This is a genomic window from Alteromonas sp. CNT1-28, from assembly GCF_022348345.1.
Lineage (GTDB): Bacteria > Pseudomonadota > Gammaproteobacteria > Enterobacterales > Alteromonadaceae > Alteromonas > Alteromonas macleodii.
The window spans coordinates 1-103,303 of the sequence record NZ_JAKREZ010000020.1; the positions used below are offsets into that span (position 1 = coordinate 1).

At 45.1% G+C, this 103,303-nt stretch carries 78 protein-coding genes; 45 read left to right on the plus strand and 33 right to left on the minus strand.

The genetic code is table 11. The features are described 5' to 3' along the window. Positions 1–264: 264 nt before the first annotated feature. Positions 265–597: a DUF1904 family protein gene (locus MHN02_RS13160; protein ID WP_239246596.1), complete on the minus strand. Its 333-nt coding sequence runs from the start codon at positions 595–597 to the stop codon at positions 265–267. Positions 598–756: 159 nt separating this feature from the next. After that, a complete protein-coding gene (locus MHN02_RS13165; protein ID WP_110288128.1) occupies positions 757–1,173 on the minus strand; it encodes a Dabb family protein in 417 nt (138 codons plus the stop codon). 279 nt (positions 1,174–1,452) lie between these two features. On the opposite strand from MHN02_RS13165, the gene MHN02_RS13170 reads away from it, so the two are divergent. From MHN02_RS13170 to MHN02_RS13180, 3 genes are all read left to right on the plus strand, one after another. Then, entirely contained in the window at positions 1,453–1,644 is a 192-nt protein-coding gene (locus MHN02_RS13170; protein ID WP_075176767.1) for a hypothetical protein, read from the plus strand. A 322-nt stretch (positions 1,645–1,966) separates the two neighbouring features. Then, complete coding sequence (locus tag MHN02_RS13175; protein WP_239246599.1) at positions 1,967–2,836, plus strand: MIP/aquaporin family protein; 870 nt, start codon at positions 1,967–1,969, stop codon at positions 2,834–2,836. A 71-nt stretch (positions 2,837–2,907) separates the two neighbouring features. Next, positions 2,908–3,771, plus strand: a complete 864-nt coding sequence (locus MHN02_RS13180; RefSeq protein WP_239246602.1) for a DMT family transporter — start codon at positions 2,908–2,910, stop codon at positions 3,769–3,771. An 18-nt stretch (positions 3,772–3,789) separates the two neighbouring features. Here MHN02_RS13180 and MHN02_RS13185 read toward each other — a convergent pair whose 3' ends face one another. Together MHN02_RS13185 and MHN02_RS13190 are read right to left on the minus strand one after the other, a co-directional pair. Further along, positions 3,790–4,233 (minus strand): DUF6314 family protein, encoded by a 444-nt coding sequence (locus tag MHN02_RS13185; RefSeq protein WP_239246605.1) that lies wholly within the window; start codon positions 4,231–4,233, stop codon positions 3,790–3,792. 10 nt (positions 4,234–4,243) lie between these two features. Further along, positions 4,244–6,130, minus strand: coding sequence for a TonB-dependent receptor (locus MHN02_RS13190; protein ID WP_239246607.1), 1,887 nt, complete (start codon positions 6,128–6,130; stop codon positions 4,244–4,246). A 303-nt stretch (positions 6,131–6,433) separates the two neighbouring features. On the opposite strand from MHN02_RS13190, the gene MHN02_RS13195 reads away from it, so the two are divergent. Beyond that, positions 6,434–8,557 (plus strand): TonB-dependent siderophore receptor, encoded by a 2,124-nt coding sequence (locus MHN02_RS13195; RefSeq protein ID WP_239246610.1) that lies wholly within the window; start codon positions 6,434–6,436, stop codon positions 8,555–8,557. Positions 8,558–8,705: 148 nt separating this feature from the next. Here the strand turns inward: MHN02_RS13195 and MHN02_RS13200 are convergent, their stop codons facing one another. Beyond that, positions 8,706–11,861, minus strand: a complete 3,156-nt coding sequence (locus tag MHN02_RS13200) for a glycosyl hydrolase (protein WP_171337847.1) — start codon at positions 11,859–11,861, stop codon at positions 8,706–8,708. Positions 11,862–12,106: 245 nt separating this feature from the next. Between MHN02_RS13200 and MHN02_RS13205 the strand changes: the two genes are divergently transcribed. After that, positions 12,107–12,664, plus strand: a complete 558-nt coding sequence (locus MHN02_RS13205) for a DUF1439 domain-containing protein (RefSeq protein ID WP_014980232.1) — start codon at positions 12,107–12,109, stop codon at positions 12,662–12,664. 113 nt (positions 12,665–12,777) lie between these two features. Then, positions 12,778–14,481 carry a protein adenylyltransferase SelO family protein gene (locus MHN02_RS13210; RefSeq protein WP_239246613.1) on the plus strand — a complete coding sequence of 568 codons (1,704 nt, stop codon included), beginning with the start codon at positions 12,778–12,780 and terminating at the stop codon, positions 14,479–14,481. A 26-nt stretch (positions 14,482–14,507) separates the two neighbouring features. Here the strand turns inward: MHN02_RS13210 and MHN02_RS13215 are convergent, their stop codons facing one another. The 3 genes from MHN02_RS13215 to MHN02_RS13225 all read right to left on the minus strand — a co-directional run bounded on the left by MHN02_RS13215 (position 14,508) and on the right by MHN02_RS13225 (position 17,670). Continuing rightward, a complete protein-coding gene (locus tag MHN02_RS13215; RefSeq protein ID WP_239246689.1) occupies positions 14,508–15,713 on the minus strand; it encodes a Xaa-Pro peptidase family protein in 1,206 nt (401 codons plus the stop codon). A 208-nt stretch (positions 15,714–15,921) separates the two neighbouring features. After that, a complete protein-coding gene (locus MHN02_RS13220; protein ID WP_239246616.1) occupies positions 15,922–17,040 on the minus strand; it encodes an adenosylhomocysteinase in 1,119 nt (372 codons plus the stop codon). Between the two features lie 141 nt (positions 17,041–17,181). Beyond that, positions 17,182–17,670: a hypothetical protein gene (locus tag MHN02_RS13225; RefSeq protein WP_239246618.1), complete on the minus strand. Its 489-nt coding sequence runs from the start codon at positions 17,668–17,670 to the stop codon at positions 17,182–17,184. A gap of 184 nt (positions 17,671–17,854) precedes the next feature. On the opposite strand from MHN02_RS13225, the gene MHN02_RS13230 reads away from it, so the two are divergent. Next, positions 17,855–18,787: an AEC family transporter gene (locus MHN02_RS13230; RefSeq protein ID WP_239246621.1), complete on the plus strand. Its 933-nt coding sequence runs from the start codon at positions 17,855–17,857 to the stop codon at positions 18,785–18,787. 144 nt (positions 18,788–18,931) lie between these two features. On the opposite strand, the gene pedF is transcribed toward MHN02_RS13230, so the two are convergent. The 3 genes from pedF to MHN02_RS13245 form a co-directional block, all read right to left on the minus strand. Further along, positions 18,932–19,429 carry a cytochrome c-550 PedF gene (gene pedF / locus MHN02_RS13235; RefSeq protein ID WP_014950662.1) on the minus strand — a complete coding sequence of 166 codons (498 nt, stop codon included), beginning with the start codon at positions 19,427–19,429 and terminating at the stop codon, positions 18,932–18,934. A 295-nt stretch (positions 19,430–19,724) separates the two neighbouring features. Continuing rightward, positions 19,725–21,512: a PQQ-dependent methanol/ethanol family dehydrogenase gene (locus MHN02_RS13240; RefSeq protein WP_239246624.1), complete on the minus strand. Its 1,788-nt coding sequence runs from the start codon at positions 21,510–21,512 to the stop codon at positions 19,725–19,727. Positions 21,513–21,806: 294 nt separating this feature from the next. Beyond that, positions 21,807–22,715, minus strand: a complete 909-nt coding sequence (locus tag MHN02_RS13245; protein WP_239246627.1) for an ABC transporter substrate-binding protein — start codon at positions 22,713–22,715, stop codon at positions 21,807–21,809. A gap of 184 nt (positions 22,716–22,899) precedes the next feature. Between MHN02_RS13245 and MHN02_RS13250 the strand changes: the two genes are divergently transcribed. From MHN02_RS13250 to MHN02_RS13320, 15 genes are all read left to right on the plus strand, one after another. Then, complete coding sequence (locus MHN02_RS13250) at positions 22,900–24,249, plus strand: hypothetical protein (protein WP_239246630.1); 1,350 nt, start codon at positions 22,900–22,902, stop codon at positions 24,247–24,249. After that, positions 24,246–25,229, plus strand: a complete 984-nt coding sequence (locus tag MHN02_RS13255) for a PQQ-dependent catabolism-associated beta-propeller protein (protein WP_239246633.1) — start codon at positions 24,246–24,248, stop codon at positions 25,227–25,229. The genes MHN02_RS13250 and MHN02_RS13255 overlap by 4 nt, the downstream gene beginning before the upstream one ends. Next, complete coding sequence (locus MHN02_RS13260) at positions 25,220–25,942, plus strand: ATP-binding cassette domain-containing protein (RefSeq protein WP_014977362.1); 723 nt, start codon at positions 25,220–25,222, stop codon at positions 25,940–25,942. Before MHN02_RS13255 ends, MHN02_RS13260 begins: the two co-directional genes overlap by 10 nt. Further along, positions 25,942–26,724 carry an ABC transporter permease gene (locus MHN02_RS13265; RefSeq protein WP_015068005.1) on the plus strand — a complete coding sequence of 261 codons (783 nt, stop codon included), beginning with the start codon at positions 25,942–25,944 and terminating at the stop codon, positions 26,722–26,724. Before MHN02_RS13260 ends, MHN02_RS13265 begins: the two co-directional genes overlap by 1 nt. After that, on the plus strand, positions 26,721–28,580 hold the full coding sequence (locus MHN02_RS13270) for a leucyl aminopeptidase (RefSeq protein ID WP_239246639.1): 1,860 nt from the start codon (positions 26,721–26,723) through the stop codon (positions 28,578–28,580). The genes MHN02_RS13265 and MHN02_RS13270 overlap by 4 nt, the downstream gene beginning before the upstream one ends. Positions 28,581–28,684: 104 nt before the next feature. Next, the gene (pqqA, locus tag MHN02_RS13275) at positions 28,685–28,756 is read left to right on the plus strand and encodes a pyrroloquinoline quinone precursor peptide PqqA (protein WP_071953288.1); all 72 of its coding nucleotides are present in this window, start codon (positions 28,685–28,687) and stop codon (positions 28,754–28,756) included. Between the two features lie 72 nt (positions 28,757–28,828). After that, positions 28,829–29,749, plus strand: coding sequence for a pyrroloquinoline quinone biosynthesis protein PqqB (gene pqqB / locus MHN02_RS13280; protein WP_014950672.1), 921 nt, complete (start codon positions 28,829–28,831; stop codon positions 29,747–29,749). 2 nt (positions 29,750–29,751) lie between these two features. Continuing rightward, on the plus strand, positions 29,752–30,507 hold the full coding sequence (gene pqqC / locus MHN02_RS13285) for a pyrroloquinoline-quinone synthase PqqC (RefSeq protein WP_076012934.1): 756 nt from the start codon (positions 29,752–29,754) through the stop codon (positions 30,505–30,507). Beyond that, positions 30,507–30,896, plus strand: coding sequence for a pyrroloquinoline quinone biosynthesis peptide chaperone PqqD (pqqD, locus tag MHN02_RS13290; RefSeq protein WP_075176734.1), 390 nt, complete (start codon positions 30,507–30,509; stop codon positions 30,894–30,896). Before pqqC ends, pqqD begins: the two co-directional genes overlap by 1 nt. Next, complete coding sequence (pqqE, locus tag MHN02_RS13295) at positions 30,886–32,046, plus strand: pyrroloquinoline quinone biosynthesis protein PqqE (RefSeq protein WP_239246641.1); 1,161 nt, start codon at positions 30,886–30,888, stop codon at positions 32,044–32,046. The genes pqqD and pqqE overlap by 11 nt, the downstream gene beginning before the upstream one ends. Before the next feature lie 87 nt (positions 32,047–32,133). After that, entirely contained in the window at positions 32,134–34,008 is a 1,875-nt protein-coding gene (locus tag MHN02_RS13300; protein ID WP_239246643.1) for an insulinase family protein, read from the plus strand. Positions 34,009–34,129: 121 nt separating this feature from the next. Next, positions 34,130–36,625: a TonB-dependent receptor gene (locus MHN02_RS13305; RefSeq protein ID WP_239246645.1), complete on the plus strand. Its 2,496-nt coding sequence runs from the start codon at positions 34,130–34,132 to the stop codon at positions 36,623–36,625. 281 nt (positions 36,626–36,906) lie between these two features. Then, a complete protein-coding gene (locus tag MHN02_RS13310) occupies positions 36,907–38,136 on the plus strand; it encodes a porin (RefSeq protein WP_014980250.1) in 1,230 nt (409 codons plus the stop codon). 200 nt (positions 38,137–38,336) lie between these two features. Next, positions 38,337–39,197, plus strand: coding sequence for a hypothetical protein (locus tag MHN02_RS13315; protein ID WP_239246647.1), 861 nt, complete (start codon positions 38,337–38,339; stop codon positions 39,195–39,197). 272 nt (positions 39,198–39,469) lie between these two features. Beyond that, the gene (locus MHN02_RS13320) at positions 39,470–40,129 is read left to right on the plus strand and encodes a response regulator transcription factor (RefSeq protein ID WP_014950680.1); all 660 of its coding nucleotides are present in this window, start codon (positions 39,470–39,472) and stop codon (positions 40,127–40,129) included. A 56-nt stretch (positions 40,130–40,185) separates the two neighbouring features. On the opposite strand, the gene MHN02_RS13325 is transcribed toward MHN02_RS13320, so the two are convergent. The 8 genes from MHN02_RS13325 to MHN02_RS13360 form a co-directional block, all read right to left on the minus strand. Continuing rightward, entirely contained in the window at positions 40,186–42,699 is a 2,514-nt protein-coding gene (locus MHN02_RS13325) for an ATP-binding protein (protein WP_239246649.1), read from the minus strand. After that, the gene (nosP, locus tag MHN02_RS13330) at positions 42,686–43,876 is read right to left on the minus strand and encodes a nitric oxide-sensing protein NosP (RefSeq protein ID WP_014980253.1); all 1,191 of its coding nucleotides are present in this window, start codon (positions 43,874–43,876) and stop codon (positions 42,686–42,688) included. The genes MHN02_RS13325 and nosP overlap by 14 nt, the downstream gene beginning before the upstream one ends. Continuing rightward, positions 43,845–45,941, minus strand: coding sequence for a 4Fe-4S binding protein (locus MHN02_RS13335; protein WP_014977375.1), 2,097 nt, complete (start codon positions 45,939–45,941; stop codon positions 43,845–43,847). The genes nosP and MHN02_RS13335 overlap by 32 nt, the downstream gene beginning before the upstream one ends. 40 nt (positions 45,942–45,981) lie before the next feature. Beyond that, positions 45,982–47,499 carry an aldehyde dehydrogenase family protein gene (locus MHN02_RS13340; protein ID WP_014950684.1) on the minus strand — a complete coding sequence of 506 codons (1,518 nt, stop codon included), beginning with the start codon at positions 47,497–47,499 and terminating at the stop codon, positions 45,982–45,984. A 142-nt stretch (positions 47,500–47,641) separates the two neighbouring features. After that, entirely contained in the window at positions 47,642–48,319 is a 678-nt protein-coding gene (locus MHN02_RS13345) for a response regulator transcription factor (RefSeq protein ID WP_049588819.1), read from the minus strand. Next, positions 48,316–49,575 (minus strand): histidine kinase, encoded by a 1,260-nt coding sequence (locus MHN02_RS13350; RefSeq protein WP_049588820.1) that lies wholly within the window; start codon positions 49,573–49,575, stop codon positions 48,316–48,318. The genes MHN02_RS13345 and MHN02_RS13350 overlap by 4 nt, the downstream gene beginning before the upstream one ends. A gap of 180 nt (positions 49,576–49,755) precedes the next feature. Then, positions 49,756–51,072, minus strand: coding sequence for a PAS domain-containing methyl-accepting chemotaxis protein (locus MHN02_RS13355; protein ID WP_239246651.1), 1,317 nt, complete (start codon positions 51,070–51,072; stop codon positions 49,756–49,758). 266 nt (positions 51,073–51,338) lie between these two features. Next, entirely contained in the window at positions 51,339–52,223 is an 885-nt protein-coding gene (locus tag MHN02_RS13360; protein WP_239246653.1) for a LysR family transcriptional regulator, read from the minus strand. Positions 52,224–52,321: 98 nt separating this feature from the next. Between MHN02_RS13360 and MHN02_RS13365 the strand changes: the two genes are divergently transcribed. From MHN02_RS13365 to MHN02_RS13380, 4 genes are all read left to right on the plus strand, one after another. Next, a complete protein-coding gene (locus tag MHN02_RS13365) occupies positions 52,322–53,821 on the plus strand; it encodes a CoA-acylating methylmalonate-semialdehyde dehydrogenase (protein WP_239246655.1) in 1,500 nt (499 codons plus the stop codon). Positions 53,822–53,835: 14 nt separating this feature from the next. Further along, a complete protein-coding gene (gene mmsB / locus MHN02_RS13370) occupies positions 53,836–54,711 on the plus strand; it encodes a 3-hydroxyisobutyrate dehydrogenase (protein WP_014950690.1) in 876 nt (291 codons plus the stop codon). A gap of 531 nt (positions 54,712–55,242) precedes the next feature. Continuing rightward, a complete protein-coding gene (locus MHN02_RS13375; RefSeq protein WP_239246657.1) occupies positions 55,243–55,965 on the plus strand; it encodes a hypothetical protein in 723 nt (240 codons plus the stop codon). Positions 55,966–56,035: 70 nt separating this feature from the next. After that, positions 56,036–56,800: a zinc-dependent metalloprotease family protein gene (locus MHN02_RS13380; protein ID WP_239246660.1), complete on the plus strand. Its 765-nt coding sequence runs from the start codon at positions 56,036–56,038 to the stop codon at positions 56,798–56,800. Positions 56,801–56,874: 74 nt separating this feature from the next. Here MHN02_RS13380 and MHN02_RS13385 read toward each other — a convergent pair whose 3' ends face one another. Both MHN02_RS13385 and MHN02_RS13390 read right to left on the minus strand, forming a co-directional pair. Then, positions 56,875–58,905 (minus strand): BCCT family transporter, encoded by a 2,031-nt coding sequence (locus MHN02_RS13385; RefSeq protein WP_239246664.1) that lies wholly within the window; start codon positions 58,903–58,905, stop codon positions 56,875–56,877. Between the two features lie 215 nt (positions 58,906–59,120). Further along, on the minus strand, positions 59,121–60,020 hold the full coding sequence (locus tag MHN02_RS13390; RefSeq protein ID WP_014950694.1) for a LysR family transcriptional regulator: 900 nt from the start codon (positions 60,018–60,020) through the stop codon (positions 59,121–59,123). A 103-nt stretch (positions 60,021–60,123) separates the two neighbouring features. On the opposite strand from MHN02_RS13390, the gene lldD reads away from it, so the two are divergent. Beyond that, the gene (lldD, locus tag MHN02_RS13395; protein WP_015068029.1) at positions 60,124–61,257 is read left to right on the plus strand and encodes an FMN-dependent L-lactate dehydrogenase LldD; all 1,134 of its coding nucleotides are present in this window, start codon (positions 60,124–60,126) and stop codon (positions 61,255–61,257) included. A 122-nt stretch (positions 61,258–61,379) separates the two neighbouring features. Here the strand turns inward: lldD and dld are convergent, their stop codons facing one another. Then, positions 61,380–63,113: a D-lactate dehydrogenase gene (gene dld, locus MHN02_RS13400; RefSeq protein ID WP_239246666.1), complete on the minus strand. Its 1,734-nt coding sequence runs from the start codon at positions 63,111–63,113 to the stop codon at positions 61,380–61,382. A 274-nt stretch (positions 63,114–63,387) separates the two neighbouring features. On the opposite strand from dld, the gene MHN02_RS13405 reads away from it, so the two are divergent. Beyond that, positions 63,388–64,065 carry a response regulator transcription factor gene (locus MHN02_RS13405; RefSeq protein ID WP_014950697.1) on the plus strand — a complete coding sequence of 226 codons (678 nt, stop codon included), beginning with the start codon at positions 63,388–63,390 and terminating at the stop codon, positions 64,063–64,065. 35 nt (positions 64,066–64,100) lie between these two features. On the opposite strand, the gene MHN02_RS13410 is transcribed toward MHN02_RS13405, so the two are convergent. From MHN02_RS13410 to MHN02_RS13430, 5 genes are read right to left on the minus strand one after another with little or no spacing between them, the layout of a single operon-like run. Further along, positions 64,101–64,862 carry a CsgG/HfaB family protein gene (locus tag MHN02_RS13410; protein ID WP_014950698.1) on the minus strand — a complete coding sequence of 254 codons (762 nt, stop codon included), beginning with the start codon at positions 64,860–64,862 and terminating at the stop codon, positions 64,101–64,103. A gap of 8 nt (positions 64,863–64,870) precedes the next feature. After that, complete coding sequence (locus MHN02_RS13415) at positions 64,871–65,320, minus strand: curli assembly protein CsgF (protein ID WP_014950699.1); 450 nt, start codon at positions 65,318–65,320, stop codon at positions 64,871–64,873. Next, on the minus strand, positions 65,320–65,712 hold the full coding sequence (locus tag MHN02_RS13420; RefSeq protein ID WP_049588826.1) for a CsgE family curli-type amyloid fiber assembly protein: 393 nt from the start codon (positions 65,710–65,712) through the stop codon (positions 65,320–65,322). Before MHN02_RS13420 ends, MHN02_RS13415 begins: the two co-directional genes overlap by 1 nt. A gap of 54 nt (positions 65,713–65,766) precedes the next feature. Further along, on the minus strand, positions 65,767–67,212 hold the full coding sequence (locus MHN02_RS13425) for a curlin (RefSeq protein WP_239246668.1): 1,446 nt from the start codon (positions 67,210–67,212) through the stop codon (positions 65,767–65,769). Between the two features lie 30 nt (positions 67,213–67,242). After that, the gene (locus MHN02_RS13430) at positions 67,243–67,755 is read right to left on the minus strand and encodes a curlin subunit CsgB (RefSeq protein WP_239246670.1); all 513 of its coding nucleotides are present in this window, start codon (positions 67,753–67,755) and stop codon (positions 67,243–67,245) included. Between the two features lie 480 nt (positions 67,756–68,235). Between MHN02_RS13430 and MHN02_RS13435 the strand changes: the two genes are divergently transcribed. The 4 genes from MHN02_RS13435 to MHN02_RS13450 all read left to right on the plus strand — a co-directional run bounded on the left by MHN02_RS13435 (position 68,236) and on the right by MHN02_RS13450 (position 74,090). Continuing rightward, entirely contained in the window at positions 68,236–70,758 is a 2,523-nt protein-coding gene (locus tag MHN02_RS13435) for a S8 family serine peptidase (RefSeq protein WP_239220279.1), read from the plus strand. 208 nt (positions 70,759–70,966) lie between these two features. Further along, entirely contained in the window at positions 70,967–71,623 is a 657-nt protein-coding gene (locus MHN02_RS13440; RefSeq protein ID WP_014950704.1) for a response regulator transcription factor, read from the plus strand. Then, positions 71,623–73,188, plus strand: a complete 1,566-nt coding sequence (locus tag MHN02_RS13445; protein ID WP_239246672.1) for an ATP-binding protein — start codon at positions 71,623–71,625, stop codon at positions 73,186–73,188. Before MHN02_RS13440 ends, MHN02_RS13445 begins: the two co-directional genes overlap by 1 nt. Before the next feature lie 83 nt (positions 73,189–73,271). Further along, on the plus strand, positions 73,272–74,090 hold the full coding sequence (locus tag MHN02_RS13450) for a thioredoxin family protein (RefSeq protein WP_014977389.1): 819 nt from the start codon (positions 73,272–73,274) through the stop codon (positions 74,088–74,090). 386 nt (positions 74,091–74,476) lie between these two features. Here MHN02_RS13450 and MHN02_RS13455 read toward each other — a convergent pair whose 3' ends face one another. After that, on the minus strand, positions 74,477–75,937 hold the full coding sequence (locus tag MHN02_RS13455) for a DEAD/DEAH box helicase (protein WP_239246674.1): 1,461 nt from the start codon (positions 75,935–75,937) through the stop codon (positions 74,477–74,479). A 722-nt stretch (positions 75,938–76,659) separates the two neighbouring features. Between MHN02_RS13455 and MHN02_RS13460 the strand changes: the two genes are divergently transcribed. Then, positions 76,660–77,985, plus strand: a complete 1,326-nt coding sequence (locus MHN02_RS13460; RefSeq protein ID WP_239246676.1) for a mechanosensitive ion channel domain-containing protein — start codon at positions 76,660–76,662, stop codon at positions 77,983–77,985. A 48-nt stretch (positions 77,986–78,033) separates the two neighbouring features. Here MHN02_RS13460 and MHN02_RS13465 read toward each other — a convergent pair whose 3' ends face one another. Together MHN02_RS13465 and katG are read right to left on the minus strand one after the other, a co-directional pair. Beyond that, positions 78,034–78,519, minus strand: coding sequence for a hypothetical protein (locus tag MHN02_RS13465; RefSeq protein WP_239246677.1), 486 nt, complete (start codon positions 78,517–78,519; stop codon positions 78,034–78,036). 212 nt (positions 78,520–78,731) lie between these two features. Then, on the minus strand, positions 78,732–81,032 hold the full coding sequence (gene katG, locus MHN02_RS13470) for a catalase/peroxidase HPI (protein WP_239246679.1): 2,301 nt from the start codon (positions 81,030–81,032) through the stop codon (positions 78,732–78,734). 514 nt (positions 81,033–81,546) lie between these two features. Between katG and MHN02_RS13475 the strand changes: the two genes are divergently transcribed. Beyond that, on the plus strand, positions 81,547–82,143 hold the full coding sequence (locus MHN02_RS13475; RefSeq protein WP_014949483.1) for a porin family protein: 597 nt from the start codon (positions 81,547–81,549) through the stop codon (positions 82,141–82,143). An 84-nt stretch (positions 82,144–82,227) separates the two neighbouring features. On the opposite strand, the gene MHN02_RS13480 is transcribed toward MHN02_RS13475, so the two are convergent. Next, a complete protein-coding gene (locus tag MHN02_RS13480) occupies positions 82,228–83,970 on the minus strand; it encodes a PAS domain S-box protein (protein ID WP_239246681.1) in 1,743 nt (580 codons plus the stop codon). Positions 83,971–84,223: 253 nt separating this feature from the next. Between MHN02_RS13480 and MHN02_RS13485 the strand changes: the two genes are divergently transcribed. Both MHN02_RS13485 and MHN02_RS13490 read left to right on the plus strand, forming a co-directional pair. Then, positions 84,224–86,440, plus strand: a complete 2,217-nt coding sequence (locus MHN02_RS13485) for a VTT domain-containing protein (protein WP_239246683.1) — start codon at positions 84,224–84,226, stop codon at positions 86,438–86,440. Next, positions 86,428–87,138: an endonuclease/exonuclease/phosphatase family protein gene (locus MHN02_RS13490; protein WP_014949486.1), complete on the plus strand. Its 711-nt coding sequence runs from the start codon at positions 86,428–86,430 to the stop codon at positions 87,136–87,138. The genes MHN02_RS13485 and MHN02_RS13490 overlap by 13 nt, the downstream gene beginning before the upstream one ends. Positions 87,139–87,218: 80 nt before the next feature. Here MHN02_RS13490 and MHN02_RS13495 read toward each other — a convergent pair whose 3' ends face one another. After that, positions 87,219–88,199, minus strand: a complete 981-nt coding sequence (locus MHN02_RS13495; RefSeq protein ID WP_014977398.1) for a LysR family transcriptional regulator — start codon at positions 88,197–88,199, stop codon at positions 87,219–87,221. A gap of 401 nt (positions 88,200–88,600) precedes the next feature. Here MHN02_RS13495 and MHN02_RS13500 point away from each other — a divergent pair, with 401 nt between their 5' ends. From MHN02_RS13500 to MHN02_RS13525, 6 genes are all read left to right on the plus strand, one after another. Beyond that, on the plus strand, positions 88,601–91,249 hold the full coding sequence (locus MHN02_RS13500; RefSeq protein ID WP_156078825.1) for a TonB-dependent receptor: 2,649 nt from the start codon (positions 88,601–88,603) through the stop codon (positions 91,247–91,249). A 116-nt stretch (positions 91,250–91,365) separates the two neighbouring features. Next, positions 91,366–92,187 carry a sulfite exporter TauE/SafE family protein gene (locus MHN02_RS13505; RefSeq protein WP_239246690.1) on the plus strand — a complete coding sequence of 274 codons (822 nt, stop codon included), beginning with the start codon at positions 91,366–91,368 and terminating at the stop codon, positions 92,185–92,187. Between the two features lie 19 nt (positions 92,188–92,206). After that, positions 92,207–93,382, plus strand: coding sequence for a histidinol-phosphate transaminase (locus MHN02_RS13510; protein WP_014949490.1), 1,176 nt, complete (start codon positions 92,207–92,209; stop codon positions 93,380–93,382). Positions 93,383–93,649: 267 nt separating this feature from the next. Continuing rightward, positions 93,650–94,015, plus strand: coding sequence for a response regulator (locus MHN02_RS13515; protein WP_014949491.1), 366 nt, complete (start codon positions 93,650–93,652; stop codon positions 94,013–94,015). Beyond that, positions 94,012–94,596, plus strand: a complete 585-nt coding sequence (locus MHN02_RS13520; RefSeq protein WP_171338547.1) for a chemotaxis protein CheX — start codon at positions 94,012–94,014, stop codon at positions 94,594–94,596. The genes MHN02_RS13515 and MHN02_RS13520 overlap by 4 nt, the downstream gene beginning before the upstream one ends. Beyond that, positions 94,596–95,924, plus strand: a complete 1,329-nt coding sequence (locus MHN02_RS13525; protein ID WP_239246685.1) for an ATP-binding protein — start codon at positions 94,596–94,598, stop codon at positions 95,922–95,924. The genes MHN02_RS13520 and MHN02_RS13525 overlap by 1 nt, the downstream gene beginning before the upstream one ends. Positions 95,925–95,993: 69 nt before the next feature. Here the strand turns inward: MHN02_RS13525 and MHN02_RS13530 are convergent, their stop codons facing one another. Next, on the minus strand, positions 95,994–97,025 hold the full coding sequence (locus tag MHN02_RS13530) for an MBL fold metallo-hydrolase (protein WP_014949494.1): 1,032 nt from the start codon (positions 97,023–97,025) through the stop codon (positions 95,994–95,996). Between the two features lie 301 nt (positions 97,026–97,326). On the opposite strand from MHN02_RS13530, the gene MHN02_RS13535 reads away from it, so the two are divergent. The 3 genes from MHN02_RS13535 to MHN02_RS13545 all read left to right on the plus strand — a co-directional run bounded on the left by MHN02_RS13535 (position 97,327) and on the right by MHN02_RS13545 (position 102,685). Beyond that, positions 97,327–99,696, plus strand: a complete 2,370-nt coding sequence (locus MHN02_RS13535) for a DNA polymerase II (RefSeq protein ID WP_275444911.1) — start codon at positions 97,327–97,329, stop codon at positions 99,694–99,696. Positions 99,697–99,998: 302 nt separating this feature from the next. After that, positions 99,999–100,577: a hypothetical protein gene (locus MHN02_RS13540; protein WP_014949496.1), complete on the plus strand. Its 579-nt coding sequence runs from the start codon at positions 99,999–100,001 to the stop codon at positions 100,575–100,577. Positions 100,578–100,945: 368 nt separating this feature from the next. Continuing rightward, entirely contained in the window at positions 100,946–102,685 is a 1,740-nt protein-coding gene (locus MHN02_RS13545) for an AMP-binding protein (protein ID WP_239246687.1), read from the plus strand. Positions 102,686–103,303: the final 618 nt, after the last annotated feature.

Sequence of the window (103,303 nt, forward strand, 5' to 3'; positions counted from 1 at the left end):
GTCACCTTGATGTAGAACCACTATACCTGCGGTAACACGCCGCGATTACGAACATTTTAACTCTCGCTGAGTGGGTAATTATCTATGCGGATTGGTATTGTTGTCAGCGTGGTCAACAGTAAAAAGCCACGTTTAAAAACAGTGGACGATGTGAAACGCGCTCAAAGAACATGATGAACCTTTAAAAAGATGGAAAGAGATAAGTAGCAATGAAGAAGGACTAGATAATCTTGCTCTGCAGGAGCTTAACGAGACATACAAACGCTAGAAATGTTCGCGATTCTCGTAATAATCGTTACCGTTGAGATCTTCAAATAAAACGGTGATGTCCTTATCCTCTCCTACGAAGGGGCGAAGCGCAGTATTGATAACGTGAGCCACTGCAGTTTTGACATCCTGCCCGCGATCAAACCACAAAACTTCTACAAACGGATAAGCCGAAGAGGCTCCACCGGCCACAATGAACTGGCTCGCAATGTGCTCTACTGTGAAATGATCGTTAGGGGTGTCGGTCAGTTTGGCAAACTGTTCAACGATTGAACCTGCAACCTCTTCTAACGCTGATTGCTCGATACCTCTTACGCGAATGTGCGGCATTTTTTGTCCTTTAATAACTCTTTAGTTTGTGTACCGGAATTTTCTAAACGGCATCATACCACGCTTTAAAAGCGTCTAGACTGAGGATTCGCCTTTAGTACGCGATGAATACCATACTATTCGGTAAAAGGGTAAAACGTTCTCACGGCAAATTAAGAATTATACCGAAACAGAATCTCGCACCACAACTTCACGCCATAAATGAGAACACTCTTCCACAAACTTTTTGTGAATAGGATGAAGCTGGTACTCATCTTGCGCTTCAACACTTTCAAATAGCATAAGTTCAGACACGTCAAACGAGTTATCTATCACGTCACGCTTTAGTGTATTGGCAGGCACACCAATGTGAAGCGAGTGAACTTGTGGGATAGCGCGCAACGATTGCAAACCAGCAATGAGCTTTTGCTTATCTTCTGTTGACGTTGGATCTTTCAGCCAGAAGTAAACCATATGAAGGATAGGTGGTAACTCAGCGTTTGTGGTGCGGGACGAATGCGCCATAGCGGGCAATGCAGATAGCGAAGCAAACGCTCCTGCGGTTGCTAAAAATTGTCGTCTTTTTGTATCTGCCATAATAGAGCCTGCTTACCTTAGCTGTAGATTTCTGTCATAAACATTGAACATGCTGATGTTTCTACAATGACATTGGATCTCAATTGAAGCAATAGTAACCCGTTCATCTTCGCGTAAACACACACTTGTGAGCTCTGTCTTTCACTGCGAAATAGATCTGAACTCAATTAGCAAGGCAAGAAAGCGCCAGGAATTTAATATTCTGCATGTTGGCAAGCAACTTGAAAGATACCTAAAGAAACTGAATTTTAAACATGTAAACAACGAGATTTTGACGCTATGCGCTTACCTACCAAACAGCTTATCAATAAAATTGAAAACTTATCTAATGGTCTAACGCCAGAGCAGCTAGCAAGCTTCCTCGATATTATTGACGCTATGACAGCATTGGTTGAAGAAGCGGGAGAGTTAAAAGGCGATAGCGACAACAAAAATGCTAGCCTCAGTACTGAGATATCCGTACTCCACTAACACTGGCCTTTTTAGTATTACCGCTCTGAGGTAACAGCGGTGCTGCTATACCAAGCTGAATACCAGTATCAACACCAAGAACGATAAATATTCGTTTTTGCTCATTTGTAGTTCGTTTATGTTCGTTTTATGATGCATTCCTATTAAATGTACATGGGAAGCTGCGTCAGAATTAGCACCTAACGGCCTGTTAGTTGAATGAAGGTTAATGCACTATTGCGCCAACATAAAACGGTTTCAGCTTTCATTCTTCATAACATAGCTCTGTCGCTTCTTTTTCTGATCAATGCGTTGTACTGGTTAAAGATTAAAAGGAAGAATTATGTTACCTCTCACGGAACCAACGCTTTTCCGCCAGTGTGTTGCTGAATTCATAGGCACGGCAATTCTGATATTCTTCGGTGTTGGTGCCGTTGCAGCATTGGTATTAACAGGCGCCTCGTTCGGTCAATGGGAAATCAGTATTGTCTGGGGGTTTGGCGTCGCTGTTGCCATTTATTGTACTGCTGGCGTTTCAGGTGCACATATCAACCCAGCGGTAACTATTGCGCTTGCGCTTTTTCACGGTTTTGACAAGCACAAAGTTACCCCCTTTATTCTTTCCCAGTTTTTGGGGGCATTCGCTGCTGCTGCACTTATCTACGGGTTGTATCATCAACTTTTTATAGATTATGAACTCACTCATAACCTTTCGCGCGATAGTGTAGACGCTCTCACAACAGCAAGCATTTTCTCTACTTTTCCCCACAAAGCCCTTTCATTTTGGGGAGCCTTTGGCGTTGAGTTCGTTATCACTGCAGTTTTGATGTTCGCAATACTGGCATTGGGAGATGAAAATAACGGCGCATCCCGTGGAGCCATGAATCCGCTACTAATTGGTATCGTCATTGCTGTCATTGGCTCTTCTTTAGGGCCGTTGACCGGTTTTGCCATGAATCCAGCTCGCGATTTTGGTCCTAAGCTCTTTTCCTATATTGCGGGATGGGAGTATGCGCTTGATGGGGCGAAAAACATCCCCTACTTTATTGTGCCTATTGTAGCGCCTATATGTGGAGCATGCTTTGGCGCTTGGCTGTACCCTGTATTAATAGGTCATTCCCTTTCGCCAGAGAGTCGCGCCTGCACTATTCCAAACGATTGCGAAACTTCCGCTGTTACACCAACTTCTGAAGCGAGTGTTGATAGAGGGTAAGCTAACTATTGATATACGAGCGGCGATGGCCTATTTTACGCCGCGGTTGAACTTACAAAGAAGCATAGCGTGTGTTTTATTTAATAGCAGTTACTGTCCTGTGGGCATTTTCCTTTTCGCTCATAGGCGAGTTTTTGGCTGGCTCAGTAGACAGTTATTTTGCTGTTTTGACACGCATTGTGCTCGCCACACTGGTCTTCCTTCCTTTCCTTAGGCCGGCATTATTGAACCTTAAACAAAAGGTGATTCTGGCCAGTTTAGGTGCTGTGCAATTAGGGCTGATGTACATCTTCTTCTATCACGCATTTTTGTTTTTAAGCGTGCCAGAAGTGTTGCTTTTCACCATTTTTACGCCGCTTTATGTCGCCATTTTGAACGACGCCCTGTTTAAGCGGTTTACCCCGTTTTATTTATTGTGCGCACTTATTGCCACCGCAGGTGCAGCCATAATTCGCTTTGATGGCGTGACTGATAACTACTGGTTTGGTTTTGCCATTGTTCAGGGTGCTAATCTTTCCTTTGCACTAGGACAAGTGGGTTATAAAAAGCTGACCTCGACTTTTACAGCTCAAGTACCCTATCACAACGTATTCGCGTGGTTTTATTTAGGCGCGTTAGTTGTAGCCTTGCCTGCTTTTTTCCTATTCGGCAACCCAAGTCAACTACCGCAAAATACCGAGCAGTGGGGCGTGTTGCTATGGTTGGGTATTGTGGCGTCAGGGCTTGGGTATTATTTTTGGAATCAAGGTGCACTAAAAGTGTCTGGTGGTACGTTAGCCATTATGAATAACGCGCTTATTCCAGCAGGTCTTGTGGTTAATTTACTGCTTTGGCAAAAAGACACAGACTTCTCTCGGTTGTTTCTTGGCGGCGCCATCATCGCTTTAGCGCTTTGGATGTCTCATCAATACTCCAAAAAACAGGAACGCCCCTAAGCCTTAAGAGAGCGTCCACTACGCAGGGCTATACTTACTTATCATGGTGTAGTCTTTGCGAGGTCCAATGGCCTTCCATGTTGAGCGCCATACAGGCCACGTACTGAAGTCATAACGCACCACATAGTTATCGTCACCACATAAGTGCTCAGCGTTTGGGTTAGTAGCGCTAAATGAGTGAAAATAGCGCTTATCGTCGAATAACACCTCAAATAAACCCGTTTGAAGCTGCTGCCAGAAATAGCGACGCTCGGCAGGCATTACGTGGCCGTTTGGCGCAGTAACCTCACCATTTTCAAAATACGCTAACGCGCGACTTTCTTCGTGCTCACTGCCTTCCAGCCAGCTGAATTCAGCCTCGCCAGAAAAGGTAAATACATCGCCATTTCGCTGGATGATTTTGCGCGTTAGCGTCCATCGTCCAGCAAAATCGTCCGAGGTATGAGGAGAATTAACTGTCATTGCGCCGTCCTTACCAAAAATAGGTAACAGTGGCAGAATATTGGTCGCCGCGACCCGGCGTTCCTGGGATTTCTTCAAAGCGTTCATCCCACAAATTATCGACTGCCAACACCAGATTTAACCCTTCAATCTGCGCCGGTGAATACGTGAGGGCGACATGAGAAAAGAATGCAGAGTCACTCCCTTTTCTAAGGGCATTGTTTTCTTGTTTTCTCCATTCATTATCCACGCGAATTTCAATCGTATCAGTTGCAAACCACACTACCCCTAGGGTTGCGCGATGCGGCGGATAGTTAAGCGCGTAAAAGCTCGCGTCTACCTCGTCAATTCGGTAGTCTTCAGACTTATCTAAATAGGTATAGCTGGCAACTACATCTGCGCTATCAAAGCGTTTAATGGCAATTACCTCAACACCCAGGGTTTCGATATCAACGGGGTTTGCACTGCGTGCTGAAGTAGCGTCGAAGCTATATGTCCAATCTGTCAGCTCGTTATCCCAGCGATAGAATACAGCGGTATCAACTTTGAAAGACGTTTTATCAAATGACGCCCCAAACTCTAAGTTTTTGCTGACTTCTCGCTGTAACTGGTTGTTACTTCTAAACAGACCCCTTGTGGTGCTGCCGCCTACAGCAGTGTAGCCAGCCACCTGCGTCGCCTCTGCATACGAAAGATAGAGTGTACGCGAGGCATTGCCCCCTGTTTGGGTAAGCCAACTAATATCGCCCACAAAAGACAGTCGGTCGTCGTCGCGATTTGTATCGTCAAACGCCGCACCTAAACGAACGGTAAGCGATTCATTGCTGTTCAACTGAGTTCGATACTCGGGCACTAGGCTTATTTTGTAGTAGTCGCGAGAGGTGAAATTGTTCTCTAGCGTGGTTGATGTGATGTCGTCTGCAGTAAACTGTGCTGCGTAGTTGATACCAAATTCTTGCGATACATGATGAGTACCGGAAAACGCCAATGACTTCACTTTGGTTTCGTGAAACGCCTGAAACGCTTCAGGATTTTCACGTGAGTATACGTAATGGTCGTCATTTTCTCTGTAGTAAGCAGAAACTTCAAAGGTGTTTTTCATGCTCTCTTCGCCGTAGCGCTGTTTGTGATTTAGCATGACCAAACGGGTTTGAATGTCTTCTGTCTCGTTTACATTAAAAGGCGTGTACAAGTTAGGCCAGCCAAAAAACTTTTGCTGAAAGCCATAAAACACGTCGGTTTGTGAGTCATTACTTGCCAGCTGAATACGCCCTGACGCGCGTTCGAAATTATGATCGCCATTAGCAATAGTGCCATCACTTTCAGAGCGAGAATACTCTCCTTCAACGCCAACAGACCAACCGGGTAAATCACTAAGCGCGTGCTTTACTGCACCGTGTACACGCTGCAAATTGAAGTTGTTATTACCTATTCCCACTGACACACTGCCTGCTGTTTGGATGGGACGCCAGCCGTAAGACACCGTACCTACAGAGCTATTTACGCCGTAAAGCGCGTTATCGACGCCCGTGAAAATACTCGGCTTCGTCAACATTTCTGGCGCAATCGGAATTTCAGCGAAATAGTGCCCCGTTTGCGGGTCGATCAGCGTTGCGCTTCCTATGCGAAAACCCGTGTTTTCGAATATACCGCCGCGAATAGTCACGTCAGCCTGCGCTTCTGCCATGTTCCTTGATTGCAAATCGACTCGCGGATCGTATTCTAAGTTAGATATAGGTGAATTAAACGTCCCTACCGGCTTGTTGTTCGCCGTCGCCGCCCCTTCAATCGTAATTTTTTCTACGCCTTTTTCGTTGCTGTCCACGCCAGCGTTAGCGTTTGATGAATCAACACTTTCAGCGGCCATGGCGGCAAAAGGTAAAGTACAAAAGAGCAAAGATAGGGTTGTGTGACGCATTCAGTGTCCTAGTTAAAAATTTAGGTTCAGCCTGCAGGCAAGAGTAATAAAAACGCGAAGTGTATAGCATTAGTAGACCGAGGAAAACGCTGCGCAGGTCAGTTTAGACCAGTAAGTTTATTTTTACTCACAGCTCTGCACATTTCCATTTATCAATATAAACAGCCTGTATGTATCTGTAGCAGCCCGCAATAATTATCAATCTCACCTTATTGTCTGCTTACCTTCCTTGCTAAAAGAAACGAGATAACATAACATTCGCGACCTCTACAAAACCTGCCAAAGACACGTAATACCTTGCTTATGCTTGATCTTAAAACACCGTTTATATTTTCTTTAGTTGCATTATCAGTAAGCGCCGCTGCGCAAAGTGATGAAAGCTCCCTTCAAGGTGCTCATGATGAACTTGAACACATTGAGGTAAAAAGACACTTTCAGCCATACCGTGGTAATGTACCGCTAATCGACACCCCACAAGCAATCGACCGAATTACTGCTGATACCTTAGCAAATGAAGGGATCACGCGCTTCATAGATGCGCTAGATTTTGCGCCCACCATTGTTAGACAAAACAACTCTGGCGGCATGTTCGATAGCTTTGCGATCCGAGGTTTTTCTGGCGATGAAAATAACCCATCGGGTTATTTAATAAACGGCTTCAACGTGCGTGGCTATAGCGGTAATAGAAGCACGGTTAACATTCAAACCATAGAAGTAATGAAGGGTCCGGGATCAGCCTTATATGGTCAAGGTGAACCTGGCGGTACCATTAACGTTATTACCAAAAAACCTCAGTTCGAAGAGCAAGGCTACATCCAGGGTACCGTAGGTAATTTTGATAAAAAACAAGTAGAGTTCGATTACACGAACGGCATTGATTCAGACATGGCGTATCGTGTTAACGGTTCATACGAAGACTCTGATACTTATCGCGATAACGTGTTTTTCAAGAATTTGAACCTTAACCCTTCATTCATTTGGAACATTTCTGATCACACCAGCTTAAGCTATCAGATGGAAATACTGGATCAGGAAAAGCCGCTTGATCGCGGTGTGCTCATATTAAATAACGACTTTGACGCCGTAGATGCCGAAGACTTCTATGGTGATGTTAGAGACGGAGCCCATGAAGTTAAAGCCTTCGGACATCAACTAGTGTTAAATCACGAATTGAATCACAACTGGCATTTACTCAGTGGCTTCGCCTACAGAGACTCTTCTTTTGAAGGGCAGTCTTCAGATACTGAACTGTCAGAAGGCCGTCAGCTTTTGTATACCGACCCATCGATACTTTCAAGGCAACGCAGAACCCGTGACTATCAAGCGCAAGACTTATCACTACGCTTTGAATTAAGTGGCGTGGTAGACGTGGCAGGCTTCGTAAATAACGTCTTGTTTGGTTTAGACTATTACAACTACCACATCGATACAGACTATCGTCGTTGGCGTACTGCGTGGGGTGCGGGTGATACCACTTATAGCATCGACCCTGAAAATCCAGACTACACTATTTTCAGACCTGACGTTGCGCCCACTACACTCACGGCTGAAAAGCAAAAAGGGTTAGGTTTCTACGCACAAGATGTTATTGAACTTACTGACGCCACCAAACTTTTAGTTGGCTTTCGTGTGGACAAGTTCGAGCAAGACATTTTCAATAAGTTAAGCAATGAAGGGCAAAAACAAGATCAAACGGAAGTGACGCCGCGCTTTGGCTTCGTGTATGAATTCAATGATTCTGTAAGCCTTTACACTAGCTATGCAGAAGGTTTCAGACCTAATCCTGGACTTGATTCAGACCGCAACGCTTTTGACCCAGAAGAAACCACCTCTTTTGAGGTAGGTGCTAAGTGGGAAAACATTGCTGATATGTTCTCAGGCAGCATTGCTATTTTTGATGCTGAAAAGACTAACATGCTAACCGCTGAACCTAACACTGGCTTTTCAGCCACGCTCGGTGAAGTTGAAAGCCAAGGCGTTGAATTTCAGTTAACAGCTGATCTTACTTCAGACATTCGTCTTGATATAGCCTACGCATACATAGATGCTAAAACCGCTAACGAAGTCAATAACTTGGATTGGGGCGTGCCTATACCTAAAGGGTCGCGATTAATCAATATCGCCAAGCATTCGGGGTATATCTCGCTTAACCATTTCACCAGCGTATTTGAAAAAGAAGCGTTCTTTGGTGTGACCATGCGTTACGTGGGCGATCGCTTAGGACAAACCACCGATCCAACATTCATTTTGCCGTCTTATACCCTTGTGAACTTAGCAGGGTCGGTGAATATCAGCGATGCACTTTCTATGAGATTTGACGTGAATAATCTGTTCGACAGAGATTATTTTGAGAACTCATACCATCAGCTTTGGACTATGCCGGGCTCTCCGACTAACTATACTGTGAGCGTTAAGTATCAGTTTTAGGATTCCGTTTCGAAAACCTCTGTTTCGGTAAGTTTTTCAAACTGCGCTTGAAGCGCGCTTAAAACCGAAAATAAAAGCCGGAAGCGTTTTTATCGCTTCCGGCTTTTAAATTTTATAACTCCAGCAAATGTAAGGTTTGTTTGCCTTGTTATAAACTCTCTAAATCAAACGCGCCTTGCTTTGAGAGCTTTTCGTTCAATGGTTTCACTTCTTCACCAAATAAGGTTTCTAGCTGTACTTTATACTGCTGCCACTTTGCGTCTAAGTCTTCCAACCGTTTTAGTGCACCAGCTTGTGCAGGCGCGCCCGTTCTGTCGAAGTTATCCATTAAGAAACGTACTTGTCTGTCGAGCATATTCGGCCAGTTAATGTCATCCTCAAAAGTTTGATGTTTTGGCTGAATAACCAACGCTTCCCAGTCGTCGATTGCACTAACAATGCGCTCGATTGAAGCCGATACATCGCTTGCCAGCATGACGTTATCTTCAGAAACATCACTTAACTGCGCGCGCACATCACGGGCTTTTTGCAGGTGAGCAAACAAATCATTCAGTAAGGTTTCTGTAGCCTGAATGCTCTTTTCAACCACTTGTAGCTGCGCTTTATCTGCTTCTTCCCTTGGGTCTGGAAGCACTTTAAACGCACGGGTTTGCGCCTGTTCACCTACTGTGATTTTCGCTTTGTAGTCTCCAGGCATAACACGGGCGCCATTCCAGCCGCCAAACAGTTTTACATTCTCGATGCAGTTCAACGGCTCACGTCGAAGATCCCATACAAATTCGTTGTAACCCGCTTTTGTTGAAGGGTGTTTAAATTTAACAGGGCTGCGAACGTCTTCGTTCCCCTTAGCGCACTTCTCAAATGCACTAGGCGCAGATGACAGTGTGCGAACAAGCTCGTTATCGGCATTAAATATGTCAATGCGTAGCGTTTGCTCTTCTTCTAATGCGTCTTTCAGATAATAACGGAAGGTGGCGCCACGTGGAGGATTTTTCGCTTGAGGCTGGTCAGTCATGCCACCGCCAGATAGCAAGCGAATGCCATCTACGGGCTCAAACTGAAACAGCGCTTCGCCATCTAGCGACTTGTGCACTTCACGTAGCGGGCTCATGTCGTCTAATATCCAAAAGCCTCGCCCTTGGGTTGCAATGACCAAATCATCACCTTTAACCTGCATATCGGTAATCGCCACAGGCGGCAGGTTTAAGTCTAGTACTTGCCAATGTTTACCGTCGTCGAAACTAATAAACATGCCGCTTTCTGTACCCGCGAACAGCATGCCTTCGCGCTCTGTATCTTCACGCACTACACGAACAAAGGCGTCCTCTGGTAGGCCTTCGTCAATACGCTTCCAGCGCTTGCCGTAGTTGTCGGTTTTATAAATGTAAGGTGTGTAGTCATTTAACTTATAGCCTGCTACCGCAACGTAAGCTCTGCCTTCTGCATGAGGGCTAAGTTCAATGGCATTTACCTGCGCTTCTTTTTTGTGAGGGGTAATATCTTTCCAGTTTTTACCCTCATCGCGGGTGATATGCAGCTTACCATCATCGGCTCCAACCCAAAGCTCGCCTTTGTTAACCGCTGATTCGGCAATATAGAAAACCGTATTGTAGTATTCAGCTCCAGCTTGCTCGTTGGTGATCGGCCCGCCGTTTAGCCCCTGCTTTTCAGGCTCGTTACGGGTTAAGTCTGGGCTGATTTCTTGCCAATTCACACCCCGGTCGGTGGTTTTTAAGATCATCTGCGTGCCATAGTACACGGTGTCAGGATCATGCTTTGATACTATCACTGGAGCATTCCAGTTGGTGCGATACTTTTGATCCCGTGCGTTTCTGCCAAACACATATTCAGGGTAAGGCATAATGGGCCGCGTTAGCCCAGTATCGCGGTTGTACTCTGTTAACGTTCCATTGATGGTAGTGGCGTAGATCAGGGTTGGATCTGCAGGGTTAAACGCAATATGCGCGCTTTCACCACCGCCCACGGCAAACTGGTCTTCTATTCCCATGCCGTCCCCCCAGGTTTGAGAGGGCGTTGCCATGGTCGAGTTATCTTGCTGTCCGCCATAAACATAGTAAGGGTTTAAGTTGTCGGTAATTACACGATAAAACTGCGCCGTTGGCTGATTGTAAATGCTTGACCACGATTCACCGCCGTCGAAGGTAACAGTTGCGCCACCGTCGTTAGCGTTGATCATGTTTAAGCTATTTTCAGGGTTTATCCACATATCGTGGGTATCGCCATGGGGCAGTGATTTAATTTCGAAGGTTTTGCCGCCATCAATGGATTTATGCAGCTGCACATTCATCACATAAAGGGTATTTTCGTCGTTAGGGTCTACCTTGATGTGGTTGTAGTACCACGCGCGGGCTTTAAGAATATTGTCGCCGTTCATCAACGACCACGACTTACCCGCATCATCACTGCGATATAGGCCACCCTCATCAGCCTCGACAATGGCATACAGGCGCTTCGGGTTAGATGCGGCAATATCTACACCGACTTTACCAATAAGCGTAGGCAGTCCTTTTTCTAACTTGTCCCAGCTTTCACCGCCATCTGTTGACTTATAAAGGCCACCGCCCTCACCGCCCGATTTAATAAACCAAGGCGTTCTGCCGTGATGCCACATGCTGGCATAAAGAATTCTGGGGTTAGATGGGTCTATTGCTAAGTCAGCGGCGCCAGTATCGGCGTTCACTTTTAACACATGCTGCCATGTTTTACCGCCGTCTGTCGTTTTGAATATACCGCGCTCTTCATTAGGCCCCCAAATATTGCCCTGTACTGCAGCCCAAGCTATATCAGGGTTGGCGGGATGTATACGAATTTTGGGGATTTGGCCGCGTTTATCTAAACCCACAAGCTTCCAGGTTTCACCGCCGTCTGTAGATTTATAAACACCTTTTCCGTGACTAGTGGTTACACCTCGAATAGGGCCTTCACCAGTACCTACGTAAATAACATTAGGATCTGAAGGAGCAACCGCGATAGCGCCAATACTACCTACTTTAAATGTTTTGTCGGATATGGCTGTCCACGATAAGCCGGCGTTTTCAGTTTTCCAAACACCGCCACCTGCGGTGCCCATAAAATAAAGGTTGGTATTACCTTCAACCCCTGTAACCGCCACCGAACGCCCACCGCGATAGGGCCCAATAAATCGATACTCCATTTTATCGAAAAGCTCAGGATTAACGGTATCTTCAAGCGCGAATGCAGAATGCGAGAAACTAGAAAGCGCGCTTACGCAAATAGCAAAAGCTGCCACCATTTTCCCAGAAACCAGTCTCTGTGAAACCATAGAAAGTGCCTTGTAGTGTTTTTATTTTTTATAAGAAGAATTTCTTATACTGCGTTGTTGAGGGCGTTATGGCAAAAGTTTTTGTTTGTGGTGCCTACATGCATTGTTCGCAGCATTTCGTTAACGATTTCATTGTTCATCCCTTTCCTCAGCCCGTACAATAGAGGCACTTCGTTGTTGCAGCGCCAGTGTTTCTGGCTCGCACTGTGTAATTCGACAACTCATTGCTAAAAGAGACTTTTTTTATGAGAATTCTACTTTCCATTGCCTTCGCTACCATTCTTGCAGGCTGCGCTACTCTCTCTCAACTGGCGGTTTACACTATATCTAATGCCGAGTTAGAACAAGTGCTTGATAGCCAAGTGAGTAAGTTGCAAAAGCAAACCTCACTCGCTGGTATTCCTCTTTATTTAGATGTGGAAGATATGACAGCAACCATAGGCCCAGATGGCAGAGACGTGGTTCAGCTAGGCGCTATTGCCACTGCGCGTATTAGTGCATTTGGGTTGAACTACCCTGCAAAAGTAAGTCTTGCTTTAGAAGGCACGCCTTATTACGACAGTGAAGAAAAAGCGATTTTTGTGCGCTCATTATCTCTACTTGATAGCACAATTGATGCTGGCGGCTTTAAGGGTAATTTAGCCCCTGTAAGTGGCGAATTCATGCAGCTCATTAACGGCTATTTGGCGACTAACCCCGTTTATCGCTTAGACCCTGCGAACAAAGCAGTAAGCATGCTTTCAACGGTACCTTTACAGCTAACTGTAGAGCAAGGGCAGCTTGCACTTCGACCTAAACAATAATCATTGAAAAAACGTATGAAGTGTCGAGATTGTTGATGGTTAAAGGTGCAAAAGTAACCTGAGCCTCGATGCTCGCAAACAGATTTTCCCATTCAGTGAAATAGGCAGGCATAGTGACAGAACGTATCAAAACACTAGATGAATTCGCAAAGCACGTAGATTACTCTTTGCTGAATACCCTTACCCCAGACCCGCAGTCGACGTGCGATGGTGACGACCATGACCCGCGCCAAGTGTTCTCAGGTCACTATGTGCCAGTTACTCCGACCCCATTAACTGCACCGACGTACGTTGCTCATAGCGAAACGCTGTTTGCCGAATTAGGCTTAGACGATAGCTTGGCAACATCAAAAGATTTCACCCAGCTGTTCTCAGGAGACATGTCGGATGTACCTGCTCCAATGAAGCCCTTCGGCTGGGCAACCGGCTACGCACTTTCTATTTACGGCACGGAATACACACAGCAGTGCCCGTTTAGAACAGGTAACGGCTACGGTGATGGCCGCGCAATCTCTATTGTTGAAGCGGTATTAAACGGCAAGCGTTGGGAGATGCAGTTAAAAGGTGCTGGTCGCACGCCTTATTGTCGCGGCGCAGACGGGCGCGCCGTATTGCGCTCTAGCGTGCGCGAATTTTTAGTGCAAGAGCACATGCATGCGCTTGACATCCCAACATCACGCTCACTTAGCTTGTTTTTGTCTGAATCAGACACCGTAGACAGACCTTGGTATCGCGAAGGCTCTCATTCCTATGAGCCTGAAGTAATGGTTGAAAATATCACTGCCATATCCACCCGTGTTGCCCCTTCCTTTTTGCGCGTAGGGCAAATTGAGCTTTTCGCTAGGCGAGCTCGCTGTAACGAACACAGCGAAGCGTTAAACGAACTAGAAGCCATTGTTAAGCACCTTATTAAGCGAGAGTACTCAAGTGATATTGACACAACCACGTCGTTTGAAGAGCAAGTGGTCACGCTGGCTGCACTATTTCGAGACCGGCTAACGCGTCTTGTTTCTGGTTGGGTTCGAGTCGGTTATTGCCAAGGCAATTTTAATAGCGATAACTGCGCCGCAGGAGGCTTTACGCTGGATTATGGACCATTCGGCTTTTGTGAATTTTTTGAAGCAGACTACCAACCTTGGACAGGCGGCGGTCGTCACTTCTCGTTTTTAAACCAGCCCATTGCTGCGCAAAAGAACTTTGATATGTTCTGTCGCTCACTGATGCCGCTACTTGAAGGCAACAGTGAACAGCTTTCCAAGCTTAACGAGATCAACGACGGTTTTTCTGTCGTGATGGAACGCGCCATGGAGAGTATGTGGGCAACAAAGCTTGGCATTGCCGGCTACAACCACGACTTGCTGATTAAGCTGCTGCAATTAATGCTGCGCACAGGCGTGGACTACAATCTGTTTTTCCGAGAGCTATCGTCAATACCAGAAGATATGGCGAGCTTGACGAAAAGCTTTTACTACCCGCCTAAAGCAGAGGTCTTGACAGAATGGGAAGCATGGCTACAAACGTGGCGTGAGCGCATTGAAAAGGACGCCGAAGCACAAGGTGATGTTACAAACGCTATTGCTGCTACCGCAGAGAATATGCGCAAAGCAAACCCTAAATTCACATGGCGCGAATGGTTAATTGTGCCTGCTTATAAAGCCGCAGAGAAAGGTGACTTTACGCCAATTCACGAACTTCAGAAGATACTTACTGCGCCTTATGATGAGCAATCAAAAGAGGTAGAGAATAAGTACTACCAGCTGCGCCCACTTGAATTTTTCAGTGCTGGCGGAATCGCTCACTACAGCTGCTCTTCGTAACAAAGAGCAGCTTCATTTTAGTTTACTTACAAAGAGTCAATCGATTCGCTAGGCTCAGTAAACCACACCGGGCCATCTTCGGTCATATAAAAGTGATCTTCTAAGCGAATACCGAACTCGTTTGGTACTACGATCATAGGTTCGTTACTAAAACACATACCAGATGCTAGCGGGTGAGGATTGCCTTTCACCAAATAAGGCCATTCGTGAATATCCATGCCTATGCCGTGCCCGGTTCGATGAGGCAAACCTGGTAAGTTATAGTCTGGTCCTAAGCCATCTTTAGCTAAGCTGTCTCGCGCGGCTTTATCCACATCGCCACAGGAAACACCAACTTTTGCAGCGTTAAATGCGGCAAGCTGCGCGCGTTTTTCGCTTTCCCATAATGCTCTTTGCTTATCGGTTGGCTCACCAAAACAATAGGTTCTCGTGATATCAGAGAGATAACCGTGCACCTTACAGCCAGTATCAATCAATACTAAGTCGTTCTTCTTTAATACTTGAGGGTCTTTAACGCCGTGGGGAAACGAGGTCGCTTTTCCAAAAAGTACAATGCAAAAATAGTTACCAGTGGCCCCCACTTTCTTATGTGCATCGTTAATAAATGCTTCAACTTCAGTAGTAGTAATACCTTCATAAAGCATACTGGCAGTCGCTTTATGCACAGCAAGTGTCATGTCCATAGCGCGTTGAATAAGCGCTAGTTCATTGTTAGATTTGTGCATGCGACAGTGTGCTGTTACCTCTGCACCATTGATAATTTGCCAAGATTGGCCAAGCATCTTGTTCAAACCATCTACGATAAAAAACTGGGTCGACTCATCCACACCCAGTTTATCGCCTCCAGCGGTATTTAGTTTATCTAGCATGGCTATGGCAAGCGCATATGGGCTCTCGTGCTCTTGCCAGCCAATTATGTTGCCTTCCACTAATTTGCGTTCGTTTAAAGAGTCGATTTCAAACGTAGGAGCTAGATATACAACGTCACCCTTTGCAGGCAAAAGCGCACCGACTAAACGCTCACTGGCGTACCACTGCATACCTGTAAAATACGCTAAGTTAGTACCCGCGTTTAAGTAGAGCGCACCAATGCCATTTTCCTGCATATAATGCTGCGCCTTGGCAATTCGGGCTTTGTATTCAGAGAGTTCTATGGGGCGCAGATCGCCTGTCATGTTGACAAGGCTATCTAAAGCCTGCTGTGGTGTTTTTGTGCCTATTATTTTGCCCATTTTTTTCGTCCCTACACTGGCGTAAGGCCGATTGTCTATTGGAATGATCATCAGCCCGCCTTAAATATGAATTTATTAAAACGGGCTCACTGTACAACATTCAATAGGAATGTCGAGATAAGCAGAGATGGCTAGACCTTTTGTACAGCTTGTACAGCGTATCTAAAGATAAACACTTGCTTATGATTCGCTTATGACTCGCTGTGCTTCACAGTGCACTTTTCCACGCAGCCTCTGGTAGCAAGTACAAGCCTTTTTCGCTTTTTGCGCCTTCATTTACGATATAGCCGATACCCGCCGCCATAACGGCCAAAGTTACGTCGAAGGCATTGATGCTGTCACCATAGCCCGCAGTTAAGTTAAACATAGAGCCATCGGCTAGAAGATACAGTGTTTTATCGCCCAGTTTATAGGCATTTACATAAGGCATTGGCTCACTGTGAGTAGCGTTGTTTTTAAGATAAGGCACATCAATTTCTTGGGCTACATGGCCTACATTTAAAATAAATGTTCCGTCTTTCATGTTGTCTAGATGACTCGAATTCACCACGCCATACGCGCCAGTTGCAGTGGCAATAACGTCAGCTTGACTAGCCGCTTCATTTAAGCCAACCACTGGCCAGCCGTCGTATTTCGCTTGAAGCGCTCTTGCTGGATCAAGTTCTGCAACTTGAACCTGTGCCCCGAACGCTTTAGCCGAGGCAGCAACGCCCTGCCCTACCAGACCATAACCAATAACAACTACTACTTTTTCGTGCAGGGTTAGATGAGTGGTTTGGAAGAAGGTTTGCCATGCGCTTAAGCCCACCATGTGCCTGTTGTGAAGCCCTTCTTTTACCGGCAAATCATCCCAGTTAAATATTGGATAGTTTGGCGCCATACCATTTAAACGGTTAATGCCAGAGCCCGTTGCTTCTAAGCCCGATACAATGCTCGGTACTGGTTTATTTGCTTTTATGTTTTCGTGAAGTCGAGTTGTCAGATCAGCGCCCATTTCACACAAATGGGTTGGCTGCCACGCCAGCGCTTTATCGAATGACTCAGACCAGTCAGCCTCGCTCATATCACGCCATGCATGGGCCGTTGCGCCCTTATCAACAAGGTAAGACACCACGTCATCTTGCACTGTAGTAGGGTTACACGTGGTAAGAAAAATGTCGCATCCTCGTGAAAGTAGCCCTTCAACCAAAGGCGCCATTTTCAAATCTAAATGCATGTTGCAAGCAAGTTTAACGTTCGACAGATCGGGAATTGATGCAATAGCATTATGAGTGCGCGGCATATGAAGGCTAGCCCACGCCAACTCTGCTTGAAAATCTTGGTACATGAAAAGGATACTCTGAGAAAATGAAAAGCAGAATCATACGTGAGAATGCTGTATTTATAAATCAGCTAGGGTCTGACTGCTTAATGAGAACATTTATATCCTCTTCGCCTGGCGAGGTTCCTGCCACACCTATACTTACTGTCACTCGTATGAATTTGTTGATGTCGTGGGTGAAAAGGTGTACGCGGAGATTCTCGGCAATTTGCTTGGCGTAATGCCCCCGAGTATGGGCAAAAATACCAAAAACTCTTCGCCGCCCCAGTGAAAGGTAATGTCAGAGCCCCTAACTTGCCCTTTAATTTCTTCAGCGACTTTTATTGGGCTATTTTTAGCAATATGAGTAACAAGAACACTATATGAATCTAATTCAACAGCCCCCCCCCAAACCGTGTTACCAGTGAGCCCATAACGAACGCGCCCATTAGTATTTTTTATAAGTGTATTCTGCTGATATTTAGTCAGGATGTCTTCAGCAGTAAGCTGACTACCTTCCTCGTAATACATCCACAGCTTGTCGTTAACTAACTGCATTTTATCTAAAGACGCAGTACTTTTAGCGTAAGCGTGAGAGAGCCCGCCCCACAAGCAATTAACTATTACAAAACCAATAAATAAAAGAAGTGCTTTCATACATCAATTCTTTTGAATAGGGGCTTTTGAACACAGGGCTAGCTTTTGTATCGGCACCCCTTTCTTATATAAATATTAAGTTACGCTTATCAAAACCGTTTGTGAATAGGTTAAATTCATCAATATTCTACAAATGCGTTTTTGTGTTGTTTCGTTTCCACATGTAAAGGCTTACGTATCTTTTATGCTTAGTTTTATTACCAGCACGCTGATTCCTGTTTTGATCCTTCTGTTAATGGGATGGCTATTTTTTCGCATTAAATGGCTCAATGAAGGGTTTATAGAAGCTGGATCTAAACTGGTATTTAACGTTGCGCTCCCTGCGCTGTTATTTTTATCGATAGCGCGAGCAGACTTTTCTAAAGCCGCCAACCTATCGCTGATAGGCGTTGGGGTTATGGGCACGCTCATTGTTTTTGCCGCTCTGATGATTACCTCTCATCTGACCGTACATCCGTACAAAGCCAGAGGTGTGGTTGTACAAGGCGGTTTCAGAGCCAATATGGGCATTATTGGCCTTGCTTATTGTGCCAATACCTATGGGCAAGAAGGGCTTGCTGTAGCCTCGGTCTATATGGGGTGTATTACTATATTGTTTAACGTATTGTCTGTCTTTGTTCTTAATTTTTATCAAGGCGCGTCGCGTTCTTTATTGGGTCAAGTTACTGGCATGGCGAAAAACCCGCTAATTCTTTCTATCGCGGCAGCGCTCCCCTTCTCTTACTTCGAATGGCAATTGCCCACCACCTTGATAAAAACCGGTGAATACTTTGCGCAGCTAACACTGCCACTTGCACTTATTTGTACCGGTGCTTCCCTACAGTTCCGCTCATTCTCCAGTGACTGGTTTAACATTGTGCTTAGCACAACCAGTAAATGCGTGGTTTATCCCACTATATTAGTCGCGTTTGCCTATGCTTTTGGATTTAGAGGTATGGAGCTGGGCATTGTTCTTCTTCTCGCCATTTCACCTACTGCTGCAGCAAGCTATGTCATGGTTAGAAACTTAGGCGGTGATTATCGTTTGGCGGCAAGTATCATCGCAGTGAGCACATTGGCATCTTTGCCTATTACCGCCCTCGCCTTTGGAATATTAAGTAAACTACAGCAAGTGTGATGAAAATATGTCTTTGTTAAGCACATTTTAAGTTTATAAACAGTGAAGAGTGAGGCTATTGATGTGTTGTTAGACGTTATTGGAAACGAAAAGCGCCGGGTAACTCGACGTTAACCCGGCGAAAAAGGCGTAACAGACGTCGCCCTAATCTGCTTCTATCTCACCCTCTTCAATAGCCACAACGCGACGTGCTTCAACGTAGGTTTTAATAGCCCAAAGTGTCTCTTGGTCTAAGATAGGATCGGTTTGACCTTCAGGAATGCCGCCAAGTGCAGGCATGCCTTTCGCCGAGCCAAAACGCAAGCGCTCAACGAACCATTCGTCGTCTTCAAAGCTTTCTGGGTCGAGTTCACGAAGGTCTGGGTTTATTCCGCCAGACTGCGCGTGCAAGCCGTGACAACCTGCACAGTTATTTGCATAAGCGGACTCACCAAACTTGATGACCTTCGTTTTGGTTTCTTCATCAAGGCTTCGATATGGGTTTTCAAACACCCAGCCATTTTCAGACTCATCGCCATCAGTGATTGGCGGCATAGCTGAGCTATCTGCTCCTTGAGGGATAACATTTCCATGTGCAAGCACGTGGCCAGACAAGCCAGTTACCACGAGTGCCGCAAACAACATCGATATTTTTGTTTTCATAATTCGTACATCCTCAAAAGACTATGAATTAAGTATACGTACGAGGAAATAAGGGGTAACTCTACTTTGGTTTTGAAAGGCTCCTCCTTTGGTAGGAGGCCACAATGATAGCCACTGAAAGCGCAAGCTTTACAATAGCTGCTTCAACGTTAGTGCTAAAGTCAGAGTCGAAATAACGCCCATAAGAATGATGAAGACTTACCTTGCCAACAGGTAAATGAATAGGTGAAGAAAAAAAGGCCAGCGCACCTAGGCGCTGGCCATGTATTAATCACTGTTTACTGCTCAGCTAAGGTTAGTTTTTTGCCACCTGCTGATAGCGCTTGGGCAATTTAAACGTCCACACGGTGCCGCCTTGGTTGAAGTGCTTCACACGTTTAGCAACTTCACCGCCCCATAATGGCACTGCGCCGCCCCATCCTGATAGTACAGAGATGTACTGCTCACCATCCATCTCCCATGTCACTGGAGAGCCAACAATACCTGAGCCAGTTTGGAACTTGTAAACCATTTCGCCGGTTTTGTCGTCAAAGGCCATCAGATAACCTTCAGGGTTACCGGTCCAAACCAAACCACCACCTGTGGTTAACACGCCGCCCCAAAGTGGAGAGAAGTTGTTGTAGCGCCAAACGGTTTTACCTGTTTTAGGGTCAATCGCTTTAAGTACGCCGATAAAGTCCTCATTCACTGATTTGATGGTGAAACCAGCACCTAGGTACGCTGCACCTTTCTTGTAAGAGGTAGGCTCGTTCCAGATATCCATTTCCCATTCGTTTGAAGGCACATAAAAGAGTTCAGTATCCTTTGAATAGGCCATTGGCATCCAGTTTTTACCACCTAAGAACGCAGGGCGAGCGACAACCTGTGCACCTTGTTTACCATCAGCTGATTGCGCTGGGCTTCCTGGGCGATTTTCTTCAATGTAGATAGGTCGACCTTTTTCATCCAGTCCCTTTGCCCAGTTTAATTTATCAACAAACGGGAAGCCGCGAATGAAGTCACCGTTTTCGCGGTTAAGGACGTAGAAAAAGCCGTTTCTGTCGGCGGTTGCCGCCGCTTTCACTGTCTTGCCGTTTTCCTGGTAGTCAAACGAGATAAGCTCGTTTACGCCATCGAAGTCCCAGCCATCGTGTGGTGTGGTTTGGAAGTGCCACACAATTTTTCCTGTATTAGGGTCGATAGCTAAGCGCGACGACGAGAAGTAGTTATCGCCCGGACGTAGGTGAGAGTTCCACGGTGCAGGGTTACCCGTACCGAAAAATAGCAAGCCTGTATCTGAGTCGTAAGTACCACCTAGCCACGTTGCTGCACCACCGGTTTTCCATAAATCAGCAGGCCATGTTTTACCTGGCGCGCCACCTGAAATACCATTTTCGGTTTTCTTACCGTCTTTCCATATGTACCCCATGTGCCCTTCAACGGTAGGTCTAACCCATAGCTGTTTGCCAGACTTCGCGTCGTAAGCATACACTTTACCGACGATCCCGAACTCACCACCGGAAATCCCTGTAATGACTTTTCCGTCAACTACAATAGGCGCTGCAGTAATGGCGTAGCCCGCTCGATAGTCTTCAACCTTTTTCTTCCAAACGGTTTTGCCCGTGTCTTTATCCAGTGCTACTAACTTGGCATCCAAGGTGCCAAATATGACCAGATTATCGTAAAGCGCAACGCCACGGTTTATCACGTCACAGCAAGGCATAATGCCGTCTGGCAAACGCGCTTCATATTGCCATAGCTCTTCACCAGTTCTCGCATCGATGGCCCACACACGAGAGTAAGATCCGGTTACATACATCACACCATCTTTTACCAGAGGCTGCGATTCTTGACCCCGCTGCTTTTCACCACCTAATGAAAACGCCCACACAGGACGTACTTCTTCTACTGTATCGCGGTTAATGGCGGTTAGCGGGCTATAGCGCTGAGCTTTCAAGCCCATTCCATACGTCACTACGTCGTCAGTGGTAACGTGGTCATTTTGAATATCTTTGTCGGTGACAACAGCATGGACAGGAGTTAACGCACTTGCACAAACCAGCATAGATAGGGCAAGTTTTTTAATTGGCATATTATTATTCATAACGGTTCCTAGTTGCATGTAGGCCATAAATGGTCTGTTTCAGACTATTCGTTAGGATTAGCATAGCTAGGGGGGATGTCGATGCCTATGCAACAGCGGAGTGATTTGACTCCTCCTTTAGGAGGAGGAATGAAGGGCTATTTTCCCTTTTGTTTAACACCTTTACGCTTTCACTTCTTTTTAAAGTAATGCGTTCTTCCAATACTGATAGCAGTGCTTAAGATAATAAAGCTGATAGCCACAGAAGTATTGCCCAAAGTGCTTTCGTTCTGAACGCTGTTGTTCAGAGTGCGCTTATTCTGAAAGCTCTTGCCCCGCAAAATAGGGCGGCATCTCATAAATGGTTTTGTATTTCTCAAATAACCGTTGCATATCACCCTCTACCACCATTCGCGTAATTACGTCACCAATTTCATAGCCTAGCGCGCGATAATTAGTATGAACAGCAAGTCCTATATCCCACTTTTGCTTTCCAATAAGCGGAAACGCGTTGCTTGCAAGGCGATATTGCTCATTATCGACAAACTGACTGAGGTAGGATATTTGCGAGCGCAATCCCATTACCGCTTCGACGGTTCCTGCTTTCATTGCGTCAATCGCTTCTGCGTTTGAACCATAGTGCGATGTTTTTTCTCGCAATCGGCCGCCAAACGCTGACGTTAAGTAAAAGTGGGGAATGCTGTCTATTTCCGCACCAATCGTGTGATACTGAAACATGCCCATGGTTTCCACTTCGGGCAAGGTTTGCGTGTTGTGAATGATTTGCCAGCTTTCACGCTGATAGGGGGCAAACATATGAACAAGCTCATTAACCAACAAGCCCACGTCGTCACGTTTTTGAGAAAAGCTTGGGTCGTAAGGCGCGCGCATCATCACATCGGCCTTAATGCGGTGAATTATATGGCCCTTCCATAGGTAATTTCTGAAATCGTCCTCTGTCGTTTCACCAGGTGTCATCCATATCAGTTCTAGCTCAACACCAAGGGCGCTCGCGATTTCACGGGCGATATCAATATCAATACCTGTGGGGCTGTCGTTTTCAATAAATGAAAATGGAGGATAGTCGGTGTACACCGCAATTCTAATTAAACCGCTGTCTTTAATATCGTCTAACGATCTTGCTTCTCCGAACGCAGAAAGCGCAGAAACCGTTATCAGGCAGAGTAAAGTGAAAATAACTCGAAAAGGTTTAACTAACTGCACAGCTTACCCACTTATTCAATCGAACTTCTTAAGCATACTAAGGGGTTAGCGTGATTTTACTAATGCTACTTTAGCGCCATAGCATTCCTCCTTTAGGAGGATGTTCTTCGGGAAAATTGCCATATACCCTTATGTCAGACAAACAGATATCAGCAAAAGCATGCAGCTGAGCTCGGGGTGGTATATGGCAAAGGGTGTAAAAAGCACGGTTGAAAGACGATTAACCGGTAAGCGTTATCAAAAGTGTGTAGCGTCACTTTTTTGCTGCGTTCTGTTGTCGTTATTAAACAGCGCGCTCGCATTTAATGAAGCGCAATCTTCTAAGGCCCAACAAGCTGCACCTCAGGCCTCTTTTGCCACTATTGTGGTCATTTACATAAAAGTTGCGGGCACACCTCCACCAGGCACACCAGACTATTTAAAGTCCCCCAGCAATGAGGGGACAGCTGGCGCAAGTGTGGCGATAGAGGATGCCAATATCACGGGAAAATTTCTTGGTTATCAGTTTGAGTTAACTGAAATCAGTGTGCCTTCTATCGGCGAACTGCAAGCTTCTTTAGCTAAAACACACCAGCACTCTAGTTCAAGTGCTAACGCAAATCACAAAGAAATAAGCAGCAATCAGCAAGGCAACATTGCACCCGTTGTACTACTGGACATGCGAAGCAGTGATAAGGTAAAGGCTGCCTCAATTGAGCAGTTGATTGCCAATATTCAAAGCACGCTTCCTAATGCCGTATTTTTTAACGTAGCTAATAGCGATGATCTGCTGAGACAAAATTCATGTCGCCTGCCCTTGTTTCATACAATCCCCAGTTATCAGATGAAAGCCGACGCGCTAGCCCAGTGGTTTCGCACTAAGCGTATTGACGAGATATTTGCAGTTTACGGAAAAACCGCTGACGATGCTGCATACCTAGCCGCGTTCAAACGCAGCGCTAAGAAATTCAAGCTTTCACTTGTTGAAACTAAACAGTGGCAGGACAGTTTTGATTTACGCAGGGCTGCCTTTGCTGAAATTCCTCAATTTACGCGAACAAGAGAAACCTATCAGGCTGTTTTTACCGCCGATAGCGCGGCGCAATTCGCGTATAGCCTACCCTTTAACACCTATTATCCCGTACCTGTGGTAGGCGCTGCCGGCCTAAAAGCACTAGGTTGGCACTTTACCCACGAACAATGGGGCGCCCGTCAGCTTCAAAGCCGTTTTAACGATACGTTTAACAGACACATGAATGAAGTCGACTTCGCCGCGTATCTTGCGGTAACGGCGGTGGCAAATGCTGCGCAGCAAGGAAGCGATTTAACGCAGCAGGGAATACTTAAAACCTTGCTTAGCGACGACTACACGCTGGGTGCCTATAAAGGCCGTCCCCTTTCTATTCGTCCCTACACCCACCAATTTCGTCAGCCTATTGCGCTGGCCCACGAAGACGCACTGGTGACTCATGCGCCCCTTGAAGGCTTTTTGCACCAAACCAACGAACTGGACACATTAGGCGCAACACACACTACCTGTAAGGACAAGTTATGAGCTATCGCTTTGCACTCTTGCTTGGCAGTTTAATGGCAACCTTTGCCTTTTCACTTCCTCAAGCTTTTGCACTTCCTCAAGCGTATGTCACTAACGAAAAAGACAACACGCTATCTGTCATTGATATGACGACATTTGATGTGGTTGAAACTATCGAGGTTGGAGAGCGACCCCGAGGGTTTATTTTAAGTGCAGACCAGTCCCACGCGTATATCTGTGCCTCTGATGCTGATCGCATTCAAATTATGGATTTGTCTACCCATTCCATAGTGGGCGATCTTCCCTCAGGTGCAGATCCTGAAACCATAGCATTACATCCTAACGGCACCACTATTTACACAGCTAATGAAGACGATGCCCTTCTTACTGTTATCGACATTCCAACGGCTCAGGTCATTTCTCAGATAGATGTAGGCGTAGAGCCTGAGGGGCTGGCTGTGAGTCACGACGGCAGCATGATGGTCGTCACATCAGAAACCACTAACATGGTGCACTGGATAGATACCCAAACGCATGAAAATATTGCAAATAGCTTGGTTGATGCAAGACCCAGAGATGCTCACTTTACTAAAGATGACAAGTACCTTTGGGTAAGCTCGGAAATAGGTGGCACCGTTAGTATTTTCGATACTGCTACTAAGCAAAAAGTGAAGACCCTTTCCTTTGCCATTAAAGGCGTTTATCGCGACAAGGTTCAGCCAGTGGGTATTGTGCTTATGAAAGACAAGCCCTACGCCTTCGTGGCGCTTGGCCCAGCGAATCGCATAGCGGTCATCAATACCAATACCTTTGAAGTGGAAGACTACATTTTGGTTGGGCGACGAGTGTGGCAATTAGCGTTTAATCAAGATCAGTCTTTATTGCTGACCACTAACGGTGTGAGCGGTGATGTTTCTGTCATCAATACCCACTCGTTAAACGTAGAGCATACGGTAAAAGTGGGGCGTTACCCTTGGGGCGTGGCGGTTAAATGGAAATAGCGGTTCAAGCGGTTTCACATCAGTACGGCGGCCACCACGCGCTGGACAATATAAATCTTTGCCTAAAACCAGGCTTAACCATGCTGCTTGGGCCAAATGGCGCAGGCAAAAGTACCTTATTTGCGCTTATTACGGGCCTTCAAAAACTCACGCAAGGCAGTATTACCTTTGATGGTGCTACCCTGTCTCAATCTCGCACAAGTATTATGGCGAAAATGGGCGTGGTATTTCAGCAAAGTACCTTAGATATCGACTTATCAGTGAAACAAAATTTGTCCTACTTTGCTTCGCTCCACGGCATAAGTACCACTAGCGCGCTATCTCATATTCAAGGCCTGCTCGACGAGCTCGATCTTACAACTAAGCTCAACACAAAAATTAGAAACTTAAATGGCGGGCACAGACGTCGGGTCGAGTTAGCTCGCTGCCTTATTCACAAGCCATCCTTGCTGCTACTAGACGAGCCTACCGTTGGCTTAGATATAGAATCCCGTCATCTTATTTTGCGGGTAGTACAAGCACTCGCTCATTCGCAAAACGTAAGTGTACTATGGGCCACGCATTTATTTGAAGAAGTGAAGCACAACAACAACTTGATAGTCTTATCAAAAGGACGAGTGTTAGCCCACGACCAATGTGAAGCCTTGTTAGCCAAGTATCATCAACAGGATATTGAGCACCTTTGGCAGCATTTGATGCAGGAAGGCTCCTGATGTATTGGCGCTGTTTTGTGGGTGTACTTACCCGAGAGATGCTGAAGTTCTGGCAGCAACGTACACGCCTGTTAAGTGCATTGGTGCGCCCGCTGCTTTGGCTATTTGTTTTTGCCGCAGGGTTTCGTTCGGCCCTCGGTCTTTCAATGACCGAGCCTTACGAGAGTTATATTTTGTACGAAGAGTACATTGTACCTGGGCTTGCCGCCATGATTGTGCTTTTTAATAGTATGCAAAGTTCATTGTCCATGGTGTACGACAGAGAAATGGGCAGCATGAAAGTACTGCTGTTAAGCCCGGTTCCCCGCCCTTTTCTGCTAGGCAGCAAGCTTATAGCCAACACCTTGGTAAGCGCTATTCAGGTGTACATCTTCTTTGCCTTTGCGCTTTTACTGGATGTACGCCTATCTGCGTTGGGATACGTTTATGCGTTGCCTGTTATTGCACTACTGTCATTGTTTTTAGGTTCGTTAGGATTATTACTGGCAAACTATATTAAGCAGCTAGAGAACTTTGCCGGGGTCATGAACTTTGTCATTTTCCCGTTGTTCTTTCTATCAAGCGCCCTATACCCGCTTTGGAAAATGCGTGAAGCCAGCGAATGGCTGTATCAGATTTGCGCCTTTAACCCCTTTAGTAGCGGCGTAGAATTACTGCGATTTGCGCTCTATGAAAAACTCGAACACAACGCGCTAGCCGTTGTACTTTGTCTTACGGCTATCACTTTTATTTTCGCTGTGAGAAGCTTTCGCCCCAAAGCCTCAAAAGGGCGCTTCTCGTGATAAAAGCAAACCTAACCTGGGCTAATGAAAGCAATAAAGTTGAAACGTTAGACGATAGTGACTGCTTACTTATTTTAACTACGCCCGAGTTATTAGCGAGCCAACTCTTTCACTTTTCAACACCCGCTAAGACATACATTGAGCAGGTTTTTGACGATGAAGGTTTTGCAGGAAATAAAGGCCAATGTGTATTAATACAAGGCCTTAAGGCGTTTAAAACAAGTTACATCTCAGACACTGAAAACAGCGGACAAAACAAAATTAGCCAACAATTAGCTGATGTAAAACGGGTGCTGTTTTATGGTGTCGATTTTGCGCTTTTTGAAGCGTCAGATGCACCCAACGCCTCTAGCCGTGCCTCGACTTTATCTAAAACTAATGACCCTGCCATAGTTAACCGCTCAAGCTACGCTAGCGATTCAAACTCCGCGTTTAATTCAAAAAGCACCTGTGACTTGAAGCAAACTAACGCGCCAGCATTTCGCTACTTAGAACAGCAGTTCGATGCATTGTTTAAAAAGCTTAAAAGCGTGTCGGGAACCTTGGAAAAACTGTCGTTTATGGCGCTTTCTACCACTGAAACAGCAAGCAATGACCCTGTTAACACCATTGCAAGCCACTCACCATTTCTGAGTGCGCTACTTAGAAGCTATTTCAAGCACGGTTATCACTTTAAGGGCTATAAGACGAATAATCGTTCGGTTTCTAGCAGTCGAGCCCGCGATGGCAACAACAACGCAACTAGTGTTGAAAAAAACGCCGCAACTAATGAAGCAATTAACCAAGCACTTGATATTAGGAGCACGCTGTCTCTTGCATTAGATGCCAAGCATTTTAATAACGCGCAAAAGCGTCTCGTTTCACACACTATCCGCTATGAATCAGCCCTGAATGCCGCGATGACGTGGGCTAAAGATCTCGCCCACATGCCAGCCAACTTATGTACGCCAGATTACCTGGCCGAACAAGCTCAGCATCTGGCGCAAACCTTTAATACGGTGTCTTGCGATATACTCAATGAAAGTGCGCTAAAGCAGTTAGGCATGAACGGGTATTTAGCGGTAAACGCAGGTTCACAGTTCGCTGCCACCATGCCTATTCTTCGCTACACAGCCAAAGGTTTAGAGAATTCACCGCCAGTAGTGTTAATTGGCAAAGGTGTAACCTTTGACAGCGGCGGCATAACGTTAAAACGCAGCCCTGATATGCGCCATATGATTTACGACATGGCAGGCGCTGGCTGTGTATTGGGCGTCATTCAGGCGGTTGCCACACTGGGGTTAAATATAAATATTATTGGTATTGTGGCGAGCGCTGATAATGCGATTGATGGCAAAGCCTATCGCCCGGGTGACATCATTACTATGCACTCAGGAAAAACCGTGGAAGTCATGAGCACCGATGCAGAAGGGCGTATGCTTATGGCCGACGCAATCAGCTACGCGAAACAGTTCTCCCCCTCGGTTATTATTGATATTGCAACCCTAACCGGCGCGACCATTAGCGCACTGGGGCACAAAGCCACTGCACTTTTTAGCAACGCTCCAGCGCTTGAAAGTGCGTTAGTTGAAGCGGGTGAACTGGCTAACGACAGGTGCTGGCCTTTCCCACTTTGGCCAGAATATCAAGACGCCATTACCTCTCAGCACGCGGATATGATGAATGCGGGTATAAACTCTCCCGGTGCTATTTCGGCAGGCTGCTTTCTCTCTCGCTTTGCTGACGGCACGCCATGGGCTCACCTCGATGTAGCAGGAACCGCTTTTACCTACACCAAATCGTTATCGGCAACCGGCCGCCCTATTCCTTTGCTGTTATCTTACTTAAGCAGTTGCGCAATCAAAAATAATCAATAAATCATCAAAATTCATGACAGTTCTCCTCCCTTAGGAGGATATCTGTTAACACATATTCAACATATACTCAGTCATGCGTTTAATCATAAAGAAGAGGAACAATTATGTGGACTAAACCCCAATACACAGAAATGCGCCTTGGTTTTGAAGTAACTCTTTACATCAATAACCGCTAGGCAACGCCCTCTGGGATGATGAACAAAAAGGCTGCCGATGCAGCCTTTTTTTACTTGTAGTATGGAGTTGTTATGCACGTATTGATTCTTGGTGCTGCCGCCGGGGGTGGATTTCCGCAATGGAACTGCCACTGCCCCAATTGTAAGGGTTTACGCGAAGGTAAAATAAAGGCGAAAGGTAGAACACAGTCGAGCATTGCTGTCAGTAGCGATGGTAAAAATTGGGTTCTCATTAATGCCTCCCCCGATTTAAGGGAGCAGATAAATAGCCATCCGCAGCTGTGGCCCGACGCCCATGTGTCTCGCGGCACACGCATAAGCGCAATTGTGCTTACCGACAGTCAAATAGACCATACTACAGGCCTGCTAACATTGCGCGAAGGCTTACCCCTTCCCGTTTATTGTACCGATGTTGTGGCCGAAGACCTAACCACCAGCTTCCCGCTTTTTACCGTATTAAAACACTGGCACGGCGGACTACAGCAGCATTCAATTAATACCGATTATCATCAACGCTTTGTACCAAAAGGGGCAGAAGGCCTGACTTTCCAACCTGTGGTATTAGAGTCTAATGCGCCCCCTTATTCGACGTATCGCGACAACATTGTGCCGGGCAACAATATCGGCCTGAAGATAACTGACGATACCACGGGCAACGTGCTTTTTTACGCGCCGGGATGTATGCAGGCAAACGACACAGTAAAACAGGTGATGCGCGAATCCCACTGCGTGCTATTTGACGGTACGCTGTGGGCCAATGAAGAAATGATCGATCACGGCTTTAGCAACAAGCTGGGCACTGATATGGGACACATGCCGGTTAATGGAAAGGGCGGAGCCATTGCGCTGCTAAATGAATTTAACGTTGAGCGTAAAGTACTTATTCATATCAACAACACTAATCGCGTGCTTGACGAAGACTCCAGTGCTTATCACAGCCTGTGTGAGCAAGGCATTGAATTGGCTTACGACGGTATGGAAATTGAGGTGTAGTAATGACAGAACACGCATGGTCTAGACAAGAATTCGAACAAAAACTGAGAGAAAAAGGCGCTTACTACCATATTCATCACCCGTTTCATAAACGCATGAATGAAGGACACTGCAGCGTTGATGAGATTCAGGGTTGGGTGGCCAACCGACTGTATTATCAAATGGCGATACCGGTTAAAGACGCGGCAATTTTAGCGAATTGCGAAGATCAATCGGTACGCAGAACTTGGATCCAACGAATTATCGATCACGATGGACGGGAAGGTGAAGACGGACTGGGCGGCATAGAAGCCTGGTTGCGGTTAGGCGAAGCGGTAGGCTTGAACCGCAGTGAATTACTTGATGAAACCCACCTGTTGCCAGCGGTTAAATTTGCAGTAAATGCCTATGTGAATTTTGCCCGCCGTGCGTCGTGGGAAGAGGCTGCCTGCTCATCGTTAACTGAAATGTTCGCCCCTGAAATACATCAAAGCCGATTAGATACCTGGCCTAGGCACTATACATGGATTGATAGTGAAGGCTTTACCTACTTTCAAATGCGGTTAAGTCAGGCGCGCCGTGATGTAGAGCATGGCCTGCAGATTACCCTTGACCACTTTGTTACCCGACAACAGCAAGAACATGCGCTCAATATACTGCAGTTCAAAATTGATATTTTGTGGAGCATTGCTGATGCCATTTGCTTTGCCTATGAATATAAGAGAAAGCCGTTTGATGGTATTGCCGACCAGCGGGTGTGCCATATAGGGAGGTTTTAATGATGTCGAATTTACAATCACAAACCGAGCACCACTTAGATGCTGATAGCGTCGGTGCTGATAACGTGGAAGATAACATTGAAAATAGCAGCAGTCACAACAACGAGGGCGGCCGCACAAGAGACAAAATAGCTTCTTTAAATCCGCTTTTTCGCATGCAGTACGAGAAAGCTCAGGGTTGTTATGTTTTGTTGTTCCCCGAAGGAATGATCAAACTTAATCCTTCTGCGGCAGAAATTCTTAAGCGTGTGGATGGCAGCAATACGGAAAATGCCATTTGTGCTGAGCTTCGCCAGGCGTTCCCTGATGCACCTGAAGATTTAGAAGAAGATGTTCATGCATTTCTGGTTCATGCCGAGCAAAAGAAGTGGATCCGCTATGACGAATGATACAGACGTTGATTTACAAACCGACGAACCAAATAGCATAACGCCTCCGCTATGGCTCCTAGCCGAAATTACTTATCAGTGCCCATTGCATTGCCCCTATTGCTCAAACCCAGTAAACATGGAAGAAACATTTAATGAGCTCTCTACTGAGCATTGGGAGCGTGTGCTGCGTGAAGCGCGGGAAATGGGCGCCGTGCAATTGGGCTTTTCTGGCGGAGAGCCATTGCTTCGAAAAGACTTAGAGCACTTGGTCGCTTATGCGCGGGCTTTGGGTTTTTACACCAACTTGATCACCTCTGGCATTGGCATGACAGAAAAACGTATTGCCAAACTCAAAGAAGCCGGCCTTGACCACATTCAGCTGAGCTTTCAGGCAGCCAATGCTGAAGTCAACGACTTAATAGGCAACAAGCGTCACTCATTTGAACAAAAACTTAAAATTGCGAAGTTGGTAAAACAATACAACTATCCTATGGTGCTTAACTTCTGCATTACCGCGCAGAACATTCACGAAATAGAAGACGTGATGGCGCTCAGCGAGCAGCTGAACGCTGATTTTGTCGAGCTAGCTACCGTGCAGTATTACGGCTGGGCCTATGAAAATAGAGACCATCTTTTACCTACCTCACAGCAGCTACAGGAAGCTGAAGCCGCAGTGAACCGCTACCGAGCGCAGCAAAACGGTAAAGGGCCAACCTTCATATTTGTGTCGCCCGACTACTACGAATCTCGCCCTAAGGCGTGCATGAATGGCTGGGGCACGACGTTTTTAACCGTAACGCCAGATGGCAGTGCCCTTCCGTGTCATAGCGCAAAGATATTGCCCCTTCGTTTTCCCAATGTAAAAGAACGCTCGTTGCACGATATTTGGCACCAAGACTTTAGCTTTAATCATTTCCGTGGCGACAGTTGGATGCCGTCGCCCTGTAGGGACTGCGATGAAAAAGACAAAGACTTTGGCGGCTGCCGGTGTCAGGCGTACCTGCTAACAGGTGATATGTATAAGACGGATCCGGTTTGCAGCAAGTCGCCCGATCACCATTTGATGAAAGGCATTACCGATAAAGCAGGTACTGCACCGTCGAAGGCACTACAGTATCGGAAGGTGGAAAAGCCGATTCCCATCCTAGAAGTAAATACATCAAGCTAAGTGTTTAGGAAAAATACTATGTGGCGAGTACGAAATGGTGAGCGCTGAGTGGTAAGAGAGACTGTAAACCCGTAATGATAAAAGTGTATGTCTGAATTTCATTTCATTGATGCCGGCTCTGGGTCAAAAGTACATAGCGTTGTTTTTGCGCTAAGAACCCCTGCAGCAGGCCACACTGGGTTGTCTCATTTAGCTGAGCACATGAGCTTTCGACGCTCTCACCAATACCCCGCTGCCCACGAGCTTTTTACGGCCAATACACTTCTGCCCGTCACTATTAACGCTACCACACTCGCCGAGTACACGTTCTTTTTCGCTTCGTCTGAAAAAGCGAACGTGCTGCTTGATGCTGTAAATTACCTGTACTGTGGCCTGCTTAACCGGGATTACGGTACCGATGAGGTTATCTTAGAGCGTGACGGGGTTATTTTTAACGAGCTCGCCATGTTAGAGGCAAACAGCGACTATGCATTAAACGCCGCTATTCGATTAACCGATACCGATAAAAATGCCTATCAACACGCAGGTGGTTTTACACAAACCATAGGCAGCAACAGTATTCAAGCGCTTCAAGACTACAAACGCCTGTGGTATCAGCCAAACAATATTACTACGCTGGTTTACAGTGATTCCCCCCTATTTTTCGAACAGTGCAAAGAGGTTGTTACAGCCCTGAGCGCAATGAAAACCCTGAGCTCAATGAAAGCGCAGAGCGTGGAAACAGCCTTGAGCGCTGAAACAGCCTTGAGCGAAAAAACAGCCCTGAGCGCGGAAACAGCCTTGAGCGAGAAAGCAGCCTTGAGCGAGAAAGCGGCTTTAAGCGAAGGTCCAACCCTGAACAGAGACGCCCCTCTGAATCAGCACCCACCTCAACGCGAACACTCACATTCAGACAAAGAAGCCTCTCTTGATGCACAAACAATAAATGGCGAAAACGAATCAATAAGGCATGTATTAACCTGGTGGTTTCCTCAGTGCTTTCTAAATGGTTTACAGAAGCAAGAAGCAACGCTTAACACTGTAGCAGGCCCTGAAAACACCTTATTTATTGACCCCGAAATTAATCAACAAGGTAACTTTGCAATTCGCCTCGTCACAAAAGAAGCGATTAAAGAAGAAGCAAGAGAGTTTTCAAGAGAAGCTGCACCAAGGCTTTCAAAAAAACTGACACATAAGCAAACAAAGGGTAGTAATAATCAAGAGTTGGAACGACTAAAAGATGTCGTATCCACGTGTCTCGCCTCATTAGATATCGCGCCTTCAAACCCGATGCCAGACACTGATAAACACGCAGAAGGTGTAGGTGTAGCCATTCGTTATTTTGCGCAATTAACGAATGGGTTGTCTTTGAACGAGCGTGCCGCCAAAGATTGTGCCACCAAAAGCGCTTATTTGGCGAGTGCTAATAAGGTATCGCACTCCTATTTGGGGGCTCTACCTTCACCTGAAAAGTCAATCGCTCTCGAGCGGATTAGAAAGGCACGCAAAGACTTTTCCGCGCGAGCCAGCGCTCCCAATATCGACCAAGCGGTTTTCATACCTCGTCTTGTTTCCAAGTACCAACATTTTATTACTTTAGAGAACTTGCCTTCGCTCCCACGGTTGTTACACCCCCTCGCTAGAAACACCACTGCTTTAGCGCGATTTAACGCGGAGCAAATTGCTTCGCATTTAGCACCATTTTTAAACCCGTCCCCTTCCACAACAGTAGAGTCAGTGCCTCTAAATTCAGTCTCTCGTTATTCAGCCTCGCACTGGGTGTATCGCATTGCTTTCTATCAACAGGCAAGACTACACAAGGTATTGGCTGATCAGCTTTTTTGGCAACCAAGAACCTCAGGGGAATGCTATGCACTGGGCGCTGCGACTTATGAAAATAACCTGTATTTGTTTGGTGCAAGCGATACAAATATCAAAGAGCGTAAAAGCTGGTGCAATACGATTTTGTCGATGCCCATATAGGGAAATTCGGGAAAAAACACTGCTACCAATTTATGATACTTCCTCCCACTTAAGGAGGATATTTTTAGGGAATGGTTAAGGCAATACTGAAAGTATAAATAATAACGAAGCAGTCAAGACCATGCCTACGCGAATTTCTACTAAAAGCTCTAGCCAAAACGTTGCACAATCCCCAACACATCAACTTGCCCGTTCACCATTTGCTCTTGCGATTATTGCAAGCGCTGTAACCTATGCGTTTAGCTCTGCTGCAGAAGCTAACGATGCAATGGACCACTACGAGGTTATAGAGGTACAGGGAGCGACACCGCTTAGCGCCAACAGCAATAACTCTGCTGTATTTGGTAACGTTCAGACACTCACTCAAGACGATATTGAAGGGAGCGTCAACCGTTCACTACCGGAGCTACTCAAAACTCAACTGGCAAGCGTGAACCTAAACGATGTTCAAAACAATCCGTTTCAACCCGATCTGCAATACCGCGGGTTTACTGCCTCTCCGCTGCTTGGTCTACCTCAGGGCATTTCGGTGTACTTAAACGGCGGTCGGGTTAATGAAGCGTTTGGCGATACTGTGCATTGGGACCTAATGCCTCTAGATGCTATAGATACCGTTTCTTTGTACTCTGGTTCAAACCCTCTGTTTGGCCAAAACACGCTAGGCGGCGCCCTTGCGCTAAGAACGAAAACAGGGTTTAGCTTCAACGCCAACGAAATAGATTTACAGGCTGGACAATTCGGCCAGAAAGCCGCGTCTGTGGAATCAGGTGGTCATAACGATCACTGGGCGTATTACGTGAACCTGAATCATTATGAGGAAGATGGCTGGCGTGACTATTCGCCATCTGAAGTGCAGCAAGTATTTACATCGCTTGCCTATAAAAGTGACAAAATGCATCTCGACATGAACCTCTTTATGGCCGATAACGAGTTACTCGGAAATGGTGCGTCGCCAATTGAACTGCTGGATATTGAAGGAAGAGAAGCGGTCTACACCCACCCCGATCAGACCAACAACGAACTTACGCACGTTAATATAACCGGTGATTTCGTTTTAACTGACACCTTATCTTTAACCGCCAATATGTTTTATCGCGACACACAAACTCAATCAATCAACGGCGATGACAGTGATTTTGGTGCCTGCCAGTTCGCTGATGGACGCGTAACACTGTGTGAATTTGAAGATGATGACGACGATGATGATGATGCTCCGCTTGATAGTGATGATGATGGCGACGACGATGATGACGATGATTTGCCTGTTGTAGGCGAAGGCGACGATATAGAAGCGGTTGAATTCATTGGCTTTGATGACGACACCGCGCTTGCCGAAATATCAGATGTGGACGCAGATGAACTTGATGGAACATACAATACGGGCCGGACAGACGCCAAAGCTACTGGGTTATCTTTTCAGCTAGCAAAACAATATGCCTTAAGCGGCTTCAGTTCAGAGTTAATTGTTGGTGCCAGCTACACCAAAGGAGATGTTAACTACGCCGCTGATACTACATTTGCTATTTTGGAAAACGAATCTGCACAAGACTCACGCACCGTTTTACCCATCGACGGGCTCATGGCACAAGAAGCCAGGGTTAGATTAGATGTAGACACCACCGCATGGTCGCTATTTTTCATGAATAGTACACAGCTCTCTTCAGCCGTATCACTCAATCTTGGTGGACGTTTTAACCGAGACCATATTGTTATGGAAGACCTGATTGATGACGGTGAAGGTTCATTGGACGGCAATCACCGTTTTACCCAATTTAACCCAGCGGTAGGTGTAGACATTACTATTGATGAGCAAAGCCAGTTGAATCTTGCAATCAGCCAGTCTTCAAGAACGCCAAGCCCAGCAGAGTTAAGCTGTGCAGATGAAGACGACCCTTGCCGCTTACCGAACGGTTTTGTGGCCGATCCTCCTCTTGATCAGGTGGTCACCCAGACTATTGAAGCAAACTACACCACACGCATTGATAACATCGACCTGATGCTAAATGTTTTTCATAGTAGGAGTAAGGATGACATTATTTTCCAACAAGCTGGCTCTGTTGCCTCTCGCGGATACTTTATTAACGTTGATGAAACCCAGCGTCAGGGCGTAGAATTCAGCGTAGGTTCAACGTGGGAAAAACTAACCTACCGGTTAAACTACAACTATCTTAACGCAACCTATGAATCAACATTCACGTCGTTTAGCCCCTTTAACCCTCAGGGTCCAGACAGACTCGTAACACCAGGTGACAAAATTCCAGGCCAGCCAGAGCATTTAGTCAAGCTCTACGCAGATTACGCCTTAACGGATAAAGCGCGTTTGGGGGCAGAAGTTATTTCAGCATCTAGTCAGTACTTTAGGGGCGATGAGGCTAACGAAAACGAAAAGATTGACGGATACGTTATTGCAAACATTTATGCATCGTACCGGTTCAACGACACATTTACCGCATCGCTACGTGTGAACAATGTGTTCGACAAAGACTATGAAACCTTTGGCACGTATGGCGAGGCTGATGAGGTATTAGAAGACATTTATCCCGACGTAGAAGGTGCAGAGTTCGTAGGCCCCGCACAACCGCGAATGGTCAGTGTAAATCTAAAAGCGAGATTCTAATCAGATAGCAGTTGTTACCACACGCGATTTTATCCACACAAAAGCTGAACAAAAACCAAAAAAACGCGACTTACTTTTTAACAGTAGTCGCGTTTTTTATGATTTATACCTTTAATTTTCCCGCTACTAAAGAAGGAGATTAACACGCCTTACGGCCGATGGTTCAAAATTCAATAGAACCTATTATCAATTTACTGGACACCGAAAGCATTAAAACCAGTCAAAAATAAAAATAAAAAGCCACTGTAATTAATCAACACTACCAATATTGGGACAGTAAAATGAAAAAGAATACATTTACAAAAACCTGTTTATCTATTGCCATTTTAAGCACAGTCAGTAGCCATAGTTTTGCCCAGGACGAGCCCTATTCATGGAATATCTCTGGATGGATAAATGAAGGCTTAACCTATTACGACGACGGTGTGGGTAGTGATGTGGCACAACTTTCAGACAATGGTACAACGTTAGGCAGCCGGATCACGCTTTCAGGAAACTATAAACTGGAAGAACAAGGCATGGACGTGGGCTTTGAGGTCATTATTGAACCTCTTTCAGGTGCACCGAACTACGCCGGTGGTGGCCATCAAACCCCGCTTTTATTTGCCAATCAGGATAACTTAGACACCTTCAATGGCGGCGACATAGGCCTGTTGGGTAGTAGCCTCTACTTTGGTGGCGACTGGGGTAAAATCACCATTGGTTTACAAAGCCTTCCCACCGATAACATTGCCGTTCTAGCCGATCCTTCTGGCACAATCTGGTCGGGAATTTCTCCATTATTTAGAGCAAATGGCTTCTTTATTCGAGGCGTAGAAGAAGGTTCAACCAATGTCGCATGGGGTCAATTTGCTCAGTGCTTGGCTACGCCTGGCTTGGGTATTGGTATCGACTGTAACGGCATATATCGCAACGGCGTGCGCTACGATCTCCCTCAAATGGGTAACGTGAGTATTGCGGTCGGTTATGCAAACGACGAAATTTACGATATTGCGGTTAAGTATGCGGCTGAGCACGAAGGCTTCAAAACTAACCTTCATGCAGGTTACTCAGTGAATAAAGATGGCGGTAGCAATGTTGGGGGCAACAGTTCAACTACGCTGCAACTGCAAGCAGGGCTCATGCATATTGAGTCAGGAGTATTTGGGGTAGCCACTTATCAGATGGAAGAAGCTGACGATGCGATTGTTGGGTCGGGTGACGATACAGATGCTTATTACTTTAAAGCAGGCATAAGAAAACAGTTTAATCGCTTTGGTGATTCTGCTTTCTATGCTGAATATGCCAGTTATAACGACCAATACGGCATGGCTCATTTAGATGGCGTTACCGGCTCAGAGCTTAGTCAGTGGGGCGTTGCAGCAGAACAATATTTTGGATCGCGCTTCTTGGTGTACGCGAAATACGAAAATCTAAGTTTAGATATTGATGGTTCAGAATCTGCGCAAGGAATTTATAACAGCGCAGAAGACTTAACCCTAATTCAACTAGGTGGCACTGTGTTCTTTTAATTTAGAATTAAAAATCAGTCATATTTTAACATTGAACTTATATCTAATTACTCTGAAACTTAAAAATTACTCGATTCATTTAATTAATGATAAAAAACTGATTAATTTTACACTTAATTAAGAAATTAAAATTAAGCTAAAAGATATGACATAAAAAAGCGAGATTCACTCTCGCTTTTCCTATTGAAAAAGGAAAGATCATGAAAAATATATCTCTATTTTCATTACGTTCAGCTCAACCCATTCTGTTAGCCCTACTCTTCATAACGACAGTACATATCGCAGACGCACAGGTCATATTTCAGGAGGACAAAAACAATTTTATTCGCCTTGTTGAAAAGCAAAACGAAACAGACAGTGACATGCGTGCCAACCAGCACCCCTTTACGCTGCAAGAGCAGGGTGTATCCGCCATACTTAGCGCTATTCAGGTGGTTAAGAACAAAAATACGTCAACACCGCTTTTTTCCAACGAACAGGTTGCGTTACTTGCCGCCTATCTGCCTGAGGCGCTGCGAACAGCGACTGCTCAGCAAGACGTAATTTTTGCCCTTAGTAAAGAGAAGCGCTATTTGGCAGGCCTTAAAACCCAAACGTATTACGTTGCAGGCAGTATTTTCGTTGCAGACGACCAGCTCAATATTCTTATTGGCGAGTTCGATAAAGTAGCCAATAAAGCCTACGAAATGGCTTACGATCCTACTTCTCAGGGCTTGGTAAAATACGACTTTGATTTTGGTAATCGCAAACAAGCAAAGTTCTCATTCGATTCCCCACTCTCTTTTTCCGCACCTGGTATAGAACTGAAAACGAAAAATCGCTTCGATTGGGTGGTCGCACCGACTCAGCTGGCATTTGAAGCACCTGTAGAAAAGGAAACACTTTCCCCAGCGAATAGGGAAAACACACCCAGTAAGAAAGACGTAGCTGGCTCGGCCCCCTTACCAGCAGAAAACGATATCGTTGCTCGTTTTAAACGGTTAGACGCACTAAAAGAGGCGAAACTAATTAGCGAAACAGAATACGCCGAAAAAAGAAGGCAGTTACTTGACGAGTTATAGAACGAAAGTCCCGTCAGTACTGGTCTTACGTGCTTTTTTATTATAAGCCATTGGTCTTATTAGGCCTGATTTGATGTTATATTAATGTTAACATTGTAAACACGTGAAGTGACTGTTTAGCTTTTAATATTTCGGGGAACTTGGTCACTTTGAAGCGTTTCATTTACGCCATAATTTTGTCTTAATAAAAGGCTTATGTGTGAATAAAACGCCAGCCCAAATAAGTCACAAGGCCAGCGGCAAATGTCGCTTTTTTAGCTGAGGGAAAGACCATGCACCGTATCTTGATAATTGACGACCACCCTATTTTTCGTCACGCAATGATTACCATTTTAGGGAAAAAGTTTCCCGACTCAGAAACCCTCGAAGCCAATTCAATTTCTGAAGCGTTAACGTTACTAGAGCAAGACGCGAAGTTCGACTTAATCATGCTTGATTTAAATATGCCGGAAACCTGTGGCCTAAACGGACTTTTAGAAATTCGAAACCAACACCCTAACGTACCTGTAGTGATTATTTCCGCTGAAACGGAAAAGCAAAATATACTGCAAACCATTTCTTATGGTGCCGTTGGCTTTATTTCAAAAAGCAGCAAGATTGAAGAAATCGCCACATCTATCGAGAGTATTTTTGAAGGGAACGTGTGTTTACCATCAGAGATATTGAGAACGCCGTCTACCAGAACACGCATGACCAATGACAACGGTATTTCGCCGGAGCAAATTCGTTCATTAACACGAAAAGAGCTGACTGTACTGAAATATCTAACTCAAGGGTTAGCCAATAAAGTGATTGCCTACGAGCTTAATATTTCTGAAACCACGGTTAAGTCTCACGTCTCATCTATTCTCAAAAAATTAGGCGCCAGCAACCGAGTAAAGGTTGTGGCCAGTGCCGCGAATATCGACTTTAACCAGTACGTATTTAATTAAGATCTGTTGATCTTTGCTGTGCACCGAAGATTAATAGGTCTTAGACACGTTTACTTTTAGCCATTCAAACTAGAGACTAGCGCCGCCTTCAGCACCGCGGAGTTAACAGGTTTGTGCAGCAGCTGAATGTCGGTGCCTTCAAGTTCATTCGCTAATGCTTTTGAGTGATTAGCGGTGCAAATCATAATGGGCATTGAAGGCGCGATTTTTCTTACGCGTTTCGCAATGTCTAAACCGGTTTCTTCTTCATCTAGGTGGTAATCGACAATAAGCATGTCGCACTCGTCAAAACTGCCATTATTTACAGCACTGCATTGTTCAAAACCTGAGAAAGTGTCTACTTCCATGTCCCAGTTTGCGAACAACGTTTGCATAGCAATGCGCATATTCGCATCGTTATCAATATGCCATATATGCTTATCCAAAACGTAATCTGGTAACGATGGCTCCAAAGTATAAAGATAGTCTTGCTCCTGGCTCGTATCACACACTTCGGTAATAGGAATGGTCACCGTGAAGCACGCGCCTACGCCCTCTTTCGAGCGCACTCGAATATCGTGCTCTAGCAACTTACTCATTTTATCTACAATGTATAATCCCAGACCCAAACTGTAAGAGTAGTTAAAATCGTTTTCTAACCTGGAAAACTCTTTAAAAATAACTTTCTGATCGTCTTCGCTTATACCCACACCTTGATCATAGATGCTAATTTCTAGGTTCTCATTCACCTTTCGCGCTGCCAGTAACACCTTGCCGTTGGCACCGTATTTCATTGCATTTATTAAAAAATTTCGCAATATTCGAGAAAGTAAGTTCACGTCTGTCACCACGAAGGCTTCTTTCAAGCGATAGCGAAAATCTACACTGTAGTCTTTACTGATATGCGTAAACTCTTCGGCTAGCTGCATAAGTAACGGCAATACATTTTCTTGCTGCTTATCGGGCTGTAACACCCCAGCGTCCAGTTTGGATGTTTCAATAAGCGTGCGAATAAGGCCATGTAAATCAGACAGTGAATTATCGAGGGCGGCAACAATGGGGCTGGATGAACTATCCACTTGATCTTTCAATGTTTCGTTGAACAAGATCGCAGCGCTAAGGGGCTGCATAAGATCGTGGCTAATAGCTGCCAAAAATTTGCTCTTTGAATCAATCGCTTCTTGAAGGGCGATGTTGGCGTGATTGAGTTCACGGGTACGCTTTTCTACATTCGATTCTAATTGGTCTTTAGCCGCTTTAAGCTGGAGTTGGCTTTCTACCTGCTGCGACACGTCTGTTGCCAAGACAAAGTGCCCGGTGATATCGCCGGATTCATTGAAATGAGGCAAATAAACTTTCTGTAAAAAGCCAACGTCGCCATGAGCATTTTTTTCTTTGCTTTGAAAGCTCACCACTTCGCCTTGGTTAACACGGCGCAAGTACTGAATAAGATTGGGGTAAACCTCTTTCAGATGGCTTCGATCCATAGGCATATCATTAATGTCTTGCTCACTAACGCCATACCAATCGCGATAACCTTTATTGGTGTATTGAAACTTTTTATCGGTACCAATGTAAGCAATAAGCGCCGGTACATTATCGGTTATCATGCGGATCCAGCTTTCGTTTTGCTTCAGCGTTTCTGCGTAGTGATGCTGCGATGTAACATTGGTGAACGTGCACAGCGTATTGCCGTCGGGCAGTGTAGTGATGTTGCGTTCAACCACCAGTTGCTCGTGGATAATCTGTGTACTTGGCCCCACCGGGTTTAAGTTGAGCCCGCTCCAGTGACGGTTATTTTGAAGGGCATAAATATTCTTACTGTTTACCAGTACGTGCTGGGGCACGTTTGACTGGGTCAAAAACGTGTTATTCCAAAACGCAATGCCACCTTCTTTATCAATGAGCAATATTCCAACATCAATATTATCGATAAGGCTTTGCAACAGCTTGTTTTTCTCTTTAATGACTTGCTCGTAACGATTCGATTCAAGCAGTTTTACTTCAGTGATGTCGTTAAACAGAATAACGTTCCCGCCTTCTTGCGTGGGTCGATTGGTCAGCTGATACCATCGCCGGTTCGACAACTGATAGATCATCCTGCCTTCGACATCAGCAGGTAGGGCGCGGCGAATAACCCCGGAATGCTTGGCAGCTTGGGTGATATCGTAATAGTTATCGCCAATTTTAGGGGTAATGGAAAGGTCATCCCAAACAGTTTCAAAGTGCCGATTAAAGAAGATGATCCCGCCCAGTCTATCTAGCAACACCATCGCCTGATTAGTGCTTTCAATGGCGTCGTGTAAACGCTGTTTAACCTGATGGGTTTCTTCGTGAGCCCGCACCAGTTCGGCGTTTGACTGCTCCAGCTTTTGCAGTACTGACTGCAGTTCTTCGGTTTTCTGACTCACTTTTTCAGAAAGTTGAACCGAATGTTCGAAGGCGCGGTAGCTGTGATGATTAAAACCGCCCTCTTCCATGCGATACATCAGCGCTGCGTTTATTTTTTCAAGCTTTTCGTTTTCACGCCGTTGCTCGTAAAGGGCCTTTTGGAGCGCTTCCACGTCGGTAAATTGATTATTGGGCTGCAAAATACACCCCCGTAAACGTTTGGTTCAAGTGAACCGAGTGAATATGCTCGCCATAGGCATTGAAGCCCGCGACATTGTACCTTTGCTGTAGCCGTCTTATTTCGTGGTCGTTTTTGCCCTGTTGAATTTCGAGCCTTCTCAAAAAGCAATCGCAAGCATAGACAAATTCGGGCTCGCCAAGCTGAGCGCGCAGCTTGTCTAGTTTACTTTCTAATGCTTCAATGCAGTCACCCAGCTGAACAAATGTAAGAATAATGCCAATATCTACCGCGCAGTAGAAGGTAATGGCGTTAGTGGCCAAATCTACTTTTTGAATAGAGCGGATGAAATATTTGCCCCCTACCATCACTGCAAGGGGAAACATGGAAAACACATCCGGCGTTAAGTCTTCAGCTTTCATTCCCAATAAACTGGCGTAATACTGCGCAGCAGGTTCACCGTTTATTTCATACACGGTTCGCGACTCAGGGTCGGCGTGGGTGACCACCAGCTTCGATACGGGAGAGTTAATGTGATCAATGGAGAACACGGTGAAGGGCTTTCCCGTGCCAACAAGCAGCAATACTGCAGCGTCTCGATGAAATTCACCGTTGTAAAACACATAGGTGGCTTCAAGCTTTAAATCGTCGCCGGCGCTACCGCCTAAGTGTGGGATATTGCCAAATGCAGTCGCAAAGGTTTCTAGAAAATGTTCCTCATGGCGGGTAAGTCCATCGAGCACAGAAATAACGAAGTGCTGCTCTGTATCGTAACGACGCTCCCTCCCCTGTAAGGCTCGGCGCAAACCACTGGCAATATCGTGGGCTTCATCAAAGTTTACTTCGCCTAAATTAGGCACCAATGCTGTAGCAATAGAAAATTCGTTTTTCAAAAACGCGACGGCCAAAAGTTTTTCTGTTCCGTACCCATTTTTATTAAATTCTCCAGCACTGGTGCAGCCAACAATATTCACGTGCGGAAAACGTGCGGAGATTTCCTTTGCTACGGTGTCTAAGTCAAACAGCGTGCTGGTATGAAAGAGTAATAGCTCTATTTCATCGCACTTAACGTTGGCTAAAATCTCATTGGCCACATCACGGCAGGCTTCTTTAGCACCGTATAAACTAGAATGGTTGTCATCGTTAACCTTGCTATTAGCAGGTTGACTAAGTGCGGACAGGATTGAGGTTTTTGACACGCGTTGGCACCTTTTTCTTTTTATATTTATCGATTTTGCACAAGTCAGGGTTATCTAACGTAACCACACACTCAAGGCACTGAATACATTCAGCATAGTCAATGCTGCCGTCTTGTTCTATAGCATCAATACCACATTTCTTTTGTTTGCACAGCTGACACGGATTACCACAGGCATCTTTACGTGTAAGCAATTTAACTAAAGGGAAACGCCCCAAAATGGCAAGCCCCGCTCCCAACGGACATAAATAGCGGCAGTACACTTTATGAATTTTTAAACTAAGTAGCAGCAATAAAACCGAATACAGTACAAAAGGCCAATATCGAACAAAGTGTAGAGTTATGGACGTTTTGAACGGCTCTATCTCAGCGAGCTTCTCTGCAAGGTTTAGCGAATAGAATGAGCACGCAACAAGCCCTATAAGCAACCCATATTTAATTTTTTGTGCCCGTTTGTGGTGCTGTGGCTTAATTCTAATTTGTTTTATCCTGAGCTTTTCAGCCAGTATTCCCATCATTTCCTGGAGTGCTCCGAAGGGGCAAAGCCAGCCGCAAAATAGTCCCCGCCCAACGATAAACAACGAGACAAATACAAAGCTCCACAAAATAAAAATGACCGGGTCGAGAAGATATACCTCTAAGGAAAATCCGTCGACAATATCCAGTAGCAGCGTGTATATGTTGACAACAGACAGTTGCCCTTGAGCGTAAAAGCCAATAAAAAACAGCACGAACACAAGGGAAAATGCCCGTACTGTATGCACAAACTTGGTGTAAGGCGTTAGCCTTTGCTGGAATGCAAAAAACAACGACAGCGCTACAAGATAAACAACGGTGGTGCTTATCGTTAAGGTTCTGTCCCTCCAAATTTTCTGCCACAACGGAATGGGCTTCGCTAACTGAGCCTCAGGATTTTCCATAAATAGTTCACTAGGCAGTGTCACTTTCAAAGGGAACAGATGCTCATCTTGCTCGAAGAAACTCGGCTTAAACGGCACACTAATCGCTATTTCCATTTCTTGGTCAAGTGACAGCCCACCTTTCGATTTTACTCGAAGTACTTTGATCTCGTTGTAGTCGGGCAATGCTTGTGAAAATGCGGGGTCATAGAAGCTATAAAAATCGATATCGCGGATAGCTGTGGGAAAGCCGCCTTGAGACACCCGTAAATGCTCAGGTGTGGTTTGGGGAATAAACTCATCGCTGATAAAACTGAACCCTTTCGTATTCAGTACCATCAGTGCCATTTCACCCGGATTTAGATTTTCCTGTAACCGAGCAAATTCCTCTTCATCCAGCAGGTTTTTCCCCACAATAGGAAGACTTAAAAACGCATAGTAGTGTTCGGCAATGATGTCACCATCAAGAGCAAGCTCGCTTTGAATATCGTCAACCGCCCGAACCACTTCTCTCGAAAGCCCTTCGGTATTTTGCTGAGTAATCTGGTGCTTTTGAATGTAGCCCTTGTCCACCAATTCGCTAAAATTAAGAGGTTCGTAAAAGTCTGGATTGATAATATTGTTGCTAGGCGCAACAAAGCCATCGAGCTTAGCTCTGGCAACGGCTAATGCAGATGTCACGATGGTATCGTTGATAACCAGCACCGATACGGTGGCTTTCGTAACTCCATCAAAGTAGGTAGCGTCTTTGCCTACATTGCTTTTCCCACCAATGATAAAACGTTCTTTGACACTGTGCCCTTGATATTGAGCAACGAAATCAAACATGGATTTCTCGCCAAGCCCGTGCAAAAAAATCGGCTCGCTATGCTGCTTGACGAAAAGATCGACCACATTGCCTTGTGTATCTAGCCCAATCACCACATTAACCGGTTTGCCTGAAAAGCCTATGAAGTCGACAAAGTCATTCGACTCAAAAACATATCCGAGTAGTTGCTGAAGCTGATAGACCGGGGTTACCTTGATGTCAGTGTGCATCTCCCCCACGCGTGTAGCGTTGGGAAATATTTTGTAAATGTCTTGTGGAATGTCTGTCGCGTCAGACTGCGCCAACACATTGGTGCTGAGAAACAGCAAGAAAATGATTGAGGAAAATGCGATGCGCATAAAAGTAGCGGGCGGCGGAAGGCGCCGCCCTCAGGTTTACTTAGAAGAAACCAAGTGGGTTGATGTCGTAGCTTACCAATAGATTTTTTGTCTGCTGGTAGTGATCTAGCATCATCTTGTGGGTTTCGCGGCCAATGCCCGATTTCTTGTAGCCGCCAAACGCAGCGTGAGCTGGATACAAGTGATAACAGTTCGTCCATACGCGACCTGCTTCAATCGCTCGACCCACGCGGAATGCTACATTCGCATCGCGGCTCCATACACCAGCGCCAAGTCCGAAGCTTGTATTATTGGCAATCTCAATCGCCTCTTCTTCGGTTTTGAAGGTTTGAACAGCGATTACCGGACCAAAAATCTCTTCCTGGAACACACGCATGTGGTTTTCACCCTTCAAGATAGTCGGCTGAATGTAGTAGCCTCCATCAAAGCCAGGTAGCTGCTCTTTCTCACCACCAGTGACAACCTGAGCCCCTTCTGACTTACCGATATCGATGTATTTAAGGATCTTTTCGAACTGCTCATTAGATGCCTGTGCACCTACCATGGTGTCTGTGTCTAGTGGGTTGCCACGTTTGATCTTCTGAATTTTTTCCAACACTTTTTCCATGAATGCATCATAGATGTCTTCGTGAATAATCGCTCGAGAAGGACACGTACATACTTCACCTTGGTTGAAGTATCCAAGCACTAAACCTTCCGCACACTTATCAATAAATTCAGGCTCGTGATTCATGATGTCTGGGAAGAATAAGTTTGGCGACTTGCCGCCAAGCTCAACGGTAGATGGAATAAGGTTTTCAGCAGCACAGCGAAGGATATGTCCGCCAACAGGTGTAGAGCCAGTAAACGCAATTTTTGCAATTCTTGTGCTTGTTGCAAGAGCCTGTCCGGCTTCTGCCCCGAACCCGTTAACGATGTTTAGTACACCCGGTGGTAGTAGGTCTTGGATTAGTTCGGCGAACAATAAGATAGATACTGGCGTTTGTTCTGCTGGCTTTAGCACCACTACGTTACCGGTAACAAGTGCTGGCGCAAGTTTCCATGCAGCCATAAGTAGCGGGAAGTTCCATGGAATGATTTGCCCAACAACACCATAAGGTTCGTGGAAGTGATACGCCACCGTGTTTTTATCAATTTCACCGATGGTGCCTTCTTGGCTTCGAATACAGCCTGCGTAATAACGGAAGTGGTCTGCGCACAGCGGAATGTCTGCATTAAGCGTTTCGCGAACGGCTTTACCATTGTCCCATGTTTCCGCAACGGCAAGTAGCTCTAGGTTTTCTTCAATGCGATCGGCAATTTTCAGAAGAATGTTAGAACGCTCAGCTACTGACGTATCTGCCCAGCCCTTTTTCGCAGCGTGAGCTGCATCTAACGCAAGCTCAATGTCTTCAGATGTTGAGCGTGGGATTTGTGCGATGTCGCTGCCGTCTACTGGAGATGTTGCGGTGAAGTACTCACCTTTAACCGGTGCAACCCATTCGCCATTGATAAAATTACCGTAGCTTTCTTTGAAGCTTACGACCGAACCTTCACTACCTGGCTTTGCATAAATCATAAGAAGTACCTTTTGATAACTTTGCGCGTAACACGCGCAGTAACTTGGTTTGTTGTGTAGTTTGATAATGGTACTTTTACGTTGTACCTACCATGATGCGATAGACCGATTTGACTCCTACTTTAGGAGGGGAAACCTATGGCTACTTCTCACTCTTCTCGACAAACGACACCGATTGAGACGCTGAAAGCTCTGCATCACCGATGTAACCGTGTTTAGCCGCAATGGCTGAAAACTGAGAGGGCACCGCGTCAAGCTTTCGCTTAATGACGGTAAGTGCGTTAGAGACAGTCTTAGCCGATAGGCCCAACTCGTCAGCAACATCAAAGCGGGATTTATTCATCGCTATCGCAATAAATATCTCGAATTCACGTTTGGTTAATTTGGCAGCAATGTCCACATTGGTATCGAGAAGTTGATTGGCTAAATTTACCGCCAGGCCTCTCTCAATATACTTTTGCCCTTTTGCGACGACCTTAATTGCCGAGATCAATATTTCAGGCGAACTACTTTTACTGATGTACCCCATAGCACCGGTCTGCATGGCGCGGTGCAATATGACGCTGTCTTCGAACATACTGAAAAAGATAATTTTTAAATCTGGATGTCGCTTCAAAAAAATCTTGGCTAAAACAAGGCCACTTTCATTTGAAAGGTTTATGTCTAGGATTAAGATCTCAATGTCACTACTGGCTAATAAACGATGGGTTTGCGCGCCGTTTTCAGCATCAAAAATACGGCAATCGGGCATCATCGCATTGAGTAAAGCTTTGTATCCTTCACGCACCACAGCGTGGTCGTCGACAATTAGAATATTCATGCGACGTTAGCGCCCATAAGAGGAGGCATTTTTTTAAGGGTAAGAGACAGCGATACGGCAACGCCGCCATCATCGGGTGACGTCACACTACAATTTGCTCCTATACAACGTGCTCGGCTGCGCATTGAAGACATGCCAATATTTTCTACAATGTGGTTCCCTAATCCCCGACCGTTGTCTTTGACCATCACAGAAACACGGTGAGTATCGCCATAAATTTGAATGCTAACCTTGGTGGCCTTCGCATGCTTAATCACGTTGTTAATGGCTTCTTGAGCAAATCGGTAAAGATGAATATCTCGCTCATTATCTTCTTGATAGCGCTTTAGATTAATAGACACGTCCCACTTCGTATCGGGCTGTGCTACTTCTTGTTCGTACACCAGTCGCTCAAGCGACGACTGAAGAGAGACTCTATCTAAAACAAGCGGGTGTAGGTGAGCAGTGAGTTTTCTAATTGCATCGCTTATTTGATGTGACATCACTTGAACCTTCTGCGCCGACAGCTCAACAACAGATCGCTCTTTTGCGTTAACCAAAATATAAGCGTGGGCTTTTATCGTGGTCAGCAACTGCCCCACATTATCGTGAAGCTCTCTGGCAAGGTAATTACGCTCTTGCTCTTGAAGAAGCGCTAATTGCTTATCTATTTTTATGAGCTGCTTTTCTTTTGATTTAAGTGCATTTTGCAGATGCTTAAATTGGTCTAATACCCTGTTCATTTCGGTGATATCTGAATGTGGCAGGGGCTGTGATTCCTTGCCTTCTCGTAGCTCAGATAACGCGTCAGCGAGCTGATTTAGCGGCACTAACCTTTGCTTAACCGCCACTTTTAACGTAAACAGCAACAGGACAAAGGTTGCGAAAAACAGTCCCGCCACCAAGGCAAAAAAAGTGAGATTCTGGGTGAGTTCAGTAGCATCAAAAGGCGTAACAATAAGATACTGATTTTCCTGAATTGGGATGATTACAGGTGTGAGTGCAGTACGTTCGGTTGTCGGCATCACTGAGGTCTGCTCTGCCTGAAGGCGCCCCGTGAAATAATGGGCGGATAAGTGAGGGCTAGGCTCTACAATCGCTTCGATATCAGCAACAGGGATATTGAGGTTGACCATTTCTCGCACTTGATTAAGCGCGCCCGTCATCTCTTCCTCAATGTTATCTTGTATGTGGAAGTAGACCAGACAGGTAAAAACCAAAAAGCAGCCAATGAATACGGCCACTATAGCTGTAGATATTTTCGTAAAACCTGACATAACCGCCCCTGCAAGCCTTTTATTACAGGGTTATGCTATACAGACTACGTTAAAAAGCACATCCTGCAATAGGGGCGAATTCATCCTACCAAGGTAGGATGAATTCTGTTTTGAGCGATGTTTTATTTGGTAAGAACTTAGACTGTTTACACTTATCGGTAAGCCTGTTTCTCGGTGCTACTAGCTTCCCAGTCGACTGCTGAATTGGCCTACTGCATCAACGACTTCTTTGGCACCGTCTTGAATTTGTTCGATAACTTCACCCGCCTCTCTGGCGTAGTTGAGCCCTGATTGCGCCTTTTCATCACCTTCATTAACCAAATTTACTGCGTCGGTGGCCAATGTCTGGTTGTGTTTAACCACATTGATGATTTCTTCTGTGGCTTCGGTTGTACGCGATGCTAACTGACGCACCTCGTCAGCAACTACAGCGAAACCTCGTCCCTGATCGCCAGCACGTGCCGCCTCAATCGCAGCATTTAGAGCAAGCAAGTTGGTTTGTTCGGCAATAGCACTGATACTTCCGATAATAGTGGCAATTTGTTGAGACTGAGCGTCCAACGCATTAATCCCCTCTTTTGCCCTATCCATTTGCTGCGACAGCGAAGACATTTCAGAAAGCAGTTCGCTAATGACTTCCTTTCCACGCGTGGCGATTTGATCCGTTGTGTTTGAAGAACGGTAGGCGATATCAGCGGCACTGGACACGGCATTTTCTCGTGCCACCTGCTCAGTAATATCAGTAGCCAGCTTAACCACTTTATACATACGACCGTGAGAATCACAAATCGGGTTATAGGTGGCTTCCAACCAAATAGTGTTGCCGTGAGCGTCGAGACGTTCGAATCTTCCTGCTACGAATTCCCCCTGAGTAAGTCGTTCCCAAAACGTTTTATATTCGCGGGAATTCGCATACTCCGTATCACAGAAGATTCTATGATGCTGACCTTTAATGTCATTAAGGCGGTACTTAACGGCTTTCAGGAAAGCTTCATTTGCGTCCTGAATATTGCCGTTTAAATCGAATTCAATCACCGCATTTGACTTGTGTAACGCGGCCACCAAATCTTCGTGCTCTTTCGAGTTGGCTATAGTGCGCGTGAGGTCGTTGAGGTTGACTGAGAATTTGTGAATATTCCCTTTTCCGTCAAAAATAGGTTCAACTACGCCCCTTAACCACGCTTCTTCACCATTTTCACGAAGAAACTCAATCGCCCCCCAGTAATGAACACGCTGCTCGATAGAATCTTTTAGCTTTTTAAAATGAGGCGTGCTTCTGGCAATCTCGGGAACAAATTCAAAGAAGCGATGCCCTTTCACTTGAGAAAGTGAGTAACCCAGCTCTTTCTCGAACACCTCGTTGACGGCTTCAATTTCACCACGCTCATTAAGATTGAGAAAGATCATTTCTTCGCGCAAGCCTTCTCGCACTTGCTTGAGTATATGTAGCTCCTCGCGAAGCGCTTCGTTTTCTTTCACTAAGTGTTTATTGAACATAGGGCCTGCCCTGACAGAGAATTACAGTAATATGCCGTTTATCGGCAGTAACTAACCTTGCCTTAACGATAATTTGATTAATCTACACAAGGTTTAGCAAACTATTCGCTAGACAATGTCTTTTTAACTAGGGTCTGTTGACCTAATTTATTAAAGCCTAGACCACATTCAGCCACTTATATTAAAGCGTGGCGAGTTTTTCGACGCTGCTACGCTATTTTTTACATATTTACCCTGCAAAAGACAGTAGATAAACGTCTAATTTTTTAGTCGAGAAATTTTGAATGGTATTGCGTAACTTTATCTGTAAGCCATTTTGTAAATACCTGGAAGCGTGCTTGAGAATGAGTTTCTTTGTGTGTGGCCAGCCAGAATGTACGCTTAATATGGATCTCGTTTTCAATGAGTCGAACTAAGCCTGGCTGAGTTTCAGCCATAAATTTAGGTAAAATGCCTACCCCTGCACCATTTACAAGCATTTGATACTGCGCATTAATACTGGTGCTGCGCAGCGCACTTAATTGTGACAAAGCTGTCTCTTCAATGAACTTTAATTGAGGAGCGTAAACCAAATCGGGCACGTAACTCACTAAATTGAAGGCGGTGAGCTCTTGTAATGTTCGTGGTTCGTTGTCGCTGATAAGGGACTGGTGGGTATAAAGATAGAGGTTATAGTCAGTTAATTTTTGTGTAACCAGCAAGCCTTTACTGGGCTTTTCTAACAAGATAGCCATATCGGCTTCTCGTTTGTTCAGGTTTAAAAAGCCGCTGGTTGCCACAAGCTCAATACTGATCCCCGGATACTGCTTTTTAAAATCGGGTAGTAAAGGCGCTAAAAACCAGCTACCGAAACCTTCAGAAACACTCACTCTGATCGTACCTGCCAAATGCGAGCGTTCATCACCTAATTCATTTTGTGCCTCTAAAAAGTAATGCTCTGCTTTTTCAATGTACGTAACTAGCTCACTACCATGGGTGGTTAGCACATATCCTTTTTTAGTTAGCTCGAACAACTTACAATTTAATGAGTCCTCCAGTTTTTTTACACGACGAATTAACGTCGTAGGGTCTACCTTCAAGCCTTTAGCTGCAATAGCTACGCGTCCATTTCTTGCCAAACCAAGAAACAAACGCAAGTCGTCCCAATTCACTTAAACACCTGCATTTTTACAGCACCATACTGCAAGTATATGTATTGCCTTTGCAAACACAAGGTTTCAATATTGTTAAAAATTACAGGAGCTATGTCATGAGAAAGATTGTTCACTTTATTGCCGGTAAAGATTTTGAGGATAGCAGCGAGAATACCGCGTCGGTATTTGCGCCCAACACAGGTGAAGTACAGGCTGAATTAAGCTTGGCTAACACTTCAACTTTGGCCTATGCAATTGAAACAGCCCAAGCTGCACAGGTTGAGTGGGCAGCAACAAATCCTCAACGACGCGCTCGTGTTATGTTCAAGTTTAAAGAGTTAGTTGAAGCAAACCGCGAGCGCTTAGCGGCACTATTATCAAGCGAGCACGGTAAAGTGTTGGTTGATGCGCAAGGTGATATTCAGCGTGGCCTTGAAGTTATCGAGTTTGCCTGTGGAATCCCTCATGCGCAAAAAGGTGAATATACCGAAGGCGCAGGCCCAGGAATCGATGTGTACTCCATGCGCCAAGCACTTGGTGTAGTGGCAGGTATTACGCCATTTAACTTCCCGGCCATGATACCAATGTGGATGTTCGGTGTGGCAATTGCCTGCGGTAACGCGTTCATTTTAAAGCCATCAGAGCGCGATCCGTCAGTACCTGTTGAACTGGCAAAGCTTATGATTGAAGCTGGCCTTCCTGCAGGTGTGCTTAACGTTGTACACGGTAACAAAGAAGTGGTCGATGGTATTTTAGACCATCAAACTATTAAGGCGGTGAGCTTTGTAGGCTCCTCTGATATCGCTAATTACGTGTACGAGCGTGGCGCTCGTGCAGGTAAGCGCGTTCAAGCTATGGGCGGCGCGAAAAACCACGGCATCGTAATGCCTGATGCTGATTTAGATCAGGTGGTAACCGACTTAGTTGGTGCTGCGTACGGCAGTGCCGGTGAACGCTGTATGGCGCTACCGGTTGTCGTCCCAGTGGGCGATGAAACCGCTGAGAAACTGAAAGCCAAGCTTATTCCGGCTATTAAAGACATTATGGTAAGTCATAGTGAAGATCCCAACGCCCATTATGGCCCTGTGGTTACTGCTGCTCACAAAGAGCGCGTTGAAGGCTATATCGACCTTTGTATAGAAGAAGGTGCTGAGCTTGTTTATGACGGTAGAACCAGTCAGATCCCAGACGACAGTCAAGGCTACTTCATCGGCCCAACGTTCTTTGACCACGTGACCAAAGACATGCGTTCATACCAAGAAGAGATTTTTGGTCCAGTGCTTCAAATGGTGCGCGCGAAAGATTTCAACGAAGCAGTTAACTTAGCAAGTGACCACCAATACGGTAATGGTGTTGCTATGTACACCCGTAACGGCCATGCGGCGCGCGAATTTGCACAACGTGTAAACGTGGGCATGGTAGGGATTAATGTACCTATTCCTGTGCCAGTTGCTTACCACACCTTTGGGGGCTGGAAGCGCTCTGCATTTGGTGATACCAACCAGCACGGTATGGAAGGGGTGAAATTCTGGACCAAGGTTAAGACCATTACGCAGCGCTGGCCTGATGGCTCAGATACGAACGACAACGCCTTTGTTATTCCAACCATGGGCTAAGTGAGGAGACTATTATGACCACAGTTGCATTTATTGGCCTAGGTAATATGGGCTCAGGGATGGCAGATAACCTGGTTAAGAACGATTACAACGTATTAGCTTTTGACTTAAGCGAAGCGGCACTGGCCAAAGCCAAAGAAGCAGGGTGTACTATTGCGCAAAGTACCGAGCAAGCTGCTGCTGAGGCCGACATCGTTATCACTATGTTACCAGCAGGCAAGCACGTAAAAGATATCTATTCAAATCAGATCTTGGCTTCTGTCCGCGAAGGCACCTTGCTTATTGATTGCTCCACCATCGACGTAGAAACGGCGAAGAGTGTGTCAGAACTGGCAGAGAAAAAAGGCCTTAAAATGCTGGATGCGCCGGTTTCTGGTGGTGTTGCAGCGGCTGCGGGCGGCACACTCACGTTTATGGTGGGTGGCGACGCTGATGCATTTGACAAAGCCCATGGTGTACTTAGCGCAATGGGCAAAAAAATCGTTCATGCGGGCGGCCATGGTGCGGGACAAGCAGCAAAGATTTGTAACAACATGTTACTTGGCGCGACCATGATTGCGACGTGTGAAAGCTTCCAGCTGGCACAAAAACTAGGCTTAGATGCGCAAGTGTTCTTCGATATCGCGTCAAATGCCTCGGGACAGACATGGTCAATGACCACCTACTGCCCTGTAAAAGGTGTGGGGCCACAAAGCCCTGCTGATAACGATTTTGCTGGCGGTTTCGCTTCTGCGCTTATGCTCAAAGACTTGGGGCTGGCCATGCAGGGCGCGAAGGGCGTCAACGCGCAAGTACCTATGGGTGAGCTTGCTGCAAAGTGGTTTGAAATGCATTGCGAAGAAGGCAATGCAGGGATGGATTTCTCTTCAATAATCAACCGATTAGCGTAAGAGAAAACCAACAGTTCTCCGACGGCTACTTTCCCTCAGAAGAGGTGGCCTTCTTACTGAGCGAGTAAAGGATTTTACTCGCTCTTTTTTTATCTTTTCCCTACCTATCCCGCTTGTTTTTGCGCTGTTGTTACCTCGCTAGCTCCCTTACCAAGCGGAATTATTCCTTTGTTATTTGGTATTCCCTTTTCATCATCCAGAAGCCATTTTTAGGTGGCTTATTCGTTCTCACTCATATAGTTAAAACGAGCCAATTCGGCGTTCGGTCTACATCTTGCAATCCCGTATTTAGCCTAAGAAATTTACACTGCATTAAAGGGCTAAATTTTATACACCCTTATGCAAAGCGATACTTTTACAACCGTGAAAATATTATACGTTTTAATGACTTACTTAATTCACTAAGCAATTTCACTAAACACATTGGTTCTCTATATCGCTCACTTAGAGCGCGCTTTGAGAAGCAGAGTGTCGCTAATTTCTAACGTTCAATTTCCTAAATTCAGTAAGTAAAAATAAAAGGAACACACTATGAAAAAGCGTATTGTTGCCGCTTCGACGGCAATTGTAGCTATTGGTTGTATTTTCGCCTTTATCGATACAGCCCCCTCGGGCAAAAAAGAGGTAGCAGCGGCGAATGCTGAGACAAAACCTGTTGGTAAAGAAAGCGCTATTGAAAGGCAACGAAACGGCAAAGTGTTATCGACCGGTGTCGATAACTTCAAACCAAAAAATGAAGCCGAGCTAAAAGCTCAGGCTACAACTAATACTAACGATAAATCAGAGAAAGACACCATCGTCTGGACAACATCAGAAGATGGCAAAAAGGTACTTGAAGCAGAAGGCTATATTCCCGCTGACGTAACCGATGAAGCTTACATTGAGCTTGATCGTGAAGAATTAATGACGGTAGAAGTTGGTGAGTATCTCGATTTATACATCCCACAGTTCGGTGGAAGTTACACCGGTGAAGTTGACCACGTTATCACTCATCCAAACGGCGATCGTACCGTAGAGGCCCACATCCCAGGTGCGGGCTCTCTCTACGCCGCCGTTATAACGCTTGGCGAAAACGCCACCTACGGAAACTTAGCCACGCCTCGCGACGTGTTTGTGCTTGAAGGCAATGATAAATATGCGTGGATCGCACCAAAGTCTTCAATGATGCAAAACCACATCGAACGTGAACCCGACAGCGAACGCCCGCTTAGCGACGACAATGCTGAAGAAGTCTTCGATCTCGGCCAAAACTAATCCCCTAGTGCCTGTTGAGCTTCACAGGAAATTCAACAAGCTCAAATAAAACAACAAGAAGGAAATAAAAATGAAACACACATTTAAGTGTTTAACGGCAATGGCAGTTTCACTGCTTTGTACAACATCAGTAACAGCAGCCACCATCGATGTAATGGTGCTTTACACCCAACCTGCTGCAAATAATGTGTCTAATATCGACACTAAAATTAACCAATACATCTCACACGCCAACCGTGTTTATCAAAATAATGCGGTAGATTTACAGTTGCGTTTAGTGGGCGCTCAGTCTTCTGCTGCTACATCTAGCGACCTTCAACCTACCGAAAGTGCGCTAGACTTGTTAACTGATAGCAGTGGTGTACAAAACGCACGATCTTCAAACGGCGCAGACATGGTTGTGCTTTTAGGTAATCGTGAAAACATTTATGAAGGCGGTCAGCTAGTGGGTTACGTGTGCGGCATTGGCTGGGTAGGTCAAGGCAACAACGGTACACTGTACTCTAGCTCGCAAAGCCGCATGTACAGCATCAGCGCCGTTGATTGCGGCCTGTCCACATTTGTTCATGAACTCGGTCACAACATGGGCTTAGGCCACTCTGTTCGCCAAGGTTCAGTAGGCGGTGTATATAATGATGGTATCGGTCACGGCGTTGATAATAACTTCTCAACTATCATGGCCTATCCTCAGGCATTCGGTAGTGCCACCCAGCTAGACTATTTCTCTGACCCTTACTGGTCAGGCTGTAATGGCCAAGCCTGTGGCGTTGAAAACGAATCTAATGCTTACCGCGCAGTAAATGCGGTTATTAACCAAATTGCTAACTACTTCTAAGTAAGTAATTAATTAGGGGATAAATAAGGGAAAGCAGCCTTGCTTTCCCTTCAACCTAAACCCCTGCAGATTGTTTACTCTTTAGGCTGCGTCAACATGTCATCATACGCATCCATTTCCCAAGGCAGTTCGCCTGGGCTGGTATCGAGGAAGTGCAGATAACTTTCGAACTGATCTAAGATGTCCTTAGTAATACTCTCTTTGTCATATCCGTAAATATCGTAAGCTTGCCCTCCGCGGCGAAGGAACACTTCAGCGCGAAAATATTTTTCCGACTCGTCTTCTTCTGAACGCAGCTCTGCGTAGCTAAACCCTGGCACTAAATATTCAGTCATACGAATATCGTAGATAAAGTCCATGTGATCGTGACGCTCAACAGTGAAGATGGCCCTTCCCGTTTCCTCATCAAGCTTAACGAACGCCTCCCACTCTCGCGCTTTCAAAGCAGCTTGTACGTCTTTCATCGCTGCAATCACAGTTTTATCAATAAACTCATGCACCTCATTTCGGCTTGGGTAATCGACCATTGCTGCGAGTCGGCCTTTTAGGCTAGTCGAGCGACCGTGGTTTCTATTAAGCGTATTCGCCTTCAAACTGTTGTTTCGGTAGCCTTCAATGACAAGCGCACGCCATAGACCTGCTGCAGACGCTAGCATAATGAAGGCGAATGGTAAGGCGCTCGCAATGGTCATCGTTTGCAGAGCATTCAGTCCGCCAGCCAACAGCAACACTGCAGCAACGGTTCCTTCCAGACACGCCCAGAATATACGTTGCCAAACGGGGCTTTCTTCTTTACCACCAGAAGCAAGAGAGTCGATAACCAACGACCCAGAATCTGATGACGTCACAAAGAACGTAATGATCAATAACACGGTCAAGCCTGACATGATTGACGCGCCAGGTAGCAAGTCATAGAGCTTAAATAAGGCAACAGCTTCGTTTTCCTGCACATCGCTAATGAGTGCAGTAACACCTTGGTTCATAATGGCATTTAGCGCGGTGTCGCCAAACACGGAAAACCAAAGGAAGGTGAACATGGTAGGCACAAGCATTACACCAAAAACAAACTGCCTAATGGTTCTACCTCGACTTATTTTGGCGATAAACATGCCTACAAACGGCGCCCAAGCGATGGTCCAGCCAAAAATAAACAGCGTCCAGTTACCAATCCAGTCGCTGCGACTATAGGCCTGAAGATTAAAGGTGCGCTCAATGATGCCGTTAATATAACTTCCTGTGTTCTGTAGAAAGGTTTCTAAAATATGAACCGTTTCTCCGAAGATAAAAACGGTACTCATAAGCGATACAGCCAGAACCATATTAAGAATTGATAGCCTTTTAATGCCTTTATCCATGCCCGCGATAACCGATATTGTTGCGGCAATGGTTACGATAGCAATGGTGCCTACCTGCACCATGATATCAATGGGGATATCGCCGGAAAGATAATTTAGCCCCGCATTGATCTGTGTAACGGATAGCCCGAGCGTAGTCGCAATACCAAATAATGTACCGAGAATGGCGAATACATCTACCGCGTGACCTATAGGGCCATAAATTTTATCCCCTATCAGCGGATACAAAGCTGAACGGATAGACAAGGGCAAGCCATGTCGAAAAGCAAAATAGGCAAGAACCAAACCGACTAGCCCGTAGATCGCCCAGATGTGAAAGCCCCAATGAAAAAATGCGATTTGCATGGCTTGTTTCGCCGCATCAACAGTTTCAGCTGCTCCTGCAGGCGGTGAAGAATAGTGTAGAACAGGCTCTGCTACGCCAAAGTAGAGCAGCGCTACACCGTAGCCTGCTGAGAACAACATAGAAAACCATTCGGGAAAGCTATATTGAGGCTCTGCATGATCGGGCCCCAACTTTATGTTTCCCCAGCTAGATGATGCTACCGATACAATGAATACCAAAAAGATAGCGACCGACAACATGTAAAACCAACCAAAGGTTTCTGTAATCCATGCCAATGTACTATCGAAAGCCTCGCCGGCAAGTTCGGGGTTGCTGATGGTTCCGATCACCAGAAGCAAAATAATGACGACGGCGGGGAGAAATACAGGAAGAAGAATGGTGGAGTTGTTTACTTGGCCTTTCATAGCAAATCCCTTTTCACTGACAGGTAAGTTGAAACCCTGCGAAAACTTAAAAGCTACTTTTTTCTACTAGTGAGGATTTGCTTTGGTTCAGATAATTACCCAGATATATTCTTTTCTTGGCGCTACAGACCGTGATTTCAAGTAAATAAGGCGCTCCAAGCGACAACGACCTGCTCTGAAAAAAGAGATTAACGGGCGTGATTGCCGTTGGCTTATCAAAAATAATCAGACATAGATAAATAGCGCTGCCTGATATGTTCAATTAACAGCTTAATTTTTCGAGATGGCTGGCGGCTGTAAGGATAAACGGCATAAACGCCTAACACCTTACCTACCCGCTCTGGAAACAAATCGACCAGTGTTCCATTACATAAATCTTCGAATACCAAACATTTAGGGACGTAGGCAATACCTCTACCAGCAAGGGCTGCTTTGCGAAGCGCCCCTGCATTGTCACTTGAAAATGCGCCATCTACGGTGATGGTGTAACTGCCTTGAGACGACGTAAACTCCCACTCCCTTGCGCCGGATGTGTGGTAGGAATACAGCAAACAGTTGTGAAAGCTCAAATCCTCTGGTGCTTTAGGCCTGCCCTTTCGTCTAATGTAATCCGGCGATGTGCAAACCACCCAATGGGAATCTAAAAAGTGCCGCGCGATTAGGCTTGAGTCTTCCAAATATCCCGTTCGAATAACAAGATCAAACCCTTCCTCGACTAAATTTACAAATCGATTATCCAAAGACATATCAACGCTTAGCCCTGGATGAAGGGTACAAAACTCAGCTACCGCATCGGCTAACAGTAAATCGCCCGAAATCGTTGGAACCGACATTTTAATGTGTCCGGATATTTGTTCACTGTATCCAGAAATTGTGTCGATAGCTTCCTGCGTGGACGCCTTTACATTCATGGCGCCTTGCTTCAAAGCTTGACCCGCTTCGGTAAGCGTGAGTTTGCGAGTAGTGCGATACAAAAGCTGCGTTCCCAGCTCTTTTTCAAGCTTTGCTATTCGCTTACTGACTACCGAGTTGGTAATGTTGTTCGCCTCTGCCACTTTGCTAAAACTGCCCATCTCCGCAATTTGTGCAAAGAGAATTAAATCGTCTGCTCTCACGTTATTACTTCACTTTTGGAAAAGATAAATTTCATTGTTGCCGTATATCCCTAAGGCGAGAAACGTTATATTTTTATCAAGTTAATTACAATCGATTAAAGACATGATTATTTCATCGCCGACTGATTATAGACGCGCTGCGCAAAAAATATTACCGCCGTTCCTATTTCACTACATTGATGGTGGTGCCTATCGAGAGCATACACTTAAACGCAATGAAACTGACTTGGCTGACATTGCATTAAAGCAGCAAGTGCTGAGAAATATGTCGTCGCTTGACCTTTCTACAACGGTCTTTGGTGAACAATTGGCTTTACCTATTGCCCTTGCTCCAGTGGGATTAACCGGAATGTATGCGCGACGTGGCGAAGTGCAAGCCGCTAAAGCGGCTGCAAACAAAGGCATCCCGTTTACCATGTCGACGGTGTCAGTATGTCCTATTGAAGAAGTCGCACCAGCCATTGAACGTCCAATGTGGTTTCAGCTCTATGTGCTTCGCGATCGCGGCTTTATGAAGAATGTTCTGGAGCGCGCCAAAGCAGCGGGTGTAACAACGTTGGTCTTTACCGTAGATATGCCTGTACCAGGGGCTCGCTATCGCGATAAACACTCAGGTATGAGTGGGCCATTTGCTGCAAGCCGTCGCGTACTGCAAGCGATGACTCATCCTCGTTGGGCATTTGATGTAGGCGTATTCGGTAAGCCTCATGATCTTGGCAATATTTCTACTTATCGTGGCGAACCGACCCAGTTGGAAGACTATATTGGCTGGTTAGGCGCTAATTTCGATCCGTCTATCAGTTGGAAAGACTTAGAATGGATCAGAGAGTTTTGGGACGGCCCAATGATTATCAAAGGCATTTTAACTGAACAAGATGCCAAAGATGCGCTGAGTTTTGGCGCAGAAGGTATTGTAGTATCCAATCACGGCGGTCGTCAGCTAGATGGCGTGCTGTCTACCGCTAAAGCCCTTCCAGCGATTGCTAGCGCGGTGAAAGGCGATCTAAGTATTTTCGTAGACTCAGGTATTCGTAACGGCTTGGACGTGGTGAGAATGCTGGCACTAGGTGCCGATTGTACTTTACTAGGGCGCTCTTTTATTTATGCACTTGCTGCTGAAGGCCAACAAGGGGTAGAGAACTTACTCGATCTGTACAAACAGGAAATGCATGTCGCGATGACACTATGCGGTGCAAAATCAGTCAGTGAACTTAACCTCGACTCTCTCGCTTTTTAGTATCGCTGGCACCAAGGCCACTAAAAAGACCCCCAGTAATTGGATAGTCCAACTATTGGGGGTCACTTCATTTTTTATGGCTCTTTTATCAATGCACAAGTGGCTGGAAGCGTAATTTGCGCTTAATGATGCCCACCACAACAACTTCCATCATGCTCAGCCCAATTTTTAAGTTTGGTGGTTTTGCCTATTCCCGGGTTAAAACTATTGGTTGGGTCTAATTCTCGGTAAAAGTTTTTCAGCGCATCTTTTGCAAAGTACTCGTGTCCCACATTGTGCTCTGCTGGATATTCAGCGCTTCTCGCATCAAAAGTTTCCAGAATTTTACCCTTTAACAATTTGGCATCCGCCCCTTTTTTCAACACGTAATTCTGGTGCATTACGTGGCAGAATAAATGGCCGTAATACAGTTTTGTGTCTATCTGGTCGTCTATTTCTTTAGGCAGCACTTCAAACCAGTCGGGATCGTTGCGGCGAAGTGCAACATCGATGGTCATCATAGCGCCCACGTCTTTGCTGTGCATCACGTGGTAACGACCTATCGCGCCACCAGCAACAAAGCGATGCAAAATAGCCTTGTTAGCTTCTTCTTCTGTACACTCAAAATAACTACCTTCATTGGTTTTAAAGAAAGCATCAAGGTAGGCTTTGGCCTCATCTACCCCGTCATTGCTCATCTCCAATATCCAATGATGCTGATACTTGTCTCTGTACTCTTCCATTCGCTTAGGCAAGTGGTTAGGAAAAACGTAGCTCATATACTGCATAACGCGATCTGACATTTTGTTGGGTAAGAAGCCCAGCTTGTCAGTAAATGCGTCAAATTTGCGCTTAAATGCAAACAGCTTAGGAATAAATTTGGCGCCAAGCTTGCTGATAACGATAAACATATCTTTACCGTATTTCTTGGATACGTCGTAGCAGTCACGGTGAAGGTACTCACCCGAGTCAGGCAAGTTCTTGAAAGTAGAAAGTATGTCGCGACGCACTTTAGTAAACACAGCGGCGTCGTTAGACCCCACATAAAATACCTGTTTTTTCTCAGGAATAGGAAAGGTGTCTAGCCTCACTGCGAACACGGCAAGCTTACCCGCACAGCCTGAAGCTTCATGAAGTCTTCTGCCGTCATTGTTGAAGCGCGAAGGTGTGTCTGAATCAACGTCTCGAACTCGTTCATCATACTCGTTGTCTGATGCACGAGCGTCAGGGTGCTGAACATCAACTTCTTTGTAACGTTTGTTCTCAAGATTATTCAGAATTTCTTCTGGCTCACTACCTAGGTTAATCCCCAGATTGTTTACCAAAGATAGATTGCCATTGACGTCAATTTGGGCAAAAAGCGCTAGTTCAGTATAGGCAGGGCCTCGCTTGACCAAAGCGCCACCTGAATTGTTGCATATCCCCCCCACGATCGATGCGCCAATACATGAAGAACCTATCACAGAGTGAGGTTCGCGACCATAAGGCGCAAGCGTCTCTTCCAATCCAAACAAGGTGCTCCCAGCCAAGCCAACGATCTGCTTTCCATTGTCAACTAACTGAATATCATCAATACGCATAGTACTGATAATAACGAGAGGCCTGTCGTAATCTTTACCATCTGGCGTAGAGCCACCCGTTAACCCTGTATTGGCCGCCTGCATAATAACCGCAACGTCGGCTTCAACACACAGCTTAAGCACACGCCAAATTTCGACAAGCGTTCCTGGGCGCACTACCGCAAGCGCTTCGCCCGCACCAAAACGAAACCCTTTAGTGTAAGGCTGCTTCTTCGCTTTATCAGTTAACAAATAGGCCTGCCCTACTACATCGCGCATTGATGCAATCAAAGACTGAGTGTCAACGTTTACGGTCATGGTTCTCTCTGTGTGTTGAAATAATGGAAGGAATGACTTGGTGTTGAACTATACACTAACACCATTATTAACAAAGGGGGCAAGCCGCTTTTATCGAGATAATTTACTTATATTTAATTCGTTGAACACTTAGAGGCTCTAGCATTTAAGCAAAACTTACAGGCATTTTTCACTGTTACATTTTGTTACGCTTTGGAGGAGCAAGTTAGACCAGAGGAGTATTGTAAAGCCAATGTATAGTTCGTAAGGTTGATAGACACGAAAAGGAGCTTTCATGTCACATCAAGCGTTCGTTTTAACAAGAAAAAGTTTTTCAGAAAATACTAGAAGGGATGGGGCTTACGAACGATTCCTAAGTATTTTGCCGTCATGTGGATTTGTCGTCACAACCGGTGCGATTCATCCACCTCGAAGCGTGCTTAACAACACCTATACCTTCTTTATCGATGCGCAGTATTGTGACTCTGCCGCTATGCTCAACTTGCCTGTAGTCAACGATAACCCAGAGTTGAACAAAGTCATTTTCAACGTGCCAGAGTCTGACGTCGATTTTCATTATGCGGCATTACAACATGGTATTAATGGTATTTTCCATATTGAAGATAGCTTAGAACTTCTGGTTCGCGGTGTTCAACAAGTTCAGGCGGGCAACAAATGGTTCAGTCGCGAGATTATGAGTCGCTATATTGATGCCAATTTAGTGTCTAAAGCAAAACCCGTTGCTGCACTTCAATCGTCACATACTGTGCTGACCAAGAGGGAGTTGGCCATCACACGCAAAATTGCAGATGGTGCCCAAAATCAGGAGATTGCAGACTGCTTACACATCAGCGTAAATACGGTGAAAACTCACGTTTACAGCATATTTAGAAAGACGGACTGCCGAAATCGCGTTGAGCTTATAAAGTGGTTCGATCATCAGTTTAGCCAACCACAACAAGTAAGCATCTAAACTGATAATCCATTGAATTTAATTGCGTATGGCGCTTACGCTTTTGCGCGCCATACGCCTTTCTCCATTCCTTGTAGCACCAACTCAGTCACCGCTTTTTCTATGCTTTGTTTAACGCACTCGAACATGGGTTCATTAGTCGTGTAGCCCGTTTCTGCTTCAAGCAAGCGCTTAAGCGAAACATACCTAAACAGGCCTGCTCTCACCTCCTGGCTTAGTACTTTCTTAGATGTTGAAACCGACACCAGTACTTGACCTGTTCTCACGTCAACTGCACGCATGTAAATGGAAATTTGATCTTCCCTAAACAGCTCACTCGCTCCAATGCCAAAGTACTCTACACCAGCGCCGCCGGTACGAATGTTGGTATCGTAGCTAATTATCCCACCTTCTATAATAATTCTAGCTGTCGTGAGTGGCGGCAAATCGCCTCCGCTGCTTTCGTCGGCTCTAATTATTTTGCGTTCGGTAAGAATGTTCTGCAGCCCTTCACGCTCCACAGGTAAAAACCACGATGTCTCGCTTAAGGTCTGAACAAGAATAGAGGTTGCGCCTTGAGTCACCGCAGTAGAAAACGAACTTGCCCCAGTGCTAGGTTTATATTGCCCGGTCTGGTCTCTAAACGCATATACAGAAACCGGAATTTGTCCCATAGGCGCTGGCAAGCTTTTTACTTCAGACAATGTGGCACTGTCTTTAATTACATCAGCGGCCGTTGTATCTGGCGGCAGCGTATTAGTGATGGACTGGCATCCTGCAAGCGCCATGGCCACTATTAAAAAAACGGTACTTCTCATGTATTTCCCTACCCAAACCGTGGAATTTCAACGACAGTAACCTCACCTGTCAGTAAGTTAGTAATGTTCACAACAATGCTGTCAGGATTACTCGTTATTAGTTCTACCTGAAAGTCACCACTAACAAAAATACTATCCTGATTGAATATGCTGTCTATCGGGTTTCCATCTTCATCATATTCTTGTTCACCGAATGCGATGTCTGTGATTTCGCGGACTATACGATTGATATAGGCGCGTTCGAGTGATTCTTGAAGGCGTTCGTCATAGGAGCGCTCACTGTAAGGCGCTGTATGAGCGTTTTGTGAATTCGCCTTGCTTAATAGAAATGATCCGTTAAGTGGATTACCACCGAATGATGGGTTGATCGGTTCATACACCAACTCTGTTGCTTTCACACTAGCTGAAGTCCACGAGCCAGTCGCGATTAAGGCTGCTATCAATATCCCTTTTTTCATTACCATTCGTCCCCTGCTAAATCTGGGCTTCTACTGTCTACACTCGCGTTTGCCACCGCGTCTAAAACTAACATGATGGCTTGCTGTACTTTTTCATCTAATGGTACTTGTCTGCGCCCCATGTACGTTTGATAAACCACTCTATTGTCGTAAATCACCGAAAGAAGAGTACCCGCTTGTGGCACAATAATTTCTTTAACAACAAGGTTCTTACCCGAACTGTCTGGGACTTCTCGCCAGTATTGGCTAATGCGAGAGGCAAATTCGTGGCCTTGGCGGCTAATACTGTTATCGAGCAGCAGTCCGCCTAGCCGAATTTCTTCTGCGTGAATCGGAGAAAAGAACACACTAAAAAGCAGTGTGATAAAAGAGAAACAATACAAGTACTTCATTTAACTGAATATAGCCGGGCAAATGCCCGGCTACTCACTTTTACATCTGTAGGTTTACATCTGAACAACGGTAGCTACGTTGTAGTCACCAACCTGCGTAACACTTACTGTGCCGCCGTTGCCAGTAATACTACCTGTAACTAAATTATCGTTACCCATTTGCGTAACTTCAAATGTATTCATATCACCAGAAATAACAAACTGACCACCCGCGTCGTCTGTTACCCAGTTTCCTACGCCTTCTTGCATAACACTAACAATATTGTCGTTACCGTTAACCAGTAGGTCTAGTAAGTTAAGTTCGCCCGTTTGCGAAACCATAATTTCGTTGAGGCTTGATGTAACGTTGCTTGCCAACTCAACTGATGCTGTATTTTCAACACCCTCTTGAGACATTTCAATGATGTTGCCATCAGCGTAGTAAGTTGCATCACCAATACCAGCTTGCGCTAACGCCAAGTTGGCATCGCCATCTTGCTCAATTTCAATGGTGTTAAACAAGCCATCAAAATTAACTGTGCTGATTTCGTTAGCATCACCCACTTGAGTTAAATCAAACTCGTTGAATAAGCCAATTACGCCAGCATACGCCGTGTTGCCTTCGCCCACTTGGTTAATTTCGAACGTATTCTCTTGTCCGCCGATAGTTTCTACGGTAGCTAAGTTAACATCACCGATTTGATCAATATTAACTTCATTGCCAGAGCCTTCAAATACTCCTGTGGTAATCTCGTTGCTATCACCATCTTGTTCAAACCCTAGCACATTACCGTTGCCAACCATACTCCAACCCACAGCGTTCCGGTCGCCATCTTGGTCAATTTCAACTTCGTTTTCTGAGCCAATAACGGTTAAATCAGACACGTTGTAATAGCCGTCTTGAATAACATCGATAACGTTAGCATCACCGCTTAGCTCGCGAACATACGATTCGTGCCATTCACCACTTTGATCAACAAATACCGTATTGTCGTTACCCGCAATGGCATTGTTAGCCCAGTTACCACCATCGCCCTGATACACTGACAACATGTTTCCACTGCCCGAAATGCTATTTATTGAGCGATTAAAGATAAAGCCAAAGGGGCCGCCATCACCTAATTGAACAAGTGAAACCGAGTTATCGTCACCTTCGACAACGATTTCGCCTGTACTATTTAAACTATCTTGCTCAGATTGTAAGAAGTTGCCGTTACCTGTAACACTTGCAAAGAAGGTATTACCTGACTGCATTTGTGAAGCAAGTACTTCGTTTGCGTCACCCGTTATTTCTACAAAGATTGCATTTAAGTCACCTTCCTGACTTAAAATAGATTCATTACCTACCTCATTTCCCTCTGGTGCCGTTTGGATTAGCGTAATTTCATTGCCTTCAGCTGCAGCAATAAAATCTGCGGAAGCACTGAAATCAACTGTCTTACTCGCTGGAACTTCCTGAGCCGATGCCCACCCTGTCGCTGCTACTAAAAGCAATGCACTCGCTATTTTTGTTTTTTTCATTTTCACATTTGTCTCCCTATGGCAATCACATCATTCTTGATATTGTGTGATGTTAATCACCATTTCATTCCCTATCTGGTAAACAGTAAAAGACTGTTCACCCAATTGATTAACATTGGCTACATTGTCGAACCCATCTTGAATAATCTCGAAATAGTTATTGTTGTTTTGCTGCAATAAATTAACGACGTTCCCCTCACCCAGCTGTGTGATAAGAGCTTCGTTATTACTGCCGTTTTGAACAACATTCGATAGGTTGGCGCCGTTGCCGCTTTGGATAATGTTAGTTATGTTATTTAACCCAAACTGACTAACAGCGATGAAGACCGTTTCATCGTCTATCGTTATAGCTTGAGCATTCAGACTCATTGAAAGAGAAGATTCCACCATGTCTGAGCTTGTTGATAAGTCGGACTGTTGCGCATAAACAGGAAGATTTACGGCTAGAAGACTGCACCCCGTAGTGGCTGCCAACGCAACGGCTCTGCATGCCTTAGCGTTATAAGCAAACTGGCTCTTTTTAACCTTTAACTTCTTGTCCATGCGAACGACTGTTTCCTTGATTAACAACAAAGGTGACCCCTCTATAACACTCTTTAAGACGGCAATAATCCATCACCAATAAGTTGTATTTATTACAGGTCAAATACAGTTAGCACACGGTAAATCAACAAGTTATTTATAATGGGTAATACCATAGTGCTAGATTTGACGAAAACTCACGCACCGAGTAATTATTGGTAAGACCACCTAGTTTTTGTAGGGTCTCTTAATGGGTATTGCTATAGCGAGACTCTGAGACATAAAGACCTTAACTACATGTCAAAAATCATAGTAATTAAGTACCACTTTAGGCTTCTCTTTTCACTTTCCCCTAGTGTTTAAGTAGTATTTTTGAGTAAATTTTACTGTTAGGGGTGGCAGGTTTTTAAATTTGCGTTATAAGTTTTAACCGTTAGTTATATCAGACCGAACGAGAAGGTTCTGTGATTAAAGCATTATTGCTAATTATGGAATCTAATTATGAAAACAAAGCCTTTTAAAACAGGCCTTTCAGCACTTTCATTAGCCCTTCTACCGCTAATGGTATCTAGTCATGCACACGCCGCAAAAGCCGAAATTTTCGACGATAGCGTTATCGTTGTGTACAAAGAAAATGTAAGCAAAGCGGAAAAGATGCGCGCTCGCTCTTCGGTACGTGCACGAATTAGTGACGCAAACCGTGATGAAGTAGATGATCGCTTCTCTAACCTTTTAAATGGTCGCATTGCCAAACTGGAACTTCGTGGCAAGTCTGTAAAAGACGCCATAGAAATCTTAAAGAAAAATCCTGCGGTTAAAATCGCCGAGCCAAACTTCTTGTACCGCAAAGCCCTGGTACCTAACGATCCTTCTTATGGTGACCTATGGGGTTTGAATAACACAGGTCAAGCCGGCGGTACTGCAGATGTGGATATTGACGCACCAGAAGCATGGGATATTACAACCGGTGATAGTGATGTGGTCATCGGCGTTATCGATACGGGTGTTGACTACAATCATGAAGACCTTGCAGATAACGCATGGATTAACCCAGGTGAAATCGCTGGAAACGGTATTGATGATGATGGCAACGGCTATATTGACGATGTTTACGGTATCGATACCGCAAACGGTGATACCGACCCAATGGACGACGACTCTCACGGTACACACGTAGCAGGCACCATTGGTGCTGTGGGCGGTAATGGCATCGGTGTAGTTGGTGTAAACCATGACGTGTCAATCGCTGGCTGTAAATTCCTTGGAGCAGATGGAACGGGTTCAACCGCTGGCGCTATTGAATGTATCGATTACTTCACCGACCTTAAAGAGAACCGCGGCATCAATATTAAGGCTACCAACAACAGCTGGGGTGGCGGCGGCTATAGTGAAGCGCTAGAAACCGCTATTGAAGAAGCTGGCCAAGCGGGTATTTTGTTTGTTGCTGCGGCAGGTAACTCTGGTTCAAACAACGACAACGTAGATAACTACCCGTCTAACTATGTCACTACAACAAACAGTCTGGTTGCAGTTGCTAGCCACACTCGTACTGACGGAGACAGCGGCTTCTCATACGGTATTGAAACTGTAGACATCGCGGCGCCGGGTACAGCTATCCTATCTACAATACCAGGTGACGGCTATGCGACATACTCGGGCACATCAATGGCAACGCCACATGTTACGGGTGCAGCAGCACTTGTGTGGTCGCTAAACCCAGAACTTACGCCATCTGAAATGAAAGAGCTGTTAATGTCTACAGGTGAAACTAGCCTATGGGCTGATGGTCGCACCGTGTCTGGCAACCGCCTAAATGTACTTAATGCACTTGAAGAAGCTGATCCTACTCCAGGTTTTAAACTGGGCATTACACCTGGTTCAGCTGAAATAGAAGCGGGTGAGACCTACACCTTCACTATTGAAGTTGGTTCAATTGCTGGCTACGAAGAAGAAGTACAGCTATCGCTTGCTGAGCCAAGTGATATCGCGTCTTTAAGTGCAAGCTCGGCAATGCCTGGCGATACAGTAACACTGACCGTAGAGACATCTGAGGAAACGCCTTGGGGTCCGTACAGCTTTACGGTTAACGGTGTAAGCGGTGATATTGAGAAATCTAAATCAGCGAACCTTTATGTTTACCCTCAAGGGCTAAACGAATTCCCTTACGCGTATTCTGGTGATGCAGTACCTACGTTACCGAATGAAGAAGATCCTGACGATGTTGGCGTTGACCTAGTGATTAACGTTCCTGACGACTTAACAGTATTCGGTATGCAGGCGTCGGTAGATATCACACACACCTATAGCGGTGACCTCGTACTATCACTGACTTCTCCTCAGGGTACAACCACCGTTCTTCGTCAGAACCAAGGTGGCGGTACAGATGATATCGTTGAGAGCTATAACTCTGATGCCTTCAACGGCGAAGTAGCAACAGGCGATTGGACCTTGAACGTGCTTGATACGTTCAACGGTGACAACGGCACTGTAAACACATGGAGCCTTGTGGTGACCGGTATTGGTGAAGTAGGTCCAACACCGCCTAACTCTGCGTTTACCTATGACGCTTCAGGCTTATCAGTAAGCTTTACTAATAACAGTAACGACGTTAATGACGACATTGTCAGCTATAGCTGGGACTTTGGCGATGGCTCTACTTCAACGGAAGAGAACCCAACGCATGTTTACGCGAGCACTGGCGCCTATGACGTAACCCTTACGGTTACCGACTCTGAAGGTCAAACTGGCGTATCAACAGAAACCGTATCAGTTTCAGATAGCACCATTGTTGCAGAAATTGACCGCGCTATGCTGTCTCGATTCGGTTCGTTACGCGTAGATTTATCATATAGTGGCTCGATGGCCGATACTGTAATGATTTATCGCAACGGTGAGCTACTTGAAGAAGTAAGCAACACTGGACGTTATCGCGACAGAAGCAGAGGCGTTCAACCTGGTGAGTATACTTATATGGTTTGTGATGAAACCTCTGCATGCTCTGCACCAGTGTCTGTAAACCTTTAATGTAGTTTGCGTATCGCTGACGCGCTCTTCGTGACAGTTGGCGAATGATACGCTGAACAGTTGGGAGTTAAGCAATTGCCGGCCAAGGATAGGCCGGCTTTTTTTATTCTGAGAATTAAAGAGAGCACCAATCTAAGCCATCGGCTTATTCACTATAAGCCAAATACAACGTACACTTGATGCATTAAGAAATAATAAGCATTTTTTCATGCACATACTCATTATTGACGATCACGAAATTGTAAGGGATGGCATTAAAACACTCATCGAGCAAGAGTATGGCTGGCATGTTTCTTACGCAGTAAGCTCTCTGGATGCTCTTCCCTCCTTCGCTACGTTAGACGATATTGACGTTGCCATTCTAGATATCTCGTTAGCACAGGAAAGTGGTTTCGACACACTAGTAAAAATCAAGAAAGACGCGCCGTTTATAAAGTGCTTAATGCTGAGCATGTATGATCATGTTGGCTATATCAGTAAAGCGCTTGAACTCGGCGCCGATGGCTACGTTACAAAGAATGCTGCCACCAAAGAGTTAATGGACGCGTTGGAAGCTCTAGAAAAAGACGAGAATTATCTAAGCACAGATATTAGTAAAAAGTTAGCTTTCGGTGATAAACAGCTAACCTCTATCCTTACTGAAAGGGAAAAGGAAATTTTCTTACTGTTAGCAAAAGGATTCCAGCCAAAACAGATTGCCTACTACATAGACACTGCCCCGAAAACAGTGATGGTTCACAGAACTAATATTTACAAGAAACTCAATGTAACCTCCCAATTTGGTTTACTTAGAATTGCGTTAGAAACTGGGTACCTCGACGTTTCTGACGTTATCTACGACGATACGCTAGTCAAAGCAAATTGATGAATTTAACGCGGTATTTCAACGCTACCTATTTACTAATGGGATTAGGTTATACCGCGCTATTTCACGGCGTGTGGTTGCTCAGCACCCAATTTGAAATTATTTCAGGTACGGTGAGCTGGTATTTACCTGCTGGTGTTCGCCTGGCGGCGTTTTTACTACTGCCAATTTACAGCTGGCCACTGCTACTCATCGCAGAAAAATCAACCCACTTCATTTTATTTCACCCCGGTGGCATTCTCGACAACACGGCGTTTTTAAGTGGAACCATAGGTTGGTATTTAGTCCATTTAGTGCTGTCACCCGCGGTAATTTGCACCTGCGTTTATTTATTCAGACGTCGCTTTAGCGCACCTTATATAGACAATGTTTCCAGTACCCTTGCCACGTTGGCTTTTGGTGTTCTTATAAGTGTTGCTCTTGGGGCGGTATTTTTGGGCAGAAGGGCTATTGAACTGAAAACAGGCATAGAGGTTTTTCTTTCTATTTTGTTTGATTTTTCATTGGGTGACTTTGTAGGAATTGTTGTTCTTTGTCCTTTTCTTTTCGCATTATATAAACGGCCATCTATCCCTAAGAGTCACTTAGTACTGTACCTTACAACAATCGCTTGGCTGGTTTTGCTGATGCTGAGCAGCTATGCCTACTCCCAACAAATTAACATCAGCTATCAGGTTAAGTATCTAGCGGTTTTCCCCGCGCTCTTTTTATCGTATCGCTATGCCATAGTTGGCAGTGCGTTTTCGTGTTTACTCATAGGTATTACTGCGTTCGTGGTGGCAAGCCAGAGCGCACTTCCTCCCATTGAGCATCAGTTTTACATCTTAGCATCATGTACAAGTTGCCTCATTTTAGGTGCTTCAATTAACCAATCTACCTTGTTGAATATGAAGCTTGCGAAGAAAAACGAGGCTCTTGAACTATCGGTGCAAAGCGCTCAGGCACTGGCCAGTCAATTAGTGGTAGTGCAAGAAGATGAACGAAAGCGCTTATCGCGGGATTTACACGACGACTTTGGTCACCGCATAGTCGATTTGAAACTTCAACTGTCGCTAGATAGCAGAGAAAGCGACAACGACATGATGCTCAATAAGATAGATGCTCTATACCACGCAATGAAGAAAAGCTTAGGAGGATTACGTCCGTCCGGTATTGATACACTTCCCATTGAAAGCGTGATCCAACGTTCAGAGATCATTACCACGCTCAAGCGCGCAAACATAGACTATTCGTTTAACGTTAGCGGCACGCCAGTACCGTTCGATTCAGACCAGAAAATACATATCTATCGCATTGTGCAGGAAGCGGTGACAAACAGTATAAAATATGCCAATGCGACGTCGCTCAGCATTGATATCAACTATGCGCAACACAGTGCCGTATTTATCGTTACTGACGATGGCGGCGGCATCCCTGAGCATATTGCCCAACTAGCAAACGCTGAACCCACACTCGGCCTGCTGTCGATGAGAGAGCGCGCAAAGTTGATAAATGGTGAGTTTGATATTTCCCAGAACAAACCAACAGGCACCCGAGTTTGCCTGACTTTGCCCTACAGTGCTTAAGTTACTCTACTGCGTTTTAGGTGCGTCGCTGCATCCTTTTTATGCTACATTGCTGTTGATTTAACTACTATTTTGATAACCGTATGCAAAAAAATTTCATTACTCGCCGAGCCCGTTTTTTTAGACAGTGCCTGAACATTGCTGTCCTAATTGCCACTTTCACCACGTTAAATGGCTGTGTAAGTACTCAAAATGAAAGTCCTTACACTTACGCTCCGTCTGCATCACCCTATCAAGATGTGGTCAATGCACAGCAGCGAGCTGTGGAACAAAGCAAATTACTTTTGGTTGTTCTGGGTGCTCAGTGGTGCCACGACAGTACTGGCTTAGCTGAGCGTTTTGCGACAAAGGAAATGGACCTTATTCTACGCGCTCATTATGAAACCGTATTTGTTGATGTGGGAACACTTGAAGACAGAAGAAATATAACCGAGCGATTTGACTACCCCATTTATTACGCCACACCAACAGTAATGGTGGTTGAACCTAAAACCAGCGCATTGTTAAACAGAACGTCAATGGATATATGGGGGCGCGCTGACAGCATTCCCTTATCGGAGTACATTCAGTATTTCTCTCGCTTTCCTGCAATGACAACTGCGCAAAAAGCCCCGTTTATTAACTGGGAAGCGACAGATGAAGAAGAAGCTTACAATAAAGAGCAAGCACTCAGATTACAAAGCGCTTATGACAAACTCGGTCCGCTACTTGCGCTAGATTTACAAGGTAATACCCCACAAGGGCTTAACGAGCTATGGAAAGAGACCAAAGGGTTTCGCACTGAACTGCAAAAAACGCTGATAAAGCGCGCCGAGCTTACGTTAGATTCTGAGAATGGCAACGGAGTCAACACCACGCCAGCATTGCGACACTACAATCCGTTTTCGTGGGAACATAATTAGGGCCTGTTGACCTTTGGTGTACGAATTTTGGTCTAAATGGAAGCCTTTTAATCGCGAAACAGTCCTGCAAGCCTAGCGGGCTAAGTTAAAGGACTGTGCGTTGAATGTTCTCGATTTAGAACCACTAAACCGTCAAACATTCGCCTTGTCTAGATGGCACACAGACCGCTGCAAAAATGTACAACAAAGATCAATAGGCCCTAATACCAGTCCACATAATTTATTACCCACTCAGCGAGATTTAAGATGTTCGTAATCGCGGCGTGTTATCGCAGGTATAGAGGTTCTACATCAAGGTGACGCAACAAAGAGTACGGACATTAAAAAGGGCCTTTCCAACGGCCCTTTTTTAATAAACTCGGTATTATGAAGCGCAGTTCAACTGTTTACGCTTTTGCCCTGTTTGACGCCGTATTATTAGTGGTGCTATTTGACGGATTACTTCTGCGCTTAGCTGGTCGTTTAGCGGCACTTCCTTCACTTCCTGAGCGTCTTCGACCTGCAGGCTTTCCACCGCTATTGTTGCGCGAATCCGATTTACCTGCGCGCGGATTACCGTTTCCGCTACGGTTGCCTTGGCGTTGACCCGGCTTTTTATTCTCGCCACTTCGTTTACCTTCGCTGCCGCTCTCACCTTGTGGTGCTTTCGGCTTTTTCGGCTTTTTCGGCTTCTTGGGCTTTTTAGGCTTAGACAGCGTGGTAACAGGCACGGCTTGCTGAGGCTCGAAACCTTCCAACGTTTCACGAGGAAGCAGCTTTTGAATCAGCGTCTCAATATCTTTCAGGTTTTGCAGTTCTTCAGCACATACAAATGACCAAGCCTGTCCACTAGCGCCTGCGCGCCCTGTACGACCAATTCGGTGAACATAATCAGCTGCCGTATTGGGTAAGTCTAGGTTTACAACGATAGGCAATTCACTAATGTCGATGCCGCGTGCTGCGATATCGGTGGCTACCAGCACTTTAATTGCGCCATTTTTAAAGTCAGCAAGCGCTTTAGTTCTTGCTCCTTGGCTTTTATTACCGTGAATAGCGGCACTTGGAATTTTTGACCGAGTTAGCTTTTCTGCAATACGGTTAGCACCGTGTTTCGTGCGGCTAAACACTAACACCTGCTCCCACTTCTGCTGTTTGATCAGACAAATAAGCGCGGTCGTCTTTTTGGATTTATCAATGGTCACTAAGTGCTGCTGAACCGCTTCTACCGTGGTATTGGCCGGCGCGGTTGAAATACTCACAGGGTTGCGCGTTATTGTTTTCGCCAGCGCAGTGATTTCGTCAGAAAACGTGGCTGAAAACAGTAAGCTTTGACGCTCTTGTGGCAATAGCTTCAATACTCTCTTAATGTCGTGAATAAAGCCCATATCAAGCATTCTGTCGGCTTCATCCAATACCAACACTTCAAGCTGAGAAAACTTAACAGCGTTTTGCTGGTAGAGGTCAAGCAATCGTCCAGGCGTAGCAATTAACACATCCACACCTTTACGTAGCTTCATCATTTGAGGATTAATGCCGACACCACCAAATACCACGGCAGTTTTTAACGGCAAAAACTCGCTGAACGCTCTGATGCTCTCTTCTACCTGAGCAGCAAGTTCTCGCGTGGGTGTTAAGATAAGTGCCCGAACATTGTTGCCAGATACAGGTTGTCCTTCCATCAATCTCTGTAAAATAGGAAGTCCAAATCCTGCAGTTTTCCCTGTTCCCGTTTGCGCAGCTGCCAACACATCCTTTCCTTGCAATACTTCTGGTATTGCCTTTTCCTGGATTGGTGATGGTGTACTAAATCCTCGTTTTTCAATAGCTTTTAACAAGGGTTCAGCGAGCCCTAATTGGGTAAATGACATTAATAAACTCCTGTCATAGGTATTTATAAAAAATTGCATACCGCAAAGGTATAAGCGTTAGTGCTTTATTGCTAACCGTGGGGGTTATAGATTACTGGGAAAACCTAAAGAGATACGCCATTGCCAACTTGGCTTATTGGTGTTTGACATCAAGAAAAGAACGTAGGTGTTTACTCTTACAAATTGCGCGCGGAGTCTACCACTAAAAGCCGAAAGCCACCAGCGCATTTTTTGTTCAAAATCTAGTTAAGCCTGTCTGACGTTTCACTTAATAAGTTCCGATTTACATAGCATAACAGCATGGGAAGTTTTATCGGCTTTTCGCACTAAGAGAATGGTCTTGAACCGTACCGTATTCCCTCATTTTTAGGAGAGATATTGTTATATTTATATTTTTATCAAAACGATAAATATCTATTTAGTACGAATTTTGCGACCTAGAAACGCAAACTTTTCATGTAACAGATTTTAATTATATTTATCAACACCTTAAGAAATTTCGCTTTTAAAAGTGTGCGTTAAAAAAACAAGTTAAACAGGGCTCTTCTACGTAAAAACACCTCAAAATCTTTGAAATTAAAGACAACTTGATAGCCAATTTCTGTTGGATAGATAAAAAAAGCTTTACCATATTTGTTATAACAGATAAAAAGCGCGCAGTTATTCCACGCTCAAATTACATCCACGCTGCTGCAGTGTGGTAAACAAGTGAAGTAGAAAACATGAATGTTGATAGTTTAACCCAGCACTTTGAGGAAAAGTTGGCTTTAGTCAAAGCATCGGTGATGTCTGATAGCTTTGTTATCCAGCTTACAACAATCGCAATTATTTATTGCGTTGCGTTTTTGCTTGCACGACAAGTAAAAAAGCCATTTAAGTTTACCCGAGAAAAGCCACAGCAAGGCGCACATACTATGCACGGCTTTTTATACAATCTGGGGGAGGCACTATTCCCGCTTATCACCATCAGTATGCTAAAGCTTACTACCGTGTTGGGGGCGCAATTTCAGTTTGATGCATGGCTATTGGAAATAGCCGTTGTTGTAGCACTAATGCTGTTTGTTAATTCCTTGATTACTGGTTTTGTCGAAAACAACACCATTGCAGCGTTTATGCGATGGGTGGGTTTACCTATCCTATTTTTACACTTAGTTGGCGTGCTTCCGCTGATAACTTCAGCATTGGAGTCAATGGCAATATCAATCGGCAATGTTGAAATTTCAGCGTATGGCGTAACAAGAGTGTTGTTGTTTGGTGGCTTGCTGTTCTGGCTAGGCCGCAGCTCGAACGCCATTGGTCAAGATATTATTCGAAACCATAAGTCGCTCGACGTTTCTACCAAAGAAGTGTTCGCAAAGCTGTTTGAAGTTGCCCTGTTCTGTGTGGTCTTTCTTTTATTGCTTAACGTCATGGGAATTAATCTTACCGCATTAGCCGTGTTCGGTGGTGCAGTAGGTGTGGGTTTAGGCTTAGGTTTGCAGTCCATCGCATCAAACTTCATTTCGGGCATCATTATTCTATTGGATAAATCGTTGACCGTAGGCGATTACGTTGAATTGGAAGACGGGCAGAAAGGTATCGTCAGAGAATTTAAAATGCGCTATGCCGTATTAGAGACATATGACGGTAAAGATGTACTGGTGCCTAACGAAAAGTTTATCAGCTCCTTGCTAATAAACTGGACACACAAAAACCAAAAACAACGTTATCGTATCGACTTTTCTGTTGCCTATAAAACAGATATCCGCGCCATGGTTGAAATCATTAAAGAAGCCGTTTCAGAGCATCCGCAAGTGATCAGTGGCGAAGGTATCCCTTTTGAAGAACTGCCTGACTGCGAAATAGATAGCTTTGGCGATTCTGGCGTTAATATGTTTGTTGAGTTTTGGATGGAAGGTGTTGACGATGGTAAGAACCGCGTTGGTGGTGACCTACTGCTTATCGTTTTCGAAACGCTGCGCGAACACAACATTGAAATACCTTTCCCTCAACGCGAGGTACGGGTTATCAACGAACAAGGCATTGGTTTTCGAAATACCACACCATAGCTTTACTCGCTCATGACATGAGCGCTTTCAGTCATACCTTCGCGCTGGCTAAAACCTAGCGCGAAGTGTATCCCACTGCCACTCTTGGGCAGACAGACCTAACGTCTGGACAAACTTGGCATAGTCTTCTTTGCCCATCGCTGACGCTACGGTTTTTAATTGAGATTTGGCTTTTATTGCTTTTACCTGCAGTAACTCCAATCGCTTATCGGCACTTGAATCGAAGTTTTCACTGATGATTGCATTCGCTTTATTGGCCGCTTCCCACGCTGTAATAACATAGCCCACCAGCTTTATGTAAACACCTACCATACGCTTTCGCTCAAATATGTTCTCAAACAGTGAGCCAGATAACGACTTTTGGAAACTGGCCTCTGTTTCTAAGGCAACAAATTGCTCGGCGTTCTTTAGCTCATTCAACACATTGTGTAAAAGCTTAATGTGGACGTGCGTATTAAGTGCATCGACGTGAAGTGCATTAATATCGTCGCTTAGCATTTCTAAATTGACCAACGTTCGTTGAAGACTAGCCATTGTGGTAATTGTCTGTAGAAGCAAAAAATAAAGGTTCAGTGTATCGAATTAAAGATGGGTTTGCGATGGTCTCGCGGGCGTTTTAATCACATTAAGAATTCACAACACAACTTATAGAAATCAATTAAAAAGGGCGCGGAAGCGCCCTTTTAGTTTTTATGCCTATTGAAAAATAGTTGTTAAGCTAATTCGCGATAGCAGTTATACCGCATCTATTTACCCAAGCTGGCGTTTAGATCGTGACGTAAATCGAAACGGTCTAGCGTCATCACTTTGGTCCAAGCGTCGACGAAGTCTTTAACAAAACGGCTTTTCGCGTTGTCGTAGGCATAAACTTCGGCCACTGCACGCAGCTCACTGTTTGATCCAAAGACCAGGTCTACAGGCGTACCTGTATACATAACTTCACCAGTGCTTCTGTTTACACCTTCATATACCGACGGGTTATCTGTTTTTCTCCACTTAACGCCCATATCAAGAAGCGTTACGAAGAAATCGTTGTTAAGCGTGCCTACTTTGTCAGTAAATACACCGTGGCTAGTGCCACCTGTATTTGCTCCCAATGAACGCAGACCACCAAGCAAAACAGTCATTTCTGGTACCGTTAGATTAAGCTGATCGGCTTTATCTACCAGCATGTCGGTTGGCGAACGATAGCTAGCTTCTGCGTTGTAATAGTTTCTAAACGCATCGGCTGTTGGCTCTAACAATGAAAACGAATTAACGTCTGTTTGCTCTTGCGTAGCATCAGTTCGACCCGGAACCACTGGCACAGTAACCTTGACGCCAGCATCTGCCGCTGCTTTCTCAATTGCTGCCGCGCCGCCAATCACAATGAGGTCAGCAAGAGATACTTTCTTCTTAGAAAGCATGCGTGAGTTGTAGTCTTCTTGCATCTCTTTAAGCTTAGAAACAACGGCTTGAACGGTTGCAGGCTCGTTGGCTTCCCAATTCATTTGCGGTTCAAGGGCAATCCGAGCACCGTTCGCTCCACCGCGTAAATCAGATGCTCGGAAGCTAGATGCTGCCGCCCATGCCGTTTTCACAAGTTGCTGAACGGTTAAGCCACTGTCTAAGATGTCAGCTTTAAGCTTCTTAACGTCTTTATCAGAGATCGCTTTATAGTCAGCTTTAGGCACTGGATCTTGCCAGATGAAGTTCTCTTCTGGAATATCGTTACCCAAGTAACGTGCCTTAGGACCCATATCGCGGTGAGTTAGCTTGAACCACGCTTTAGCAAATGCCGTTTGATACTCTTTAGGATCCGCTAAGAAGCGCTCGGCAATTTTTCGATACTCTGGATCGTACTTAAGCGCCAAGTCAGCTGTAGTCATCACAGGAGGATTTTTCTTACCTTCTACGTGCGCATCTGGTACTGATTTATGAAGCGATTCATCGGTAGGGATCCACTGGATAGCGCCGGCAGGACTGCGAGTTTGCTTCCACTCAAAACCCAATAAGTTTTGGAGATATAGGCTCGTCCATTTAGTAGGTAGCTGTGTCCAAGCACCTTCCAAACCGCTCGTTACAGTGTCTTCTGCATTGCCTTTACCGCAATTGTTCTTCCAACCTAGTCCCTGCTCTTCTAAGCCTGCACCACCTGGCTCAGCTTCTAAACAATCAGCAGGCTTGTGTGCGCCGTGCATTTTTCCAAATGTGTGACCACCCGCTATTAGCGCAACGGTCTCTTCATCATTCATCGCCATACGGCCAAATGCAGTGCGAATATTTTTCGCAGATCCCATCGGATCAGGCACACCTTTAGGGCCTTCAGGGTTAACATAGATCAAGCCCATGTGCGTTGCCCCCAACGGACGCTGAAGCTTACCGTCGCGCTCTTCACGATCGCTCGCAAGCATTTCCACTTCTGGGCCCCAATAAACCATGTCAGGTTCCCAGTCGTCGGTACGACCACCCGCAAATCCATAGGTGTCAAAGCCCATGTTTTCCATGCCTACGGTACCCGCAAGGATCATTAAGTCGCCCCAAGATAAACTTTCACCGTACTTTTGCTTGATAGGCCAAAGCAAGCGACGCGCTTTATCAAGGTTCCCGTTGTCTGGCCAGCTGTTCAGCGGATCAAAACGCATTTGACCACCGTCACCGCCGCCACGACCATCTAGCGTACGATAGGTACCTGCACTGTGCCATGAAAGTCGAATGAAGAAAGGACCATAATTTCCGAAGTCGGCCGGCCACCAATCTTGAGAAGTAGTGAGTAGCTCATTAACATCTTTTTTTACTTGGTCGAGATCTAGCTTAGCGAATGCCTTTGCATAACTGAAATCATCACCCAGTGGGTTTGAGCGATTATCGTGATCTCTTAACGGAGAGAGATCGAGCTGATCAGGCCACCAAAATTGATTATTTTTCGCTTGAAAAGCTTTAGCAGTGCCCGTGCCTTTAGCACCCGCAGGCTTACTAATTTGATCGTTGGCAATAGCCCCTGTTGCACCAAGCGATAGAGCAACAAGTACTGATAATGTGGTTTTTTTAAACCTGTTTATAGTCATGGTCTTTTCCCGTCTGAGTTTGTTGTAGTTACCAAAGCGTGAGTGCGAATCACACCACTAATTTGTTAACATTTTGTTTACCTCATAAGCAGTTAAAAGATAGACAGGCTTAGAGAATATTTACAGTTGATAAAATGAATTCAACTGATTAGAAAATCCAATCAATGAAAAGTTGATTAATTTCAACACCTTAAAAACTCAGTTCACTTTATGACGTAAACGACTGTCGCTCAGTAGAACCATGTAATGCGGAAAATGAGCTAGATCTGTGAATCTCTTTCAGAGATTGGGAAATTTTTTCGCTTCTTGAAGAGTGAAACTTTTCCATACTTTCTATAAGCGGCTAAATAACCAACTAAAAAGTGCCGGTTTATGTAAAGTTTTCATCTAATTGAAATACCTTCTGCAATTTCTACCATGGCACAGCAATTGATACAGAGATGATGCAATTAAAGACGCATTAACTTCAGATAAGAAGTCGATGGAATGTTAAAGAAGTAATGAGGATGAACTTATGAAAAACACACTTAAGACACTTACCGGACTTGCAGCTGTTGCCTCTATCAGTGCTATGGCTTCATTCGGTGCGCATGCTCAATCAAATCAAATTGAAGCAAAAGACAGTGGTTTTTATGTAGGTGGTAATTACGGTTACCTACGCGTTGAAGGTGAAGATGACTTTGACGATGACAAAGATGTTTGGCAAGGCCTTGTTGGATATAAATTCAATGAGTGGATTGCAATTGAAGGTGGTTACATCGATTTTGGTGATTACGGTAACGACCTTGCAGGTGCTGAAACAGACGGCTACACAGCGGCGATCAAGGGTATTCTTCCATTAACAGAGCGTTTTTCTCTCTACGCGAAAGCAGGTCAACTTTGGTCAGAAACCGAGTACAACTTTGCTGGCGTTTCACGTGATAACGATGACGAAAGCTTGTTTGTAGGCGCAGGTCTAAGCTACGCGATTACTAGTAACTTTTTAGTAAACGCCGAGTACACTGTTTATGATACAGAGCTTGATGCAGACGAAGCGTTTGATGACATCGACGACACCGATTTTGAAACCGATCTTAAGCAAGCCAGTATTGGTGTTGAGTATCGTTTCTAAGACATTGGTTGCCTCACGTTTAGCAACGTGACTTAATGAGAATGCTAAAGCCTTGGCAACACAGCCAAGGCTTTTTACTTTTTGCTACCCATCTATTTTCTGGATGAGCTGCGCCAGTTCCTCAATTTTTGACACTGTCGTTTTAACTAAGTTGTCAATTTCATTGGATGAGGACTGGGAGTTACCTGCTAACGTTCGTACTTCATCAGCCACAACCGCAAACCCTCTTCCCATTTCACCTGCTCGTGCCGCTTCTATCGCTGCATTTAGCGCTAGCAAATTAGTTTGCTCAGAAATAGAATTAATTGTGCCCACTATATTACTTATAGTCTGGCTGGTAACCAGTAGCTCTTTCATAGAATCTTGAGTATCGTTCACCGCTTGTTTTCTAGAGGTGATATTAACGGCAAAAAAGACATAACGTGTTACTTGCCCGTTGAAGTTCTTAAGTGCGCTGATTCTCGCGTCAAAGGCAAGATAACGCCCAGCCACTTGAAACTCAGTAATTTTTGAAACAAAACCAGCGCTCTCTAGAGTAGACTTGTCCTCTGCAGAAAGACTATTCATTACCTCATTTGCAAATGATTCAGAGCTCATTACCCCGTTCAATGTGTCGCGTAGTAGTTTGTTTGCCTCAACGACTTCACCATTAGGCTTCATTTCAAGAAGAACAAGTGCACTGCCTATAGCTTTTAATTTGTTAGTAAAATCTAAAGCCATTTGCTTAACACGAGTAATATCAGCCTGAACCGCGATAAAGTTAACGAGTTTTTCTTCTTTGAAAACGGGGTTTATTGATAGTGAAGTCCAGTAAGGCGTACCATCCTTTCTATAGTTAAGAATTTCATCATAAAACGCTTCGCGATTTTTAATTTTTTGTCGTATCACATTTACAGTACGTTGATCGGTTTCTTCACCTTGTAAAAATGATCCAGGTTTCTTGCCTTTTACTTCGTCCAGCTCCCACCCCGTCAACCGGTAAAACCCGTTATTAACGTACTCTATGAGACCATCTGCATCAGATATAATGACGGCATTGTCTGTTTCGTTGGCAACCAGCGAAAGCATACGTTGTAACTCTCGCTGCTCTACTTCTTCTGTTACATCTTTAATAAATGCTGTGTAGAGGGTTCGGTCAGCCAGCCTTACTTTAGACAAAGACAGCCTGCCCCACAGGCTTTTACCGTCTTTCCGCTCCACTTTAACTTCGCGGCTGGTTCCGACAATTTTGTCTTGGCCTGTTTCTCTATTTGCGTTGACATAGTTATCATGGTTCGCTTGAATCGCCTGAGGCACTAACATCTTCACATTTTGGCCAATGACTTCATCTCTTGTATATCCCCATAGCTTCTCAGCGGATGCGTTGAACAAGGTTACGTTATTGTTTTCATCAATACACACTACAGCATCTAACGCTTGCTCTAATGTTTGCTCCACTATTTCGCGAGACTCTCGCTCTTCTGTAACGTCTCGAACGAAAGCGGTGTAGTGCTTCTTTCCTGCAACAATAACCTGAGATAAAGCAAGCTGAACCCAAATTCGCTCCCCACTTTTTGTTTCTAATTCGACTTCTCGCGAGCTGCCAACGATTTTATTAACATTTGTTTGTCGATGAGAATTAACATAATTGTCGTGATTTGCTTTGTGTTCGTGGGGAACCAATAGTTTGATATTTTTGCCTAGTACCTCGTTTGGCGTATAGCCCCATAACTTTTGAGCGGCATCGTTGTAAAACGTAATGTTGTTTTTTTCATCTATGGTAACTACAGCCAAGATTGATTGAGCAAGCGCCTGTTTCGCCGCATTTTCCTTTGAAAAAAACTTCATTTATCTAGACCTTCTCATTAAATTTTTTAAGTTATATAGAAGATCTTTCCCTGTTTTTCCAACTGTGAATATTAAACTCGTTTTACAGTGAAAATATTACACATTGCGAACTGATACATCTTACACACGAGCTCAAAAACTCTAATTATCAATAAAAATCATTCACTTATATTTTTGGTTCTTACGTTTTATAGAGGTACAAATTCTGCAACAGAATACAAATAGTGAAAAATGAATAAATAGGAAACGTCACATGCAATCAGGAAAGAGTGTATTTCAACCCGGTCAAAACTGTTGGGTAGAGAGCAAGGCTCGTTTTTCTACACCTTTGATAGATTGCGGAAACTATTATAAAGCCTTGCACAGCTCTATCGTTAAAGCTAAGCACAGTATCTTCATTGTTGGATGGGATATAGATAGCCGCATTCGCTTGCTGCGAGGCGACGACGAAGCGAACAGTGAAGCGCCGAGCGTAATAAGTGATTTACTTAAGTGGAAAGCTGAGCAAAATCCTGACATTAAAATTTACCTGCTACGTTGGGACTCATCGCTAGCCTTTTTCGCGCAGCGCGAAATGTGGGCAAAGGAAGTGTGGGAAGAAAAAACTCCAGACAATGTGCAAACCGAGCTCGATGACACGATTCCGATGGGCGGAAGTCAGCACCAAAAAATTGTGGTTATCGATGATGAACTCGTATTCTCAGGTGGAATGGATGTATCCACTAACCGCTGGGATACTCGTGACCATCCCGTAGTTTCAGAAGAGCGTGATGGACCTGATGGGGAGTATGGTCCTCTTCATGATGTGCAAATGGTATCAAGTGGACCTGTAGTAGCCGACTTTTCAAAATTAGTTCGATGGAGGTGGCAGCGTGTTGCTGACTCTTCACCTATTGATATCCGCGAGGACGCGCGCATTGATGAAAATGCCCCGTTGCCTGATGCTTGGCCACAAGATTATCCTCCCCTTTTTGAAGACGTAGAGTGTGCACTTGCCAGAACAATTCCATTTATGGATGAGGTCGAGCCTGCTCAAGAGGTACGTCATATGCTGCTTGATCTTATCGGTGAAGCAGAGTCTGTAATCTACATTGAGAATCAATTTACAACGCGTCAGGAGATCGCTGAAGCGCTGAATAAGCAGCTTAAACTGAAACCTAATCTTTCGGTCATTATCGTAAGTTCCTACGAGCCAAAAGGTAAGTTTGAATGCGAAGCATTTTGGGCAAGCCGCATAGAATTCAAGGAAATTTTAGAAAAAGGGATTGACCCTAAGCGAGTAAAACTGACTTATTCTTCAATTGAAGACATGCAAGGCCGCAAGGCATACAAGCGCATCCACTCCAAAGTGATGACCATTGATAACAAATACCTTGTTATCGGGTCATCAAACTTGAGTAATCGCTCAATGACGCTAGACACCGAAATCGACACGGTGCTGTTTGGTAACACAAAAGACAATCAGGCGTGTATTGAACAAGTGAGAAACGACTTACTCGCAGAGCACACGGGACGCGATATTGATGCAATGCCAGCGTTATTCAACAATGAATATCCGGTTGAAGCATTAATGCAGGATCAGATAGCACACGGCTACGTACTTACCGAAGTTCGCGATGAGGCGTTTACCGAACAATCCGTTAAGAATGTGTTCAGAGCGTTATCTGACCCTGAAGAACCCCTTATTTCGGTGCCAACCTTTGATGGAGCTGCTATGCCTGCACGTAACCCAAGACGTCGCAGTATTATGATTTTGATTGGTCTTGCCATCATTGCTGTTCTTGGCGGGCTTATGTTTTGGGCTAGCCAGTCAATTCCTTGGTTAAGTTCCGACAGCATTAACGCCTTTCTAGAGAAAAGTCGTGGAACCTACTTTGCTCTGCCTACCGTGTTGCTGGTTTATGTGGTCGGCGGCGTTTTATTCTTCCCGGTCACTGTACTGTCACTTGCGGTGGCTGCTATTTTTGGCCCTATATGGGGGCCCATCTACGGCATCATGGGAGCACTAATGAGCTCTGCAATCATGTTTGGAATAGGCAAGCTATCAGGCAACGCAGGACTTAGAAAAATTGGTGGTCCAAAGGTAGCTGCCGTTGACGAAAAACTAAAGCGTAGCGGTATCGTTGGCGTCGCGGCCATTCGAATGCTGCCTGTAGCGCCCTTCAGTTTGGTGAATTTGGTAGCGGGCATCTCATCTATTGGCATTTTCCAGTTTTTAGTAGGGACATTTTTAGGCATGTTCCCGCCCATGATTGCGAAAGGGCTTGTGGGTGATTCGATAGCACAAATTTGGCAAAACCCTTCTGTGGAAACCATTAGCTATTTAGTTGGCGGTATCGTTTTATGGGGCCTTATGATTTGGGGCTCGCAAAAATTTGCCCGCTACTACCAAGCTCGGAAGGAGTCGGGGAATCAAGATACTGCCAGTGATAATAGTGACAAAGATGAGGTAGAGAAATGTGCCGCATAGTGACTTACAACATTCACAGCGGAATAGGTAGAGACAAAAAGCACGATTACAAACGCATAGGGCAATTCTTGGCAAACAGTGGCGCCGACGTGGTGCTGCTGCAAGAAATGGATACTCGTCCCTCTGAGCGAAGTACAGCACAGGACGTTAAAGATATCTGCGCTGAAAACACGTTTAAGCTCATTCCATCACCAGCCATTAGGGAATCTGATGGCTGGTATGGCAACGCCATCCTAACTCGCTTTGACGTATTAGCGCACGATACACTGGATGTCAGCCAAAACGGGCGACAGCCTAGAAATGTTCAGATTGTAGAGCTCAAGACAGAGAAGACCCCCCTTACGGTGGTGAATACCCATAAGGGGCTTAAGAAGCTAGAACGTCGCTCACAGTTTTCTTTGCTTCATGAACACCTTTCTTTGAAGATGAAAGAGAAGCAAATCCCTCTAGTTCTAGCCGGTGATTTCAACGAGTGGCAGTTTTTCTCAAAAGCGTTTAAAGCACTTAACGAATTGCTATTACAGCAAAAAGTGGGGGCAACATTTCCAAGCCACTTTCCTGTATTTGCACTTGATAGAGTATGGGTGTCTGACGACATCAAGGTAAAAGCGTGCAGAAAATTAAAAAATGCGAAAACTCGAATCTTGTCAGATCATTTACCTGTGCTTGTTGATATTGAACTGCCCCAGAACGACTAACCAAGTGCTCTTTTGCACTTAACGGGTTGCATTATTCTCGTCGTACGCGAGATTTAGCCTCATCTTGTGTTGGCACAGTGCTACGCAGGTTGCGCTATGAACGATGAAGCGGCAAATTCTAACGTACCGCACCAGTGTTTCAGTGCGTTTTCTTGAGCCACTACTTTTCTGAGAATATCAATGATCGGACTGCTATCTAGCAGCGTCTTGGCACTTTTGTTTGTCGCAGCGAGTACAGTACGCTGCATTTCTGGCTGTGTTATTTTCAGTGATGAAACTAGGCCAGACTCCTTTAAATGAAAAATAGCTGATGTAGGAAGGATCATCACGCCTTCTCCCTGCATAACTTGCCTAAGGCCAGTCATGAGTTGTCCTGAATAAGCCAAATCGTGCTGCAAACTAACGCCCGTTGCTTTTTCATAGTCAGCAATTAGTTGACCCAATGCATCTTTGTTACCCGGTGATAGCAAAGGTAATTCACTGATTTCCCAGAAACGGATCGTCGTTCTATCTCGAAGCTTGGCGTATTGTTCACACGATGAGGAAGCAGAAAAAACCAAATGAAGATCTTCTTGAATTAGCGGTGTGACTCGCATGAATTTAGGGTCGACAGCTTGCTGATAAGTAAGCGCAACATCCACCTGCTTTGACTCAAGCCAATCATTAATGGTGTAAGACGGTCCAGTGCTGATTTCGACTTTGAGCCCTTTATGGTTCGCCGTTATTTCCGTGAGCAGCGGTAAAGAAAGCACATTGCCGATTGACGGTAGCATGCCTATTTTTACTACCTTCTTTTGTCCAGTTTGAAAGGCTTCCAATGCGGCCTTAACGTTGTCTATTTCGGTTAGCAGCTTTAATGCATGTTTATAAAAAACTTCGCCTGCCGATGTTAGGTTTACTCCCGAAAAACTTCTTTCAAGCAGCGTCGCTTTCATCTCTCTTTCTAAACTTGCCAACTGCTGACTAATGGCGGGTTGAGCGATATCCAATGCTCTCGCTGCCGCAGCAATACTACCCTTACGCACAGTCATAACAAAATAATGCAGCTGTTTTGAATGCACTTGCCCTCCTTACAAAGGTGGTGAGTTCTAGAACGGGAACGGTTTAATGAAGACGGCAGCAACGAATATGCCATTCCATTAAGTTATATGAAGCAAAATTGTAAAAATGGACTAAAAGCAGTGGGGCATGAAAATCTTGTCTTTCCCCATACTTAAGTCTAATAGCATTAAATTAGCGCCCTGTGAGACGGCTCAATATTTTTCTTATACCCCTGAATAATCTTCTTTCTTCCTGCAAAGCCAAAGAGTTTTTAGCCTTGTTCTTGTACACGAGTGGCTAGACAACAATAACAAGATGCTTCTCGCATCAAAGTAGTGCTCGTGCGTGCCTAAAAAGAGTGCAGATTTTAATAATCCACACCCACAAAACTAAGTAGCAATAAGCACGATTGGGAACACAAATGAAACAGAAAAAGCTCCACACTGCAGTACGTTACGCACTTACCGGATTAACACTTTTCACTACTTCATTGCTTGTACAGGCGCAAGAAGTGACTGAAGAAACCACAGAAGCCAAAGACCTAGAACGCATTGCCGTTGTTGGTGCCCGCGGTGCACCGCGTTCAGTAACCAGCTCTCCTGTACCGGTTGATGTACTCACCGCCGAAGACGTTGAAGCCGTTGCGTTTACCGATATGAACAATGTCCTTATGACACTCGTTCCCTCTTATTCCGTAGGCCGTCAACCCATTTCCGACGGCGGAACGTTTATCCGTCCAGCAACGCTTCGAGGTATGCCCACCGATAAAACGCTTGTTTTGGTTAACTCTAAACGTCGTCACAGGGCCGCACTTGTTTCAATTGGCGGTTCTGGCACACAGGGGCCAGACATCGCAACTATTCCAACAGCAGCAATTCAAAGTGTTGAAGTGTTGCGCGACGGTGCAGCTGCGCAATATGGCTCAGATGCCATTGCAGGTGTTATCAACTTTCAATTAAAAAATAACACCGAAGGCGGCTCGTTCACTGCCGACTACGGCAGCTACTACGAAGGAGATGGCGATCAAATTACCGTTACTGGGAATAAAGGTTTCGCGTTAGGCGACGATGGCTTTTTCAGTATTTCAGCCGAATACTCTGACAGCGAGGCCACCTTTCGCGGTGAGCAATATTGTGAGCCATGGTTTTGTGTGGATGACCAGTCAGATCAATACATCGCTGATGCTACGGCCATGGCCAACAGCGTTCATGGTTCAGACGTAGTCCAACCATGGGGGCAACCAAATACAAGCGGGACGCGTGTTTTCTTTAACGCCGGTTACGCACTATCCAGTGAACTTGAACTCTACGCATTCGGTAACTATTCAGAAAGTGAAGGTGACGGTTCATTCTATTATCGCTATCCAGGCAATGGCACCATTGAAGACATTCGACTTGAGGACGGTTCAATCTGGAACCCGCTAGAGTTCTTCCCTGGTGGCTTCACGCCTCGTTTCTTCGGTGATGTGACTGACTACTCATTTGTTGGTGGTGTTAAGGGCATGTCGGGCGACCTTACTTATGATATCAGTGGTCGTTACGGCAATAATGAAATCTCTTACACACTAGCCAATACCATTAACCCGTCACTGGGTAACGAGTCACCTACTTCATTTAAGCCGGGTGACTTAACCAACGAAGAAACACAGATTCAAGCTGACTTCACCTATGACTTGAACCAGTATGTTCTTGCCTTCGGTGCAAGTTACTTAGACGAGTCATACGAAATATCTGAAGGCGAGCTAAGTTCCTATTTTGCAGGCTCTTACGCCACATCCGACCCTTGGGAGTTTTGTAACGACGACTACACCACTACGGCACTGGGCGCTGCTGTCATTGCAAACGGTTCAACTCTGAATTGTGCCAACTACACCAGTGCTGACAGTAACGACGATGGGGTTGAAGATGATGGATTCGCTGGAGTAGACGCCGTTTATACTGTTGTAGGCGTTGGCTCCAACGGCTTCCCTGGCTATTCACCAGACTATTCGGGCTCATACGAGCGTGACTCATATGCGGTATACACGGATATCTCTGGTGACATTACAGACGAGTTGTTTGCTCAGGCTGCGCTGCGTTATGAAGACTATTCTGACTTTGGCTCAGAAGTAGTATACAAAGTAGCAGGGTTCTATCAGTTTAGTGATGAAGTAGGCTTTAGGTCGTCTTTTGGCACTGGCTTTAGAGCCCCTACTCCAGGTCAGCAAGGCACCACCAACGTATCTACACGTCTGCCCGATGGCTTCCCAGTAGCAACAGGTCTGTTCCCTGCTGGCGGCGAGGTAGCACAAGCGCTTGGTGCCAACGAGCTTTCACCTGAAAAGTCGACCAACTTTACGCTGGGTATGACTGCGAACTATGGCGATTTAACGCTCACTGTTGATTACTACAACATCAAGCTTGAAGACCGCCTTTACTCTGTGTCTACCCGAGATGTTTCCACCACTGTCGTTACCGACCCTCAAGCAGACGGTTATGACGCATACCAAAACTATCTAGCCCTAGCAGGTGCCAATGTTTCTGGCGCTGAGTCCATTGGTGGTGTGTTCTTCTTCCAAAATGCTTTCGATACCGTAACCGAGGGCGTGGACGTTGTTGTTACTTACAAGATGGAATCGAAGTATGGCGCAACCGTGCTAACCGGCTCTGTAAATTACAACAAAACAGAGTTCGATTCTGATCCGAGTGAATACTTGAACGCTGAGGATCAGTTCGACTTTGAAAATGGCCGTCCCGAAATGCGTGGTGTCTTCTCAGTTACCCACAGTTACGACGTGTGGTCTGCCGTTGCACGTCTTAGCTATTTTGGCGAATACGAAAATGCGGGAAGCGATGACGGGGTAAACGCCACGAATATTCAAACCTTTGGTGACGAATATATGTTCGATATAGAGGGCTCCTATCTTATTAACGAAAACCTTACCCTGTCAGTGGGGGTAAGAAATCTCTTCGACAATTACCCAGATGTAAGTACTAACGGCGACGCCTGTTGCGGTGAAGTCTATGACTCTGCCTCGGTGGTTGATTGGCAGGGAGGATATTACTACACCCGACTTGCAGCCCGTTTTTAACTGGCTCCTTGCAAACACCGACATAAGTCGGTGTTTGTGTATGTAGTTAACTGTATATAAGAAAAACTTAAAAGGTCATTCATGTTTAAAGCTGTTTCATGCGGAGTAAAAAGCAAATGGAAATAGAGCTACTGTGGTTTGTAGTTACTTTGTATATAACTGGTGCCATTGCAGGTATCACGGCAGGTCTGTTTGGTAATGGCGGGGGGTTTGTTGTGGTACCTGCTCTTCTCGCTGTTTTTCCGTTTTTTACTCCTCCATCAGAAGCCCTCGTTAAGGTAGCCATCGGAACATCATTGGCATCCATTGTGGTATCAAGCGCTCGGTCAGTGATGGCGCATCGCGCTAAAGGTGCGGTGGATTTTGACATTCTTCGCTCGTGGAGTATTTGGCTTATTCTTGGCGTTGGTGGCGGGCTGCTCATCGCAAACAACTCCAGCGCCAATGGTTTAACGGTCGTGTTCGCCGCTGGTGTTCTACTTTACTCCGTATACTTCCTTTTCCCTGAGTTCGTTGTAAGACCCGGGCTTGTTTTCGATATGCCTAAAGGCATAGGCAAAGCGGTTTTGGCGTTTGTTCTGGGTGGTTTCTCTGCTCTGCTTGGCATAGGCGGCGGTACGCCAACAGTAATCACTATGGTGATGTGCCAGCGCACCATTCAACAGGCTGTCGCGACCGCCGCAGGCGTCGGCTTTCTTATCGGGCTTCCAGGTGCCATTGGCTTTTTGTTTATGAAGCACCCTGAAACCGCCTCGTTGCCGGTAGGCACTATTGGCTACATCAATATACCTGCGCTTATTGCTATCAGTATTGGGGCAATCTTTACCGCTCCAATCGGAGCCAAAATGGCGCACAACTTCAGTGAAAAGAAGCTAAAGCGCTTATTTGGCATCTATCTCGTCATTGTTTCTAGCGCAATGTTCTATAAAGCCATTTAAAAGAAGAAGGAGACAACCCGTGAGTTATAACCGTTCAAGACGCTTGTTTATTGGTGGCACAGTTGCAGCGTCAGCAATAGGTGCGAGTGGCATAAGTCACCTTGTGAGCGCCCAATCTGTTAGCGCAAGCGCTTCCCCATCGTCTGTTATGTATGGACCAAAGCCTGGGGTTGCAAAGCTCAATGCCAATGAAAACCCGTTTGGGCCGAGCCCGAAAGCGCTAGACGCTATCGCAAAAGCATCGGCGGAAGGTGGAGCCTACTATGCTTATCCCGCCGCTATGACACTATTGGATATGATTGCCGAGCGCTATGGCATTACTCGAAAGCACATTTCTTTAAGCGCCGGTTCAAGCCCTATTCTTTCCTACGCCGCCCTTGCGGCCAGCAAGAACGGAAAAATTCTGGGCCCGGACCTTTTTTGGGACACCACGTCTAAAGCACCTGAAAAACAAGGTGCGCCAGAAATCGTGAGAGTTGCTAATACGGCAGAGCTTGATATTGACCTTGATGCCATGTACGCCGCAATAGACGACTCTATTGGTATGGTGCACATTTGTAACCCGAACAATCCAACGGGAAAAGTGCTCGATCCGAATAAGCTTCGCGAATTCTGCATAAAAGCATCTAAAAAAACACTGGTGTTGGTCGACGAGGCATATAACGAGCTTATCGATGAGCCTCCTAAGCATTCAATGATTCCGCTCGTTAAAGCTGGTCATAATGTCATTGTAGCGAGAACCTTCTCAAAGATTTATGGCTTAGCAGGTATGCGCGTGGGCTATTTAATCGCATCAGAGGAAAACACTGAGTGGATCAATCGCTATGGCATGGGCGGCTATACATTGAATCAAGCAGGCCTTGCCGCGGCTATCGCCAGCTACAATGACGATGCCTTTTTAACTTTCTCTAAAGAGAAAATTTATGAAGGTAAATCTATGGTTATGGACGCAGTAAAAGCAAATGGATTGACAGCGCTACCTTCTAGTACTAACTTTATTTTTGTTAATTTAGGTGACGGCAACGCAGAGTACTTCCGCCAAGCCATGGCTGAACAGGACGTGCTGATTAGAGGAATCTACCGTACGTACGACAACTGGTCTCGCGTAAGTATGGGAAAAATTGGCGATGTAAAACGCTATGTTGATGCCATGCCCAGTGCACTTGAAAAAATGTACACTATGCAAAATACTTAGCTGCAAGGGTGTGCATTGTCGGCCGATGCACACCTCGCTACTTATAGACTTAAATTTTCTGCTACTTCCTCGTTTACTCTCCTAGTCATTTTCAACTAAAAGTCTAATACGCATAAAAGTCACTTCTGTCATATACTCATTTTAAAGCGCCACTGCTCAAAGAATACGCTGATTGGAAAATTTTTACGGTATTGTTGCAGTAACGCTAAAGTTGCACATACTTTACTAAAAAGGCATCGCATTAAATGCCGCTCTAGGAGGCTGTAAATGTCAATTTCTGTATTAGTAGCTGATGATTCTAAGTTGTCGAGGCGTAGTGTGATTCGCTCACTTCCGCAAGATTTAGAGTATGACATCACCGAAGCAACAAACGGGCAAGAAGCCATAAATGCGCTGTCAGAAAGTGAATTTGCATTGGTACTTTTAGACCTAACCATGCCAGAAGTTGACGGCGTTGGTGTGTTGGAATTCTTGCACCAAAGGCCCGACGCCCCAAATGTAATTGTGATTAGCGCTGACTTTCAGCCAGAAAAACAGAAAATTGTCATGTCTCTGGGGGCAAAGCGCTTTTTACGCAAACCGCTTGATAAAGAAGAATTAGCAATGTCGTTGTTTGAGTTGGGGTATCTATGAGCATTGTACTACCACTAGACGAAGAGCAAAGAGATGCCCTTCAAGAACTCCTAAATATTTCCATGGGGCAAGCGGCTAACTCTCTTGCGCAGTTAATTGAAACCAAAATTGATATTTCTATCCCAAAAATCTCAGCGGTTACTCCCACCCAGCTTTACAGTCTCTTATTTGAAACCGAAGACGCTTTCTATACCCGTCAGTCTTTTTTAGGCGACGTACACGGCGAAGTGATGTCTGTGCTATCTCAAGCTGGATTGAGTGAGGTCGCAACGTTAATGGATTACGATGAACCATTAAGCAGAGAAGACATTCAAGAGATTATCTTGGAGCTTTGTAACATTTTGGCAGGTGCGTGTTTGGCTGGTCTTTCCGACCAGTTGGAGCTTACCACTAACTTGAACATGCCCACGTTATTCTTGCCCGATAAAGCGAACTTCGATGAGTTGCAATGGCAGCACAGCTTAGTGATGGAAGTGCAGTTTATTATCGCGATCTCGTCGTTTAGCATGCGCGTTGTTTTCTGCTTAGACGATGAATCTCTTGCACGCATGAAAGACACATTGGATGAGTTACTCGCATAATGTTTGAACAACTGGTAGGTAAATTACCTGTCGGAATTGGTATAGTCGATGAGAGCTTTAAGGTTGTTTACCTAAACGACTTCTTTTTAGATCGACTTCCTCACAATATGCGCGACTGCTATAAAGAAACGCCAGTTGTTGAGTTATTTCAAGGACAAGGTAAGTTTCTAAAACGCAGGCTGAAGTCTGTATTTGTACTGCAACACCCCAGCTTTAGCTATTGGGAACAACGCCCCCACATCTTTCCGTTTAAGAGCTCTCGCCCTATAACGGGTGAAGAAACACAGATGTATCAAAACATGGAAATCTTGCCCATTAAAGACAAAAACACAGGGCAAAAATTGGCGTGTATTTTTCTGCAAGATGTGACCGCCCAAGCTAGCTATTTTAGAGCCCAGCAAAAGCTTTCAGAAGCGCTGAAAAAAGAACACGAAGCGCAAAAAAAGTTAATTCGCAAACTCGATACCGCACAAAGTCAGCTTATTCAAGCAGAGAAAATGGCTTCTACTGGTCAGCTAGCGGCGGGGATCGCCCACGAAATTAATAACCCTATTGGTTTTGTGAGCGCTAACCTCAATACACTTGAGCAATACGCAACTCACCTTATTGCGATTTGTGATGGCGTTCAGGAGCAACTCGAACACTTCACCGACGAACTTAAAGAGCAGGTCGACGCACTGTTTGAGTCTAATCACTACGACTTGTTAAAGGACGATATTACTGAGCTAATTGCCGAATCGACAGATGGTCTTACCCGCGTAAAAGACATCGTCGAAAACCTTAAGAACTTTTCGCTGGAGACTACCGAAGGTGTGCAGATAGTAGATATCTGCGCCGTGTGTCACCAGCTGATCACGCTTATTTCCGCCCAGTACAGCACGCCCCAATATAAATTTGAATGTGAATTAGAGAAAGTGGAGGTAATGGGAAACCCTGGGCCGCTGAAACAGGCGCTAATGAACGTCATGATAAATGCAGCGCAGGCCATAGCAGATAGGGGCTTCATTAAACTTACTGTGCTCGATTCACCTACGTTGGTGACCATCAAAATACTGGACTCGGGTTGCGGTATTCCTACAAAACATCTAAAGCGAGTCTTTGAACCCTTCTTTACTACAAAGCCCGAAGGGCAAGGCCAAGGGCTGGGCCTTTCTGTGGCTTACACCGCCATTGAACAACATCAAGGTAAAATATCTATTAGCAGCAAAGAGGCAAAAGGAACCGTGGTAGAGATCACCATTCCGAAACAGCCTGCAGCACAGCCCCCGTCCAGTGAAGATAATGAAGAGAATAAAGAAAACGAAGCGGAAAACTCTCAAACGGCCTAGAAAACAGATAGCCCAGTACAGAGTAAGACGTTGTTAATACTCACTCTGTTTGTATGTCCTCTGACTGAACTAACAAGCAAGCTTTTTTACTTCACAGGCTTTAAATGTATACACACCCTTGCTGTTTAACGTCCGCGAAATGGCTCCTTCATTAAGCAAGTAATTAAGGTGAGACAAACACTCTGCTACTGCAAACACCATGTTGCGACTAGAGAGCTTGCGCTTAAACATAACCGGTAATAGCTCTACGACCGTTTGAGGTTGCTCGCAAGCATTTAACAGTGCTTTTAGGTGCTCGTGATGATGAGCAATAAGCGAATCTACTCGCTCATGCAGGCCGATAAAGGGTAGCTTGTGAGCAGGTAATACTGTCGCACCTTTGGGCAAATTCTTGAATTGCGGCAGCGTAGAAAGGTAGTCGTCTAAGGTGTTGGCATCAGGCTCTGTTGAGTAGGCCCCAATGTTTGGCGTGATAATCGGCAAAATATGATCGCCTGATATGAGAATATTTTTTTGCTTATTGTAAAGGCACGCATGCTCAGGAGAGTGGCCGCGGCCAATGATGATCTGCCATTCGTTACCGCCAAGCGACAGCGTCATACCATGCTTTAGACGTGTGTAGCTAATAGGTAGTGGTGAAACGACGCTGCTGTAGCCGTTGCCTTCACCAGAAGTAAGCTTTGCGATCATGGATTCGTCTAAACCTGCTCGCTGGTAGTATTGCACATCCCGGTCATTCGTTGCGCCATTTCTTCCTGCCGCAAACGCTCTGGCAGTAAAGTACTCAGTTTGAGACATATAAAAGGGAACATTATACGTGTCGGCTATCCAGCCCGCTAACCCTACATGATCAGGATGTAAGTGCGTAACGATGACACCAACTATTGGCCCGTCTAATTGCTTGAATATACGCTCCCACAGAGCTTTGGTGGTGGACGTTCCTATGCCAGTATCAATGACCACCCAACCGCCTTCACCGCGGATCAGGTACAAATTTATGTGGTCAAGTTCAAATGGAAGCGGCATTGTTAGCCAAAGAACACCATCGGCCACTTCTATTAGCTCGCCCGGCTCTACCTGTTTATCGAATAGATATTCCATATCGCCCTCACCTTTTCTATCGTGCATGGTCTAACGTGCACAAAGACTGTACGTTTTCGTTTTAACTCGCGCTGCTTACAAAAACAAACATATCTGTCGAATAGAGATCTATAGGAGTAGGTGATAACAAACGTTATACTAAGCCTACTGCCGTTTCTCGTGCACAGTGGTAGCGCATTTTTATTGCACCTTTGCGCCAGTTATTGAACAGATAATGGTAATGCGAGTTTATAAAACGTACACGCCCATGAGGCTATTTAAAGAAATTAACGTCAACAAAGCCGGTTAGTAAATCAGATCCATGTCAGCCTCAACAATACAACAAGGGTTCATACTCAATAAAAGTACGTTTACCCGGCGAGGCAAGGTGCATGTTGAGCTATGGGTAAAAACGCCCAGTAGCACCGCTAGGTTAATTTCTTCACCCCAATACCCCACTTGCTTTGTATCTGTTGATCACGCCAATGATTTACGCAATATCGCCGAGCGTATTTCTGCAAAGATCAGTATTTCAGATGACGGGTTTCACACGCTGGAACAAGTTCCTGTTGCGACGGTAAAAACCGCAACCGAATCACACATGCATCAGCTTCGCCAGCATGCGCAGGAAAGCAGTATTATATTGTACGAAGCGGATATTCGCGTTGCCGATCGCTACTTAATGGAGCGCTTTGTGTATGGTGCGGTGGAATTTCTGGCTCCGCAAGATTTCGACGATACGCCTCAGACCGTTATAGAAAATGCGCAAATCAGACCCTGTCAATTCAGAACCACATTTACATCGCTAAGCATAGACATCGAATGCAATGAGCATGAAGAACTCTTTAGCATTGCGTTAGCCGGTGAGGGACTCAACGTTGTGCTGCTTCTATGCCCACCACGTTTTGTTGGGCAAACATTGCAGGGACAAGAAGACAGCGCGTACGAGCTCATTACCGTTGAATCAGAAAAAGTACTACTTGAAGCATTTTTTTCTTATCTTACATCCTACGACCCAGATATCATTTTAGGCTGGAACGTTAAACAGTTCGATATGGCGGTACTTGAACGCCGTGCTAGGGCTAACTCGCTAAAGTATGCTATCGGCCGCCATGGCAGAGAGGCTTCTGTAAGACAGTGGGAAGATCAAACCCTCGTTGATGTGCCAGGACGATGCGTTATTGATGGTATCGAAGCGCTAAAAACAATGACTTATCAATTCGAGTCGTTCTCGCTCGATCACGTTTCTGAAGAACTGCTTGGCGAAAATAAGCTTATCCAAGCCGCCGACAAGCTTGAAGCGATAAAGCGTCTTTATCATAGCGACCCTGTTGCTCTCGCTAACTATAACTTTAAAGACACGGAACTGGTCAATCGCATTCAGGATAAAACCCAATTTATCGATTTTCTGGCGCTGCGCAGTATTCTTACCGGCCTAGATATGAGTCGCCCCGGAGGGTCAGTAGCCGCGTTTTTAAATGTGTACTTGCCTAAGCTTCACCGCAAGTCTTATGTCGCGGGGATAAGACCTGAGAATGGAGGCTTGGCTAGTCCGGGTGGTTATGTCATGCGTTCCCAGCCAGGTTTATATAAAGACGTTTTAGTCCTAGATTTTAAGAGCCTGTATCCTTCCATCATTCGTACATTTAAAATCGATCCGTTGGGACTTGCAGAAGGGCTTAAGTCTCCTGACACGGCGATAGAAGGTTTTAAAGGCGCAGTATTTAGCCGCGAATCTCATTTTCTACCTTCCATCATTGAAAACCTATGGCTTCAGCGCGACGAAGCCAAAAAACAGAATGACGCACCGCGCTCTCAGGCCATCAAAATATTAATGAACTCCTTCTATGGTGTGCTTGGTAGTGGAGGTTGCCCTTTCTACGATCCTCGCCTAGCTAGCTCAATCACATTAAGGGGTCACGAGATTATGCAAACCACTGCGGGTTGGATTGAAGAACTAGGCTATACGGTTATTTACGGCGATACCGACTCAACATTTGTTCATGTAGAAGGGAATGATGCACTGGGTACGCCCCCAGAGACTGGACTTGAGCTCGCTAGCATTATTAATCGAAAGTGGACAGAGTTACTAAAAAGTGAGTTCGACATTGATTGCCACTTAGAAATTGAGTTTGAATCTCACTTTTCTACGTTTTTTATGCCGACGATCCGAGGCTCTTCCGAAGGCAGCAAAAAACGTTACGCAGGAATGAAGGGCGGTGAACTTGTCTTTAAAGGCTTAGAAAATGTCCGCTCTGATTGGACGGTACTAGCTAAAACCTTCCAGTACGAGCTGTACAAAAAAGTGTTTACTGGACAGCCTGTTGAAGACTACATAAATAGCACGATAGCAGCGATAAAGTCCGGTGAAATGGATCACGCTTTGGTCTATAAAAAGCGGCTGCGAAAGCCTTTGTCGTCGTATACCAAGTCGCTACCTCCCCACGTAAAGGCAGCGCGATTAGCGGACGAGTACTATAAAGAACAGGGGTTGCCACTTCGCTATCAGTTTAATACTACCATTGCTTATGTTATTACAGTACAGGGCCCTCAAACCGCAGAAACTGCCACGGCCCCCCTTCAATATGACCACTATATTGAAAAGCAAATCCAACCCATTGCCGATAGTATCTTGCCTCTTATTGGCCTGAATTTTGAGACAATAGCGAACGATCAACTCTCGCTGTTTTAATCTCATTAATGGGGTTCTATCTATATCTGAGAACAGCTTAAGTTTGACGTATGAAGATCTTGCAAACACTGCGACAATTTAACATAGCAATAACATTGAAAACCTCGCCTTAAATTTTTATTACCTCACTAAATCAGTTAGTTATGCATTTGGCACATTCAATGAATAATGAATTACGTAAGTCATTAGCGGTGTCAGATTGAAACTTATTTCCAATCTGCACCTATGTTGAGGTCTGTGGACCTAGTGGTTAGGGCAATTGAACGCCCGAGTTCACTGTAAAAGCCAGAAGGAATTTGATTATGAAGATCACAAAACTAAGTATGATTACCAGTGCTGTTATTGCTGCAACACTATCTGCTTCAGCAGTAGCAGGCCACCACGAAGAGAAGATCTCGATGGGATTTAACGCAATGGATAAGGATGGAAACGGCTATATCGTCGGTTCAGAGTCTTCTGGCGTTATTGACAGTAAGCTTCTCGCAAAAATGGATACCGATGGTGACAGCATGATTAGCCGTGTTGAATTCAACAAGTTTGTTGATGAAAAACCATCAATGTTTAGCGACGACATCATTACTCAGGTGAAAACTGAAGGCACCAATGACGCTCTACTCTCGGAAAAGGGCAACCCTGAATTATTCTCTAAAGCAGACGGTGAAATGATATCAGAGAAGAATAAGGAGCTTCGTACTGAAATGTCAGCCACAGCCGACAATAAGTTTACTGAAATCGATGTAGACAGCGACGGTAAGCTTACAGCCGAGGAGTTAAAGGTTGCACATGTCGAAGGTGACTTTGAGATGATGGACGAAAATGGCGATTCTTACGTTACCCGTATGGAATATCGTGCCTACTTCGAAGGTATTGAGTCTGAATAGACACTCACCTTTCGTAAAGTAAAAATTTTTAGGAAGCCTCCTTCGTCGGAGGCTTTTTTGTTTCATTAAAGTCGAGACAATTTTCTTTAGACATCAAATACATTGTCACTTTTGGTTATTACTCTCCTTTCAGCGTGTACGACGAGTCACACAAATTCATCGTTGAATAACCCCATATACGACTAACATCTTGTCGACAAAACCCGTTTGCAACAATATTGTTAATAAAGATTGAATTATTTGTTTTATTCGTTGCGTATTCAGCATTTACTGCAATTGTTGCCATTGGTTATTTGGAACCAAAAGCCGAAACAGCCAACTCTATTATTTATATATAAATCAGATGCGTACGCGCATGGAGGCAAGATATGATGGAATCAAAATTTACACCGAACTCACTACTCCCTCTTCAGAAAAGTGAGTTTACTGGCTCTGATGACGCTGAGCTGACGTCGCTCACTATCGGTCAGTATTTCAAAAATGTTGTCGACAATTATGGCGATAACCCAGCGATTATTGTAAAACATCAAGACGTTAGCTGGACCTATCAGCAGTATTGGTATGAAGTAGAACGTGTTGCTTGCGGCTTACTTGCAAACGGTGTAGGACCTGGCGACCGTGTGGGTATATGGTCTCCGAACAATATCGAATGGTCGATCGTACAGATGGCCACTGCGCGAATCGGGGCGATCATGGTATGCCTGAACCCTGCTTATCGCCCTGATGAATTAGCGTTTGCTATTAATAACGTTGCCGTAAAATACTTAGTCATGGCGCAGTCATTCAAGCAGTCAAATTACGTCGCCATGTTGAAAGAGCTTGCGCCAGAAATAGACAGCCAAGATAAGAACACACCAAAGCGTCCTCTAACGCTTGCTAAGTTGCCTTCACTTAAATATGTATACACTATTGGCGATAAGCCTGTAGAAGGATTACAGGCTTTTTCTGCATTGCAAATAGAACCAACGGAAGCGCTTAAATCTCAGTTGGAGGCCGTTGAATCGAACCTTAGCGCGAATGATAACATCAATATTCAGTTTACCTCCGGCACCACGGGAAATCCGAAAGGCGCAACGTTAACGCACCGAAACATTCTAAATAATGGGTTATTAGTATCACAAGCAATGAGGTTCACACACAAAGACAAACTTTGTATTCCCGTACCGCTTTATCACTGCTTTGGAATGGTATTGGGCAACTTAGTTTGCTTAGCATCAGGTGCATGCGCAGTATTCCCCGGGGAGTCATTCGACCCTGAGACAACACTCCGTACAGTAGAAGAAGAAAAGTGCACGGGATTACATGGCGTACCAACCATGTTTATTGCCGAGCTCGAACTATCCAACTTCAAGAGCTTTGATCTATCAACACTAAGGACAGGTGTCATGGCAGGTAGTACCTGTCCAGAAGAGCTCATGCGAAAGGTCCATAGTGAATTTCATATGACAGAAGTCGTCATAGGTTATGGTCAGACAGAGTGTAGCCCTATCAATCATATTACTAACATTGACTCGCCATTTGAAAAGCAGGTCAAAACCGTAGGGCGCGCTATGCCCCATACAGAAGTGAAAATTATAGATCCCCAAGGCAATACGGTGCCTATTGGAGAACCTGGCGAAATCTGCGCGAGAGGCTACTGTGTAATGAAAGGTTATTGGGGTGATGAGGTTAAGACGAAAGCCACCATAGACGATGAAGGTTGGCTTCATTCTGGCGATCTTGGAGAAATGGACGAAGAAGGCTATGTCACAATAGTTGGTAGAATAAAGGACATGATCATTCGCGGTGGCGAAAACATTTATCCACGGGAAATTGAAGAAGTCTTATATCAACATGCGGATGTGTCAGACGCCGCTGTCTTTGGTATTCCTGACAACAAATATGGCGAGCAAGTATGCCTATGGATTAAGGCAAAGGAAAATCGACATATAGACGAGGATCAGATACGCGACTACCTGAAATCCAAACTAGCCTACTTTAAAGTACCCAAATACATCAGCGTAGTGAAAGAGTACCCCATGACGGTAACAGGGAAGCTTCAGAAGTTTAAAATGCGCGAATACATGATAGAAACACTGAAGAAGCAAGCCCTACAAACCGAAGCATAATCCCAGCAAATAGTGGGGTCAGAGTACATTTCGAAAGTTGGGGTCAGAGTACTGTTTAAAAGATAACGCTTTAAAGTACACTGACCCTACATTCGTATTTCCAACGCTTGCACCTAAGCTACAGTCTGTACCTATCTACTGAATTTTCAAACTGCCTGTTACATGCCCTAGAGAGTTAAAGAGCTCGAATTATTGAGTTAGCCCACAATAATGGGGTCAGAGTACATTTCTTTTTTTAACGAAAGTGAGAGCCAAAAAGTACTCTGACCCCTTTACTCCTGAGTGAAAAGACTTAAGGTCTGTATCGGAGTTTGTGCGCCTTAAACTATTCGATAAATGAAACTTTCACAGTGACTAGAAGTAGGTAAAAAGAGCAGTCGCAGAAAAACACATTTTAATAATGGGGTCAGAGTACATTTCACTGATTTAGCGGCACTGGGGGGGTAAGGGAATGACTATGTTCTGATGTTTAAAGTAATAAAGTACTCTGACCCTGAGGTATCCCCACAAATAATATTGGAGCCTGTAACAGATTCTGTGTAACTGCCATTAGTTAATATGCTTTTCGAGGCGTTCCTCGAACTCGATAATAAATCGACTCATCGCCTGACGCCAGTT

Excerpts from the sequence above, each read along its gene's own strand:
- MHN02_RS13160 (WP_239246596.1), bottom strand. The coding sequence starts at position 597 with ATGCCGCACATTCGCGTAAGAGGTATCGAGCAATCAGCGTTAGAAGAG.
- MHN02_RS13165 (WP_110288128.1), bottom strand. The coding sequence starts at position 1,173 with ATGGCAGATACAAAAAGACGACAATTTTTAGCAACCGCAGGAGCGTTT.
- MHN02_RS13170 (WP_075176767.1), top strand. The coding sequence starts at position 1,453 with ATGCGCTTACCTACCAAACAGCTTATCAATAAAATTGAAAACTTATCT.
- MHN02_RS13175 (WP_239246599.1), top strand. The coding sequence starts at position 1,967 with ATGTTACCTCTCACGGAACCAACGCTTTTCCGCCAGTGTGTTGCTGAA.
- MHN02_RS13185 (WP_239246605.1), bottom strand. The coding sequence starts at position 4,233 with ATGACAGTTAATTCTCCTCATACCTCGGACGATTTTGCTGGACGATGG.
- MHN02_RS13190 (WP_239246607.1), bottom strand. The coding sequence starts at position 6,130 with ATGCGTCACACAACCCTATCTTTGCTCTTTTGTACTTTACCTTTTGCC.
- MHN02_RS13195 (WP_239246610.1), top strand. The coding sequence starts at position 6,434 with ATGCTTGATCTTAAAACACCGTTTATATTTTCTTTAGTTGCATTATCA.
- MHN02_RS13200 (WP_171337847.1), bottom strand. The coding sequence starts at position 11,861 with ATGGTTTCACAGAGACTGGTTTCTGGGAAAATGGTGGCAGCTTTTGCT.
- MHN02_RS13205 (WP_014980232.1), top strand. The coding sequence starts at position 12,107 with ATGAGAATTCTACTTTCCATTGCCTTCGCTACCATTCTTGCAGGCTGC.
- MHN02_RS13215 (WP_239246689.1), bottom strand. The coding sequence starts at position 15,713 with ATGGGCAAAATAATAGGCACAAAAACACCACAGCAGGCTTTAGATAGC.
- MHN02_RS13220 (WP_239246616.1), bottom strand. The coding sequence starts at position 17,040 with ATGTACCAAGATTTTCAAGCAGAGTTGGCGTGGGCTAGCCTTCATATG.
- MHN02_RS13225 (WP_239246618.1), bottom strand. The coding sequence starts at position 17,670 with ATGAAAGCACTTCTTTTATTTATTGGTTTTGTAATAGTTAATTGCTTG.
- MHN02_RS13230 (WP_239246621.1), top strand. The coding sequence starts at position 17,855 with ATGCTTAGTTTTATTACCAGCACGCTGATTCCTGTTTTGATCCTTCTG.
- pedF (WP_014950662.1), bottom strand. The coding sequence starts at position 19,429 with ATGAAAACAAAAATATCGATGTTGTTTGCGGCACTCGTGGTAACTGGC.
- MHN02_RS13240 (WP_239246624.1), bottom strand. The coding sequence starts at position 21,512 with ATGAATAATAATATGCCAATTAAAAAACTTGCCCTATCTATGCTGGTT.
- MHN02_RS13250 (WP_239246630.1), top strand. The coding sequence starts at position 22,900 with ATGGCAAAGGGTGTAAAAAGCACGGTTGAAAGACGATTAACCGGTAAG.
- MHN02_RS13255 (WP_239246633.1), top strand. The coding sequence starts at position 24,246 with ATGAGCTATCGCTTTGCACTCTTGCTTGGCAGTTTAATGGCAACCTTT.
- MHN02_RS13260 (WP_014977362.1), top strand. The coding sequence starts at position 25,220 with ATGGAAATAGCGGTTCAAGCGGTTTCACATCAGTACGGCGGCCACCAC.
- MHN02_RS13265 (WP_015068005.1), top strand. The coding sequence starts at position 25,942 with ATGTATTGGCGCTGTTTTGTGGGTGTACTTACCCGAGAGATGCTGAAG.
- pqqB (WP_014950672.1), top strand. The coding sequence starts at position 28,829 with ATGCACGTATTGATTCTTGGTGCTGCCGCCGGGGGTGGATTTCCGCAA.
- pqqC (WP_076012934.1), top strand. The coding sequence starts at position 29,752 with ATGACAGAACACGCATGGTCTAGACAAGAATTCGAACAAAAACTGAGA.
- pqqD (WP_075176734.1), top strand. The coding sequence starts at position 30,507 with ATGATGTCGAATTTACAATCACAAACCGAGCACCACTTAGATGCTGAT.
- pqqE (WP_239246641.1), top strand. The coding sequence starts at position 30,886 with ATGACGAATGATACAGACGTTGATTTACAAACCGACGAACCAAATAGC.
- MHN02_RS13300 (WP_239246643.1), top strand. The coding sequence starts at position 32,134 with ATGTCTGAATTTCATTTCATTGATGCCGGCTCTGGGTCAAAAGTACAT.
- MHN02_RS13305 (WP_239246645.1), top strand. The coding sequence starts at position 34,130 with ATGCCTACGCGAATTTCTACTAAAAGCTCTAGCCAAAACGTTGCACAA.
- MHN02_RS13310 (WP_014980250.1), top strand. The coding sequence starts at position 36,907 with ATGAAAAAGAATACATTTACAAAAACCTGTTTATCTATTGCCATTTTA.
- MHN02_RS13315 (WP_239246647.1), top strand. The coding sequence starts at position 38,337 with ATGAAAAATATATCTCTATTTTCATTACGTTCAGCTCAACCCATTCTG.
- MHN02_RS13320 (WP_014950680.1), top strand. The coding sequence starts at position 39,470 with ATGCACCGTATCTTGATAATTGACGACCACCCTATTTTTCGTCACGCA.
- MHN02_RS13335 (WP_014977375.1), bottom strand. The coding sequence starts at position 45,941 with ATGCGCATCGCATTTTCCTCAATCATTTTCTTGCTGTTTCTCAGCACC.
- MHN02_RS13340 (WP_014950684.1), bottom strand. The coding sequence starts at position 47,499 with ATGATTTATGCAAAGCCAGGTAGTGAAGGTTCGGTCGTAAGCTTCAAA.
- MHN02_RS13345 (WP_049588819.1), bottom strand. The coding sequence starts at position 48,319 with ATGAATATTCTAATTGTCGACGACCACGCTGTGGTGCGTGAAGGATAC.
- MHN02_RS13350 (WP_049588820.1), bottom strand. The coding sequence starts at position 49,575 with ATGTCAGGTTTTACGAAAATATCTACAGCTATAGTGGCCGTATTCATT.
- MHN02_RS13355 (WP_239246651.1), bottom strand. The coding sequence starts at position 51,072 with ATGTTCAATAAACACTTAGTGAAAGAAAACGAAGCGCTTCGCGAGGAG.
- MHN02_RS13365 (WP_239246655.1), top strand. The coding sequence starts at position 52,322 with ATGAGAAAGATTGTTCACTTTATTGCCGGTAAAGATTTTGAGGATAGC.
- mmsB (WP_014950690.1), top strand. The coding sequence starts at position 53,836 with ATGACCACAGTTGCATTTATTGGCCTAGGTAATATGGGCTCAGGGATG.
- MHN02_RS13375 (WP_239246657.1), top strand. The coding sequence starts at position 55,243 with ATGAAAAAGCGTATTGTTGCCGCTTCGACGGCAATTGTAGCTATTGGT.
- MHN02_RS13380 (WP_239246660.1), top strand. The coding sequence starts at position 56,036 with ATGAAACACACATTTAAGTGTTTAACGGCAATGGCAGTTTCACTGCTT.
- MHN02_RS13385 (WP_239246664.1), bottom strand. The coding sequence starts at position 58,905 with ATGAAAGGCCAAGTAAACAACTCCACCATTCTTCTTCCTGTATTTCTC.
- lldD (WP_015068029.1), top strand. The coding sequence starts at position 60,124 with ATGATTATTTCATCGCCGACTGATTATAGACGCGCTGCGCAAAAAATA.
- dld (WP_239246666.1), bottom strand. The coding sequence starts at position 63,113 with ATGACCGTAAACGTTGACACTCAGTCTTTGATTGCATCAATGCGCGAT.
- MHN02_RS13405 (WP_014950697.1), top strand. The coding sequence starts at position 63,388 with ATGTCACATCAAGCGTTCGTTTTAACAAGAAAAAGTTTTTCAGAAAAT.
- MHN02_RS13410 (WP_014950698.1), bottom strand. The coding sequence starts at position 64,862 with ATGAGAAGTACCGTTTTTTTAATAGTGGCCATGGCGCTTGCAGGATGC.
- MHN02_RS13415 (WP_014950699.1), bottom strand. The coding sequence starts at position 65,320 with ATGAAAAAAGGGATATTGATAGCAGCCTTAATCGCGACTGGCTCGTGG.
- MHN02_RS13420 (WP_049588826.1), bottom strand. The coding sequence starts at position 65,712 with ATGAAGTACTTGTATTGTTTCTCTTTTATCACACTGCTTTTTAGTGTG.
- MHN02_RS13425 (WP_239246668.1), bottom strand. The coding sequence starts at position 67,212 with ATGAAAAAAACAAAAATAGCGAGTGCATTGCTTTTAGTAGCAGCGACA.
- MHN02_RS13430 (WP_239246670.1), bottom strand. The coding sequence starts at position 67,755 with ATGGACAAGAAGTTAAAGGTTAAAAAGAGCCAGTTTGCTTATAACGCT.
- MHN02_RS13435 (WP_239220279.1), top strand. The coding sequence starts at position 68,236 with ATGAAAACAAAGCCTTTTAAAACAGGCCTTTCAGCACTTTCATTAGCC.
- MHN02_RS13440 (WP_014950704.1), top strand. The coding sequence starts at position 70,967 with ATGCACATACTCATTATTGACGATCACGAAATTGTAAGGGATGGCATT.
- MHN02_RS13445 (WP_239246672.1), top strand. The coding sequence starts at position 71,623 with ATGAATTTAACGCGGTATTTCAACGCTACCTATTTACTAATGGGATTA.
- MHN02_RS13450 (WP_014977389.1), top strand. The coding sequence starts at position 73,272 with ATGCAAAAAAATTTCATTACTCGCCGAGCCCGTTTTTTTAGACAGTGC.
- MHN02_RS13455 (WP_239246674.1), bottom strand. The coding sequence starts at position 75,937 with ATGTCATTTACCCAATTAGGGCTCGCTGAACCCTTGTTAAAAGCTATT.
- MHN02_RS13460 (WP_239246676.1), top strand. The coding sequence starts at position 76,660 with ATGAATGTTGATAGTTTAACCCAGCACTTTGAGGAAAAGTTGGCTTTA.
- MHN02_RS13465 (WP_239246677.1), bottom strand. The coding sequence starts at position 78,519 with ATGGCTAGTCTTCAACGAACGTTGGTCAATTTAGAAATGCTAAGCGAC.
- katG (WP_239246679.1), bottom strand. The coding sequence starts at position 81,032 with ATGACTATAAACAGGTTTAAAAAAACCACATTATCAGTACTTGTTGCT.
- MHN02_RS13475 (WP_014949483.1), top strand. The coding sequence starts at position 81,547 with ATGAAAAACACACTTAAGACACTTACCGGACTTGCAGCTGTTGCCTCT.
- MHN02_RS13480 (WP_239246681.1), bottom strand. The coding sequence starts at position 83,970 with ATGAAGTTTTTTTCAAAGGAAAATGCGGCGAAACAGGCGCTTGCTCAA.
- MHN02_RS13485 (WP_239246683.1), top strand. The coding sequence starts at position 84,224 with ATGCAATCAGGAAAGAGTGTATTTCAACCCGGTCAAAACTGTTGGGTA.
- MHN02_RS13490 (WP_014949486.1), top strand. The coding sequence starts at position 86,428 with ATGTGCCGCATAGTGACTTACAACATTCACAGCGGAATAGGTAGAGAC.
- MHN02_RS13500 (WP_156078825.1), top strand. The coding sequence starts at position 88,601 with ATGAAACAGAAAAAGCTCCACACTGCAGTACGTTACGCACTTACCGGA.
- MHN02_RS13505 (WP_239246690.1), top strand. The coding sequence starts at position 91,366 with ATGGAAATAGAGCTACTGTGGTTTGTAGTTACTTTGTATATAACTGGT.
- MHN02_RS13515 (WP_014949491.1), top strand. The coding sequence starts at position 93,650 with ATGTCAATTTCTGTATTAGTAGCTGATGATTCTAAGTTGTCGAGGCGT.
- MHN02_RS13520 (WP_171338547.1), top strand. The coding sequence starts at position 94,012 with ATGAGCATTGTACTACCACTAGACGAAGAGCAAAGAGATGCCCTTCAA.
- MHN02_RS13525 (WP_239246685.1), top strand. The coding sequence starts at position 94,596 with ATGTTTGAACAACTGGTAGGTAAATTACCTGTCGGAATTGGTATAGTC.
- MHN02_RS13530 (WP_014949494.1), bottom strand. The coding sequence starts at position 97,025 with ATGGAATATCTATTCGATAAACAGGTAGAGCCGGGCGAGCTAATAGAA.
- MHN02_RS13535 (WP_275444911.1), top strand. The coding sequence starts at position 97,327 with ATGTCAGCCTCAACAATACAACAAGGGTTCATACTCAATAAAAGTACG.
- MHN02_RS13540 (WP_014949496.1), top strand. The coding sequence starts at position 99,999 with ATGAAGATCACAAAACTAAGTATGATTACCAGTGCTGTTATTGCTGCA.
- MHN02_RS13545 (WP_239246687.1), top strand. The coding sequence starts at position 100,946 with ATGATGGAATCAAAATTTACACCGAACTCACTACTCCCTCTTCAGAAA.